Raw genomic sequence first — 115,343 nt, forward strand, 5'->3', positions numbered from 1 at the left:
GACAACGCTGACGGGTTGACCACATGCCCACAGCAACTGCAGCAGACAGAGTCTCTGGCAGCGTGATAAAAACAGATCAGGAGCGGTCAGTTTCCAACTCACAAACCGGTTCAAGTGGTCCCGCTCCGCGGGTCCATTTCACAACGACGACTTTGCCGGGGAATGGACGCGGGGTCTTCTGATCCGCCGCAACATCGCCGACGGCAGCGTGGCCTTTTTCTCCACATGGTGCCCCAAGAGCACGTCCATGTAGAAGCTGGTATCGGTGGAAGGCCATCGCTGGGCCATCGAGGACAGCTTCGAAACCGCCAAGAGCGAGCTCGGCCTTGATCACAACGAAACCCGCTCCTGGCATGGCTGGCATCGCCATGTCTCACTCGTCATGCTGGCCTTCGCCATGATGGCCGTCATCCGTCATCGGGCCAACACCGGGCCGTTGCCTCAAAAAAAGCGACCGCGGCCTCGACCGAAGCATCGTTCTTGATCCGCTGGTCGATCCAGGAAATCCGCCGCATCGCCATGAAGCTTGCCCAGCGGCGCATCTCGCACGCCCACATCCTCGCATGGTCGTCCTGGCGCAGGGCCCATCAGGCCAACGCGCGCAAAGCCCATCTCAGGCACAAATTGCAACTGTAATGCTAGCACCGTGTTCGCCTTCACCGCCCATTGACGCGAATTCGCTTGAAACGTGCCGGCCGCCATCCCGGCATCGACATTCGGCGTATGGCTTACGGCGCTCATGAGAGCTGGCCCGCAGCTTTTTCGAGCTGGGACCACGCCTCTTCGCCAAACTTGCCCTTCCAGTCGGAGTAGAAGCTGGTATTTGACAACGCCTGCCGGAAGGCGGCACGATCGACCTCGATGAACTTGAGCCCTTTGGCCGACAGATCAGTACGCAACGACTGGCTGAGCTTTGCGATATCGGCGCGCTGATCGACGGCAGAGCGGTCGAGCTCGCGTGTCACGATCTCCTGAACATCCTTCGGCAAGCGTTCGAAGCCGCGCGTGTTGCTGAGGATCGAGTAGCCGTCCCAGACATGCCCAGTCAAGCTGCACGTGTTCTGCACTTCGTAGAGACGTGCGGTCGCGATGATTGGCAACGGATTCTCCTGCCCGTCGACGACCTTGGTCTGCAACGCGGAATAGACCTCGTTGAAGTTGATCGGCGTCGGCCCGGGGCCGAGCGCCTCGAAGAGCGAAGTCAAAAGCGGCGCGGGCGGAACGCGGATCTGGAAATTCTTGAGATCATCTGGCCTTCGGACCTCGCGGCCGGACGAGGTCACCTGACGAAAGCCGTTGTCCCAGGCCTTCGACACCGCCATGATAGGCGTCTTGGCGATCCGCGCGGATTTAGGTGCCGAGTTCGCCATCCATCGTCCTTCCATACGCTGTCGTAGTCGGCGAATGCGAAGCCGGTATTCACGATGCCGGCGCTTGGCTCCAAGAACACCATGCGCATCACATCCATGGTGATCTTCATTCTGATTGGATCCACGGTATTCAGCCTGGTCTTCCAGGGCGTCGACGGCTCACGCTGGATTGAACACCTGCTGAGCCATGTGCCGGGCGGACAAGTCGGCTTTCTGATTTTCGTCAACATCTTCGTGTTCTTCCTGGCTTTCTTCCTCGACTTTTTCGAGATCGCTTTCATCATCATTCCGCTGCTGGTGCCCGTCGCCGACAAGCTCGGCATCGACCTCGTCTGGTTCGGGGTACTGCTCTGCGTCAACATGCAGACGAGCTTCATGCACCCTCCCTTCGGGTTTGCACTGTTCTACCTGCGCGGCATCGCTCAGAAGGAGGTGCTGTCGCGCGACGTCTACCTCGGGGCGCTGCCATGGGTCGGATTGCAGCTCGTCCTGGTGGCGATCGTGATCTTCTGGCCGGCGAGCGTCACCTATTGGATCGACAAGCGATCGAACATCGATCCGGCTACGATCCGCATCGAGCTGCCGAAAACCGACAGCGGTGACGGCGACATGTCGACAGTAAAATTCAAATAAGGTGGCTGCGCTCTTCTCCCGCGTGGCGGCCGCTTGACAGCATGGGTTATATCGTCAGTATACCTCTCATTTAGGACGACTGACTCGGCACATGCAGATCGATCTCCGCACCGGAAAGCACAGCATCGAGGACGCGATCTCCGACACGGTCAAGCGCTGCCAGCAGAGCCAGCCGACACTCAACGCCTTTGTCCGGATCGACCGCGACGGCGCGCTTGCCGCAGCGCGCACCGTCGATGCGAGCGGAGCAGCCGACGGACCGCTCGCCGGTGTTCCGGTCAGCGTCAAGGACATCCTGAATGTCTGCGGCCTGCCGACGAACTGGGGTTCGCGGCTGATGCAGGACGCCGCTCCCGCCGCGGCGGATACGATCGCGGTCGCGCGGCTGCGCAAGGCCGGAGCAATCATCATCGGCAAGAGCACGACCACCGAATTCGCCCATACCATGATGGGCTCCTCGCCCCTGACCGGACTCACCATCAATCCCTGGAATCCGGTGGCGACGTGCGGAGGCCGCTGCTATTTTCCGTTGTCGCCGGCTTCGATCGTCGCGATCCGTTCAGCGTCGCCGGCCCCGTCCCGGACGTCATTGCGGCGCTGGCGCAACCCGTCGCCGGAATGAGAGTGGTTTACAGCCCGACCTTGGGCTACGCGCGGCCCAATGCCGAGGTCCTCAAGCTGACCGACCGCGCCGCAGAAACGCTTGGAACGCTCGGCTGCCAGGTCGATCTTGTCGAGAAGGTCTTCGACGCCGATCCCGCGGACTTGTGGACGGCAGAATTTTATGCCGGCGTCGGCATTCGTCTGCGATCCTTCATGGAGGATCAGCGCGAGCTGCTCGATGCGGCAGTCGCCGATGTGCTCGAACCGGCGCTGATACAGGACATGCGCGATTATTACGCCAAGGTATTTTCCCGCTACGCGCTGCGCGACACCGTTCGCGGTTTCTTCGAGCGTTATGACGTGTTGATTTCTCCGGTCCTTCCCGTCACCTCGCTTGAGGTTAGCAAGAATATTCCCGACGAACTGCCAGATCGAAATCTCGTCTCATGGGTCTATTTCACCTATCCCTTCAACCTTAGCGGACAGCCGGCAGCGTCGGTCTGCGCGGGAGTCGCAGCGGACGGAATGCCGGTCGGGCTTCAGATCGTCGGACGATCACACAGCGAGCACGACGTGGTGCGCCTAGCCGCTGCATTCGAGCGAACCCAGATCCCCGGATACAATGTACGCAACTATCCGATCTGATCTTATGAGGCAGATGATGTCGGCCTCGCCAACTCCATGCAAGGCGGGAAGAGGTGCCACCGCCCCATGCCAGCCGACTCTTATTTGGCTCCTGGACGCACGCCGAAGCGCCTCATTGGGCACTCGGTCCGCCAAGTAGATTGGCGTGAGGGATCTTAGCCCGTAGCAGCGGGCAAGCGACTCGAATCCCAACACCAATTTTTGTCTTCACTGTCATTCGCGCAGTTCTTCGCGACCGACCGATCACCGAGCTCTACTTGTGACGGGCGCGATCAGCTCCTTAGTCGTTCGCGTGCCCCTGCCCTATCCAACTCTCCAGGCCGCCAGCGCTTCTGCGGACGTCGCATCACTCCAAAGAACGATCGCCCACACTTGCTCTGAATAGATTTTTCTTGATCTCCTGGTGCACACGTCGTGCACACGCACCCTACTAACCGATTGAAAAACCTGAACCTTCGCTCCAGTCCATCATCGGGGCCACGGAAAAGCGATAATCTTGCGATTTCAATGATTTACCCTATCCTCTCAATAGGATGAAGCATGAACGTGTGCACTCCTTACTAGCCGAAATTGCACACGTTTGTACGCGTTTTGACCTCTCAGTGCACACGTAGCCCACACGAATTGGGGAGTGCGCACGGCCATGGCCAGCTTCACTCAATTTGCCATCGACTTTGGAAGAAAGCGAGCGAAGGAAGGCGCTGGGCCGGCCACCCTCGCAATCGACATGTCGTTCATCAGGACCATTGCAACCCATGCGGCCGCGCGGACGGAAGCCAGCTGCCAAGGATTTTCGAGAGAGCCCTCGCTGTTGGTCGCGTTTGGCCTGCAAGAAAAATCGCAGTTTGGCGCAACCAGAGGTCTGTTCCCCCTCCTCAAGGGCTGCACCGATCCACCGCTGCTCCGCTACTCCATGCGGTGCGAATTTGCGTGATGCCATGGCAAGGCAACCCGCTCGATCGCTTCAATCATCGCTATCAAAGCGACGCCCAGCACCGCAAGGATGACGATCGCAGCAAAAACACGCGGCGTGTCGAACGTGCCCTGCGCGGTCAAAATGACATAGCCGAGGCCGCGCTGGGACGAGACGAATTCGCCGACGATGGCGCCGACCAGGGCCAGCGACATCGCCACCTTCAGCCCGGCAAACAGATGCGGCAGCGCGCAATAGAGCTTGATGCGCAGCAGCACCTTCAAACGCGATCCACGCAAGGTCTTCGCCAGGTCGATCGTATCCGGCGGGACCGATTGCAGACCAAGCGCGGTGTCGATCACGACGGCAAAGACCGCGATCAGGAAGGCAATGGCAATCTTGGGCTCGGCGCCAGTCCCGAACCAGATCAGAAACAGTGGAGCCAGCGCCACTTTCGGCACGCTGTTGAGTGCGACGAAGAGCGGAAACAACAGGCGATCCAGGATTTTCCATTCCACGATCGCAACCGCGAACAGCACGCCGAACACGACGGCGACGGCAAAACCGGCGAGCGTGATGCCGAGGGTATAGGCCGTCTGCACGGCGAACCAGCCCGGAGAGGCAGCGAGTTCTTCGACGATCAACGATGGCGGTGGAAGCAGAATGGGCCGCACGCCAAGCGTGCGCACCCCGACTTCCCAAACCAAGAGAAAGATCGCAGCTCCCAGAAGTGGCACGACGCCGCGTCGCGCCGCTTTCATCAAGCGCCTAGTCATGGATCAGGCCCATTTGCTCGAACAGGCCCCGGATACGGCTGGTGTAGACGCCGAATTCCGGCGTCTCACGCATCGCCAGCTTCCGCTCGGACGGCAGGTCGATGGCGATGTCCGCGACCACGCGCCCCGGCCGCGGCGTGAAGACGACCACGCGGGTCGACAGGAACACCGCCTCGGTGATGCTGTGGGTCACAAAGACGACGGTCATGCGATGCTTGGTCCAGAGCCGATGCAGGTCGACATTGATCTGATCGCGTGTCAGGGCATCGAGCGCCCCGAACGGCTCGTCCATCAGCAGCAAGCGCGGGTCTAGCAGCAGCGAGCGGCAGATCGCGACGCGCTGCCGCATGCCGCCGGACAACGCCCGCGGATAGGCGCGTGCGAACCCGTCAAGCCCCACCATCTGCAGCAATTGCCGTGCGCGCGCCTCGTATTTCTTCTTGCCGTAACCGCCGAAATCCGCCGGCAACAAGACGTTCTCCAGAACGTCGAACCAATCCAGCAACGCGTCCCGCTGGAACGCCATGCCGAGACGCTCCGGTGGGCCGTCGATGGGAGCGCCATCCAATTGCAGGCGTCCGCCGGTCGGCGCTTCAAGTCCGGCAAGGCAGCGCAAGAACGTACTCTTGCCGCAGCCGCTCGGTCCCACCAGGCTGATGAATTCGCCCTCGGCGATATCGAGCGAAACGCCTTGCAGCGCGGTGACGCCGTCGGCGTCTCCGTATCTTTTCACGACATCGGACGCTGCGATCATTGGGGGCAAAAGGGGCGCGAAGTCAGTTCTTGCCGCTGGCCACGTCCGCAACGATGCGCTCGTCGATCAGTTCATTGGTGTAGACCGCGTCTGCATCGAGGCCTTTTTCAATGAGCCCGCCATCGGCCAGCACCGCAACGGCCCGCTTCCAGTCCGCAGCCGCCATGGTGCCGAACAGCAGGTTGCGGGTCGCGTCCGTGTACGCATAATCCTTCAGCGTATCGATCTGCTGGCGCAGGACGGCCGGATTGAGCTTGGCCTGCGGCCGCGCCGCGATGATTGCCTTCACGGCTTCGTCCTGATTGCCCGCAAAGATATAGGCCCAACATCCCGCAACCACGCTCGCAAAACGCTTCAGCGCCTCGCGCTTCGAAGCGATCGATTTCTCGGTCGCGAACAGTCCGAAGCTCGGAAATTCCAGACCCTGGTCGGCGAAGCGGATGGCATTCGACGGACGCTGGCTTGCAACCACAGCCAGAAAGAACGGTCCCGACGAGAATGCCGCGTCGGACCGGCCAGCCATGTAGAGGCCCGCCTTGCCTGCCGCGTCGACGCTGACAAGATCGACGTCATTGCGAGTCAGCTTTCCCGCCGCGAGAAACCCGTCGATGAAGGGCGCTTCGAGCGAGCCGGCGGTGAAGGCGATCTTCTTGCCTTTCAAATCGGCGGGGCTGGCGATGCCGCTGTCCTTCGGAACCAGCAGACCAATGTCGTTCTGCTTGATGAAGCCGGCAATCGCTTTCACCGGCAAACCTTTGGAGCGCGCGATCACCATCGGAGCCAGCGACGCGTGGCCGACATCGTATTCGCCGTTACCGACGATCTGCACGGTGGCGACCGACCCGTTTCCGTCGTCCAGCACGACATCGAGATCATGCTTCGCGAACAATCCCTTTTGCGCCGCAAGATGAAATGGTGCCTGTGACCCCCAGGGGGTCCAGTCGAGCCGCACGGTCAGCCGGTCGGCCGCCGACGCGCTGCAATTAGTCAGTATACCCGCGATTAATGCCGCAACCGCAGTCAGCCCTCGAAATCCCACCATGTGCAACACCTCTCCGATCCGCCCCGGCGCTACCACGTTCTGTCAAAAGACTAACACGGTGTCTTGCCCGTGCAAGATATGATTATGTACTGATTAATTTGCCAATTGCCCAACAATGAGGCGCGGCGGCGCGCGACGCAGGCAACCGCCGCTCAGAAAGCGTCGGCCTGTGTGCTCGGCTCGGCGGCGCGGAAGGCGTCAAGCGTCATGCAGCGGTCGGTGATCGCCAGCAGGGTCGGATAGGCATCAAGCCGGCAATCGAAGCGCCGCGCGTTGAAGATCTGGGGGACGAGACAGATATCGGCCATCGTCACGGAATCGCCGTAGCAGAACCGGCCGAACAGACGTTCGCGCCGCAGGTAGTCTTCCAGTCCGGACAGCCCTTCCGCGATCCAGTGCCGATACCAGGCGTTGGTGGCAGCCTCGTCAGCTTCGAACTGCGCTTTGAGATGCTTCAGCACACGCACATTGTTGAGCGGATGAATTTCGCAGCCGATGATCTGCGACACCGCCCTGACGTAGATCCGCCCGAGCGGATCCTTCGGCATCAGCGGCGGGTCCGGGTAGACCTCGTCCAGATACTCGATCACGGCCATCGACTGGATCAGGGATCGGCCGCCCTCGACCAGAAGCGGCACCAGCCCTTGCGGATTGATCTCGCGATACGACGGCGCCCGATGCTCCATCTTCGGCAGGCTGACATAGCGCGGCTCGTAGTCGAGCCGCTTACAGGCCAGCGCGATCCGGAGCCGGAACGAGGTCGAAGACCGGAAGAATGTATAGAGCTGCCGCGACACGTCAGATCACTCGGCGGCGGCCTTTTGCAGAATGTCGTCCGGTGTGGAGGATACGACCTCGACATATTTCGGGATGAACTTGCCGCCCTCGATATGCTTGATGAAGGCCGGCTTGATCTCGTTGGCGAGGATCTTGCGGATCCTGGCATGCTCCTCGATGTCGCTCCATTCGGCGATGAGGAAGAACCGCTGCGGGTCCTCGGTATCGCGGCACAGCACGCCATCCTTCACCTGCGCCGATGATTTGTGCATCGGATTGCCATCCGAATAGTCAAACTCCTCGAACAGCCTGATGAACTCCTCCTCATGCCCGGGCATGACGCGGAAATCATAGATGTGCAGATAGTTGCCCTTGGTGGCGAGCGGCTCTTGCGCCATGACAGTCTCCCGTTCTTGATAAATATGATGGTACACTGACTATCTTGGTTTCGCAATAGTCGCAGTATTGCAGTGTTTTTGTACGCAACAACGTTATTCACGGAGTTGCGAGCCTTAGAAATGATGTTATACTGATTATAAATTCCTGCGCGAGAGACGCCACAAATGGCATGGACGAGAGCGGCTTCGCTGAACGAGGTGCCCGAAGGCAAAGCCCTCGGCATCGAAGTCGACGGCATTCATATCGCGCTCTACAATCTCGACGGCAAAATCTACGCAACGCATGGCATCTGCACACATGCGCTCGCGCTGCTGGCCGAAGGCTGGATCGAAGATGGCAAGGTGGAATGTCCGCTGCACCAGGGGCAGTTCGACATCCGCACCGGAAAAGCCCTTTGCGCGCCGGTGACCGAGGATCTGCGGACCTATGCTGTTCGCGTCGAGGGCGACGATATTCTCATCGATCCCGAACAACCGGCGGCAGAGACCGTCTTCGGGAGCAGGCCCGCTGCCGCCGCGCCCGCGAAAGATGCGAGCCGTGTTGTGATCGTCGGCGCAGGTCAGGCAGCTGCGGCTGCAATCCGGGCCATGCGCACGGCCGGCTTCAATGGCAGCATCGATCTGGTCGGCACCGAGCCTCATCTCCCCTATGAGCGGCCGCCGCTATCGAAGGAATTCCTGCTTGGTACGGCCGAGTTTTCCTCCAGCGTTCGCTTGAGCGAGACGGATGCGGTCCAGCTCGGCGTACGCCTGCATCTTGGCGTTGCCGCGACGGCGATCGATGCCGCGCAGCGTCAGATCACTCTCGCGAATAGCGAGGTTCTGGCTTACGACGCATTGCTGCTTGCCACCGGCGGAACGCCGCGACGGCTGGGCATTCCCGGCGCGGATTTGCCGGGCGTCCACTATCTGCGCACGATCGAGGATGCCGCCGCCATTGGCGCAACGCTCGACCGCGCTCATCATGTCGCCGTGATCGGCGGTGGATTCATTGGTCTTGAGCTTGCGTCGACCGCAATTTCGCGCGGCGTGGCAGTGACCCTGCTCGAACGTGAGCGCGAGATCATGGCGCGGATCATGCCGGCTGCCGTCGGCCGGGCCTTCCGCATCATGGCGGAGCGGCATGGCGTCGATATTCGCCGCGATGCGCGCGTTATCGAAATCACCAGGCGCGGCGCGCGGCTGGGCGTCGTGACCGGAGAAGATACCATCGAAGTCGATGCCGTTCTGGTCGGCATTGGGATGCAGCCGACGTTTGACCTTGCGCTGCAGGCCGGTTGCACCACCACGCCAGCCGGCATCGAGGTGGATGCGCAGGGACGCACCTCCGTGCCGGGCATCTGGGCGGCCGGCGATTGCGCGCTGTACCATGAGCCGGTCGCGGGACGGCGCCTTTCGCTCCAAAGCTGGCAGAACGCCGAGGAGCAAGGCGCCGCGGCCGGGCGTTCGATCGCCGGACACAACACAGCCGTGGCGCAAAAGCATCCCTGGTTCTGGACCGACCAGTTCGGCCGCAATGTGCAGATGCTTGGGATTGTCAGCGCCGAAGACCACGTCGCGCTCGCAGCTGCAGACGAAGCCGGCCCGGGCGCCATCTATCGCATGTTCGATAAGGCGACGGGACGGCTCGCCGGCGTCGTCGCCTTCTCAAATCCGCAGGCGATCCGCGCGGCGCGCGCCGAACTCGATTCTGCAACACCCTTCGATCCGGATATTCATGGCGCCATCATCTCGTCCAAAGGACAGGACGGCGCCGATGCCATGGAGGCCAGCGTCATGAACGCCAACCCGGGACTGTCGCTTACCAAACGCTATATCTGGCCGGCCGATGGCCTCACTCGCATTCCGGATTGGGTCTATACCGATCAGGCGATCTATGAGCGCGAGGTCGAGAAGATCTTCCACGGCCGCACCTGGAATTATGTCGCGCTCGAAGCCGAAGTCCCCAATTCCGGCGATTTCATCCGCTCGAATGTCGGACCGACGCCGGTGGTCGTCTCGCGCGCGGAAGATGGCTCGATTCATGTGTTCGAGAACCGCTGCGCGCATCGCGCCGCCGAATTCTGCCGTGAACTCTCCGGCAACGCGAAGGAGTTCGTCTGCCCCTATCATCAATGGTCGTACGACCTGAAAGGAAATCTGGCCGGCGTTCCGTTTCGCCGCGGCGTCGGTGGCAAGGGCGGCATGCCGGCGGATTTCAGGAATGCGGACCATGGTCTGCGCCGCCTGAAAGTGACGACGCATCGCGGCGTCGTGTTCGCCTCCTATTGCGACGACATGGAGCCGCTGGCCGACTATTTCACGCCGGAGATCATGCGTGAATTCGAGGCGACCTTCGATGGCCGCAAGCTCAAGGTGCTCGGCTATTACCGCCATTCGCTGCCGGGCAACTGGAAACTCTATCACGAGAACCTGAAAGATCCCTATCACGCCACCCTGCTGCACACGTTCCTGGTCACGTTCGGTCTGTTGGTTGCAGGCAACAAGTCGCTGATGCTCGCGGATCCGAGCGGGCGTCACGGCGTCATGGCCTCGGCAAAGTCCGACGGGAAAGCGGTGTCCAGCGACGCGAAGAAGGAGATGCGCGCCTACAAGGAAGGCATGACGCTCGCCGAGCCGCGCTTCATGGATTTCGTGGACGAGTTCGACAGCCCCTGGTCGGTGACGATGGCGACGATCTGGCCGAACCTGATCGTGCAGCGCGAGATGAACACGCTCGGCGTGCGCCAGATCGTGCCGACCGGGCCGCATGAATTCATCATGAAGTGGACCATGTTCGGTTTCGAGGGCGATACCGAGGAAATGACACGGCATCGCCTTCGGCAAGGCAATCTCATGGGGCCGGCCGGCTTCCTCGGGCTCGAAGACAACGAGGCGATCAAGTTCGTGCAGGACGGCATGCAGCGCGTGCCAAACGGCGAGCATCTGGTGAAACTCGATCCGGCCGTCGAAGCCGGCACCGCCGACAACCTGATCTCCGAAGCGGCGATCCGCGCCATGTACAAGCACTGGCGCGCCGAGATGGGACTGTGAGTCATGGATATGGCCCTTAAGCGTAATCCCTCATCCGCCTCGCTCGTGGATCCGCGCCTCGAAGCAGTCCTGCTGCGGCACGAGATCGAGACCTTCAACGTGCGCTATGCGAACGCGCTTGACGAGCAGCGTCTCGCCGACTGGACCGAAATGTTCACCGACGACGCGACCTACGTCATCCTGTCGCGCGAGAACCACGACCGCAACATGCCGGTTGGACTGATCTACTGCGAGGGCAAAGGCATGATCCGCGATCGCGCCTTCGCCCTGAGCGAGACCGCGATGTTCGCGCCGCGCTACCTGCGGCACATCATCGGTAATCTCGACTTGCTGGGCGACGAGCGCGACGGCACGATCAAGGCACGCGCCAACTACGTCGTGCTGCAGGTGCTGTTCGATCGTCCGGACGCGACGCTGCATCAGATTGGCGTGTATTATGACGCGTTCCGCCGCGAGAACGGCGTGCTCAAACTGGCCGACCGGCGCTGCGTCTATGACAACCTGCTGGTGCCGAATGCGCTTTGTCTGCCGGTGTGACAACATATGACCTGCCGCCACAAACCGGCAGACGACGCGCGCGGCGGGCGAGCGATCTCAGCTTGGCTGAAAGACCGTGCGGCCAAGATGGTTGTTCGCGTCAACCAGCCGCAGCAGCGCCGCCATCAGGGCCGCGCGCTCCTTGGGCGGCAAAGGCTCGAGCAGACGCGCCTGCGCGCGCTGCATCGCCTTGAACATCTCCCGAGTAACCTTCTCCCCGGCCGGAGTCAGGCGCGCGAGCACGGCGCGCCGATCCTTCTCGCCCTTGCGGCGCGTCAGCAATCCGCGCTGCTCCAGACGGCGCAGCACGTCGGCGACATTGGTACGGTCGATGCCAACCTCGCGCCCGAGCGTATGCTGATCGGTGTCAGGATTGAGGCTGAGCGTGGTCAGCAACGCATATTGCACCGGCGTGATGTCGAAGCCGGCACATTCCTCGAAGAACAGAGCATAATTGATCTGGTGCAGCCGCCGGATCAGAAAGCCGGGGCGAGCCCACAACGGCATGCTGGCATAAAGCGAGGTGTGCTCCGCCTTCTTTACGGCGGGCTGGCCTTTCGGCTTCCGAGCTGGCTTGGCCTTCCCGGTTCTTTTGGGTTTTGCCAATTTCAACAATCTCCCTGCGACGGCGTCCGGTTGTTCTCTACCACCCCCAGCGTCCACTCGCACCTCCTTCGTCCCGGTTATTCATGACGTGCCATCCCCACGCGGCCTGGGGCTTAAGCATCGGCCGCAAGGGAAATAAGCAGTACGCTGTCTAATATAGGAAGGCCGCAGTGATCCGCAATCGAATGAGAGTTTCGCGCCCCTCGGTCTTGGTTTGCAGATGCAGCGCTTCGGTAAACGTCACGGGTCTCGTAAAAACCGAGTATTCTTGGGGCATTATGCGTCCGGCCCTCATGAGGCAAACCTAGCATTTCCACGCCGCAACCACCGCAGCCCTTCAGTTGGTGCAGCTTTTGCATCTTCTAAAATAGGATGCATACTGACTAATATGCTCCACACATGGTCATAGATGGCGCAACCGACATGGTTCTTGGCGAACGGGATGCAATCCACCGGCGCGATATCCGCGGCCGCCCCGCACCCGCAAGCGACGGCATTTCTCAAGCGAAGAAAGGATGGGGACTATGAATCGCCGCAAACTGCTCTTGGGCCTGGCGGGCGGGACCGCTGGCGCCGCACTCGCTGCACCGGCCATCGCGCAAACTCAACCGACCGTCCGCTGGCGTATGGCCACCGGCTGGCCAAAGAGCCTCGATACGATTCACGGCTCGGCCGAGGACCTCTGCCGTCGCGTCGGCCAACTCACCGAAGGCCGCTTCGAGATCCGCTGTTTCGCCGGCGGCGAAGTCGTCCCGCCGCTGCAGGTGCTCGACGCCGTGCAGAACGGCACCATCGAATGCGGGCATATTCTGTCCGCCAATTACATCGGCAAGAGCCCGACTTACGCGTTCGATGCCGGACTGCCGTTCGGCCTGAATGCGCGGCAGCAGGCCGCTTGGCTGTATGAGGGCGGCGGCCTGGCGCTTGTGCGGGCCTTCTACAAGAAGTCGAACGTCATTCCCTTCCCCGTCGGCAACGTCGGCACGCAGATGGGCGGCTTCTACCGGAAGGAAATCAATACCGTGCAGGATTTGCAGGGCCTGAAGATCCGCATCGGCGGCCTTGGCGGCATCATCCTGCGCAAGCTCGGCGCCGTGCCGCAGCAGCTGCCGCCATCCGATATCTATTCGGCGCTGGAGCGCGGCACCATCGACGCGTCGGAATGGATCGGCCCATACGACGACGCCAAGCTCGGGCTGAACAAGGTCGCCAAGTTCTATTACGCCCCCGGATGGTGGGAAGGCAGCGCCGGCATCACTGCGCCGGTCAGCCTGCCCGCCTGGGAGGCGTTGCCCGAGCCGTTCAAGATCGCGTTCGAGACCGCGTGCAACGAGCAGATGATGTTCATGATCGCGAAGTATGACGCGCGCAACCCGGACGCGTTGCGGCGGATGATCGGGGAAGGCACGCAACTGCGGCTGTTCCCGCGCGCGGTTCTGGACGCGTGCTACAAGGCGAGCTTCGAGACCTTCGAAGAGATTGCGGCCAAGGACGCCGACTTCAAGACCATCTACGACCCTTGGAAGCGTTTCCTCGAAAGCTCCAATCCGTGGTTCCGGGTCGCAGAGCAGAGCCTCGACGCCTACCGCTTCTCGCACGATATCCCGCCGGCCTCACAATGACGCTGCGCGCCCGGTAGTCACTGACGCTGCCGGGCGATCAATCTTTGATGGTCGCGGGAAGTCGGCGCGCTACCGCGCCATTGTGGGAGAGATCGATGCATGCCCTGCTCGCCTTTAGCCGGAAGATCGACACCGCCAGCGCAGCATTCGGACGCATCGCGGACTGGATGGTTGGTCTGTCGTGCGCCATCAGCGCCGCGAATGCCGTTATTCGCTACGGCTTCAGCTACAGCTCCAATGCGTGGCTGGAAGCGCAATGGTACATGCTCGCAGGGATCGTCATGCTCGGGGCGAGCCACACGCTGTTCCGCAACGAGCATGTCCGCGTTGACCTGCTCTATGGCAACTACAGTCCACGGACCAGGCTGTATGTGGATGTTTTCGGCATCATCTTCTTCCTGCTCCCGGCGACAATCCTGCTCACATGGATGACATGGCCGTTCTTCGTCACGAGTTGGCTGACGAATGAAGGGTCGTCCAACGCCGGCGGATTGCTGCGCTGGCCGGTGAAGCTGATCCTCCCGGCCGGCTTCCTGCTGCTTACCCTTCAAGGCTTGTCCGAGCTCGTCAAGCGCATTGCGCTGCTGCGCGGTGTAGCGCCCGAGGCCGACATCATGACCGAATATCACCGTATGGAACAATGATTGCATCCGCCGCACGCATCCGAGCCTCCAAGGAATTTCCCCGATGCTGACGGTGGACCATATGCCGCCGCTGATGTTCGGCGGCCTCATTCTGTTCCTGCTGATCGGCTTTCCCGTGGCCTTCTCGCTTGCGGCCGTTGGTCTTTTCTTTGGCTTCCTGTCGGTCGGAATGGGCTTCTTCTCCGAAGCCTATCTCGGAAATCTGCCGCTCCGCATCTTCGGCATCCTCTCGAACGACCTGCTGCTGGCGATTCCCTTCTTCACGTTGATGGGCGCAATCCTCGAGCGCAGCGGCCTTGCCGAAGACCTCCTGGAAGGCACCGGACAACTATTCGGCGGCGTGCCCGGTGGGCTCGCTTATGCGGTCATCATTGTCGGCGCTATTCTCGGCGCAATCACCGGAACCGTTGCCGCATCGGTCATCGCCATGGGCATGATCTCACTGCCGATCATGATCCGCTATGGCTACGACATGCGCATCGCCACCGGCGTGATCGCGGCCTCCGGGACCATCACGCAAGTCATACCGCCGTCGCTCGTGCTCATTGTACTCGCTGACCAGCTCGGTCGCTCGGTCGGTGACATGTATGCCGGCGCGATCGGGCCTTCGATCCTTCAGGTGCTGCTCTTCCTGGCCTTCATCGCCGCCGTTTCGATCGTTTCGCCACGGCGCGTGCCGCCCCTGCCCAAAGAGGCGCGCGCGCAGCGTGGATGGGTGCTGGTGCGTCGCGTCCTCTGGGGCATGGTGCCGTCGATCATCCTGATTTTCGTGGTGCTTGGCACCATCTTCATGGGCCTCGCCACGCCGACGGAAGCCGGTGCCATGGGCGCGGTCGGCGCGGTCATTCTCGCCGCCCTGAACCGGCGACTTAGCTGGCCGCTGGTCAATCAGGCGATGCAGAACACCATGCGTATCACCTCGATGGTGATCTTCATCCTGATCGGATCCACCGTGTTCAGCCTCGTGTTTCAGGGCGTCGACGGTTCGCGCTGGATTGAACATCTCCTGAGCCATGTGCCGGGCGGTCAAGTCGGTTTCCTGATCTTCGTCAACATTTTCGTCTTCCTCCTCGCCTTCTTTCTCGATTTTTTCGAGATCGCTTTCATCATCATTCCGCTGCTGGCACCGGTCGCCGACAAGCTCGGCATCGATCTCGTCTGGTTCGGCGTGCTGCTCTGCGTCAACATGCAGACGAGCTTCATGCACCCGCCCTTCGGGTTTGCGCTGTTCTACCTGCGCGGCATCGCCCCGAAGGAGGTGCTGTCCCGCGACATTTACCTCGGGGCGCTGCCGTGGGTCGGATTGCAGCTCGTGCTGGTGGCAGTCGTGATCTTCTGGCCGGCCAGCGTCACCTATTGGATCGACAAGCGGTCGAACATCGATCCGTCCGCGATCCGTATCGAGCTGCCGAAGACTGACAGCGGGGACAGCGACACGTCGACCGTGAACTTCAAATAAGCGCGGCTGCGACTCTCCCTCGCATGACGGCAGCTTGACAGCGCTGATTATATCGTCAGTATACCTCTCATTTTGCATCGATGATCCTGACGCACATGCAGATCAATATCCGCGCGGCAACCAACAGCGAAGACGCGATCTCCGACACGATCGAGCGCTGCGTGCAAAGCCAGCCGACGCTCAACGCCTTTGTCCGGATCGACCGTGACGGCGCGCTCGCCGCAGCGCGCGCCATCGACGCGAGCGGCGTATCCGCTGCGCCGCTCGCCGGCGTTCCGGTCAGCGTGAAGGACATCCTCAATGTCGGCGGCCTGCCGACGACATGGGGTTCGCGGCTGATGCAAGACGCAGCACCTGCCGCGGCGGACACGATCGCGGTTGCACGGCTGCGCAAGGCCGGAGCAATCATCATCGGCAAGAGCACGACCACGGAATTCGCCCATGCCATGATGGGCTCCTCGCCTTTGACGGGCCTGACCATCAATCCCTGGAATCCGAAAGCGACGTGCGGCGGATCGAGCTGCGGCGGCGGGGTGTCCGTCGCCGCAGGCCTGGTGCGCCTCGCGCTCACCACCGACGCGGGCGCATCGACACGGCTGCCGGCCGCCTGCACCGGCGTGCTCGGGCTGAAGCCCACGCTCGGCCGTATCCCGCACGACCTCGTGCCGGAAGGGTTTGCCAATTTCATCCACCTCGGCCTGATTACACGCGACGTCGCGGACATGGCGCTGGCGCTAGAAGCCATCGCTGGTCCGGCGCCAAGTGATCCGCATTCGCTCGGCCTGTCGCGCTTTGACGCATCCGAGGTCGTCGCAGACGCAGGAAACTTCGCCGGCAGGCGCATCGGTCTGGTGATGCGGGCAGGTAACGCCCGCATCAGCCGCGCGATGGCCGAGACGATCCGGGGCGTTGCGAAGACCCTGGAAGGGTACGGCGCCTCCGTTACGGAGATCGAATGGACGATGGACAACCCGGAGCCGACCTGGCGCATCCTACAGCAATCGAACTGGGCGGCACGACTCGGCAAGATCATCGACGAGGTCGAGGACAGGATCGAGCCGAGCCTGACCGAGGGCGTGCGCGTCGGTCTTTCCTATTCCGGGCAGGACCTTCAGGGCGCGCTCAACACGCGCACCGCGCTGTTTCGGCACGTGCAGAAGCTGTTTGACGGCTTCGACTTCCTGCTGACCCCGGTCATGAGCCGCGAGCCGCTGGATGCGCTGCACAAGCCGCTCGATCCGATCAGCATCGACGGAGAGGTGGTCGGCGACATGCGGCGCGAATGGACGCCCTATCTCAACCTGTTCGATCTGACCGGGCATCCCGCGATCAGCGTACCCGCCGGCCTTTCGGACAGCGGTGTTCCGCTGGCGTTCCAGCTCGTCGCCCCCTGGTATGAGGAAGCCAGGCTGCTCGGAGCCGTCGCATTCCATGAGCAGCAACATCCCTGGCAGCTTTTCGACGCGCAGTGATGAGATAAGGTGTCGGACCGAGCGCAGGGAGCATGACGCAGATGGCACATGGCAACGACGGCGAAGGTATAGGCGCCCGGGCGCCCCGAAAGGAAGACGCCCGGCATCTGCACGGACGCGGCCAGTTCACCGCCGACATTCGCATCCCCGGGATGCGCGAGGTTGCGTTCCTGCGCAGCCCGGTGGCGCATGCGCTCATCACCCGGCAGAGCAAGCCGCAAGGCTTTGAGGATTGCGTCTTCTTTCACGGCGATCTCGCCGGCGTCGCGCCGATCACTACCCGCTCCTCCATTCCCGGCTACAAGGTCTCCGACTATCCCGCGCTGGCGAACGGACGCGTACGCTTCGTCGGCGAAATCGTGGCAATGTGCGTCGCCGAAAACCGGGCGGCGGCGGAGGATCTGTGCGAGCTCGTCGACGTGGACTACGACGCGATCCCGGTGATCGCATCGAGCACTGCCGGCCGCCAGCGCGAGGCGACACTGCTGCATCGCGAATGGGGCGATAATCTTTTCTTAGAGACCAGTTTCGATCGCGGCATGGATGGGATCGCCCAGGCTGCGCCGGTTTGCGTCGAGCTGGAATTGTCGACCGCCCGGCAAGTCATGCATCCGATGGAAGGCAAGGGCCTGGTGGCGTGGTGGGACCATCGCGCCGGGCAGCTTGTCGTGCATACTTCCACGCAGGTGCCGCATCTGATCCGCATTGGCCTCGCCGAATGTCTCGGCATTCCGCAGGCGATCGTGCGCGTGGCCGCACCCGATGTCGGCGGCGGCTTCGGTTACAAATGCATGCTGATGCCGGAGGAGATCGCCGTGGCCTGGCTGGCGCTGACGCAGAAGCAGCCGTTCCGCTGGATCGAAGACCGCCGCGAACATCTGACCGCCGGCGCCAATGCGCGCCAGCACGAATACAGGTTGAAGGCCTATGCCGATGGACGCGGACGCCTGCTCGGTCTCGACGCCGAAGTGTCGGTCGATTGCGGCGCCTATTCGGTCTGGCCCTTCTCGGCCTGTCTCGAAGCCGCGCAGGCCGGCGGCAACCTGCCGGGCCCTTACGATCTCAAATCCTATCGCTGCAAGACCTATTCGGTCGCAACCAACAAGCCCCCTTTCGCTCCATACCGAGGCGTGGCGCGACCGGGCGTCTGTTTCGCGATCGAACTGACCATCGATGCCATCGCCAAGGCGGTTAGACGCGAGGCCTGGGAAGTGCGCATGGAAAATCTCGTCGCGGCTCCGGCGATGCCCTACACCAACATCACCAACAAGCATTACGACAGCGGGGACTACCCGGCTTCGCTTCTGGAAGTGAAGCGCATGATCGATTTCGACGCGCGCCGCAAGCTGCCTGCACGAGACGAAAAAGGCCGTTATCTAGGGATCGGTTTTGCGACCTATACCGAACAATCGGCGCACGGCACCAAGGTCTTCGCCGCCTGGGGGCTTCCGCTGGTGCCGGGTTTCGATCAAGCCCATGTGAAGCTCACGCCCGATGGAGCGCTCGAAGTCAAGGCCGGCATCCACACGATCGGGCAAGGGCTTGAGACCACGCTGGCGCAGGTCGCGCATGAAATGACGCGCGTTCCGCTGAAGGATATCCGGGTGACGCTGGGCGACACTGCGACAACCCCCTTCTCCACAGGCGCCTATGCCTCGCGCGGCATCGTGATGACCGGCGGCGCGGTGTCGCGCGCGGCAGACATTGTCGCGGGGCGCATCAAGGCCATAGCGGCGCATCTGTTGCAGGTCAAACCGGAGGATATAGCTTTCCGCGATGGTCGGATCTTTGCGGGCGCGGCGAATGTATCCTATGTGGATGTTGGCCGCGCCTGGTACATTCGTCCCGACGAATTGCCTGACAATGTCGATCGGGCCGGGCTCGAAGCGACGGCCGCCTACAAGCCGGAGGTCGACAGCGGCGTCTTTTCCTATGCAAGTCACGCCGCCTATGTCGCGGTCGATGCCAGGACCGGTCTCGTCGAAATCCTCGACTACGCCATCGTCGAGGATTGCGGGCGCATGGTGAATCCGATGATCGTGGAAGGACAAACCTTCGGCGGTGCGGCACAGGGCGTCGGAACGGCGCTATTTGAAGAGAGCCCTTACGACGACAATGGCCAGCCGCTGGCGTCCACTTTGATCGATTACCTGTTACCGGGGCCGACCGAGCTGCCGCGTTTCCGCATTCATCACATGGAAACGCTGTCACCCTATTCCGCGCACGGCATCAAGGGCGTCGGCGAAGGCGGCGCGATCGCACCGTCGGCGGCGATCGTCAATGCCATCAACGATGCGCTCTCGCCGCTGAATGCCGTACTACGTGATATCCCTGCGACGCCAGAGCGCATCCTCGCCGCCATCGCGAAAGGCGGACGCGCCAACACCAGGGATGCGGCATGAGACCGGCTGTTCTGGATTACGCGCGGGCGCGCACGCTCGACGACGCGCTCGATTGGCTTGGGTCCAGCGATGGACAAGCCAAGGTGTTCGCCGGCGGCCAGTCGCTTGGGCCCATGCTAAATCTGCGGCTCGCACGCCCGGCCAAACTCATCGATATCAGACATATCCCGCAATTGCGCGCCATCGAGGCGGACAGCCGCATATTCTCGCTCGGTGCGACGTGGACCCATGCCGAAATCGAAGACGGAATGATCGAAGACCCGACCCGCGGGCTTCTGCCTTTCGTCGCCCGCGGCATTGCCTATCGCGCAGTGCGCAACCGCGGCACGATCGGCGGCAGCCTGTCGCATGCCGATCCGGCGGCGGACTGGGTGTCCACGATGGCCGCGATCGGAGCCATCATCGAAATCCGCAGCGCCAAAGCCTCAGCTCGATCAGTCGCAGCGCACGACTTTCTGCGCGGCGCATTCACGCCGCAACTTGCGGCGGATGATATCGTGTGCGCCGTGCACATCCCGAGATTCTCCCCCGATATGCGCTGGGGTTATTACAAGGTCTGCCGCAAGACCGGCGAGTTTGCCAAGGCGATCGGCGCATGCGTCGTCGACCCGAGGCTGGATATTTGCCGCGTCGTCGCCGGTGCCCTGCATGGCCGTCCGCTGCTGCTGCCGCGCACGACCGCATCGTTGCGGCAGGACGGCCCGGACAAGGCCACCGCCCTTGTCCGTGACGAGATCGACGACATGCTCGCCACGCTCGACGTCGCACATCGGCAGCAACTCGCCGTAGCCGTGGAGCGCAGCCTGGCGCAGCTCAACGCGCCGCGGAGATCCTGACATGCCGGCGATCGATATCTCGCTTTCGGTGAATGGCCGGTTGGTGCGCACCAGCGCGGAGCCGCGCACGCAATTGCTGGAATTGCTGCGCGAAGACCTCAACCTCACCGGCGCGCATGCCGGTTGCGAACAGGGCGTCTGCGGCGCCTGCACTGTGATTGTCGACGGCAAGCCGCAGCGCTCCTGCATCAGCTATGCCGGCGACGCCGACGGCGCCTCGGTGACGACGATCGAGGGGTTCGACAGCGATCCGCTGATGGGTGAGCTGCGCGCCGCGTTCACCAGGCATCACGGCCTGCAGTGCGGCTTCTGCACGCCCGGCATGCTGATCACGGCACGTGACATCGTGGTTCGGCTTGGCGAGGTTGCGCCGGCGCGCATCCGCGAGGAACTGTCAGGCAATCTGTGCCGCTGTACCGGCTATGTCGGAATCGTCGAAGCGATCCAAGAGGTCAGCACAGGCAAACAGCCAGCGGCAACTGTCGCTCCCGCCGTAGCCAGCGCGGCCCCAACGGCCACGCCCGCGCCCGAGCTCGTGGAGCAGGCTGTCTCACCGGCCAAGAGACCTGCTTCGGCAGGTGTCGCGGCCATGCCGTCACGGCAGGGATGGACCTCGATCGAGCAGCGGCTTCAAATCGCCTCGGCACCGGCCGACGTATGGACGAAGCTCGCCGATCTGAAGCAGGTCGCGACCTGCCTGCCCGGTGCGGAGATCACGGCCATCGACGGCGATCATATCGAAGGCCGCATGCACATGGCGCTGGGGCCGATGAAGGTTGCGTTCAAGGGTGACGGCACCGTTACTCTGGATGCGACAGCACGTCAGGGCCGCATGACCGGCCGTGGACGCGACACGGGGTCTGGTTCGAGCGCCGAGGGTGAAGTCGAATGGCGTGTGTTGCCCGGCGACGGCGATTCGTCTGCTTCGAGCACGCTGGCCGTGATCCTGTCATGGCGTCTGAGCGGGCGACTGGCGCAGTTCAATCGCGCCGGGCTGGTGCAGGACGTTGTGCAGCGCCTCACATCGGACTTTACAGCCAATCTCGAGCGCTCACTCAAGGGCGAGTCGGCGCCAACGAATCAGATCCAGCCGATCAGTTTCTGGTCCCTGGCATGGGCCATCCTGAAGGCCCGCCTGGCCGGCCGGCGCTGATCATCGCGACATAGCTTCGGCAGGCCAAGCGGGCTGTCAGTCGAACTCGACTGGCTCCGATCCGGGATAGGAATACGCGACGAACTCGCAAAACGCGCGAGCGAGCGGACAAAGCTTCGCCTTGCCTTTCGAGGCAAGGCGCCTATTGCTTCGCTGGAAATCCGTTGCGCTCAATTAAGTCCCAATCCCTCTCCGATACGCTTTATATCCGCTTATTGGCGATCGTAAGCTACACCGCGATCTCTGTTTTATTCCTGCGAGCCATCCGGAGACTGTCGTCGACAGCGAGTTTGCACTGCAGCTAAACTTCTCCGCAAAGAACACTATTTTGGGGAGAGCAATGATGGGCCCAAGATTCGTGCTGGCACTGGTCGGCCTTCTGCTGGCGGGCTCCGCGTCAATTGCGCAGGACTACCCATCGCGGCCGGTCCGGATCATCGTTCCGTTCGGCGCCGGCGGACCCGCCGATGTCACCGCCCGTCAGATCGGCAACATCCTGCAGGAGAATTTTGGCCAGCCCTTTGTGGTCGAAAACCGCACCGGCGCCGGGGGCGTGATCGGCACGCAGGAGGCCGTCATGGCCTCGCCCGATGGCTACACGCTGTTGATGATGTCGAACACGCAGACCGCCAACGAATCGCTGGTGCCGCAGCGCAAATATGAGCTGATGCGCGATCTTGTCCCGATCGCGCCGGTCAACTACTCCGACCTCGTGATCGTTGTGCACCCTTCCGTGCCCGCGAAGACGCTGCAGGAATTCACCGCGCTTGCCAAAGCCCGGCCGGGACAATTGAACTACGCCTCCTCCGGCCAGGGCACGCCGTACCACATGGCGGGCGAACTGTTCAAAGCGATGGCCGGGATCGACATCATGCATGTGCCCTACCGCAACTCCGGCGAGGCGCGAAGCGGTGTGATCGGGGGGCAGGTGCAGATGATGATCGACGCCGTGCCCGCGATGTCGCCCAATGTCAGGGAAAACCAGGTGCGGGCGCTGGCAACGACCGGCCAGGCGCGCTCAGCCGTGTTGCCTGATGTACCGACCGTGATCGAGGCCGGCATTTCCAGCTACGAGGCAACGATCTGGCTCGGATTGATGGCGCCCGTGGGAACGCCAAAGCGCGTCATCGATAAGCTCAATGCCGCGGTGAACGCGGCCGTGAAGCGGCCCGATGTCGTAAGACTCTGGGGAGCGCAGGGGGCGGTGCCGATGTCGATGTCGCCGGAAGAATTCGACAAATTTTTGCGCCGGGATATTGTGAAATGGGCCGACGTGGTCAAGAAGTTCGAGAAGACGCAATAGTGCACCTGAGCTGATCATGCCGCATGTTCGATTTCGCCTCAACGGCGTCGAGATGAATATAGACGCCGATCTCGATCGTTCGCTGCTGGACATCCTGCGTGGCCGGTTCGGCATGACCGGGCCGCATTTCGGCTGTGGCGCCGGAGAGTGCGGCGCCTGCAATGTCATTGTTGGCGATCGCGCCATGAGTTCCTGCGATATGCCGCTGTGGTCGGTGGCAGATAAGGACATCACAACGCTGGAGGGATTGGGGAGCGCCAATGCACCGCATCCGCTGCAGCGCGCTTTCATCGCGGAACAGGCGCTGCAATGCGGCTACTGCGTTTCGGGCATTCTCATGAGCGCCGCCGCATTGTTAAAGCGGAATCCAGCACCTTCCAGGGACGAGGTGAAGGAGGCATTGGACCGCAACCTCTGCCGCTGCGGGGCGCATAACCGGATGGTACGGGCGGTGCTGCGCGCAGCAGCGGAAATGGCGGCGCCATGAGCCGGCCAGCGCCCTCCCCGTCTGCAGCAACGCTGCCGGTCAGCCTTGCGGCCAATCCAAGATTATCGTCATGGCTGGAATTCTCCGCCGAAGGACGGGTGACCGTCCGGCCGGGGAAGGTGGAAATCGGACAAGGCATCGTTACTGCGCTCGCGCAAATTGCCGCCGATGAACTTGACGTCGATATGGCGCGGATCCAGATGGTCGGCGCTTCGACCGCGGCAAGCCCGAACGAAGGCGTCACCTCCGGCAGTCTTTCGATCCAGCAATCGGGCCGTGCGCTGCGATACGTCTGCGCGGAAGTGCGACAACTGTTTCTTGAGGCCGCCGCCGATCGCCTCGGTGTCGAGAGGACTTCCCTCTCGGTTGAGGACGGCACCATCTCTGGTCCCGGCAATGTCAGGACGAGCTACTGGGAACTCGCCGGCGATGTCGCGCTCGAGCGAGACGCGACACCGGGCATCGTGCCGAAACCGGCAACCGAGCGCCGGCTGGCGGGCGATTCCGTTCACAGGATCGATATTCCCGACAAGGTCTTTGCGCGGCCACGGTTCATCCAGGACGTGAGCCTGCCGGCCATGCTGCACGGCCGCGTGCTGCGGCCGGAAAACTCGTGTGCGAGGCTGATCGAGCTGAACGAAGATGGTGCGCGCGCCGTCGCAGGCCTGGTTGCGATCGTGCGCGACGGCAGTTTCGCCGGGGTCTTCAGCGAAACGGAGAACGGCGCGGAGGCTGCACTCAAAGCGCTGCGCAAAGGTGCGACATGGTCGGAGGGCGAGATATTGCCTGACGAGAACGACCTGGCCGCGTTCCTGAAGAGCCAACCGCTGGAATCGACTGTGATCAGCACGAAGCCGACTTCGACGGGAGGCGACGGCAAGCGCACGATCCGGCGGCAATATACCCGACCCTATATTGCCCACGCTTCCATCGGGCCATCTTGCGCGATGGCGCAATGGAGTGGCGACAAGGTCCATGTCTGGACTCACAGCCAGGGGGTCTATCTTCTGCGCACGGACCTCGCGCTGCTGCTCAAGCTGCCGGCCGAGAGCATCACGGTCGAGCATCTCGAAGGCTCCGGCTGCTATGGCCACAACGCGGCTGATGACGTCGCCCTCGATGCCGTCTTGTTGGCGAAGGCTGCCGGCGGCCGGCCAGTACGGGTGCTATGGTCGCGGGCTGACGAGATGTCGCATGCACCGTTCGGTGCGGCCATGGCAATCGAGATTGCAGCCGATCTCGATGCTGGGGGTGAGGTCCTCCACTGGCATCATCAGATCTGGAGCAACGGCCATGCGGCACGACCGGGGCGCGCGGCGCAGCCGGCGCTGCTTGCCGCGTCCGAATTGGCTAATCCGTTCCCGCGGATGATTTCGACCAATCCGCCGCAGGCCAGCGGTGGCGGCGCCGATCGCAATGCCGTTCCGCTGTATGATTTCCCGTCATGGCAGATCGAGAGTCACCGTCTGCTGACGATGCCGGTGCGCACGTCGGCGCTGCGCACGCTGGGCGCCCAGGGTAACGTGTTCGCCATCGAATCCTTTCTCGACGAGATCGCCGCCGAGCGCGGCGAGGATCCGCTCGCGTTCCGGCTGCGCCTCTTGAGCGACGACCGCGCCAGAGACGTCATCCGCGCCGCGGCTGAACGCGCCAAATGGAAGCCACCGCAGCAATCCGGCATCGGCCATGGCATCGGCTTTGCCCGCTACAAGAATATGGGCGCGTACTGCGCTGCCGTGGCCGAAGTCGAGATCGACAAGGACATTCGCGTCAGGAAGCTGACTCTTGCAGTCGATGTCGGGGAGGCGATCAATCCTGATGGAGTCATCAACCAGATTGAGGGCGGCGCCATCCAGGCTACGAGCTGGGTGCTGAAGGAGCGCGTCCGCTTCGACCGGCAACGCATCACCAGCACCACATGGTCGGACTACCCGATCCTGCGCTTCCGCGAGGTGCCGGAGGTCGAGGTCGAACTCATCCAGCGCCCGGAATTGGACCCCGTTGGTGCAGGCGAAGCTGCACACGGTCCCGTAACCGCAGCGATCGCCAATGCGGTCTTCGATTGTCTCGGCGTGCGGATACGCGATCTCCCGATCACGCGCGAGCGGTTGATCGCCGCGATGGAATCGGCACCATGAACAAGTTGCACGTTTTGAGCGGCGGGGCGGCGCAGGGACTCGTCAAGACACTTGCACCCACCTTCACGGCGGCTACGGGCCTGCGCATCGACGGCGAATTTGGCGCGGTCGGAGTCATGGCGGAAAAGCTGCGCAATGGCGCCGCTGCCGATACCATCATCCTGACCTCGGCACTCGTCGCAACACTTGCGGCGGAGAAGCTGGTCTCCTCGACCTCCATCAGGGATATCGGCCTGGTCGAGACCGCGCTTGCGGTCCGCGCTGGCGATCCGCCGGTCGCGGCAAGGGATGCAGCAAGCCTTCGCGAGGCGTTGCGGGCAGCGGACGCGATCTTCGTCCCGGACACCAAGGCATCGACCGCGGGAATTCACGTCGCGAAAGTCCTGCGGCAGCTCGGCATTGCCAGGGAAGTGGAGCAACGCTTGCGCATCTTTCCGAACGGCGCGACCGCCATGCGTCACCTCGCCGAATCGGAGGCGCGGCGGCCGATCGGTTGCACGCAGTCGACCGAGATCATCGCGACCAATGGAGTCGCGTTGTCCGGCGCCTTACCTCCAGGGTGCGCTCTGGCGACCCAGTACACTGCCGCCATCACGACGCGCACGTCGGCCGCGCCTGCGGCAGAACGGCTGATCGATCTCCTGACGGCGACCGAGACCGAAGAAGCAAGAAGCCGCGCAGGCTTCGTTCCTTCGCGATCCGTATAGGCGCAATCGAGCGGCCGTATCGGAAATCGAGCGATACCTCGACTATCGGCGCTGCAAATGCGTGCCGTCATCCACGCTCGCCTCAGCGAACACCCAGCCCATGGTCGAGGGGATCACGACCGCGCGCGTGATCTGCCACTCGCTGGCGCCGAGCAGCCGTGCGGCGTGACAATATCATCACGTCACTCGTCCAGAAGATCGAGGAACTCTTCCGCCTTGCCAAGCGGGCCGATGCGGCGCTCACTGGTGTAGACGACCCGATCGCCGACGCGTTGCAACGATCGCGCCCTCGACTTTCGCAACCGGCCCGGCAGGAATGTCGCGGCGACCGCCTCCTGACCGACATCAAATCTCACGATGCCGCGCCGTCTGCACTCGATTCTCAGCCTTGCGGCGGCAAAGAAATCGCGGGCTTCCGGCGGCAGCTTGCCGAAGCGTCGCTGAGTTTCCTCCTCCAGATCATACAGTTCGTCCTCACTTCGACACCTGGCCGCACGAGCATAGATTTCCAGCCGGACCGGCTCCGATTGCACGAAGCTTGGCGGCAACATATCCGCTTCCGGAAGATTGAGGTCAGGCACCCACAGGTCGGAGGCAGTGTCGCCGGTTTTCTCCGAGGCCAATTTCAGAAGGTGGCTGTAGAGCACGGGTCCGAAGACCTGCACATGGCCCGACTGCCGCTCCGAAAGCAGATCCCCTGCTCCTCTGAGGTCCAGATCTCGAGCACTGATCGCAAAGCCCGAACCTGGCCTGTTGAACTCCTCCAGAACAGCCAGCCGCTTCCCGGATCGCTCCGAGTCCGAATCCGTCAACAGATACGCAAATGCGCGTATGCCGCTGCGTCCTACCCTGCCCCTCAGTTGATGGAGTTGCGCGAGACCGAACCGCTCGGGCCAGCAGACCACGATCGTGTTCGCGCGCGGGATATCGAGACCGCTTTCCACGATATTGGTCGCCAGCAGAACGTCTGCGCGGCCTTCGACGAAACACATCATCCGGTCGTCGATTTCGTCGGCAGGCAACTTGCCATGGAGACAGACGATGCGCAGATCCGGAGCCATCGCTTGCACGCGCGCCAGCATCGGATCGAGATCCTGAATACGCGGGCAAATCAGGAAGCTCTGCCCGTGACGTCGCTGCTCACGCGACAAGGCCGCGACGATGGCGGCGTCCGACAGCGGAGCGATCCTTGTCACGACGGGAAGGCGATGCACGGGCGGAGATGCAATGACACTGAGATCCCTGAAGCCCGCGAGACCGGCCGCAAGCGTCCGCGGTATCGGCGTCGCGCTCATCCAGAGGGCATGGACACCCTTGGTCAGCTCTGAAAGCTTCGCCTTCTCCGCTGCGCCGAAATGCTGCTCCTCGTCGATGACAACCAGACCAAGGTCGGAAAACTTCACGTCCTTCGAGCCGAGAGCCTGCGTTCCGACCACGACCTTCAGCCTTCCACTCTTCAGCCCTTCCTTTGTCTGCCGTGTCTCCGGCGCCGATGTGGCCCGCGACAGGCTTCCCACCTCAATGCCGAACGGAGCAAACCGTTTGCGAAACGTCGCGACATGCTGCCTTGCCAGGACAGTTGTCGGCGCCGCGATTGCCACCTGTCTCTTCGACAGTACGACTGCGGCCGCCGCTCGCAAAGCCACCTCGGTCTTGCCGAATCCGACGTCGCCGCAGATGACCCGGTCCATGGGGTGCCCAGATGCGAGATCATCGAGGACATCACGAATGGCTTTCGCCTGGTCGACCGTTGCAAAATAGGGGAAACGAGCGACGAACCTCTCGTAAGCCGGGCCTGGCGGTACGACTTTTGCCGCCTTCCGCCGGCGACGCTGACTGATATGCTTGGCGAGCTGCTTTCCGGCGTTTTGAATTTCCTGCTCCGCCTCGGTGCGCCGGGCCCACCATGTACTTCCGTCGGCCTTGTCCAGCGTCAGGTCGCCGAGCTCCGATGCGTAGGGCCAGATCAGGGTCAGATCGGCGGGCGGAACAAGAACGGCGTCATCTCCTGCGAATATGAGCCGGATCATTTCGCGCGACGACACGCCCCCCGTCGCCACCGTCTGCAACCCATCAAGCAAGGCCAGTCCTCGCTGCAGATGAACGACCACGGTGCCCGGCTCCGGCACATCTGCGCGGTCGAAGGCGGCATTCCAGGCCCTGGCCATTGGCTGCGGATGATGGGCCCTGCTGCCGAGCACATCGGAAGCCGTCACAACGACCAAGGGCTTCCGGCCAGCCTCGACAAATCCCGCATCGAAGTCGGCCAGAATCGCCGCTTCGCGGTTGCGTCCGGCCCTCGCCTCGTTCCAGTTCGAAAAGCGCTCAGCCTTGACCCCACTCATCCGCTCCATGGCGCGCAGATCTTCCTCCTGCGCGGCCACGAACATCAGGCGCGAACCGGCTCGTCGCTTCTCCTCGACGAATGCTCGCAGCGCCGTTCTAGGTGAAGCGACCTTCGAAAAATCCGGTGTGGGAATGAAAGCCGCCTTGCGGGCCAGCACCTTCATGCGTTTGGTCACCTGCTTCCATTCGCGCCTCCCGAGGTATTCGCGCTCCCTGTCGACGCGACTGGCCGCCTCCTCGATCGTGCTCAACCAGCTCTCGGCGTGCGTCGGGATCATGGCATCGGCGATCCATTTGGCCCGGCCACAATAGTCGATGATGGTCGCGCGCTTTGCCCGCTTGCTCCCGAACGCAAGGCGCTCCGACATCGGATCGATGACGAGTTCCCTCGTATCGAAGACCACCTCGTGCTCTGTCGGGTTGAAGGACGAAATCCGCCGTATCACCTTGCCCGCATGTTCCACGCGGAACGGACCGAGTGCGCCGGCGGGAAAGATCTCGAAAGTGCTCCCGTGGAACAGCGCGCTGCCAGGATACTCCGCCTCGTCATCGAGGTCGTATCCGAGAGCCTCAAGCCGCGACCGAAGGTCCTGTTCGGAGAATGCGGCGCCCAGCTTCAGATGGAGACTTGAACGAGACCAGGCGGCCGGCGGCGGCAGGCGCTCCATCACGGCCTCCGCTGTGGACACGAGCAGGATTGGCTTCTCGCGCCTCGCAAGCCGCCGCAAGACCGAGCTCCGCCGGCCGGCGATTTCGTGTGATGGCTCCAACTGATCGAATGGCAACGTGTTCAGCCGCGGAAAAACAAGCACCTCGCACGAGGGGTCGAGATCATGAATGACCGCCCCAAGCCGCTCGGCCCTGTTCTCGTCCTCGGCAAGAAAGACAATGCCGAGGCGGCCGGACTTTCTCCATTGCGCGAGCAGATGGAGAGCCATCATGCCGAGCGGGGACGCGGAGGAGATCGTAGTCCGCGTAGGGGTCTTCCGCTTCTTTACGCGGCTCTCCGCACGCGCTTTGCTCGAACGGCCCACTTTGATCCTGTTGTTGGTTCGCAATCCGCATAGGCCGATGGCGAGGAGTTTCAATATTGCCGGCCCGAATTGCCGGCAGCGTTGCCCAGGGCCGCCCGCATACCCGACTTTCGTCGCGGGCGCACATCTACGATATCGCCGGCCGTTCGCTGGCTTCAGCGGCAGGTTCTGAGAGCTCCGACAGGCCGCGAACGCACGCGCGCTCTGCCCGACGCCGAAGTCTCCCGCGAATCGATTCGCGTCCTACGAACCAAAACCGGCGTGACGATTCTTTGAGGACTCGTTCAGGAGGCCGGCGAGCCTGAGACCTTCTAGAATGCCTTCGAGCCGCTGTTCCCGAATCAACGCGGCCAGCATTGAAACTGCGTCCTGTTGATGAACCGTGAAGTCAACGTCAGGCGATCGCTGAGACAAGATATCGATCAGTTTCGGCACATCAACCTCATGATGGCGCAAAACCGCGACTGTTTCCTCCGCGAGATAGTCAGCGATATCTCCCTTGGCCGGCGGATCAAACTCGAACTCGGCTTCCGCGCGCTCCCTGATCGATTGCCGTATCTGCTCACTTTGCTGCTTTGCCGCGATCGAGAGCAGGAACACAGCATCCGCGAGCTTCTCCCGCGGCGTACTTCTCAACTCGGCAATCCGAGCCTGGATGTCCCTGCCGGAACTCTTATTGCGCTCGTGCCCTTGCTGTGCCTGCCGCGCATCGGCTGCGCGCGATCCGCTCTTCCGCCTTCGAAACATCACCATGCTCCCGACGGACGATATATCGCGGCGAACTGGTTGAGTGAAAGCGCAAAATTGCGGGCTGCTCGGCCATGAGCCACGCAGGGCCGAATCAGCGGTTCCTGGCCGCTGCCAATTTCGCCTGTGGTTGCGCTGCCCCGATTCAAAAGCTCGGCGGCGTGTTGACCCAGAGCACGCGCGCGAGGCGCCGGCCATTGTTGATGTAGGAGTGCGGCCGCTCGGAGCGGAAGTAGAAGCTGTCGCCTTCGCGCAACTGATAGCGGCGGTTGTCGACCGTCAGTTCGATGGTGCCATCGAGCACATAGCCGAATTCCTCGCCTTCGTGCTGCAGCGTGCCGCGGCTCCCGCCGCCTGGCTCGATGTCGTTGATGTAGCCGGACAGAAGATTGCCGCGGCCGGTCGGAATCAGCGCTTCCAGCCGGGTGCCCCTGCCCCGTCCGAGCTCACCCGTCTCGATCGTCGGGCGGCGGCCGCGGCGGAGGACGACATTGTCGGCCCCTTCTTCGTCGTCCTGGAACAGACCGGAGACGGGAATCCCCAGCGCCAACGCAATCCGATGCATCGTGTTGATCGAAGGATTGGCGGTGCCATTCTCGACCCGCGACAGCATCGATTCGGAGCATCCCGCAAGCTCGGCGAGCGCCTTCAGGGTCAGCCCCTTGAGCAGCCGCCTGTGCTTCATCTTCAGGCCGACCCGAATCTCGGGATTGTCGACCGTTACCTTCTTCTTGGCCACCGGGCCCATCTACCTGCCGATCCACGCATTGCACCGGAAGCCGCCCCCGACGGGTGACTACCGTGGATTGTTTCGTTAGCCACACTATACGCCGCCAGGCAATCACCCCTCATGCGCAAGATCACGTCATGCGGCCAGTTTTGCAACGATTTTCGAAAGCGATCGGGGGAGCTCCGTGCCCTCAGCTAGGGCGACGCATGCTTAGGCCCCCGCATGAAGCGCGCAATCCACCAGGCGAAGAACACGTAGCGGAGCACCTCGGCGTCGGCGTTGCCGTACTTGCCCGTGGCTTTCAGCTCTCCAACCCACGCCATCTCGGCGGGTGACAGTTTGACCTCGAGCTCGGACACGGTCAACGGGACGTTGACGAATTCCGGCTGATAGGACGGATCGCGATAGAGCTCGCGGTCGGCCTTGATGCTCTTCACCTTGAAGTCGGCAGGGCTACGCTGATTCCTGAGCTTGGGAAATTCGGGGATGCCCTTCCAATCCTCGTCTGTTCCTTCGAAGACAGCCAGCTTCAGCGGCTTCAGTTCGAAGTCGCTGGTCTTCATCACGTCAGCGCCGCAGACGTTGGGCACGGCAAGGACGTCCATCAGCGCCAGCAGCTCGACGTAGTCGCCTTCCCGCGCGGTATTCTCGGCGATGAAGGGATGGCCGCCGGCGTTCACGCCGGTATGCATGAAGAAGTTGAAGGAGTCGTGCACGTCGTCTGGCGTCAACCCATACTCCCGCTGCGCCTCGGCCTGGATATCGTGACAGTTGGTATGGACCGGCAGTCCATATTGGTGCTCGAACAGGAACCCGCTGCAGCGCGGATAGAGGATATCGTTGGTGCCGACGGTGTCCTCGATGATCGCCATCATCGGCCGTTCGCGCGGCGGTGCCGACCACAGGAAGGCTCCCTTGGTCGGATGCAGCCCATGCAGGTGCCGGGTCCGACCGGTGTGGAAGAACTCCTTGTAGTCGTGGAGATTGAAGCAGTTGAAGTCCGCGCATTGGTGGCCGACGGTCTGCTCGATCCGGAGCACCTGGCCACGGCGCAATTCCAGCGCCTTGCCGGTGCCCGGCTCGATCGTGATCTCCTGAAGCACTTTTCTTTGCGAGGATGCCGCCATGCTTACTCTCCTGCCGGCGCTGTCGTCGCGCGAGACTGGACGAACTCTCTCAGGGCCCGGCGGATCAGATCCGCCCGATCCGAGCCTTCGCCCGCCTTGACGCTGTTGTCGATCAGTTCGAGCTGTTGCTGGTTCAGCCGCAACCTAACTGGCGTCGTCATGCTGGGATCCTCGCTCACGGCGTCCAGCCCTTCGGCGCCTGCATGCCGGTTTTGTCGATCGAGTTCAGGTTAGCGGCGGTCACCGGGATCAGCGGCACCTCATCCTTCTTCTTCTCGAGCGTCTTGCCCTTGACCAGGGCATCCATCAAGTCGACGGCGGAGCGGCCGATCTTCACCGGCTGCTGGGCAACGACATAGTCGGCGCAGCCCGCCCGCATCATCTCTTCCGCGGCTTCGCCCAGCACCGCGAACAGCACCTTCACCTTGCCGCACTTCTGCACGCCCTGCACCGCCCGGGCCGCACCGACCCCGTAAGTGTCGTCGGCCCCGTACAGCACGTCCACGCTCGGAAAGCGCTGCAGGAAGTCGTTGGCCAGCGATAGCGCAACGGCCGGATCTTGCTCGCTGGTCTGCTCGGCCACGATCTTGATGTTGCCGCCGGCGAGGTCCTCCTTGAAGCAGCGCAGCCGGTCCGACGCCCAGAACGCACCGGCCGGGCCTGCCAGCACAGCAATCGTGCCGCCATTCGGCAGCAGCGTCTTCGCGCCTTTGGCCAGTTCATGGCCGATACTGCAATGGCTGGAGGATACGGCCGCATCCGGCTCCACGTCGCTCGCGACGATCGGGCTGCCGGCGCCGATGACGAAGATCTTGCCGGCCTTCGCCTCGCGGACCACGCCGTTGAATGAGGCAGGATTGGCCGGGTCGATCAGGATCGCCCGCACCTTCTGCACTGCGAGATTCGAGAACTGGCTCACCTGCTTGTCGACATTGGCGTAGCCGCCGGCGTCCTGGATCACGACGTCATAGCCGCGCTTCTTGGCTTCATCGGAAATGCCGTACAGCACGGGCGTGAACCACGGGCCTTTGACGTTCGGCATCGAGACGCCGATCTTGTCGGCGGCATGCGCCGCGCCCGCGCCAACGATCGAGACCGCTATCACGCCGGCAAGGCCGACGTTGCGCAGCAAATAATTCCCCATCATGACTTTCTCCATGTTTTAAACCAACAAGATTTCAGCTCCGCCTGCCGGCGCGCCCACCGCCGAAAGTCTGATCCAGCGCGACGGCAAGGATCAGCGCCGCGCCAACCAGCATCATCTGCGTGTAGGACGGCACGTTCATGAGATTGAGGCCGTTCGAGAGGATGCTGATGAAGAGCACGCCGAACGCGACGCCGACGATCGAACCGCGACCGCCAAACAGCGAGATGCCGCCGAGTACGACTGCGGCCACCGACTCCAGTGGCAGCGTGGCGCCGAGCGAAGGCTGTCCGGAGGCGACGCGCGCCGTGAGGATGATCGATCCGACCGACGCGCAGACGCCGCTCATGACGTAAGCCGCGACCTTGATCCGGCCGACCTGGATTCCCGACAGCCGCGCCGCTTCCTCGTTGCCGCCGACCGCATAGATGCGGCGGCCGAGCCGGGTATAGCGGAGCACAAGGAACGCTGTCACGAGCACCGCGGCAGCCATCAAGACCGGCACGGGGATTCCGAGCACGAGCTGATAGGCGAGATCACCGAATGCGGCCGGCACGCCGGTCACCGCGACGCCGCCGCTCAAGCTGAGCGCCATGCCCGACACTACCGACATCATTGCGAGTGTCGCGATGAAGGGAAAAACCTTGAAGCGCGTGATCACGACGCCATTGACGAGTCCCACCGCCGCACCCGTGGCAAGCGCCGCCAGCAGCCCGGCGGGAATGCCGTAACTGCGCATCATCAGCGATGCGACAATGCTGACCAGCGCGACGGTCGACCCGACCGACAGGTCGAGCCCTGCGGTCAGGATCGCAAAGGTCTGGCCGAACGAGACGGCGGCCAGCGCTGCCGCCGACACGCCGATATTCCTGAAGTTCGGCGCGGACAGAAATACATCCGAGCTGACCGAGAACACCATCGTCATGAGCACGACGATCAGCGGCAGCCCGATCTCTCGGCTGTGACGCCGCAGGAATGACACCGGCTTGAAGCGCGCATCGATCGCCGGCGCAATAGGGCTGGTCGAATCAGAGATTCCCATCATGGCCTGGTCTCCGCCGATGTCCCCGATACCGCGCCAAGATGCGCGGCGAACGCGCCTTCGAGAATCCGGTGCTCGCTGAAATCGGATTGCGCGACCTCGTCTCGGATCCGCCCGCCCGACATCGTGTAGATGCGGTGGCATAGGTTGATCAGTTCGGGCAACTCGGATGAAACCACAATGATTGCGGCGCCCTCGCTCGCGAGCTGATGGATCAGCCGATAGACCTCCGCCTTGGCGCCGACATCGATGCCGCGGGTCGGCTCGTCGAAGATCAGGATGTCGGCGCCGGTGAGCGCCCATTTCGCGATCACCAGCTTCTGCTGATTGCCGCCGGACGCGGTTGCCGCCGGCGCCTCGAGCTGTCCACGAAATTGCAGTTGCTGCGCAGCCGCCCGGGCGATGGCGCGCAGTGAGCGCCAGGACAGGACGCCCGCGATGCAATAATCGTCGAGCGAAGCCATCGCGATATTCTCGATGCCCGACATCGAGAGCACCAGGCCCTGCTCCTTGCGGTCCTCGGGCAGGTAGGCGATGCCGGCCGCGATCGCATCACGCGGAGAGCGGACGTCGAGCGCGATGCCGCGCTTGGCGAGTTGGCCGCGATCAAGCTGCTCCGCGCCAAACAGGCCGCGCATCGTCTCGGTCCGTCCGGCGCCAACAAGACCGGCAAAGCCGACGACCTCCCCGGCGCGCACCGTGAAGCTGACATCCTCGAACGCGCCGGCGCGCGTTAGTCCAGCCGCGCGCAGCACCACCTCGCCAATCTTGTCGTTGCGTGGCGGAAACAGCTCCGTGATCGGCCGACCGATCATCAGGCCGATCAGCTCGTCCGTGCGCGTGATCGACTTCGCGTCAAGCGTAGCAATATGCTCGCCACCCCGCAGGACCGTCACGCGATCGGCGATCTCCATGACCTCATCCAGGCGATGCGAGACAAAGAGAATTGCGACGCCCTCGGAACGCAGCCGAAGGATCAGCCGGCGCAGCGACGCCGCCTCGCCTTCGGAGAGCGCGGCCGTCGGCTCATCCATGATGATGACGGACGCGCGGAACACCAGCGCCCGCGCGATCTCGACAAGCTGTTTCTGCGCCGTCGACAGGTCCCCGGCCCGCTGGGCCGGGCGCATGCCGCTGCCCTTGACAAGAGTTTCCAGCACCTGGCGCGTCCGCCGCTCAGCCTCGGACCGCAAATAGAGGCAACCAAACGCACGCGGCTCATTGCCAAGGAAGATGTTCTCGGCGACGCTGAACTCAGGGACGATCATCAGTTCCTGGAAGATCGTCACGATGCCGTGTCTGCGTGCATCGAGCGGACTGTCGAAGGCGACCGGCGTCCCGTCGATCAAGACGCCTCCGGCATCGGGCGCGACGTCCCCGGAGAGCACGCGGATCAGCGTGGACTTGCCCGCCCCGTTCTCGCCGATCAGCGCATGCACCTCGCCCCGGCGCAAATCCAAGGAGACATCGCGCAAGGCGCGAACGCCCGGATATTGCTTCGAGACCTGGCTGAGCGCGACTACGGTCGACGGTTGGGCGCCGCCGGCCGTCTTTGTCACGAGCTCTGGAGCGGACGAATTCATGCTGGGACGGCGGCGATCATGTCGAGCTCGATGCGAGCCCCCGGGGCGCTGAGATTGTTGATGCAAACCAGCGTTCCGGCCGGAGTCCAGTCGCCGAAATGCTCGACCAGCACCTCATACATCGCGTCCATCTCGCGCATGTCGGTGAGATACTTCGTCAGCTTGACGACGTGCCGCCAGGTCAGATTGTGGCTGTCGAGAATGATCTTGATGTTCGCGAGCGCCCTGCGGGTCTGCTCGCGGATGTCGTCGGGAAGCACGTGCTCCTCCGGCACATGCGGGTGCTTGTGATAGAGCGGCGATGCCGTACAACCGGCGAGGAACAAGAAGCCTTTTGGTGCCTCGACATAGACAGCAGGCGCGTAGGGCATGTTGTGCGCTTCTTCGGGGCGCGGCTGAACGCCGGTTATCAGTGTCATGGTCCAACTCCTGTATTGCGATCACTTCGATTTCAGCGGGATGTACGCGACCGCTTCCACTTCGAGCAGCGTCTCGGCAGTCGGCAGCAGCTCCGACACCTGGACGACGGTGCTGGCGGGTGGATCGGCGAAGAAGGATGAGCGGATGCGGTTGTAGATCGGAAAGTCGCGCAGGTTCCGGAAGTATTGCGTCAGCTTGACCACATCATTGAGCGTGCCGCCGGCGGCTTCCACCGTGAGGCGAAGCCGATTGAGCACCCACCACGACTGCGCCGCGATCGGCCCGTCCTTCACGTCGGAGGACATCTCACCGGTCTCGCCGGCGAGCTTGCGCGCTTGTTCGGGAAGGTCGGTGTAGCCGGTGATCACCTTCATGGTGGCGGGATCAGCGGCGATGATGCCGGCAAAGAACACCATGTCTCCGGCGCGGCGGAAGGGAGCGTAGCGGGAGAGCGGCCTTGCGATGTCGACGTGCGACGTTTCCATGGGACTGCGATGCTCCGTGCCGGATCAAGTGTCCGGCACAGGATTCCAGTCACGTTAATTTCATGCAAGTTACTTTAATAGACGGTCGGAGCCCGTTTTTTCGGCAAGCTGCGCGGGTTCAGAAAACGTCCCTCATCGGGAGACAAGCGTCCGCGATCGCAACGATTTCCATAAAAATGATGTGCGGCGTTGGCGCCACCTCCGCCGACACTGATGCAACGATCCGATGAAGGATTGAGCAGTGGCGTACCGGTTTCGTCATGATCGTGCCTGCACTCTGTCCAGCAATCGCCGCACCGCGTCCGGCGAAGAGAGTGAGCGCACCAGCGACGACTTCACGCTTGTCACATGGTCACGCATCAGCACCTCCGCGCGCCAGGGCTCGCGGCCGATGATGGCCTCGAAGATGCGATGGTGGTCATCATGCCGGCGGCGAACATCCTTCTCCTCGAATGCGACGACGTTGCGCGGCGACGAGACCGGCACCTGCTGACACAGGAAGACCATGTCCGTCAGCAGGCGCGATCCCGCAGCGGCATGGATGGTCTCGTGGAAACTGGCGTTCATGCGCCCATACGCCGAGCGGTGCTCGTCCGAGAACTGCCAGTGTTGCAACAGGTCGTCGCCGTCGTGCAGCGCCTGCACCATCACCGCCCGATCATGTTCGCTCAGGCCACGCTCGGCCGTCAGCCTCGCCGCCAGCCCTTCCAGCACTGCCCGCACCTCATAGGCGCTGACAACCTCGCCAACGCTGAACTCGCGCATCGTGTAGCCACGGTTCGGTGTGTAATCGAGCAACCCTTCGGAAGCGAGTTTCTGCAGGGCCGCGCGCACTGGCGTGCGGGAGACGCCAAGGCGGCCGGTCAAGCGCACCTCATGCAGCCGTTCGCCCGGCGCGAATTCGCCGGCGAGCACAGCGGCGCGCAATTTCTCGACGACGGCTTCGTAGCGCGTTGACGACGGCTCGTCGGATCGTTGGCGGCTCATGGCGATCGTGGCTTCCAGCTATCTTGTATACATTATCTGTGTTTCATTTGGCGCGATTAGCCAAGTGAAAAGAAAAGCATCGACAGAATGGACCAGTATTGAGCCGATTTTTCGAGCACAAAGGCCAGGAATTATCCACTGTCTGCTCAATCAGCTATCAAAAATGTATACATTGTCTTTGACGAGTCTGGCTTTTGTATTGCACCCTAAGCGGCGAGACAGGATCGGAGTGTCCCTATGAACCTCGGTGTTGACCGACCCAAACCCGCCGTGATCGCGATCGATCTGCACCGCGGTCATCTCGACATGGACGTCGCGACCATGCCGACATCGCCGGAGGTGGCAAGGCAGGTGATCGCCGCCAACAAGCGGCTGTTCGATTGGGGCCGGAGCGTCGGGATTCCCGTGATCCATCTGCTGACGCAATATCGCGACGTGCCGGAGATCGCTTCCAATCCGTTCTGGCGCACACGCGCGGAGGATCCCAATGCGACGCGCAAGAACGTGCTGCGCCACAACCTGACTGGCATGCCGGGAGTCGCGATCATTCCGGAGCTCTACGATCGCGAGCGCGATCTCGTCGTCGACACCAAGAAACGCTACGACTGCTTCCTCGGCACCGACCTCGATTTCACGCTGCGCGCCCACGGCATCAACACCCTCCTGATCACCGGCGTGAACACCAACTCCTGCGTGCTGGCGACGGCGACCGCCGCCAATGTGCGCGATTACGCCGTCGTCGTGGTCAAGGATTGCGTGGAAACGATGGATGGTTCGGCGCTGCACGAGGCCGGGCTGCTCTGCATTCGCACCGCATTCGGCTTCGTCCTCACGACCGATGAGATCCAGAAACTCGGCGCGTTCGCCCAGCCGAACAAGAGCGCAGCCTGAACCGGTACGGAACTTCCGCCTTGTCCTTTCCTGCTCCCTCAATCCCGACACTGTCTCCCGTCACCCTGCCGATCGCAGGCCTTGACGATCGCTTTCCGGTCCGCCGGATCTATTGCGTCGGTCGCAACTACCTCGACCATATCCGCGAGATGAAGGAGGGCGATGAGCGCGACCCGCCGTTCTTCTTCCAGAAGCCGTCGGACGCCGTGGTCGAGAGCGGCGCGACAATCCCCTACCCGCCCGACACCGAGGATTTTCAGTTCGAGGTCGAACTGGTGGTCGCGCTTGGCGCCGGCGGACGCAACCTGTCTTCAGCCGACGCACTCGACAGCGTCTTTGGCTATGCCGTCGGGATCGACCTGACGCGGCGCGACCAGCAGCGCGACATGCGGGCAAAGATGCTGCCCTGGGAACGTGGCAAATCCTTCGATGCGTCCGCGCCATGTGGCCTGATCCATCGCGCCGTGGACATCGGCCACCCCGCACGGGGCGCGGTCACGCTGCATGTCGGATCGACCGAGCGGCAGCGCGGCGATCTTGCCCAGATGATCTGGAATGTGCCCGAGATCATCGCCAATCTCTCGACATCCTATCGTCTCGCCGCCGGCGATCTCATCATGACGGGAACGCCGGCCGGTGTCGGTCCGGTGTTGCCCGGCGACCGTATCCGTGGCGCCGTCGAGGGCGTCGGCGAGATTCTCATCACCATCGGCCAGCGGGAGAACTGACCATGTTGCCTACCGAGCGGCTCACCTACTCCGCCATCTCCGAACGGCCCACGCTCACCTTGCCGGGCAAGGCGCGCATGGCCGTGTGGGTGATCGTCAATGTCGAGGAATGGGACCCGAAGGAAACCATGCCGCGCACAGTGCTGACGCCGCCCGCCGGCGGGGCGCCGATGCCGGACATTCCGAACTGGGCCTGGCACGAATATGGCAACCGCGTCGGCTTCTGGCGAATGCTGGACGTGCTCGACCGTTACAAAGTCAAGGCGGTGCTCGCCATCAACGGCAAGGCGATTGCGAGCTATGAGCCGATCGCGCGCGCCGCGCTCGAGCGCGGCTGGGAATTCATCGGTCACGGCTTCGGCCAGAAGAACATGCAGAAGGTGCCTGACGAGCGCGAGGACATCCGCAAGACCAAGAACGCCATCCGCGCGTTCACCAACCGCAACCCGCGCGGCTGGCTCGGCCCTGGACTCACCGAGACCTGGGAAACGCCGGATATCCTCGTCGAAGAGGGCTTCGAATATGTCTGCGACTGGGTGCTCGACGACCAGCCGGTGGTCCTGAAGACACGCAGCAGGCCGATCGTCAACGTGCCCTACACCCAGGAATGCAACGACGTCGCGATGATGCTGATCCAGCATCACAAGGCTTCCGAATACCAGGATCGGGCCACCGACCAGTTCGACCAGATCTATGCGGATTCGCACGCCTCCGCGCGCGTGATGGCGCTGGTGGTCCATCCCTACATCATGGGTACGCCGCACCGGTTGAAGTATTTCGCCGGCGCATTGGAGCACATCAGCAACCACAAGGACGTCGTGTTCTGGACCGGCGAACAGATCCATGACTGGTTCCTTGAGCAGCGGCCGGGCGCGCTCGGCGGCGCCGCATGACGGGCATCAACCTCTTCCAGATCCTCAACGGCCTCACCTTCGCGGCGCTGCTGTTCATCGTGGCGTCCGGCTTCACGCTGATCTTCGGCCTGCTCCGCATCGTCAATCTCGCGCACGGCGCGCTGTATCTGATCGGGGGACTTGCCGGCTATTCGGTGGCAGAGGCCAGCGGCAGCGCCGCGCTCGGTGCAGTCGCAGCGATGGCGCTGGTCGCGCTGCTCGGCGCGGTGCTGGAGCGGGGCCTGATGCGGTTCGTCCGCGGCGCCGAGCTGCGGCAGGTATTGCTGACGCTCGGGGTCGCCTTCATTCTTGACGATATCGCACTAGTGATCTGGGGCGGAGACACATTTACGGTTCCCGTTCCGGCGATGCTGCAGGGCGCGATGCAGATCGGCGGCGTGTTCTATCCAAAATTCCGGATTTTTGTCCTCGCGCTCGGCGTCATTGTGTTCGCAGCGCTGTGGCTGCTGCTGAACCACACAAGGCTGGGCGCGCTGATCCGCGCCGGGGTCGATGACCCCGAAATGGTCGAGGCCAGCGGCATCAATATCCGCCGCGTATTTCTTGGGACGTTCATGCTCGGATGCGCGCTGGCCGGCCTTGGCGGCGTAATCGGCGGCGCGTTCCTCACTCTTTATCCCACTGCCGACGCCGAGATCCTGGTGTTCTCGCTCGCGGTCGTCATCATCGGCGGGCGCGGGAGCCTGGTCGGCGCCGCCGTCGGCGCATTGCTGGTCGGGCTGCTCAACTCGATCGGACGCGTGATGTTTCCCGAGCTCGCCTATTTCGTGATCTTCGGCCCGATGGCTTTGCTGCTCGCGTTCCGACCGCTTGGACTGTTTGGAAAGACTGCGTGATGGCGACACCGATCAGCCAGGCTGCCCCGAGCTACGAGGCCCGCACGCGTCCTTCGCACGTGGTTGGCTGGATCGCCCTCGCTGCAGTGGCGCTGATCGCGCTTCCTTTGGTGCTGCCGAGCTATCAGGTGTCCATCACCACCCAGATCCTGATCTTCAGCGTGCTCGCGATGTCGATCGACGTGCTTGCGGGCTATGGCGGGCGCACCACGCTCGGCCATGGCGCCATATTCGGCGCCTCGACCTATGTCGTGATCTATTGGACGGCGGTGCTGGGAGGCGGAATCTGGACTGGCGTCGCGCTCGGCATCCTTTGCGCCACCCTGCTCGCCGCCGTGTTCGCGCTGCTCGCGATCCGCACCTCGGGCGTCTACTTTCTGCTGCTCACGCTCGCGCTTGGCATGATCGTGTGGGGGCTCTGCCTGCGCTGGACCAGCGTCACCGGCGGCGAGAACGGATTGCGCGGCATCGGAAGGCCGGAGTTCATTGCCGATCACATCAGCTTCTACTACGCGGTGCTGCTGGTCGTGGCTCCCGTGACCTGGGCGATGTGGCGCTTCGTGCATTCGCCGTTCGGCCTCACCTTGCGCGGCATCCGCGATTCCGAAAGCCGGATGCGCAGCCTCGGCTACAACGTGCCGCTGCATCTTTTCATCGCCTTTGTCGCCTCGGGCTTCTTCGCCGGAATCGCCGGCGCGCTCTATGCGCTGTTCAACAATTTCGTCAGCCCGTCAACGGTTCAGCTCTCGCAATCGGTCGCGGCGCTGCTGATGGCAATCACCGGCGGCGTCGGCACGCTGCTCGGCTCCTTCGTCGGCGCAACCCTCATCATCGCGCTCGAGAACGTCGTCAGTGCCTTTACTGCGCGCTGGCCGACGGTTCTCGGGGTGACCTTCGTGCTGATCATGATCTTCGCACCGGAGGGGGTCGTCGGCCGCGTTCGTATCCTGCTCTCGCGCCGGCGCAAGCGACAGTCATCCGAATCGTTGAATTGAGGAGAAATCGATGGACCGCCGACAATTTCTGAAGACCACCGCTTTGACGCTGGCAACCGGCGCCGGCACCCTCGCCGCGCCGCATATCGTGCGGGCGCAGGCCGCGCCGATCCGCATCGGGCTGATGGCGCCGCAAACCGGCGTGGTCGCTGCCGGCGGGCGCGAGATCATCGACGGTTTCACGCTGTTCTGGGAAAATGCCCGCAACCGCGTCGGTGACCGCAGCGTCGAATTGATCGTGGAGGATGATGCATCGAACCCCGACACTGCCCTGCAGAAGGCCCGCCGCCTGGTTGAACAGGCCAAGGTCGATTTCCTCTTCGGCAACCTGCTCGCCAACACCGGACTTGCCGTTGCGAACTACGTCAAGGGCAACGGCACGCCCTATTTCATCCCGGTCATCGCTGCCGACGATCTGACGCAGCGGTCCCGCATCAAGAACGTCATCCGCGCCGGCGGCTACTCGGCGAGCCAGTTCTCGCGCCCGCTCGCCGACTGGGCGCTGAAGCAAGGCTACAAGAAGATCGCCACCATCTCGCAGGACTACACCTTCGGCCACGAGCAATGCGGCGGCTTCGCACAAACCTTCACCGAGGGTGGTGGCACCATCGTCGGCCAGTTCTGGCATCCGCTTAACACATCGGATTTCAGCCCCTATCTCGGCCAGATCTCGGGCCTCAAGCCCGACGCGGTGTTCGCGATGGAAACCGGCGCGGATTCAAGCCGGCTGATCCAGCAATATGCGAGCTTCGGCCTCAAGGGTCAGATCCCAATGCTCGGCGCGCAGAACGCGACCGACCAATCCGTGATCCGCACGCTCGGTCCGGAATGCGAGGGCATCGTGACCTCGGCACATTTCGCCGAAGGCGCCGACTTGCCGGCGACGCAAGCCTTCGTGAAGACCTATTCCGGCAAGTTCAGCAAGATACCCTCGCTTTACGCCTTCTCGCATTATGTCGGAGCGATGTGGGTCGCCAAGGCGATCAACGGTATCGGCGGCAAGGTCGAGGACCGCAACCTGTTCCTTGACACGGTGCTGAAGACCGACCTGCCGGACAGCCCGCTCGGCAAGCCGGTTCGTTTCGATGATTACGGCAATCCGATCTATGACGTATTCATCCGCAAGGTGGTCAAGAACAAGGACGGCAAGTTCTGGAACCTTCCGATCGAGACCTATCCTCAGGTCTCGCAATTCTGGAAATACGATCCGGAGACGTACCTGAAGCAGCCGCCCTACTCGCGTGATTTCCAGGGCATCAAGAAGGCCTGACAAACTCCGACCGGCGAGCACACGTTGACCAAATCTATCCTCCAGCTCGATCATGTCGGCGTCCGCTTCGATGCGTTGCGGGCGGTTGACGACGTGTCGCTCGACGTCAGGCGCGGCGAGCGCCGCGCGATCATCGGGCCGAACGGCGCCGGCAAGACCACCCTGTTCAACGCCATCACCGGCGTCGTGCCGCCGAGTTCGGGTCGCGTGGTGTTCGAAGGGCGCAACATCACCCATGCCCCGCCGCACCGGCGCGCGGACTGGGGCATCAGCCGCACCTTCCAGATCACCAATCTGTTTCCGAGCCTGACCGTGCGCCAGAACATGGAGCTGGCGATCCGCGGACTGACGCCGCGCAAGTTCTCCTTCTTCGGTTCGCCCGCTGCCACCGACGAGGAACGCGCGCAGGCCGACAGTGCGCTCACTCTGTCGCGACTGGCAGCTCGCGCCGATTCCGCAGTCAACGAATTGTCCTACGGCGAGCAGCGCCAGCTCGAGATCGCGATGGCGCTCGCGCCCAATCCACGACTGCTGCTGCTCGATGAGCCCGCAGCCGGCCTTTCGCCGGCCGAACGCGTCATCGTCGCCAACATCATCCGCGCGCTGCCCAAGGACATCACCATCGTTCTGATCGAGCACGACATGGATTTGGTGCTGTCCCTGGTCGATTGGGTCACCTGCCTCAACAACGGACAGTTCCTTGCCGAGGGTACGCCGGCCGACATCAGGAACAACGCGGATATCCAGAACGTCTATCTCGGCAAGGCGCGCCATCATGCTTGAGATCAACGACCTCCACAGCTTCTACGGAGACGCCCATGTGGTGCAGGGAGCGTCGCTGACGGTGCGCGATCGCGAGGTTGTGGCCCTGCTCGGCCGCAACGGCATGGGCAAGACCAGCCTGATCCGCTCGATCATGGGCCTCGCGCTGCCGCAGGTGCGCAGCGGCAACGTGTCCTGGAAGGGCGAGGCGCTGGTCGGCCTGAAGTCGCATCAGATCGCCAGGCGCAAGATCGCGCTGGTGCCGCAGGGGCGCCGGCTGTTTCCGTCGCTGACGGTGACCGAGCACCTGACGCTGTTGAAGTCGGCGCGCGCGACGGAGGGTTGGACGGTCGAGCGAGTGTTCGAACTGTTTCCGCGGCTCGCCGAGCGGCGCCAGCATCGCGGCAACCAGCTTTCCGGCGGCGAGCGGCAGATGCTCGCGGTCGGCCGCGCGCTGATGATCGATCCCGAGCTGATTCTGATGGACGAGCCGTCGGAGGGCCTTGCACCTGTGATGGTGCAGCATCTCGAGGATATCATCGCCAAGCTCAGGGAACAGGGACTTGCGATCCTGCTTGTCGAACAGAACCTGTATAGCGCGCTCTCAGTCGCCGATCGCGTTTATGTGCTGGAAACGGGCAAGGTGGTGTTCGAAGCACCCGCCGCGGCGCTCGCCGACGACCCTTCCTCGATGACCCGCTTCCTCGGCGTTCACTGAGAACGCTCACGCGCCAACAGCTAACGCGGACCGGACCCACCCCATGGCTGAACCAAAGATCGATATTCACAGTCACGTCATTCCAGGCCGTATCGTTTCCGCGATCGCCGCCGATCCGAAGCGCTTCCAGGCCCGCATCGATGGCGAAGGTGCCGCGCGCAAGGTGATTCACGATCAAGGTTACGTCTATCCTCTGTTCGCGGAATTCCACCAGGCCGAAGCCAAGCTCGATTCGATGGACCGCAAGGGCCTCGACATCTCCGTGATCTCGCCAGCGCCGCCGATGTTCTATTATTGGGCCGACGCCGATCTGTCGTTGGATGTCGCGACGTTGGTCAATGACGGGATCGCCGACATGGTCGCCGCCAAGCCCGACCGCCTGCGCGGCATGGCGAGCGTTCCGATGCAGCATCCGGACGCTGCAGTTGCCGAACTCGAACGCGTGGTCAGAGAATACGGCTTCAAGGCCGTCGAGATCGGCACCTCGATCGAGGGCGAGCAGCTTGCGGCGGAGCGTTTCCGGCCGCTGCTGCGCCGAGCCTCGGAGCTGAACGTGTTCGTGTTCGCCCATCCCTATTATGTCGGCACCAAGGCCGGGCTGGAGAATTACTACCTCACCAACCTGATCGGCAATCCGCTCGACACCACGGTGATGCTGGCGAACCTGATGTTCTCCGGCGCGCTCGATGAACTGCCGGAGCTGAAGATCGTGCTGGCGCATGGCGGCGGCTTTGCGCCGTACCAGATCGGACGGCTGGTGCATGGCCACAAGGTGCGCAGCGAGACCCATGCAACGTCGAAGTCCTCGCCGAAGGAGCTGCTGAAGCGCATCTATTTCGACGGCCTCGTGTTCGACCCACAGGCGCTGCGCTATTTGATCGATCTCGTCGGCGCCGATCACATCTGCGTCGGCTCTGACTCGCCGTTCGACATGGCGGACCAGGACCCGATATCAACCATCGATGCTGTTCCCCGCCTCACGCCACACGAGCGGCGATGCCTTTGCTGCGGCACCGCGCTGCAACTGCTTTGCGAAGCCTGAGCCTGCACAGGAGCATGACATGACCGACACTATCGGCAGCAGCGTCCGTCGGCGCATCCCCTATACGCCCATCCACAAGCGGCCGGCCCTGCGGTTGCCGGGCGATGCGCGCGTCGCGGTATGGACCATCGTCAATGTCGAGAACTGGAGTCCTGACGGAGCGATGCCGCGCGCCGTGCTTCCGCCGCCGATGGGCCAGCCGCTGCTGCCCGACGTTCCGAACTGGGCCTGGCACGAATACGGCATGCGGGTCGGATTCTGGCGCTTCGTGGAGACGCTCGAGAGCCGCAATTTGAAAGCCACCTTCGCCGTCAACGGCAGCGTCTGCGAGCTCTATCCCGACGCCTGCGAGGCCGCACGCGACGCCGGCTGGGATTTCATGGGCCACGGCTTCGTGCAACGGCCGATGCACAGGGTTGACGATCAGAAGGCGGCGATCGCGCAGACGATCGAGGCGATCAGCCGTTTCACTGGCAAGCCGCCGCGCGGCTGGGAAAGCCCTGGCCTCACCGAAACCGACGAGACGCTGGACCTGCTCGCCGAGGCGGGCATCGAATATGTCGCCGACTGGGTGCTGGACGAGCAACCGGTCACGCTGAAGACTCGCGCCGGCGACATCGTCTCCGTTCCCTACACCGTGGAGATCAATGACGTCGTGATCAGCGCCGTGCAGCAGCAGCCGTCGGACGAGATCTACCGCCGGGGACGCGATCAGTTCGACCGGCTCTATGTCGATGGCGCAAAGACGCCGCGGGTGATGGCGATCTCGATCCATCCGTACCTGACCGGCGTGCCGCACCGGATCAAATATCTGGAGATGCTGTACGACTACATCCTGGGACATCCGGGCGTCTTGATGTGGACCGGAGCGGAAATCCTGGACTGGTACCGCAGCCAGATCGCGACACGCTGACCCGTTTCGACGCTCAACCTTGCGCGTTCGCTCTGGTGCAATAGCGGATCCTGAGGAGACAGACGCCCCTAGCCTCCTGCAGCCTTCCACACGTCGCGCACCGCCTGCGCCCATTCGGCCGGACGCTCCTGCGGCAGGTTATGACCGGCGTCGCGAAAGACGCGCCGCTCAAAAAAGCCGTCGAACTTGCGCGCGTGATGGGCGGTTCCGCGGTTGACGCCGTCGGAATCGCCGTCAATCGCGATCGTCGGCACCGAGATCTGCGGCTGCGCGGCAAGCCGCTGCTCGATCGCAGCATAGGCAGGATCGCCCGCGGCCAGCGCATAGCGATGCCGATAGGAGTGGATTACGACGTCGACGAAATCCGGATTGTCGAAGGCCGCCGCGCTCCGCGCAAAGGTCGCATCGTCAAAGGCCCATTTGGGTGACCACATCGACCAGAGCTGTCGGGCGAATCCCGCCCGGTTACGTTCGAGCGCGCGGCGACCGCGCTCGCTGTGAAAGAAATATTGATACCAGAGCGCAGCCTCTTCCGGCGGCGAGGCCGGCTCCATGCTGCGTGCGATGTCCTGAATGTTATAGGAATTGCCGGAGACGAGCCCCACCACGCGCTCGGGATGAAGCGCCGAGACGATACAGGCGGCACGCCCGCCCCAATCATAGCCGCCCACCACCGCGCGCTCAATTTTCAGCGCATCCATGAAGGCGAGGAGATCGGCCCCGAGCGCCGCCTGCTCGCCGGAACGTAGCGTCTTGTCGGAGAGAAACCGCGTCGGCCCATAGCCACGCAGCCAGGGCACCAGTACCCGCGCACCGGAGTGAGCAATCAGCGGTGCGGCGTCCGCATAAGCGTGCACATCGTACGGAAAGCCGTGGCCCATGATACAGGGCCAGCCGCCGGCTGCGCCGTATTCGCGATAGGCGATTTCGAGGACATCGGTTGTAACGTACTTCTGCTGCATGTGGTTATCGCTCCCGATACCGGCCGACCAAGGTCCTTCTATTCGCGGCTCAGCGACGATTCGGCTGCAGCAACTTGGGTCAGGTCAGCTCTCAGCCCTGGTTATAGTCATTCCGCATTCTGAGTATAACCCACACGCCGTGTGTGAGTTTGTCGTCGGCGACGACGACCTCACCAGAAATCCGAAACCTAAGGTTACCTCAGCGAAATCCTGATCGCACTGAGGTTGGCGGCGAACTCCATCCCTGCTTTCGGCCCCTTCAGGATGAGCACGACGCCCTTTTCATTTCTCAGGTTGACGCCACCTGCACCGCCAACCAGGGCACCGCCTGCGCCGACCGCGCTATAGGTGCCGGCAAAATCGCTCACGTCACTTATGCCTGAGGCCCAACCTTCCAGGCGACTGGCGGATGCGCCGGCGGCAACACCGAGGCTGAGGCCCGAGACCCGGAACCGATAGTTGCGGCCGCGATACGTCAGGATACCCGTTCCGCCGCCGCCGCCAACGACCAGGCCCGCTTTCAGGAAATTGACCCGGACATAGCCCGGCGCCTGCGCTTGCGACGGCGCCACAGGAAGCGCAAACGCGAGCAGCGCGATCACCGTAAGGCGAATTGCAAATGATGGCATTGCAGCCTTCCCATCGCCTCAAGGGTTCGTCGCGTCCACCTTCTTCCAGGTCTGGTCCGGATCGAACAGATAGATGCGCTTGGCGATGACCGCCGTGCGCTGGCCGAGATCCTTCTGATAGACGGTGCCTGCGTGGCTGACCATGAAGGTCATGACACCCGAATTGCCATACTCTGCGGGATAGGCGATCAGACCAAAGCCGCCGATCATCTTGCCCTTGACGACGTAGTTCATGGCGCCGCCAGGCGCGTTGGGGCCCTGACCCTTCAGGATTCGAAAGTAGTAGCCGTGATAGGGCGCACCGCCCTCCGCGCCGGCTCTATAGCCTTCCGCTGCCGCCTGCGCCGCAAGTTCGCCGAGGGGGCTTTGGTCGCGATCGTCGCGCCAGAACAGGCCATCCTTCTTGCCTGGAGTGCTGACAATCCGTTGCGCGTAGACCCCGGCACCCTCGCCGGTCCGATCCTTGTCCGCATATTCGTTCTCGGCATCGACAAAGGCGAGAGAGGTTTGAATGGCATCAAGTTCGTTGCGCCCGATACGGCGATACAGGATCTCGAGGCGACCCGCCGCGGAATCAAACTCCCAGCCATCCCTGTTGTTGACCAGGGGGATCGGGAAAGGGAAGTCATCCGCGCCCAGAATGAGCGTCGCCTTTTTGTTTCCTTCGGCCTTGATCGAATGCCTGGCTTCATACGCGGACAGGAAGCGTTCGCGCGTCTCGGCATCGGCGACATCATCGCCTGACGCGATGATGTCCTCGGCGTCCTTGCCCAGAACCTTCATCATGGCTTTCTTCTCGCCGGCTCTAACGGCAGCAGCCAGTGCGGCTGCGGCGTCTTCCGGCGAAGGATAGGCCTGCTGCGCGTGAGCCGATGTGATCGGGAGCGCCAGCATCATGAGCGCGGCGACAGCGGCTGCGGGGCGAGCCGACCGGAGCGACCGAACGGCAATCATGGTGATGGCTCCGATGCTGTGGGTATCCTTGCTCCGGCGGCAAGCCAGTCGCTGTAGGTCCGGAACTTCAATCCGAGCTTGTCGTAGTAGACCCTGAGATAGCCGTCGCTGCCGCGCGTGACCGCTTCCGGCATGATGCCCTGCACGTCCTGCGCCATTACGCCGACATAGGATTTGCTGCTGCCGAGATAGCTGAAGCGATAGTAGCCAAGACCATTGGCGAGATGGCCAAGCAGCACGATGCTATGCTTCACCTCAATATCGGAGCGCCGTCCACCGCCTCCACGAAAACCTCCGCCGCCTCCGCCACGGAAGCTTCCACCGCCGCCGCGAAAAGCGGCGCCACCACCGCCACCACGGCCGGCGAAGGCGACCGCGCCTCCGGCCCGTCCGGCGAAGCTTGCCTGACCTCGTGCGGCCTGCAGATTGGCCGTCCTGCCGGATGACACGTTCCTGAACGCGGTATCGCGGCCGCCGCCGCCACGCGCCGCATTGCGACCGCGGTCACCTGCCCTTGCGCGATCGCCACCTCCCTTGGCACGATCGGCCGCAGCTGGCCGATTGGCCCGGTCACCGCCGGGACGGTCACGAGAGGCCGCGCCGTCGCGGCCGCGATCACCTGCGCGATCCCCTGCCCGATCTCCAACGCGATCACCGCCGCCCGGTCGATCTTGTCCCGGACGCAGCACCTGCTCGCCGCCACGGCCGCGAAAATCCATACGGTTCGCGCTTCCCGCCTTCAGATTGTTGTTGCCGAAGCGCTGCTGAACATTGGCGTTGCTGTATCGCACGCCTTGCCGGTGCGCTGGATTGTGCTGCCAATTGTTTCCGACGTTGGTGACCCTGTTGTAGTGGTTGACGTAGAGATTGCGGTTACCCCAATTGAATCCGCGCCCCAATAATTGCCCCACCGGGCGATCGCCCAGCCCGTGCCGAATGCGAGACCTGCTGCAATCACGCCCGCGCCAATATAGGAGGGGTAGCCAAAGTAATAAGGCGGATAGTCCGCATACGGCCAAGTTCCGTAGACGGTGGCCGGATCGTAGTAGGGAACGTACATCGTATTGGGGTCAGTTGGCTCGATGACGATCACCTGCTTGTTTTCCTGGCTCTGCACGCTGACCTTCTGCTGCTTGGTCGTCACCAGCTTGTTGTTCGCCTGCGCTTTCGCGCGCAAGCGCTGGACCGCGTCCATTACGTCAGGCTGCTGCGCGAGCACGGCATCGCCGAGATCCTTGGTCCAGTCGATCTTGTCGCTCATCATCGAGAGAACGGATGCGGTGCTGACCAGCGCTTTCACGCTGTCGTCCCAGGACTGCTTGTCGACCTCGTTCTTCAGTGCGTCGCCCTTCAGGTTCTTGTGCGAGGCCACCCAACGGTCGGCCTGCACGATCTCCAATGGATAGGTCGATGCCGCCAGCACGTTCGCCAGGAGATCGTCGGGATAGAGCGCGATCGGCGCGACCAGCGCCTCGAGCTGTTCAGGCTTCAGCAGTTGTTCGCCGGGTGCGGCCTGTTGTGGCTGACCGCCCTGGGCAGGCGGAGGAGTGGTCGCCTGCGCAAAGGCGGCCGCAGGAACCATCAGGAACAGCGCGAGCGCCAGCAGAATCTTGCCGCAGCGAGACATCACAACCTCCATGGGCCTCACGTTCGGCAAGCATCAGTCCCGTGCATGCGCGTTTCTTGATCAAGATCAAAGAAACCCGGCGAGGTTCAGCCGGAGCGCGACATTGCTGCGACGCGACATGCTCAACGCAGATACCAGGATCCGGCGGGATTCCGCGATCAGCGAACAAGCGGCACGGAAACAGCGCTCCACCTGAGCTCTGGTTTTCGGCGGTGATCGGTCCATGATGCGCATACACAGTGCGCAAGCGCTATTGGTTGCAGCGGTGGTAGGTGACCTCCATCCCCTCGATGCCTGGAAACAGGCGCGTGATGCTGTTGTCATCAAGCACTTTGAAGACGAATTGGATGTTTTCAAGCATGATCCCTGAGGCGCAACTGACGACCATATTGACGCTTTGGCCGTCGTCCTTCCTCGATTTGATCGAGCAGGTCGCATGCTTGGCTCTCAGACGATTGGGCTCGGCGATGAACCCGCCGCCATAGATGCCGGAAAAGTTGGTGAAGGCGACCTGCTTTGCCCTTCCCTTGCGCGCGAATATCTTATCGCATTGGTCGGCGCTCGTTGCCCATGCACCGGTGAGATCGAACGCGATCGCATTTCCGGATAATCCCAAAACGAAAACGGCGAATGTTGTCACAAGCGCCGGAAACCTGCGAAGCCCCTTCATTCACTCCCCCTTCCAGAATGCCGCAAGCGCTTTTCCGTGCTCCTCACGTATCAATGGCCGCTGAACACCAGCGTCTTGATCGGCAACAGCAGTGCCTGGATCCGCAGCAGCAACGCGTGCACCAGTCCAACGCCATCGACCACGTGCAGCGCGATCCGCCGCCCCACACTGGTTTCCTTGTTGGAGATCGCCTCGTGATTGCTGGTGTAGGCGTTGACGATGCAGCTGCTACCCGGCGTAACCCCTTCGAGTCCGCCCTTGTAGAGCGGCTCGAGGAATACCAGCACCGTACCCGGTCGCGCGGTGTTCTGCGCTTCGAGCAGTTGCTCGCCACCTCGGAACTGACCGGCGGCGATGTAGTCCTGGACCGTGGTGATGACCATCGGGATGATGACCCAGGGCCTTGAGATACAGGTCGCTTCCGCCACCATCCCCGTCCGCATCACCTGCGCCTCGATCTGGCCGAACCCGGCCTGCAGGACCTGCCGACCCGCACCCTCCGGGATGAGGATCCCGGCCGGCCGCATCAGCGGGTTGACGACGTCGCCGATGCGAAGCAGGAACTGCTCCACCCGCCCGTCGACCCCGGCGCGAACGAACGTCTTGTCCAGATCCACCTGCGCCTGCGCCAAGCTCGCCTCGGCGCTTGCCTTCTCCGCCGGCAGCAGTGTCGAAACCCGCAAGGCAGCGGACTGCTTGACGGCCACCGCGGCGTCGATGCCTGCCTGCCGTTGATCGACGAGGACCTGGAGTTTTTCGATGTCGCGCTGCGGCACGATACCGGGATTGCGGCGCTGCAATTCGCTCTTCACATCCAATTCATCCTTGGCCTGCTGATGCGAGCTCCTTGCTTCCTGGATCTGCGCCTCGGCCTTGACAACATCGGCTTCCGCGGCCACCAGCGCCGCGTCCACCTCGGCGACTTTGCGCTTAGCCGTTTCAAGGGCTGCCTCCTGCTTTGAATTGTCCAGCCTGAAGATCACGTCGCCTTTCTTCACCGGCGCACTGAAGCTGAAATTGACTTCCGCGACGCGTCCAGAAGTCTCCGGGAGGATCGGGACCGTCCGGAAAAACAGTGCGGCAGTGTTGGTCGATGGATGGAAATAGAAGATCATGGTGATCAGCGATATCGTGAGCATCAGGCAGGCGGTGATGCCCCACCTCAGCTCGAACCAGACCGAGAAGAACGTGATCTCCTTGCCGAAGCGCTTGCCTTGGACGTAGCGGCGGTAGAGATAGTCAGGAAGGACAGTCACGAGGGAGCAGATCAAGAGCTCAAGCATCGCTGGGCTCCCTTGCCTTCGCAGCGTTCGGGCCTTTCGTCTCCAATGGGGCGGCCGGAAGTGCCGGATCCGATTTGATTTCGGGCTTTGCTGCACCGCCTTCGTACGTTGCGGCGCCCGCTATCTTCTCGACTGAGCCGGCAATGCTGCGCAGCGGCGTACCGAAATCGGGAAGATCGATCATGGCAAGCAACAGCGCCGCGACCCAAAACAGGTGGATGTGCGTGAACAGCGCCAGGAGCCCGAGAACCGCGACGATCTCGAACTGCAGTTTTTGCGATTTGTGCGCCATCCGCTCGGGCAGGCTGTGCAAGCGCCAATAGAGCGTGCCGACCCAGAGCACGGCCGCCACCAGGAAGATGCCCATCACAACCATCAACACATCGACCTCGTTCGGTGGCGTGATGAAAAACGGCAGATGATGGGGTGCCATTGGATGGAGTTGGTTGCTCAACCGCTTCTCCCGGTCAGGAATGAACCTTTGACCGCCCAGTCTGGGTACCGCCATCCGGCGGACGCTTGATCTGGATCAAAGGTTCCCCCCTACCCGGCCCTAGCCTTTTGCGAACGACCAAGGAAACGGCCACTCCAGGAGATGTCAGCCATGCCAGCGAACATTGATGACCTGATCCCCAGCGCCAATCAAATCCAGAAGGAGGCTGCACTGCGGGAGGCGGAAAAGGCGGATGAGTATGTCCGCCGCGCAGCCGCCGCCGAGGCCGAAAAACGCGCCCTGATCGAGCGGCTCGGCCGGCCGTCCGGCAAATCCGAGGAGGAAAAGATCCAATTGGCTTCGACGGTCATTCAGCGCGCCGTGCGCAACGGATTGACGGAAGTGCTGGTGTATCGCTTCCCGAATACGCTGTGTACCGACAAGGGCCGCGCCATCAACCAGATGGAGGCGGGCTGGGAAACGACGCTGACCGGGATTCCGAAGGAGATCTACCAGCTTTGGACCGACTACCTGAAACCGCGCGGCTATCGCATCCGCTATCAGATCATCGATTTTCCCGGTGGCGTGCCCGGCGATATCGGCGTCACCATCGCCTGGGGCGATTAAGCGGACGGACGGTCCGAGACGAGCTGAAGCAGTGGAAGCGCGAACATGGCAAATGCGCCCGCCTCACGAATGAAGCGGAAGGACTATGAGAAGGAACTGGAGAAGCTCCAGGTCGAGCTGTGCCATCTCCAGGAATGGGTGAAAGCGACCCAGGCGCGGGTCATCATCCTGTTCGAAGGCAGGGATGCGGCTGGCAAGGGAGGCACGATCAAGGCCATCACGGAGAAGGTGAGCCCGCGCGTGTTCCGCGTCGTCGCGCTTCCCGCGCCTTCGGATCGCGAAAAGACGCAAATGTTCATCCAGCGCTACATGCAGCATTTCCCTGCCGCGGGCGAGATCGTCATCTTCGATCGCAGCTGGTACAACCGGGCCGGAGTTGAATATGTGATGGGCTTCTGCACCCCCGCCGAGCACAAGCGCTTCCTCGAGCTGTGTCCTACTGTGGAGCACTACGTCGTTGAGGCCGGCATCATCCTGATCAAGCTGTGGCTCGAGGTCGGGATGGAGGAACAGGAGCGACGCTTCAGGGCGAGGATCAACGATCCACTGCGGCAATGGAAGCTGAGCCCGATGGATACCGAATCCTATCGACGCTGGTATGACTATTCGCGCGCACGTGACCTGATGTTCAAGGCCACCAGCTCGAAACATGCGCCGTGGCACATCATCCGCTCCGACGACAAACGCCGGGCGCGGCTGAACTCCATCTCGCATATCCTCGACTTGATCCCGTACAGGCGCGTTCGCCGGAAAAAGGTCAAGCTACCGAAGCGCTCCACCAAAGGACGGTACAACGACCAGACCGGGCTGCGCGGGATGAAGCTTGTTGCCGAGCGGTATTGACCGACGAGGCCACAAGCGCCTTACCGCGGCCGGCGTCATGACGCTACCCATGTGCCGCCGCGACATTGCCGACTATCTCGGCCTGACATTGGAGACGGTCTCTCGCGCCCTGTCGCGGCTGCACGAGCTCGGTATCCTTGGATTCATCGGTAATAATCAGCGTCAGATTGTCATCCTGGACCGGCTCCAGCTAGCCAGCCTCGAATTGCAGGACTGAAAGACCCTCCAGGCGCAGCGATCCCCAAACAGCGGCGACGGATGCATCGGCCGGGCGCCGCGTTGCACAGGGGGCAGTCGATCGACGATCGCCTCGCCTGACCTGAGCCCACTTACAGGTCCCTTTCGGCAAGTTTGCGAAACTCGTCGGGCACGGAACGAGAAACACCCAGCGCTGCCGAGCCGTATCCGATCGCATCCCATCCGAAGCGATCTCGGATCTTGTCGACGGCGCAATCAGCCGCCCAACGTGCCATGCCCATCTTGGTGCCGGGGCGGCGCGCTTCATCTTGAAGTCCAAGCGGGAGCTCGAGCTCGAAATCCCAGTGCTCCTCAAGATGCGACACGGAGATCGCCAATAACGAGATGATCTTCTGGTCCGGATGATCTGCAAGGATCGCGCGCACCAGCTCCTCAGCGATCTCAGCGAGGATTATCGTCGCTGAGATCGGCGCATCGAGCGTTACCGAGCGCGTCACTGAATTCAGGTCGGCGAAGCGAACGCGCACCGTCACGGTTCGACCGGGCCTGGACTTCGCCCGCAGCCGCGTTGCAATGCGGTCCGCGAGGTGAAGCAGGGTCGGTCGAATAACTCGCCCTTCGGCCGGCTTCCTGCCAATCGCTGACTGCGCCCCAGCCGATCCGGCGCGGCGGTGCGACTTGATTTCCCTCGGATCGCGATTCCACGCCAGCGCCGCGAGTTTCCCGCCTGCTGCTCGACCGAGCAACCGCTCGAGCGAGCATCCTTGTGTTTTTGCCAGCTGGCCGATCGTCAACACGCCGATCTCGGCCAGGCGCGCCTTCGTGACAGGCCCCACTCCCCACATCAGTTCGACGGGCAGATGGTGAAGGAATTCTAGTTCAGTGTCGGGATCGACGACCACGAGCCCGTCGGGCTTGGCCACTTGCGACGCAATTTTCGCCAGATGCTTGGTCCGCGCGACACCCACTGAGATCGGAAGACCAAGCTCGATGCGCACGCGGCGGCGGATCGCCGTTGCGATGTCGGCGGGCGCGCCGAAGAGATGAGTGCAGCCCGCAACATCCGCAAAAGCCTCGTCGATGGAAATCCGTTCGACGAGCGGTGTGAAATCGCCGATCACCTTGATGGCGGCATCGCCCAGCCGTTGGTAGTCCTTGAAATGACCGCTGACAAAAGTGAGCTGCGGACATAGCTGGCGCGCTTGCCGTCCCGGCATACCGCCTCGAACCCCGAACGCCTTGGCCTCGTATGAAGCAGCAAGCACGACCCCGCCACCGACGGCGATGGGTCTGCCGCGCAACGACGGATCGAGCAGTTGCTCGACCGAGGCATAAAAGGCATCCAGGTCTGCATGAAGGATGGTGGCTCTAGTTGCCATCCAGACCGTTCACCAGCGAAATTTGACCGAAGTCACAGAGAACATAATGCGAACGCGCGTGGCAAGTGTCAAGCCGGGTTTCCCAACGGCTAAAGAAGACAGTGCTGATCAAGTCTGGACCTGGCTGAGTGATGTCCTCCCATGTCGCGATCGTCGATTTCTCCATGCCGCGCATGACGGGAGTGGAGGTCGCGCGGCGGATCAGGGAATTTGCCTGCCGACCGGGGTATCGATCATCGCGGCGAGCTGCTGTTGGACCGATGTTCAGCAGGTTAACGCGAAATCGAATCCGGGGCTCCCGCTCAAACATCACTGCAACCAAAGCGTGTTGTCGAAGTTCTTGGAGTCTCCAACGAAGGAGACAGCCATGAAACTGAAAGCTGCTGTTGTTGGGTTGGCCGCGCTCGGTGGCGTCGCGCTCACCGCGGGCTCGGCGTCCGCGATACCGAACGGCCTTCCAGGCGCCGCCCGGATCGCCAGCCCGACGGTCAATGCCGAGCAGGTCCGCTGGGTCTGCGACGCGTGGGGCCGCTGCTGGTGGCGGCGTCCGGTCTGGGGCGTCACGGCCTGGGGTCCGCGCCCGGTGTGGGGTCCGCGATGGCGCGGCGCCTACGCCTGGGGCCCACGACCCTGGGGCCCACCACCTTGGGGCCCGGGACCTTGGGGCCGTCGCTGGTAGAGCGGCGTCGCTTTTTCGTCGCCGCTGGGCGACGGCGCAACTCGCACCGCTCTGGCAAGATCGGCCGTTCCGTTGCTCCGCCGAATTCCATTGGCTCGATGCCATCGGCACGGGCCTATAACTGTGCGCTCGCGCGACGGCGCGCGGGGCGCAAATTCACGCACCTCGCGTATCACGTATTGCCTGGGCGACCTTCGTAGCCTGCGACACCCGTCCGATTCTCGCGCCCGTGACGATTCTTTTTCGGCGCGTACTCAAACGCGGTGCCATGCCTTCGTTGGCGGTGGAGCCGGCGGACGGATAGGGAATGAAGTTCGCGGCTCGACGCAGCGCAAGAGCCTTTCGAGCCGCTTCGACATGGGCAGTCCGAGCTGCCAAATTGTGAAGACGCCTGAGTTCCCTGTTGACCCGCTTCAGTGCTGCGGCGAAGACCTGCTTGCGTTGCGATGGACGCTCGGCCGTTCCAGGGAAGTTCGCGCCGCGAGCTTCGCCTTTTCCCTTCACCTCCCGCCGCTTTTGTCGGCCGAGCGTTCGCTCCCTGTCGCGCATCTTGCGCAAGCGGGATTGCATGGCCGCAAGCTCGGTGGGCTCGACTTCATAGATGGCGGGATGATGCGTGAGGCGGATCGCCTCGTATTCCTCGTGGTTGAGAAGGCTGCGTTCAAACTTGCATGGGACCGACATTTTCTGTTCCTCCCATTGAATCTGCGAAGTTCACGTGAACTGAATCATTCAGATCTAGCGCCGCTTGCGGGTGACATGTCATGCTCCCAAGGCAAGGAGACCGCGCGAATTTTGGCCCGACGCTTAAGCAAACGACGCATGGGCGCGAGAGCGTCGCCCGGTCGAGCGTCGGCCACCATCATAGCAGGACTTTCTCATCCCCACCGCAGCATTCATTGTCCGAGGACAGCCTAACCCGGAAGTGGCGTTTGATTGCCCGCCAAAAGCCGCCATTTGCGCTGTCGCATTGGACATCCTGTCGGACGGACAACATCGGATGTCCGAAACAGATGTGGGAGTAAGAGATGAGTTCAACACGCGGTCCGGCACGCCTCAGCCGTCGCGTTCTTCTGAGGGCCGCAACGTTGCTGCTTCCTACAAGACAATGGCTCTCCTCCGACCCTTTCAGCTCGCGAGCTCTCGGTGATCTCTTTCCACCAGCGCGAGAGTCTAGTCTCAACTGTACGCGTCAATCGTTGTCAAAGGGCTGTTAGGGTAAGCAAAAAGGGCAGAACGTACGATCGCGGGCTCCGCTGGCGAGGAACGACCTCCTCCAGGCAGGCACGCCGAGAGTTGCGAGAGCATGATAAGCTCGGCATACGTCACAGGTCTTCGCTTTGCATGATGGTTGCGGGCTGATGCGTCGCGTCTACCTCGTTCTCGGTTTTATCTTCATCGCCCTCGGCTTTGTCGGCGCATTCTTGCCGGTGTTGCCGACGACGCCATTTCTCATTCTCGCCACGACCTGCTTCGCACGATCGTCTCCGCGGCTCGAAAACTGGCTACTCTCCCATCCCCGCTTCGGGCCAGCGCTGCGCGCGTGGCGGGAGCACGGCGCCATCCCTGTGCGCGCGAAATTGCTGTCGCTCGTGGGAATAGGCGCCGGATTCTTGCTGTTCTGGATCGCCACCGCGCCCGGCCCAGTTCTCATGGCAAGCGTCGGCGCTCTCATGCTTGCGGGTCTGATCTACGTCTTCACCAGACCCTCGCTTTGACTTCGAGCAAGCTGTTGGGGACCAGATCGTCGCCCCTTGCGGTTGGGGCCAGCATACGGTCTATCTCCGCTTTCCACCCAAGCTCGCGCTCAGGCGTCGTCGATCACCCTTTCGTTTCAGGAGGCCTCCACATTGGTCGCCGCAAAGTTTAGTTTCCTTCGCAACATATTGAAGTCATTTGCTTTATTGGCTCGCCCGGAATAGCCTAGCAAATCCGGGAATCCCAAACTGCTCGAGAGTGAGGTATGGGACCCTGCGGGCAAGTGCGCCTCAAAATGCGCCAATTGGCATGATTGAGTGCTCTTGATTCAACTCGCCGACAGATGACTTCCTTCGACCCGGGTCAAAGCTCAACGCGGTCGATATATGGAGGCACTGCAGATGAACGTAGCAGGCCGGATGCTGCTCGTTCTCGCGATCGCACTGACATCGCTCAGTGCGATGTCTCCGCAGCGGCCGGAAGATCCCTCGACGGACAGCGAAATCCGGATCGGCAACCTCATGCCCTATACCGGGCCGTTGGCGGAATTCGCAGCGATCGGAAAGGCCGAAGCGGCCTATTTCGACATGATCAACGAGCGCGGCGGGATCAACGGCCGCAAGGTGCGCTTCATTTCCCGCGATGACAATTCCGATCCTACCGTCGCACTCGATCTCACGCGCGGACTGGTCGAGCGCGAAAACGTCCTGTTGATGTTCGGCTCGTTCGGAACGCCCGGCAATCTCGCGGTACGGAGCTATTTGAACGAGAGGAAGATTCCTCAACTGTTCGTGGCCTCCGGCGCCGAGGAATTGGTTGACCCCAAGGCATTTCCATGGACGATGGGCTGGCAGCCTTCGTTTCGTGCCGAAGGCCGCGTCTACGCCAACTACATCCAGGCGTTCTATCCGCAGCGCAAGATCGTGGTTCTCTGGCAGAACGATCAGTTCGGTCGTGAACTATATCGGGGAATACAGGACGGACTCGGCGACCTGACTCGCCTGATCATCGTCGGCGTCGCCTTTGATATTGCAGATGCCCACATCGATGGGCACGTCTCGATCCTGAAGCGATCGGGCGCCGACATTCTCGTTTTTGCAGGTGTGCCGGCCACCGCTTCACAGGTGATCCGGTTGGCCGCGGATTTCAAATGGCATCCGGTGTTTCTTCTCAACGATGAGGCTGCCGCAATCGGCACCGTGCTCGGATCGGCCGGCGCGCAGAACTCCGTTGGCGTGATCTCGGCCTCTTTCCTGAAGGATCCGGGCGATCCAGCATGGAAGGACGATCCGGCGATCAGGGATTGGCTGTCCTTCATGGACAAATATTACCCAACTGGAGACAAGCGCAGCAGCGCCGCACTTTATGGTTATGCCGCCGCCGAGACGCTTGCGCAGGTGCTCAAACAATGCGGCGATGATCTCTCCCGTGAAAACGTGATGCGTCAGGCAGCATCGCTGAAGGATTTTGAATCTCCCGCGCTGTTGCCCGGCATCAAGATCAACACCAGCGAGAGCAATTTTCGACCAATCAAGCAGATGCGCCTGGTCCAGTTCGACGGCAGAACCTGGCAGCCGATCGGCGACGTGCTCGAGACCGCGTTTTCGGATCCCCCGAACAATTAGCGGAAACCGTTGGCCAATCATCCTGTGGCTCGATGAGCCCGAAGCTCCACCCTACCATCTACTGAACCGTAAGGCGCTGTCGAAGTTCGTCGACAAGAACCCGCTCGTTTTCCGTGTAATCGATCGGGACGACGACAAGATGGACGCCGCCGCCCTCAAAAGCATGTTCCAGCGCAGGCCGCAGCCTCGCAGCGGAATCGACCCTTGTGCCCTTGGCTCCATAAGCCCTGGCATAAGCGACGAAGTCCGGGTTGGTGAACGTCATGCCGAAGTCCGCGTAGCCGTCGACAGCCTGCTTCCAGCGGATCATTCCAAACGCGTGATCCTCGATTATCAGCACCACCAGGTTGAGGCCGAGCCGGACGGCCGTCTCGAGCTCCTGGCTGTTCATCATGAAGCCGCCGTCACCGCAAACGGCCATCACGCGACGCGTCGGATAGAGAATTGCCGTCGCGATCGCTGAGGGCAGGCCTGCGCCCATTGTTGCCAGCGCGTTATCCAGCAGCAGCGTATTGGCAACCCTGGTTCGATAATTTCGCGCAAACCAGATTTTATACATGCCGTTGTCAAGCGCCACGACACCGTCGGGCGGCATCACCTCGCGCACATCGTGCACGAGACGTTGTGGCGTCAGCCGATCTTCGGTAGCGCGCGCACCAACACGTTGCAATATCCCCTCTCGCAGAGGCAGCAGCGCTTGAGCGTTGGGGATCTTGCCTTCGATCCGATCCGCCAGCAGCCGCAACGAGGGACCGAGTTCGCCAATCACCTCGGCTTGCGGAAAATAGACCTGCTCCACCGATGCCGGCTGATATCCGACATGAATGACATTCGGTCCACCTGCTCCCATGATAAAGGGCGGTTTCTCTACGGTATCATGCCCGATCGTAATGATGAGATCGGCCCGCTCGATGGCCTCATGAACATAGTCACGTTCCGAGAGAGCCGCCGTTCCCATATAAAGTTCGGTACCGCCCGGAACGGTGCCCTTCCCCATCTGGGTGGTGAAATAGGGAATCCGGGTGCGCAGAACAAACTTGGCCAGATCTTCGGTGGATCGCGGACGCGAAGCCGCGGCTCCCAACATGAGCAATGGACGCTGCGCCTCCTTGATCATTTCGGCTGCACGGTCCAACGCACTCGCGTTTGCCACCGGAAGTTCGATCGGATGTGCGGGCACCAGCGCGACTTCAGCACACTCCTCGCCTGCGATATCTTCGGGAAGCTCCAGGTGAACTGGCCCGGGACGTTCTTCCGCAGCGACGCGGAAGGCTTCGCGAACCAGCGTCGGGATCGTCGCGGGCGACACGATCTGCTGTGACAGCTTGGTAAGAGGCCGCATCGTCGCGACGACATCGACGATCTGGAAGCGTGCCTGGCGGGAGGAAAGGATGCCCTTCTGGCCTGTGATCATGAGCATGGGCATCGCACCAAGAAGTGCATAAGCAGCGCCGGTCGTCAGATTCAACGCACCTGGACCCAAAGTGGTCAGGCAAACGCCCGGCTCGCCGGTCAGCCTTCCATGTGTGGCGGCCATGAATGCCGCGGCCTGTTCGTGGCGCGTCAGGATGAGCTGGATCGAGGACCTTCGAATGGATTCGACGACGTCAAGGTTCTCTTCACCGGGGATTCCAAAAATCCGAGTCACCCCCTCATTTTCAAGAGCGGCAACAAGCAGGTCAGAACCTTTGGTCATGGATCTCGCTCCTTACCAGATTGTAAGCACGCTCCGGGCGATACGGCGCCGTTCTGCATGCGATTTGCTCTGCAGTGATACACATCCTGTGACGAGCGCTCACCTTGGCGCTCTACGTCTCCTTAAGTTGAGAACGCGAATGAGAGAGTTCAATCAATAGTGACACGAGTATCGAAGTAATGCACGAACGGAAGGACCATATCTGTCGAGAGAAATCCAGGTAAAACCCGGCTGCTGACCATCGCACGGGCGTTGGCGCGCGCGAGATTCTGCTGCGGCCGGCGCAGGAGGTCCTCGGTGGCAAACGACTTTCTTTCCAAACTGACCGTCGGCATCTTCGATCATTTGGACGATGATGGCCGTGATCTGGCCCAGCAATACGCCGATCGCCTGACGCTGACAGAGGCATACGACCGCCTCGGCTTCCATGCATATCATATCGCGGAACATCACTGCACGCCGCATGGGAGAGGTCCGTCGCCGAACCTGTTCCTGTCGAGCGTTGCCCCGCGTACAAGGCGCCTTCGTCTCGGCCCGCTGGTGATGCTGCTTAACCTGTACCACCCATTACGAGCGATCGAAGAGATCTGCATGCTCGACCATTTGAGCGGCGGCAGGCTCGAACTGGGCATAGGGCGCGGCGCTCTTCCCGTCGAACTGGGTTACTTTGGTGTTGCTCCGGACGCGGCGCAGGAACGGTACGTAGAGGCAAGCGAGATCATCTTCGATGCCATGAGAGGCGGCACGCTGTCGCATCACGGACGCTATTTCGAGCTGAACGATGTTCCCTTGACGCTGCTTCCCAAGCAGCGTCCTCATCCGCCGATGTGGATTGCCGCCGGTCGGCCCGAGTCGGCCGCCTGGGCGGCTGCAAACGGCGCCAACATTGCGTGCGTAGGACCTGCGTCCTCCGTGCGCGGAGTTACCGATGCGTTCCGTCTGCATCGAGCCCAGATTCGCAACGCGGGCACTCGAAGCCCATTCATCGGACTTGTGCGCGCGGTGGTGATCGCACATTCCCACGACCAGGCCGTTTCACTCGCCGCGCCCGCCTACGAACGATGGCTCGCCAGCTTCAAGTTTCTGTACGATCTCAATGGTCTGTCCACACCACCATTTCTGCCGTTGACGTTCGAGGCTGCGGTCGAAAGCGAATTGTGTGTGGTCGGGACGGCGGCTTCGGTGCGAGACGCCGTTCTCGATCAGGTGGAAAAGGCGGGCGCCAACTATCTCCTGTGCCAGGTGGCATTTGGCAACCTGCCGCTGGACGCTTCGCTCTACACCGCGACGGCAATCCAGTCCGAGCTCATGGGTGATCTTTCGAGGAAGATTGTTGCGACGTAATCACCGGCTGATTGATGCCCAGGCAGCGAATGCGTTCGCACGAATCTGCGCTTTAGCCACTCACGCGAGACTCGTGAGTGGCAGTTCGGTGGTCGACTTGATCTGCTCCATCGTGAACATCGACGAGACGTCGTGCAGGTCGATCTTTGCGATCAATCGCTGATAAAGATCGTCATAGGCACGGATGTCGGATACCACGGCGCGGATCAGATAGTCGACGTCGCCGCTCAAGCGGTAGAAGTCCACGACCTCCGGAAAACCGGTGACGATCTTGCGGAATTTCTGCGCCCATTCCGCATTGTGCTGGTTGGTCTTGACCGCAATGAAAACGCTGACCCCGAGGTTCAGCTTCTCGGCGTCCAGCAGCGCGACCCGGCGTTTGATGTATCCGGAACTCTCAAGCTTCTGGATCCGTCGCCAGCAGGGCGTCGAACTCAGCCCGACCCGCTCGGCGATCTCCTGCATCGAAAGGCTGCTATCGACCTGCAGCGTCGCCAGGATCTTGCGATCGAGCTCGTCGAGCATGCTGGCCTCCAATTCCGGCAAAGCGAGAAATGTTATTGTTGCCCCGCGCCACAATTGAAGAATGTTATTGTCACGTACTCACTTCCGCTAGCATGAATTTTCATCAGCGCCTGAGCAATCCCTTGGCAGCATGCAACGTCCCGCCACTGATCGGCGGCAAAGGTGCATCTGTCGAGAGAAAGTGCCGCTAACCGGCTCGTGCGGACGGCCTGAACGAGCAATCATTGCCCCGCAGCCGGCAGTGCGGCTTAGAGCCGCTGGCCGCCGCTGGCGTCGATCTGTTGGCCCGTGACCCAGCCGCCCTCATCGGACGCGAGGAACGCCACCACCTTGGCGATGTCGACCGGCTGGCCGACACGTCCGAGCGCGATCGATTTGGCAACCTCGCGGCTGGCGATGGGGTCGCGCGCATTGGTGTTCATGTCGGTCGCGGTGGCGCCTGGCATCACCGAATTCACCGTGATCAGCCGCCCGCCAAGATGAACAGCCAGCAGCCGGCTCAGCGCCTCCAGGCCGGCTTTTGTCGGCGCATAGCCCGCCATGGCCGGATAAGCGGCGCGCGTGCCCATCGAGGAAATGTTGATGATGCGGCCAGCATCGCGGAGATGAGGCAACAGAGCCTTGATCAGGAAGAACGGCGATTTGAGGTTAGTCTGCAACAGGAGCTCAAGGTCGTCTTCCGTGATCTCCTCGATCGTCGCGCGCCTGCTGACACCGGCGTTGTTGACGAGGATATCGAACGCTGACTTCCCGTATCGCCTGCTCAGCTCCGTAGTGAACTTCGCGGCAAGTGCGGCAGCACCGCCCGGCACTGACAGGTCGGCCTGCAGCGCGAAAGCCGTTCCGCCCGCAGCTGTGATCTGGTCGACGACAAGGCGCGCGTCATGTTCGGCAGCGTGATAATGAGCCGCAACGACCGCACCGTCGCCGGCGAGCCTGCGTGCAATCGCCTGCCCGATGCCGCGGCTGGCGCCGGTGACCAGCGCGATCTTGCCCGCCAGCGCGCTCACGCCGACCAGCCTTTGGCGGCCTCGAGCTGGCGTGCGCGGTCGATCAGCGATTTGCGGTCGATCTTGTTGGTGCCGGCCCACGGCAGTTCATTGACGAACTCGATGCGGCGCGGATGCTGATAGGCCGGTCCATTGGCGATCGTGAACTTGCGGATATCGTCCGCGGTCGGCTTGGCGTCGGCGCGGGTGACGATGAAGGCGACTGGGACCTGACTGCGCTCCTCGTCCGGCAGCGGCACCACCACCGCCTGCTGCACCTGCGGGTGGCGTTCGAGCAGCTTCTCGACCTCGCCCGGATAGACGTTCTCTCCCGAGCAGACGAACATGTCGTCGGCGCGACCGACGAAATAATAGAAACCATTTTCGTCGCGACGCATCACGTCACCGCTGTAGTACCAGCCATCAGTGATCGCCTTCGCAGTCTGCTGCGGCAGGTTGTGGTAATGATCCATCAGCGCTGGATTGCGCATCAACAGTACGCCCTCATTCTCGGTGCCATTGATGAGCTTCACGGCCTCGAGATCGATCGGGTAGCCGAGCGCGAGCGGCGGCGTTGGAATACCCTTCGGATGCGGCCCGAACACCGCCGGCCCCGCCTCGGTGGTGCCATAGCCGATGGAGAGCGTGACGTTCGGTAGCGCCTGCTTGATCTTGTCCCACAGGCCCATCGTCATCGGCGCCGAGCCCAGCATCAGTCGCCGGATGGACGTGATGTCGTTCCGCGCCAGCAGCTCCCGCTCCTTGACCACCCTCGCCCACATGGTGGGAACGGCCGTCGCAGCCGTTACTTTGTACCTGGCGATCGCCTCGATGTAGCTTTTGGTTTCGAACGACGGCAGCAGCACCAGCGATGCGTTGGTCGCAAAGATCGTCTTGGTCGCGAACAAGCCGTTCATGTGGAACAGCGGCTGAGCAATGATGTAGCGCTCGTTTTCGTTGAGCGCGCCGCTGGTGCGGGTGGAGAGCGCCCAGAGCTGACCGAGATGCGACAACGGCACGCCTTTCGGCCGGCCGGTCGAACCTGACGTGTAGAGCATCTGGCCTACTTCGTCGGGTCCGGCCACCACGCTGTCGAACGAGTTCACGGGCTTGATGCTCGCGGCAAAACCTTCCGGTCCGGCGTCGTCGAAGTCGATCACGGGAATGCCCTCGCGCACCTGCGCGCGGTTCGCGGCGTCGACAAAGGCGAGCGCGATCCTGGCGTCGTCCATCACATAATCGATGGTCTCGCGCGCAACCTTGATGTTGACGGGCACCGCGATATAGCCCGCGCGCATGATGCCGAAATAGGCCGCGATGTATTCGGCGCGATTGAGTGACAGGATGGCGATATGTGTGCCGCGGGGAAATCCACGGTCTGTCAGATATTTTGCGATCCCGTTGGCGAGTTCGTCGATCTGTCGATGGGTATAGACCCTCGGACCGTCAGGCAAAGCGAGATCGATGATCGCTTCCTTGTCCAGATTGCCCCTGCGATCGACCAGATCGCCCAGATTGTGCCAACGCATCGGCAGAACTCCGTCCCTCATATCAGCTAACTGGCGACGCTCACTGCTCGTGGCAGCTCCGCCGGCTGTTCAAGCAAGTCGTAATGGCAAGCCACCATTCGGCCGCCGGACACCTCTCGCAGCACCGGCCGTTCCTTGCCGCAGCGTTCGCGCGCCATCGGGCAGCGTTCATGGAAACTGCAGCCTTGCGGCGGATTGAACGGGCTTGGCAATTCACCCTGCAGGATCTGCTTGGCCCGGACCCGCGCCAATCGCGGATCGGCAACCGGGGCGGCCGCCAGCAGGGCGAGCGTGTAAGGATGCGCCGGCTGCCGCCATATCTCTTCGCCGCTACCGCTTTCGACGATGCGACCGAGATACATTACGATCAGACGGTCGGAGATATGCTCGACCACCGACAGGTCGTGGGAAATGAAAAGAAAGGAGACGCCGGTCTGCTGCTGCAGGTCCTGCAACAGGTTGATCACCTGCGCGCGCACCGAAACGTCCAGCGCCGACACCGGCTCGTCGCAAATGATGACCTTCGGTCGCAGTGCCAGCGCGCGCGCAATGCCCACGCGCTGGCGCTGGCCGCCGGAGAACTCGTGCGGATAACGCCGCTCGGCATCCGCCGGCAGCCCGACCTGCCTGATCAACTCGGCGACGCGATCGCGAATGTCGCGGCGCGACCAGCCGGCGACGCTGAGCGGCTGGCCGATGATGGTGCCGACGTCGTGGCGCGGATTGAGCGAACTATAGGGATCCTGGAAGATCATCTGCATGTCCTTGCGGACGGACTTGAGCTGCGCGTTCGACATGCTGGTGATGTCCCGCCCGTCGAGCACGACGCGGCCGTCGGCGCTCGGCACCAACCGCATGATCGCCTTGCCGAGAGTCGATTTGCCGCAGCCGGACTCGCCTACCAGGCCGACGGTCTCTCCGGCTTCGAGCTCAAAGCTGACGTCGTCGACCGCGCGCACAGTGCCTTGCGCGGTCTGGTACTGGACGCACAGGCTAAGTACGGACAACAGCGGCATGTCGCGACAGCTCCTCTTCGGCGGCGAAACACGCTGCGGTGCGCCCCGGCAACAGCGGCATCAGGCCCGGCCTCTCCGCGCGGCAACGCTCGAATGCATCGGGACAGCGGTTCTGGAACGCACAGCCGGCCGGCAACTGCGATAGTGGCGGCACGCTGCCTCCGATCTCCGCAAGCCGCGTGCCGCGCCGGCGCGTCGCCGAAGGCGTGGCGCCAAGCAATCCCCGGGTGTAGCGATGCAACGGCCGCTCGAACAACGCCTCGACCGGCGCTTCCTCGACCTTGCGGCCGGCATACATCACCACGACGCGGTCAGCGGTCTCGGCCACAACGCCGAGGTCATGCGTGATGATGATCAGCCCCATGCCCGAGCTCGCCTGCAACTCCTTCAACAAGGCGAGGATTTGCGCCTGGATCGTCACGTCGAGCGCCGTGGTCGGCTCATCGGCGATCAAAAGCTTCGGCCCGCAGGCGATCGCCATCGCGATCATGACGCGCTGGCTCATGCCGCCGGACATCTGATGCGGAAAATCGTTCAGCCGCCTCTCGGCATCCGGGATGCGCACCTGGCGCAGCAATTCGACGGCACGGGCATGCGCCTCCGCGCGCGAGACGTCATTGTGCCACTGGATCGCCTCGATCAACTGGTCGCCAACAGTAGTGACCGGATTGAGCGAGGTCATTGGATCCTGAAAGATCATCGAGATGTCCTTGCCACGGACCCGCCGCATCTCGCGATCGGACAACGACGTCAGCTCGCCGCCCATGAAACGTACACTGCCGCCGACGATCTTTGCCGGCGGATACGGGAGAAGCTGCATGACCGCGAGCGCCGTCAGCGATTTGCCGCAGCCCGACTCTCCGACGATCGCAAGGGTCTCACCGGCGGCAACCGTGAGCGACAGCCCGTCGACCGCCGGCAACACGCCCCGTCGCGTGAACAGCGACACCTGCAGCTGGTCGATCTCGAGAATCGGACCGTTGCCAGTCGCCATGTCAGCGATCCCTGAGTTTCGGATTAAGCGCATCGTTGAGACCATCGCCGACCAGGTTGAGCGCGAGCACCGTCAGCATGATCGCCAGTCCTGGCACCGCGCAGATGTACCAGGAGGTGCGGATCAGGGTCCGGCCGTCACCGATCAGCCGCCCCCAGCTCGAGACGTTGGGATCGCCGAGCCCTAGGAACGACACCGCGGATTCGAACAGCACGGCGCCGGCGATCACGAGCGAAGACAGCACGATCACCGGGGGCAGCGCGTTCGGCAGGATCTCGCCGAGCATGATGCGCAGGTTCCCCATGCCCATGGCACGGCAGGCCTGGACGAACTCGCGATCGCGCAGCGCCATGAACTCCGCCCGCGTCAATCGCGCAATCGGGGTCCAGGTGACGATGCCGACCGCGATCGTGACATATTCGATCTTCTGACCGAGGATTGAGACGATGGTCAGCACGAAGATCAAATTCGGAATGGTCTGGAACAGCTCGGTGAAGCGCATCAGCATTTCATCGATCCAGCCACCGAAATAGGCGGCGGTAGCGCCGACCGTGATGCCGATCAGCGTCGCGGTGAGGCTGGCGCACAGCCCGATCAACAGTGTGGTGCGCGCGCCGTAGGCGATCATCGCGGCGATGTCCCGGCCAAGCGAGTCGGTGCCCAAGGGGTAGCGCGAATTGACGAAAGGCCAGATCTCGGGACGGCCGACGATCCGTAGGGGATTGCGTGGGAACAGCCAAGGCGCCGCTACCGCGACGCCGATCACGACGATGACGAGCAGAAGGCCGACCAGCGCGGCACGGTTGCGGGCGAACCGGCGGGCAAAATCGATCGCGAGCCCGAGCATTCGCCTACCTCGCCCGGATGCGCGGGTCGAGCCGCAGATAGAGCAGATCAACGGTCGCGTTGGCGACCGCCACGAGCAGCGAGCCGAGCACGAGCACGCCGAGCACCATCGGAAAATTCCGGCTCATCACGCTGTCGAACAGCAGGCTGCCGATGCCGGGCCAGCTGAACACGGCCTCGATCACAACGGAGCCGCCGAGGATGGTGCCGAGCTGGAGGCCGAGCAGCGTCACGATCGGGAGCAACGCGTTGCGCATGACGTGCGCGAGCACGACGCGTGCCGGAGAAAGCCCCTTGGCGCGGGCTGTGCGGACGAAATCGAGCCGGAAGACTTCCAGCATCGAGGCTCGCATGACGCGTGCATAGGTCGCGGCATAGAACAATCCAAGCGCGGTCGCCGGCAGCACCAGATGATGCATGACATCGAGCGCATCGGCGAACGCGCCGTTGCCGGCTCCGATCGTCCGCATGCCGCCGACCGGAAACCAGCCGAGTTTAACGGCAAACAGGACCGTCATCATGATGCCGAGCCAGAAACTCGGCGCGGCAAAGAAGAATACCGCGGCAAGCGAAATCAGATTGTCCCAGATCGTATTGACCCTGACGGACGCCAGCACGCCTGCCGTGACCCCTACCAGCAGCGCCACCGAGGTTGCCGCCAGCATCAAAATCACCGTCGCCGGCAGCTGGTCCATGATCACGTTGAGTACCGGCGCGTTCTGCCGATAGGAGAAGCCGAGATCGAGCCGCATCACCGACCAGATATACTTGGCGAGTTGCACCCAGGTCGGCTGGTCGACGCCGTAGGTGTGCCGCAGCTGATCCAGCATCGCCGGGTCGGAGATCTGCTGCTCGGCGGTCATGACGTCGAACAGGCTGCCCGGCGCGAGATGGATCAGCACGAAGTTGAGCACGATCACCGCCAGGACCAGCGGGATCACCTGAGCCAATCGCCGAAGCACGATGCGGTTCAAGTCGGCTCTCCTTGTCTAGCGATCGAGCCAGAGTTCGGCCCAGCTTTCCCCCATGAAATCGGCGGTGGCCGAATGATTGCGGACATCGGATCGGACGATCGTCACCGGCTCCAGATCGACCATAGGAAGCAGCGGACCTTCGATCGTGGCCAGGCGATCGAAATCCTTGGCCAACGCGATGCGCTTCGGCTCGTCGGTCTCCACCGTCATCTTGGCGACGATCTCGTCGAGCTTCGGATTGGAATAGCCGGTCGCGTTGCGGAACGCGGCGCCCTTCACGATGCCGTCGGTGGTGTAATATTGCGTCGTGCTCGGGATCAGCTCGATACTCCCGGAATTGTTGGAGATCGCGACGTCGTAGTCGTAGTCGCTGTAGATCCGCTTGAGCGAAGTGGCGCGATCCGGCACCGCGAGGTCGACGGTGATGTCGAGGTCCTCGAACGCCTGCTTCACATATTGACCGATCTTGATGTTCTCCTCGAACCAGCCGGCCGAAACCAGGCTGAGCTTGAAGCGCGAGCCGCCCTTCACTGGGAAGCCCGCAGCATCCAACGCCTTCCCCGCTTTCTTGACATCGAATGGATAGTCCTGGACGTCCTTGGTGAAGAAGATCGCGTTTGAACTGTGCACCGCGCCGAGCGAAGGACGGGCGCGGCCGAAGAACACGGTGTCCGCGATGAACTGCCGATCGATCGCCTGCAACAGGGCCTGCCGCACTTCCCGCTGCTTGAAGATGTCGCGGCGCTGGTTGAACTCGATGGTCGTGACCCAGGCCGAGTTCGCATAGCCCTTGGTCTCGGCAATGAATTTGCCACCTGAGGTCAGCCGCCCGATGTCCGGCATCGGGATCGGATTGAAGGTGCCGATATCGAGCTGCCCCGCCTCGAAGGCCGCCGCCCGCGACGCCGGATCGCGCCACCAGCGGATGACCAGGCGATCGAGATAAGGCAACCCCGGATTCCAGTATTTCTCGTTGCGCAGATATTCGACATGGCTGCCGCGCACCCATTCCTTGACCTTGAAGGGGCCGGTACCGACGGGCGTATTGTTGATTGGATTGGTGATGATGTTGCTGCCGGCATAGATATGCTTCGGGATCACGAGGCCGGATTTTCCGGCCAGCACCGATTTGAGGAAGAACTCAGGAACTGGCGCCTTGAACTTCAGCACCACAGTGAGCGGGTCGACAGCCTCAGCGCTCTCAAGCGTGTCGAGCGAGACGCCGGCCGAGATCGGCTTCCAATACTGCATCGCATTGAAAACGACGTCCTCGGCGGTGAACGGGTTGCCGTCATGCCAGGTGACGCCTTCGCGCAGCTTGATCGTGTAACTCTTGAAGTCGGCCGATGGTTTGATGTCGACTGCCAGCACCGGCTCGAACTTCAAGTCCACCGTCAGGCGGATTAGACGCTCCAGCACCTTCGTCGAGGTGAAATACGGGCTCGAGCCGCCGCCCGGCGGCACGAACAGGGATTGCGGCTCAAATCCGCCCCAGGTGCCGATCAGCGTGCCGCCGCGCTTTGGCGTTTCCAGCCCGGCAAGCGCAGCTCCGGCCATGCTTGATGCCAGCGCGGCCCCCGCCGTGGTGATAAGAAAGTCACGTCTCGAAAACCTGCTCATCGTGGCCCCTCTATGATTTGAGTGAGAGCGGCGCTCATTGCGGCGCCTGCTCCGTTCCCGTCGTTACTTTGCATCCAGCGTCGAATAGGTGCCCCTTCCGATCGCCAGCAACGCACCCTTCTCGTCGAACACGTCGACGTCGGCGACGCCGACGCTCTTGCCGGCGCGCCGCACGCGAGACACTGCAACCAGCGCGGTATCGACCGCGGGCCTGAGGTAGTCGACGCGGAAATTGACGGTCGGCAGGCCTCGTCCGACCATCATGCCAACGGCGAAGTCGCCGACGGTGTCGATGACGGAGGCGATGACGCCGCCGTGCCATTGCTTCGAACCGGGACGACGCTCGAATTCCGGACGCATCTCCGAGCGCATGGTGACCTCCTGCTTGACCGGGTCGGCATCAATGACGGTCAGGCCGAGGAACAGGTTGAACGGCGAGACATCCAGCATCTTCTGGATGTCGGCCGCGGTCAGGGTAATGACATCTCCCTTGCTCACGGCGTCACCACGACCTTGCCGAACACTGCGCGATCCTCGATCACGCGCACCGCTTCCTTGGCCTCCTCCAGCGGATAGGACTTATCGATCAGGACCTGCAGCTTGCCGGCCTGCACCAGATCGAACAGCTTTTCGATATCCTCGCGCTCCCAGCCGTTGGAGCCGAGGATCTGCAGTTCGAAGGTCCAGATAAAGCGGATGTCCTCGGTGGGCGCAAATCCGGCCGTGGCGCCACAGGTCAGAAGGCGGCCTCCCAGCTTGAGGCAGCGGAGCGACTTCACCCAGGTGTCGCCGCCGGTGAAATTGACCACCACGTCGACGCCGCCGCCATCGACGAAACGCCGGCGATGCGGCTTGCCGTGGCGCTCGAAGATCGCCTTCATGAAATCGGTCTGCGTGTAGAGAATGATCTCGTCGGCACCGAGCTCCTTGAGCCGCCGCCCCTTCTCCTCGCTTCCGGCGCAGGCGATCACATAGGCGCCCGCGAGTTTGGCAAGCTGCACGCAGCAGACGCCGACGCCACCGCTGGCGCCAAGGATCAGCACTTTTTCGCCCGGCTTGATCTTGCCGATCGTGTTCATCATGCGGATCGCGGTGCCGTAAGCCACCGGCAGCGCCGCAGCCTGCTCGAAGCCGACATTGTCGGGAATCTTGACCAATTGATGCGCCTTGGCCCGGCAATATTCCGCGAGCCCGCCATCCTGGGTCTCGCCCATCAACCCGCCTTCAACGCGGTTGACCGGATCGATCAGCACGCGATCGCCGATCTTCCAGCCGGTGACGCCAGCGCCGATCTCCGCGATTTCGCCGACCACGTCGAGGCCGATGATGACAGGCAGCGGTACCTTGATGCCGGGCATGCCGCGGCGGGTGAACACATCGTGGTAGTTGATCGAGGAGGCCTTGACCCGCACGACGACGTCGCCCTCACCGGCCTTCGGCGTCGGATAATCCGGCACGAATTGAAGCTTGTCGTTGTCGCCATGTTCGCGAAGGACTAGGGCACGCATCTTGTCATTCAGCTCCGTGTTAGGCCGCCGCGGCAAGCGACCAGGTCGCCAGTCCGTCAATCGCCTGTTGAGTTATCGAGATTGCCTGTTCGGTCGTTTGCTCGCGCCAATTGGCCGATACCGGCACGAAGCAGTCGTGAAGATCAGCTTTCAGACGCCGAACCCGCTCGCTTTTACGCTCGGCTTTGAACTTGAAATTGATCGTCATGGCGCGGTGAACCCAAGAGCGACATTGGCGGCGTCCACATGGCTGACAACAATGCCGTCGACGTAAGGGCGGTAGCCGATCCGCGCATTTTCGAATACCGCGCGCGGGACATCGAGCGACGGCACCTTGAACACGAGCGCAACCATGCGGTCCGAGCCATCCTCGCTAACGAGGGCTGAGCCGGCATAGCGCTCCGCTATCGCCGACGGCTCCAGCACACGCACGGTGGCGAGGCCGGCGCGGAACGACACCCCACCAGCGATCTCAGTGAGCAGAGGCAGCCCGAACATTCGCTCATACAGCGCAGCGGTCCGCGATGGCGCCCTCGACGCGATGACGAATTCGACAATGTCGATCGCGCCATTGGCGTGTGCACGCCACTCCGGCCGGTAAACCAGTTCCGGGGTATCGTGGTGACAGAAGAAGGTGCGGCCGTTCTGCACCTCGTCGCCGCTGACGCGAACCACCCTGAAGCGCGCATCCTGTGCGCCGCCTGGAAGTGCAACCGGGCGCGAAAAGCTCATCGGCGCCTCGGCTGGAACACCGCGCTTTTTCAAGGCGGCAAAGACGAGATCGGGGTCGACTGACTTGAACACCAGCCCGGTCAGCCCGGGTGGATGCGCCCACAGATCGGCGCGCTTGGTTTCGTTCCCCGGCAGATATCCGAGCAGCTCCAGGTAATTGTCGCCAAAGATCGCGAGATTGTTGCTGGAGCCAAGCGAATGATGACCACGCTCCGTCAATTTGAAGCCGAGCCGGCTGTATTGCGCGGCCGCCTCGTCGAGCTTCCCCATCACGTTGATGACGGCATGATCGAGAACGGGCTTCACTGCATCGATGGTCAAAGCCATGTCACTCACTTCTTTACAAACCGACCCACGGCTCGCAGATTTCGAGGCAAGATCGGTGCCACTTCAGGAAAGTGCGCCCTGCGCCGCACGCGGATGCGACGCCTGTTTCGTCATGGAGAAGTCCACGGCAGCATCGGCGTGCAACATCGTCGAGTCGAACACCGGCAGATCAACGTGTTGCGGACCGACCAACAGGCAGATTTCCGTACAACCGAGGATCACGCTGTCGGCGCCGCCTAACTTCCCGCGTGCGATGACATCGAGGTAGAGCTGGCGCGAGCGGTCGCTGACGACGCCCTGGCACAACTCATCGAAGATGATGTCATGAACAGCGATACGATCGGCTTCGTTGGGCACGATCGGATCGAGCCCGAACTGATCGCGCAGACGCTGCACGTAAAAATCCTGCTCCATGGTGTAGCGGGTCGCAAGCAGCAGCGGACGCGTACATCCGCCCGCCTTGATTGCGTGCGCGGTGACATCGGCGATATGCAACAGCGGGATCGACACCGCCTGCTGCACCTCGTCGGCGAGCTTGTGCATGGTATTGGTGCAGATCAGAAGGCAGCCGGCGCCGCCCTCCTCCAGCTCGCGGGCGATATTTGCAAGAATTTTGCAGGCTTCGTCCCACCGCCCCTGCTTCTGCAGGTTGACGATGGCATCGAAATCGACCGACCTCATCAGGATTTCGGCCGAGTGAAGTCCGCCTAACCGGGTGCGAACTTGTTCATTGAGCCGTCGGTAATAGACAGCGGTACTTTCCCAACTCATTCCGCCAATCAAGCCAATCGTTCGCATTTCCTGCTGCTCGCTCCACGCGACATTTCTGCCTTGTGGAAAGACTAGCAGCGCTGTTGCGCAATCCGGTTGCGTATTAGCGACTTATAGAGCCCTCTATCGGAAAATAGACTTCATAGTTCGACCGGAAACGGCAATAGGATTTCACGACGGCACACATCGTCGACTCGGACATGCTACGGGGGACATTTGCTGCCCGCGGGAGTGTCCGATCCTGAGGGGCACCATCAAGCGGCCGCTCTGGAATCAGAGCGCCATCCGCCGGCTACGCGCTGATGATTGCACCGCTGGAATTGGCGAGAATACGGGTATCCCTTGTCTTCGACTTGATGGCGCCTCTGCGAAACTCGAAGCGACAGATCACGCTATCCAGGCTTTCGTCCACGCGACGAAGCCGTGTGCCGTGAAGCTCCAGCCACCTTTCAATCCGGCGAGCGGTCAATCGCCCCAATCCACGTTGCCGAAGCAAATCATCCCTGGTGTGGAGCGACGCGATCTCCACGATGTAGTCAAGTCGCGCTGACATCGTTCGACTGACGAATCCTGCATACTTGCTGCGGACCAATATTTCGACGACCCGCTCCGGCAGGTCAGGTTCCATGGCGTCTCTTACGTGAGAAAGGCGGGGCGCTTTGGCGTGCATGGACATACGATCGTAGACGCTTTCACGGGGTGGATGAGAGATCTTGGTGCGTCCGCGCCACTGGCGCGACAACGCTGGATATCAGAGTCGTTCTAAAAAACCGGTGGTTGATTTTACCGACAACACACGGAAGCTTCGATCTCCATCACGGGCCATTAGATGGATTCTAATCCGTGTTCCTTCCCAATCGGCGCGCCCCGTAGCAATTCGCGGAGAGCATTGAACGGGCGTCGCTTCCCATTGGTCAACCTTGCATGAAAAACGGAGGCTATATCGGACGGGAAGGCTTCGCCTCGTCGCTCACCGCGTCCCAGGCGACAACGGCGGTCGCGTGGGCAATCGCTGTCAAGCGTATCATGCCACATGACAATGAGTTGCACGTGCGATGGTTGCCTCATCCGAACCATCCAGTTCCGGTCGGTGGACTGGCGCTTGGGGAGATCGCATTCTGGCTGGCCGCGGTCTCCTCACCTGAAGAAGGCGCTGTGCCTGGCCACACCGCACTTGTTCTTGAGCAGAGTGCCGCGCTGCTTGACGCGCAGGAGACGAATTACCTGGCGCGGCTGCGGCATCATGAGGATCGGCGCAGCTATCTCGCCGCGCATGCCGGGGCACGTCTGATTCTTGGACATGCCGTAGGCCAACCGCCGAATGCCCTGCAGTTCGGACCGGCGGCAAATGGCAAGCCGGTCCTTCTCGACCATTCGAAAGAGATCGACTTCGGCCTCAGTCATGCCAGGGGCGCCGTTGCTGTTGCGGCAGCACGCATGCCGATCGGGGTCGACGTCGAGCCCCTGCGTGAACTGGACCATCTGGATTCCATGAGCGAGTTGGTCCTGGCTGCGGAGGAACAGGCTGTCTTGCGGAAGACGTCGAAGGTGTCCCGGTCTCGACTATTTCTCCGCTATTGGACCCTCAAGGAGGCATTACTGAAAGCGGCCGGACTAGGCTTCGCAGTCTCCCCGAATACGGTCATGATCGATGCAGGACCGACGCCAATGGTCCTCTCGCTACCTCCACAGCTCGGATCTGTCGCAGAATGGCACCTCATCGCCCCCTCCGACACGTGACGGTCGAGCTCAGGCAATAAGCTCACGTCGAGAGATCGTCAGCACCAACGACTCCGCAATTTCCTGCGAGCGCGTGGCGAGAACGGAAAGTAATGTGTCGCTGAGGCCATGCGACATCTCGGAATAGCCCTGAAGATGGATTTGCGGGCGGAAGGCCGGGCTTGTCACCAGCCGGTAGTTGCGATCAAGCGTGCTTCCTTCCAGGTAGCGTCGAATCGGTTCCAGAAACGCGTGTGGCGTAGTCCTGTCGTAGCCCGTCGCGAGGATGACAGCATCATAGGTACCGCGGTGAGTACCACCGTCGAACCTATCCACCGTCGCAACGTCAATGCCATCAGGCCCGGCGCCGACATTCGTGATTTCGCTTCGCGGGTGCAGCTTGATACCGGCCGAGCCCTTGACGCGCTGCTGGTAAAGCAGCCGGTACAACTGATCGAGCAAATCGGCGTCAACGACGGCATAGTTGGTGTTTCGGAAGTTACGCACGATGGCCTCGCGCCGCTCGTCGGGCTGGGCGAACATGAAATCCGTGTAGTCCGGATTGAAAATTTCATTCACGAACGGGCTCGAGTCAGATGGCTTCAGCGCATGTCCGCGAAAGATCAGATCAATATTCGCTTGCGGGAAGCGGTTGTGCAGATCGACTGTCACTTCGGTCGCGCTCTGGCCGCCTCCGATCACCGCGACTCTCGCCGCTCTCGCTTCAAGTCCGACAGCCTCGATCGCATCGAGATATCGGCTCGAATGAAGCAATCTCGAATCATCCGCGATCTTCTCGAAGATCGGAGGTACATAGGCCGCCCCACCCACCGCAACCACCAGATTCCTCGCAAGCCGCATGGTCTCGCCGCCCGCAAGCGTGCGCGAGTGAACCCGCAAGGATGTCACGGACTGCCCGGCAGTTACCGGCTCAACAGCGATGATCGTCTCGCCATAGGCGACGACGGACCTGAATTGACCTGCCACCCAGCGCAGATAATCATTGAATTCCACACGGCTCGGATAAAACGTTCGGCAATTGATGAAATCCAGCAGACGCCCGCGCTTGTGCAAATAGTTCACGAACGTGAACGGACTGGTCGGATCTCGCAGAGAAACCAGGTCCTTGAGAAACGAGATTTGCATGTCGCTGCCCGGCAAAAGCATGCCGCCGTGCCAGGCGAAATGCGGCTGCTTCTCGATGAACAGAGAGCTGCACCTCAGCCGGGATTTAACGGCGCATTCCTGAAGCGCGATCGCAAGCGCAAGATTGGAAGGCCCGAAGCCGACACCGATGACGTCGTATTCGATGGCAAGGTGTTGGGACATGAGGTGCGTTCCGTTTGCGCGATTAAGCTGCGGCTGTCGAGCCGGTCGCGACCGGCAACCAGAGTCGATCGCCGAAGAAGCGCTCGCGCAGCAGCATAACCAAGGTCGCCCGCTTGTGCGGAAAGTCGAAATTCTTGATCTTGGCAAACCCGGAGACTTCCAGATTGCGCAGTTGCTGCAAATGCGCCGCGGCGGGCTCTCCCACGATCCGCTGCGTCCGGCAGTCATCGAGGAACATGTAGTGCATGAGCGACGGCAGCCACGCGCTGATGTAGCGCCGGCCGCGGTATGCGTCCTCGCCGACAACGACGTGCCAACCGCGATCGTAATCATCCGCATCGTAAAAGGGAGCGATGCGATTCTCCTTGGCCCAGTAAAGCTCGAAATAGCCGAAGGGTGCGTTGCCGAAGTAGCCGATCAGCGGCAGCATGTGCGGATCCACCAGTATCTTCGATAGATACGCTCGGTGTTTCTCCAGGTCTCCGGCTTCGTTCCAGAACGCATCGACGCGGGGGTCGTTCATCCAGCGATGGAGCAGATCAAGGTGACCATCCAGGCTGGCTACTCGAAAGGTGATGGTTTCTGCGAGCCAGGGGATGAAGCGAGCATAGACCAGGCCGCTTGGCTTGGGCGCGCGTCGCGGATGTCGCTTGCCATCCGTCATAACGTAGAGCTGCGGTAACGGGGACCGTGCCGCGTCCACAAGCCAATTGTCGCGACGCTGCATCACAAGCTCCGGAAGCAGTGTAAGGTTATCTCCGGTCATCACGGCAAGCCCGTGATTCAAGAGCTCGCTTGCAAGTTTTTCCCGGTCTTCCACGTCAAGAGCGAGCCGATCCAACCCTGGACGCCAACCGAATATCGCCTCGACCGCCCCTGAGACCGCACGCAAGGCAAGCTGCGGATCGTCTGGAGCAGCCAGCATTTTCAAGTATTTTGATTGTTCCTCAACGCGCAGCCGCATCAGCGGTACATCATTCGCAATAACGTGCAGGTCGCGTTCGTCTTGAACGACGGTCATCGCGGGACCTGGACCGATTGGAAACACATGAGGTCCTGTCGCGGAGCTCAGAGCTCTGTTCATCTGGCCCTCGTATTGCGAACACCACAGCGTGCAACAAGGCAGGCTGCTCTAGCACGCGATGTAAAGCACTCCGGCAGATGAAGACAAGAAATGCGCCGTGCCCGCAATTTAGATTCTGTACAAACCTATTTCGTGACGCGGGAACGGAACCTTTTCTGCCGACTGCATTCTCCCTCCGGATATGCCGCAACTGATTTCAAACTGTCGCGAACGAACATGAGGTCACGGAGAAGCCCTGCTTGGCTTCAGCGACGGCTGGATGACGCCGTCATCGTTAACCTGATCTGTGACAACCTTGCCATGGCGAAGACGCACGAGATGATCCGCCATGGCAAAGTAGCGGTCGTCGTGCGAAATCACGATGATCGTTTTGCCGAGACGCTTCAGGTCCGGCAACAGCTCGGTGTAGAAGATATGCCGGAAGGCCGGATCCTGATCTGCCGCCCATTCATCGAAGACGAGGACTGGCCGGTCCTCGATCCAGGCGTTCATCAGCGCCAGCCGCTTGCGCTGCCCTGTCGAAAGATCGGTCGTCGTGAAGACGCCGTTCTCGACCGACACCTTATGGGCGAGTTCCAATCGCTCAAGGTACCGCTCTGCCATATCAGGCACGCTCCTCGAATTCTCTGGGAGATCCTCAAAGAGGTAGTAGTCGGAAAAGATGGTGGTGAAGAGCTGGCGGTAGTCGTCGCGCGTTTCCACGATGACGGGTACGCCATCGCGCAGCACCGTGCCGGACTGGGGCGTGTAAAGACCCAGCAGCAGCTTGATCAGTGTCGTCTTTCCGCTGCCGTTCTCTCCGACGATGAAAACGATATCGCCGCGTCGAATGCACAGATCGATCGGCCCGAGAACAAAGCTTTCGCTGCCGGATACCCGTTGAAAGCCATAGGACACACCACGGAGCTCGATCGACTCGATCCTGCCCGAGATCTCCGCGGCGGCCGCCGACGTCGCCAGAAGGCCCTGCTCAGGCGTCGAGAATTGCTCTGACAGCTCGGCTATGCGGCGTATCGCCACCTGCGCGCGGCCGAGCGCCGGCAGGATTCCGATCACCTGGTCGACCGGCCCTCGCATATAGAGAAGAACCAGGACGAAACCGCTTGAGACCGACGCCGGACTGTCCGGCCACAGGAACGGTCGCAAGGCAAGCGCCACGCCGATCACGACGAAGAACAGGATCGTGCCGAGCGCCCGCGCAGTCACGAACAGGTTGATCGACTTGATCTGGATCTCACTGATCCGGTCAACGGTGCGCTGAAGCTGGTCGACATAGACGCGCTGACGGCGCGACCGGTTCAATCGCAGTTCCTTTGCGCCTTCCGCGATCGCCCGGTAGTGCTTCTGCAATTGGTCCTCGGAATCGCGCGCCGCGTTGAAGCCCTGCACGCCTCGCGTTCGTGCGTAAGCGTGCGCGATCGAACCGAGGATAATGACCAATCCCGTGATGAGACAAAGCGGCCACGACAATATCGCCAGGTAAACCAGGCAGCCGATCGCGATGACAAGCGACACGAAGAACGAAGAAAAAAAGAATGCGAAATCGCTGATCGTATCGACGTCGTGCGTAAGGACGGGGATCAGGCGATGCGTTCGGTAGATTTCGAGCTGGTCGATCGGCGCCAGCAGGATCTTCGCGGCAAGCGACTTTCGAAGCGCGCCGATGATGCGCTGCCCCACATAATTGGCGCTGACATCAGCGCCGACGGAGCCGATCAGGATCAAGAGACACAGGCCCGCGAATGCGCCAAGCAACGTCGCGGCGTCGTGCTGCTCGGCGTAGAGCCCGCGATTGACGAGTGCAAGCAGACCCGCAACGCTGGCGCCGCCGACGAGGCCCAACAGGCTCCCTCCCAGAACGATCTGCCAATAGGGTTGCAGCAGATGAAAGATTTGCGCAGTGAGGCTGTTTCGTGAGGTCATCATGGGCATCACGTTCGAGCGGGGAGCGGCGAAGCTACACGGTTCATCGTCGCGCGAACAGCCTTGCCAAAATTAGATGGACGATGACAGCGGCCCTGTGAAGCAGATGACCGTGTTTCGATGGATTCTAATTTGCGATTCGAAGCGTGTTCAATAGAACCGTCGACCGGCGGCTGTCTTTGAATTGGCGCTTGATAGGCAGGCGAAATGCCAAGGGCAGCATTGATACATCGTATTGCGACAAGCCGGAACTCCGCAAATCAATCGGCCAGCGTCGGCCAAGCGCGGCTGGAGGAAGACTTGGATTGGCTGATCTCTGAAACACGCATAACGCTTGTCGATCCCGCCGGTCTTGCGGCCCGAATGGTGGAGCATTTGGCCGAACACGAGGTCGCCGTTGAAACAAACAATGGCGTCATGGTGGCGAGGTTGCCGTATGGAACCAGTACCCTCGCTGTTGAAGCGGAAGCACTCAGGATTCGCGTCGAAGCAGCCGACAAGGGCAATCTCGAGGTACTGCGTTCGGTCGTCGCCTCCCATGTCGTTGAACTGGCGGACGGTGAGACGCCAACGATCGTATGGCTGGGCCATGAGTCCGGAAGCACGTTTGCCAATTTCCGCGAGGTACGGCTGAAAGCCTCGTTCGATCTCACGCCTCACATGCGGCGCCTGACCTTCGTCGGAGACGACATCGCTCGCTTCGCGAGCAACACGGATCTGCACGTCCGGATGTATTTTCCGCCTGATGGTCTCGAGAATCCTGAATGGCCGCGACCCGCGCCGGATGGACGCGTCTTGTGGCCCGAACCGGATCGGCGGCCGGCGCCGCGCTACTATACGATCCGTCGAATCGACACGCGCGCGGGCGAGATCGATATCGACTTCGTGCTTCACGAACAGGCCGGGCCGGGATCGGATTTCGCCCTTAAGGCGCAGCCTGGTGCGATCTGCGGAATGGCAGGTCCGCTCGGACGCAGTATTCGCCCCGCACGCTGGCTGCTTCTGGCCGGCGATGAAACGGCACTTCCGGCCATCGCGCGCATTCTCGAGGACTTGCCGGCGGCCACATCCGGCGAGGTCTTGATCGAGGTCGCCGATGCCAGCGAGGAGCTTGCGCTCACGGCGCCTTCCGGCATGTCGATCCGCTGGCTGCACCGCGGCAATGCCCTCCCCGGCTCGACGCAGCTCTTGGCTGAGGCCGTCAACAACGTTCGGTGGCCTGACCATCCCGACGTCTTTGCCTGGGTCGCAGCCGAGACACAGGCAGTGCGAACGATACGCAAATATCTCCGCGATGCGCGTCATCTCGCGCGCGAGCAGCATCTTACGGTCGCGTATTGGAATCTGCGGCAATCATGATGTCCGGCGTCCTTTCCGGCAGAGACTCACGATTGCGGCTCGCCAGCAAAGAATAGCCGGGCCGAGCGGGATATCATGCACGTACTTCGTTCCACCACCCCAACCCACCAGCCGTCGACCAGGCTTGCCGCCTCATTGTTCGAACTGGAGCATGTCAGCTTCACGGTCGCAGGACGCACGCTCCTCGAGCCGCTGACACTGACGCTTCCCGCCCGCAGGGTCGTCGGCCTGATCGGCCATAACGGCTCAGGCAAATCGACCCTGCTCAAACTCCTGGCCAGGCAGCAGCCGAGTTCGTCGGGCACGATCCGTTTCGAAAGACAACCCCTGGCGGCGTGGAGCGATCGGAGATTTGCCCGCAAGGTGGCCTATCTGCCGCAGCAGACTCCGCAAGCGGCCGGCATGCTGGTCAAGGAATTGGTCGCGCTTGGCCGCTACCCCTGGCATGGCGCGCTTGGCCGCTTTGGCGAGGTTGATCGCCGCAAAGTCGCTGAGGCCATCAAGCTCACCGACATCGAGCCGTTCGCGGATCGCCTGGTTGACACTTTGTCTGGCGGCGAACGTCAGCGGGTCTGGATCGCCATGCTGGTCGCGCAGGACGCCGAGTGCCTGCTGCTCGACGAGCCGATATCGGCGCTCGACGTGGCGCACCAGATCGAAGTGCTGTCGCTCGTGCAGCAGCTCGCTCGCGAGCGCAATCTCGGCGTCCTCGTCGTCCTGCATGATGTCAACATGGCCGCACGATTCTGCGACGAGATCATCGCGTTGCATTCGGGCAAGCTCATCGCCCGAGGGTCTCCGGATCAGATCATGACGCCGACGCAGCTCGAGGCCATCTACGGCATTCCCATGGGAGTGGTGCCATCACCGGATAGCAACCGTCTTATCAGCTTTGCACGGTGAGCGAGAACGGTGGGTCTACGCCACACGTCATGCGTGCCGGGGACGTAGCAGCCATAGCAGATAGGGGCCGGCGATCATCATGGCGAAAATGCCGGCCGGCATCTGAAACGGAAATATCACCACGCGGCCCGCCCAATCCGCCATCACCATCAGAATCGCTCCGATCAGGGCCGCGAGCACGGCATGATGAAGGGCTCGTTGCGCTCCCATCATCCGCGCCATGTGGGGGGCCATGAAACCGACAAGACTGAGCAGTCCGACCATCAGCGTTGCGGTTGCCGTCAGCAGAGCGGTAAGCAGCATGATGAGCATGCGGCCTCTGGTCGTCGGCACGCCGACCGAACGCGCCGCGGCCTCGCCGAGCGGCAGGATGTTCAGCCATCGTGACAACATCGGCACCAGAAGCAGCAGGACGAAGGCGGCAGCCGCAAGCACCGCGGCCTCGGCCGGCCCGATCTGATAGAGCGAACCGGTCAACAATGATAGCAGCATTCCGATGCGCGGATCACCGGTCGCAAGCGCGATCGCAATGATTGCCCCGAAGGCCGCCCCCATCGCGACACCGGCCAGCAGGACCCGCTCGGGACTGAATTCGGAACGCCGGCTGAACAACAGGATCAACGTCAGCACGATGAAGGCGCCGATGCCTCCGGCGCCAATCTGTGCCAGACGCGAATGGGAAGGAAAGAGGTAGAGCAGAACGATCACGCCCATCGCCGCGCCATAGCTGATCCCCATCAATTCCGGCGCCGCCATCGGATTTCCGGTCATGCGCTGCAGCAGCGTGCCCGCCACCGCAAGGCTGGCACCTGCCGCCAGCGCCGACACGACGCGTGGCCAGCGCCATGGCAGGAATTCTTCAATGCCGGCCAGACCGCTCCAGCTCCAGCCGTTGGAGCCCACGCCGGCGGCGAGCGCGACCCAGACTATCAGCAACAGCAATGCAATAGCGAACAGGATCACCCGCCAGGGATGATCAAGACGTGGCGGAACCGACGGTGTGAGGCCGCCCACCGGCGCCGCAGCCCGCAACCGCGGCAGCAACACCAGCAGCATCGGCGCGCCGATCAAGGCAGTCGCCGCGCCGGCCGGCATTTCGCGATAGCCGGGCGGAATCAGCAACACAAGTTGGTCCGCCAGCCACAGCAGGCCGGCACCGCACAGTGGTGCCCAGATCAGCCGGTCGCCGAAGCGGCGCGCTCCCGCCAACATGGCGAGGGCAGGTGCCGCAAGGCCTACGAAACCGAGGACGCCAACGACGCTGACGACCGAGGCGCTCAACGCGATCGCGATGCCGAGCGCGCAAACGCGCGCCCAGGTGAGGCCGAGGCCAAGGTTGCGTGCGGTTTCATCATCGAAGCCGAGCAAGGTCAGCGGGCGGATCATCACCGCGATGAGCACGATAGCGATGAAGAGCCGTGGCGCAAGGAAGGCGACGTTGCTCCAGTCCTGCTGATTGAGGAAGCCTGCGCCCCATATGAACAGGCCGATGAGATATTCATGGTTGATCAGGACCAGAGCCTGGGTGATGACCGCGCAATAATATCCGACAATCAGGCCCGCCAGCACCAGCGCAACCGGAGATAACGCGCGGCGCCAGGTGAGAGCGAACACGCACATGAACGCAAGAAAGCCGCCGACCACTGCAACCCACTCGCGGCCAAAAGCGAGCAGCGACGGCACCCACAAGGTGGTCACGGCAAGCGCAAGGTAGGCTCCGTTCGACACGCCGAGCGTGGTCGGTTCGGCAAGCGGATTACGCAACACCTGCTGGCAGACCGCGCCTGCCAGACCAAGCGCCGCTCCGCCCAGCAATGCAATGGCGATGCGCGGAAAGACGGTATAATGCACCAGCATCTGCTGTGGGTCCGTCAGCTCGGGTCGCCACAAGACCGGCAGCCAGGCCGCGACAGGCAGATGCGTCGACAGATCGCGACACGCGAGTGCACCGGCGGCGGTAAACAACAATCCGACCAGCATCGCCGGATGCATGCCGATGCCGGACCGGACGGAGGACGCGTCAACCCTGCTCATTCGCATCCTGTGGCAGCCGTTCGGCCAGAAGGCGCGCGAAGCGCTCCGCTGCCGGAACACCGCCGTAAAAGAATTGGTTCCCAAGGACGGTCAACCGCCCTGATCGGAGGAAGGGCAAGGTCCGCAGCACGGGGCTCGCCGTGAGCAAGGCCTTGATATCCGCGACCCGTGAACTCATGAGGACCAAACGCGCGTCCGGAACCACAGCGAGCCGTTCAAGGCCGACACTGGTGTGCCCCCACGGTCCACTCTGCCCGGTCCAGGCGTTCTTCAGCCCGAACCGATCGAGCACATCCTGGTAAAGGCTGTTCGGACCGAACACGAGCGCCCGATTGCGGGCGATCTCGCTGATGAGATAAAGCGGCCTGCTTGCGGAATCGCGCAGCCTTTCGCGGCTCTCGTCCATCACCGCATCGAAACGCGCAAGATAAGCATTGCATGCGGCCTGTACACCGAGACGCCCGGCCAACTCGATCGTCGAATTCCGCGCCATTTGCAGCGGATGAGTGCCGGGCTTGAAGATCGTGAACACCTCGACCGGTGCGATCAGCCTGAGCCGCGGTGTAGCGGCGGCGAGGCTCGGATCAATGATGATCAGCTCAGGCGCGAGGCTTTGCAGCAATTCGAGATTGGGCTCCGACCGCAAGCCGACTTCGTGGACGGCAGGCGGAATCTCCGGCTCGACCACGAGCTTGCCGTATCGCTCGATCTCCGGAATCACCAACGGCACGACGCCGAGGGCAAGCAGGGTCTGCGCGCAAGCCCAGCCAAGGCCCGCGACACGCGGCACGGCCTGCGACAGCGCGGGCTGTGCCATCGCCAGCGGCGAGCGGTCCAGCAACGCCCCGCCAAACCCAAGGCCCGCCGCGAGAAGCGCACGGCGAGATAGCCAATCAACGTTCTCTGGTCGGTTCATCGGGCGCCGCCGCGGTGGAGGCCGGAGCGATGATCACGGCATAGCTTCAATCGCAGCGCCTTTCCAGATTGGCTCCGGTCCGGAGGGCCGCGGCCAGCGCTCGTCCGATCGCAGCCCGCGCTTGGAGAGCGTCCACGACAACATTTCCCATCCGCAGGAACTCATGGATCATGCCGGGATAGATTTGGAGATCGACCGCAACGCCGGCGGCCTTCAATCTTGATGCGTAGTCGCGCCCCTCATCCAGTAGCGGATCGTATTCGGCGAGAACGATCAGTGCCGGCGGCAGGCCGGAGAGATCACGGGCGGCGAGCGGTGCAAAGCGCCAATCATCGCGGTCGGCATCGTTGCGCAGATATTGCCGGAAGAACCAGTCGACCGTGTCGCGCTCCAGCAGGAAGCCGGAGCCGTAGCGGCTGTATGAGTCCGATATCTGCCGCGAGCTCAGACCGGGATAGGCCAGCACCTGCAGGACAGGCTGTGGCAAAGCTCTGTTAGCTCTCGCCTCGATCGCCAGCGCTGCCGCAAGCGTCCCGCCCGCGCTGTCACCGCCGACCGCAACACGCCCGGAGTCCAGGCCCGCCGCGGGACCCTCGCGAGCGATCCAGGCGAGCGCATCGACGGCATCCTCGAACGCCGTTGGAAACTTGTGTTCCGGCGCAAGCCGGTAATCGATCGACAGCACAGCAGCGCTGCTGTCGGCCGCAAGACCCCGGCACAAGGGTTGATGTGAATCGAGGCTGCCGACAACAAAGCCGCCGCCGTGCATGTAGAGGAGAACAGGCATGGGACTGCGGCTGTTGGGCTCTCGTTCAGCGTAGAGCCGTGCGGCAATCGCACTGCCATCGCGCGCCGGCAGCGATAGATGACGCTCATGGACAAGCGGTGGGGGATCAACATCGAGCAGCGGGGAAGATGCATCGAAATCCGCCCGTGCCTGGGCCGCGGTCAACTGCGGGAACGGTATGCGCGCGCCGCTTTCGGTGCCAACCTGGACCATCTCGAGGAGTGCGGCGATATCGGGATGAAGGCTCATGTCGTCAATCCGCCGGTTCCGCGACCCGGGAAACCGCGGCCTCCGGCTTGGGATCAAGCAGGTCGGAGATTGCGTCGAGGAAATCCGCGTCCTTGAGGATGACGAAGTGGTTGTCGCCGATGACGCCGCTATCGATGGCGTTCGGCAATCGATCCTCCAGCCAGTTACGCTGTACGAGGCGGGTTGACGTCCACCAGCATCGCGGTGCGACTGCCAGACGCGCCGGCAAGGACGATTCCAGCGCGAGGCTCTTCAAGTGTCTCCCGACCCGGAAAGCGCTGGAGATATCATCGACCCCGAGCGAGATGTCTCCCGGTGCGACCTTGTCCAGCACATCCGCGACGAACCGCCGGACGGTCGCCGGCGTCTCCGGCAGGCCGGCGGATCTCATCGATCCCGCATGAGATTGAACGCGAGGGTTTGACGCCGCCGGGACGACTGCCGTCAGCAAGCCGGCCAATTCATCCGCCCAATGGGTCGCGACTGCCGACCGCTCCGCCGGACCATGCTTCCGCGGCACGAAGCTGTCGACCATCGCGAGACAATCGACGCGTTCGCCGCGCCGTTCGAGTTCGGCTGCGACAAGGCTGCCAACGAGACCGCCGAGCGACCAGCCGATCAGGCTGTACGGGCCACGCGGCTGCATACGCCTGATCTCATCGGCGTAGTCAGCCGCCATCGCCTCGAGCGAGCGATCGCTCCAGGATGGATCGACAAGCATCCGGGATTGCAGCCCGAACAATTGACGGCGACCTTCCAGGCGCCGCGCCAGCGGTCCATAGTCGAAGACGGTCCCGAACCCGCCATGCAGACAGAACACCGGTCGTGCGCCGGCAACCGGCGCGTTAAGGGGCAACAGGGCCGATGGCGCTGTACGCTCCACAGTGGCAGCGCCGGAACCAGCCAGCAGTTCACGGATCGTCGGCTTTTGCAGGATATCGCGAAGCTTGATCTCGATGCCGAAGTCCTTGTCCTGCCGAAGCCTTGCGACCACTTTCAGGCTAAGGATCGAATTGCCCCCGAGCTCGAAGAAATTGTCGGTGACGCCGACTTGCGGAAGCTTCAGTACTTCGGACCAAAGCCGCGCCATCGCGATTTCGGCCACACCCTGCGGGGCAACGAAGGCCCGCGTTGCTGCGTCCGGCGCCGGCAGCGCCTGGCGATCGATCTTGCCGCTCGGCAGCACGGGCAAACGATCCAGCATCACGATCCGCGCAGGAACCATATAGGCCGGTAAGCTCTGCTTCATAAACCCGATCAGCCGCTCGGCCATACGCTCGGCCGCCTCGCCGGATGCATCCTTCGTCGTCTTCGGCGCGACATAGGCGACAAGCTGGCTTCCAGACGCGCCCGGCAACGCCACGACCGCGGCCTGATCGACCTCCCCATGGTGCAGCAGCGCGGTCTGGATCTCGCCGAGTTCGATCCGGAAGCCGTTGATCTTGACCTGGTCGTCACTGCGGCCGAGATATTCGATCGTGCCATCCTCGCGCCAACGCGCCAAATCACCGGTCCGGTACAGCCGGGCGCCGGGCATCGTCGCGAATGGATCGGGCACGAAGCGCTCGGCGGTCATGCCGGCTTTGCCATGATAACCCCGCGCAAGCCCTGACCCGCCAAGGTAGAGTTCACCGACAACGCCGGCGGGAATGATATTGAGCGCATGATCGAGAATGTAGGCGCGACGGTCGCCGACCGGCACGCCGATCGGTGCGTAAGGCGTATCGCATTCGGCCTCGCCGACCTTCCAGACCAGCGGCGTGACCACGGTTTCGGTCGGGCCATAGCCGTTGATCAGGATACGCGGCTGCAGCACCCGCCGCACCCTGTCGAAACCTGCCTTCGGCATCGCCTCGCCGCCGAAGGAATACAGCTTGACGGGAGGCGGATTGCCGGACTTGTCGACCCAGTCCGCGACCTGCTGCAGATAAGCGGGCGGCAAGCCGATGTGGCTTGCGTGATAAGCATGCAACGCATCGACGGTCTGCTCCGGCGTCCACAATTCGGCGTCGCGCATCAAGAGCCGCGCGCCATGCGACAACACCGTCAGCCAGCGCTCATGCGCGCCGTCAAAGGCCAGTGACAGGAAATGCAACTCGCATGAACTCTCGTCGATTTCATAGAGTGCGCCGGTCGCATGGCAGTGCATGGCAAGCGGACCATGGGCGACCGCCACGCCCTTCGGCTTGCCCGTCGAACCGGAGGTGTAGATGACATAAGCGAGGTTTTCCGGGTGCAGGCCCGGTCGGGGCGCATGGTCCGGCCCTGCGTCGAAATCGAAGGCGGAAAGACTGATCTGCTCGGCCCGATCCGGAATTGTCAGACCAGAGACGTCGAATTGCCCGGTCAGCAGAAACGCGATGCCAGCATCACGCATGATGTAGGACAGTCGATCAGGCGGATACTCAGGATCGAGCGGAACATAGGCGCCGCCTGCCTTCAGGACCGCGAGCTGCGCCACCATGGTGGCGTCGGTGCGCTCGACCACGATGCCGACACGCCGTTCGGGCCGAAGTCCGCGCGCGATCAAATGATGGGCGAGGCAATTGGCCCTGCGATCGAGCGTGGCATAGGAAAGCTCCTCGCCGCCGATGATCAGGGCGGTTCGTTTCGGATGACGTCTCGCCCATGCGCTGATCGCCTCATGCACGAGGGGTAACGCGGTCGCCGGCTTCGCATGGCCGTTGCAATTGTCGGCAAAGCCGGTGTCGCGTGCCGTAACCGGGTTGATGCTGCCGAGCGGCGCTGTCGCGTCCTGAGTCAGCGTCGACAACAGATGCTCGAACTGAGTCCTGATCTGCTCCGCCTGCGCAGCGGTGAAATGGCTCGGCATGTACGTGTATTCAACCTGCAGCGTCTGCTCGACCAGGACCGAAAGATCCATCGGGTAGTTGGTCACGTCGACATTGTTCAACCCGCTGAATTGCAGCGAGCCGTCGCCGCGCTGCATGCCGCGCTCGATCGGATAATTCTCGAACACGATGATGCTGTCGAACATCGCCTGCCCGGCCCGGCCGGCCCAGCCCTGGATATCGTAGAGCGGCGTATGCTCGTAATCACGGATCGCCAGATTACGGTCCTGAAGCGCGCGCAGCCAGTCCCCAATCGTGCTCGTGGGCAGCGGGGCCTCAATCACCGGCAGCGTATTGATGAAGAGGCCGAGCATTTGATCCGAGCCATCGAGGCTCGCCGGGCGGCCAGCGACGGTGACGCCAAAGGTGACCGTCTGCTGGCCGGTGTACCGTTGAAGCAACAGCGCCCAGACGCCTTGAACGAGGGTGTTCAGCGTGATCCGTTCCCGGCGTGCGAACGCCTTCAACGCTGCGGTCGCCTCCTCTCCGAGTCGCGTATAGCAGCGCTGGTGGCCAGGCGCCTGATGGCGGCGCGAACCGAAGGCGTCGGCAAGCTGCGTCGGCTCGTCGAAGGCCTTCAGCTGGCCACGCCAGAAACGTTCGGCAGCCTGCGCATCCTGCGCCAGCAGCCAGGCGATGTAGTCGCGGTAACGCGACGGGTTCGCCGTCGACGTTCGGCCGTAGTAATGTTCCAGAACTTCGGCGACGAACCTGGCCGAACTCCATCCGTCCATCAGGATGTGATGATAAGTCCAGATCAGGCGATAGAGATCGTTTTCGAGACGGAGCAACTTCACGCGTTGCAGCGGCGGCGTCGAAAGGTCGAATTCCGCGGCCCGCTCATCGGCAAGGGCTGCTGCGATACGTTCCTCGCTGATGGCCTGCCCACGCCAATCCTCTTCCTCGAACGGAGCGGCCGCCTCGCGATAGACGGCCTGCAACGGAGAGCCAGAAAGCTCGCGCCAGAGGAAGCCGGTACGAAGCATCGGATGTCGCGCAGTCACCTCGCGCCATGCGCTCCGCAGGCGACCGGCATCGAGCCCGCGAATTTCGACGCTGACCTGATTGACGTAAACGCCGCTGCCGGCATCGCGCAGGCTGTGGAACAGCATGCCCTGCTGCATCGGCGCGAGCGGATAGATGTCTTCGATGTTGCTCCAGTCGAGACCGAGCCGCTCGAGTTGTTCGCTCGTCAGACCTGAGAGCGAGCCGAACGCAGGGGCCTGCGCTTGCTCTCGGTGCGGCATCTCGCGCGACACTGCTGCAAGGGTTTCGATCGTCTGATGCTGGAAGATGTCGCGCGGCTCGATCAACAAGCCGTGGCGGCGCGCGCGGCTCACCATCTGCAGCGAGATGATCGAATCGCCCCCGAGTTCGAAGAAGTTGTCGGTGACGCCGACGTCGCCTTGGCGCAGCAGATCGGCCCAGATCGCGGCCAGCGCCGCCTCGGTCGGCGTCCGCGGCGCGACGTGGTCGGTGATAGTTGTGAGTGAGCCCGGCGCCGGCAGCGCCTTGCGATCGATCTTGCCGTTCGGCGTCAGTGGCAGCCGCTCCAGCACCACGATCCGCGACGGCACCATGTAGTCCGGCAGCAGCGAGGCCAGCGTTGCCCGCAGCGCCGCGCCGTCCAGGGTGCCCTCGCCGCTGACATAGCCCACCAGCTGGCGGTTGGCTCCGATCTCGCGCGCCACCACGACCGCCGCGCGCACCGCGGGCTGTTCCAACAGCCGCGCCTCGATCTCTCCGAGTTCGATCCGGAAGCCGCGGATCTTCACCTGGTGGTCGGCGCGGCCGACATATTCCACCACCCCGTCGGCCCGCCACCGCGCCAGGTCCCCGGTGCGGTAGAGTCGTGCGCCCGCTGGTCCAAATGGATCGGGGATGAAGCGCGCGGCCGTCAGCGCGCCGCGGCGCCAGTAGCCCCGCGCCAGTCCGGCGCCGCCGATATAGAGTTCGCCCGCGACCCCGATCGGGGCGACGTTGAGGTCGTGGTCCAGGATATAGAGCGTGGTGTTGCCGATCGGTCCGCCCAGCACCGGGCGATCATCCTGCGCATCGAGCCGATGACGCGCCGACCACACCGTGGTCTCGGTCGGTCCATACAGGTTCCAGACCTCGCCCGCCTGCCCCACCAGCCGCCGCGCCAGATCCGGCGCCAGCGCCTCGCCGCCGCACAGCGCCCGGCAGCCCTGCGGCAGCCATGGCCTCGATGCCGCGTCATGGTCGAGCAGCATCCGCCAGGTCGACGGCGTCGCCTGCATCACCGTCACGCCCTGCGCGGCCACCAGCGCCTTGAGCCGGTCCGGATCATGCGCCGTCGCGCGATCCGCCAGCACCACGCATGCGCCGATCATCAGCGGCAGCCACAATTCCAGCACCGCGATGTCGAACGACAGCGAGGTCAAGCCGAGCACCCGGTCCTCTGCCGTCAGGCCCGGCTGCTCCGCCATCGTCGCCAAAAAGTTCGTCACCGCGTCGTGACGCACCATCACGCCCTTGGGCAGTCCGGTCGAGCCGGAGGTGTAGATCACATAGGCCAGGCTCTCGGGATGCATCGCGAGGCCGAGATTGCCGGCATCATGGCCTGCTGCATCCTGCGGTTCATCCAGCAGCCATGGCTCGGCCCCGGTCTCTGCCAGCACCGGAGCGACGCGCGGCTGCAGCGAGGCCTGTGTCAACACCAGCCTCGCGCCGCTGTCGCGCAGCATGTGCGCCAACCGCGCTTCGGGGTAATCCGGATCGAGCGGCAGATAGGCCCCGCCCGCCTTCAACACCGCGAGCAGCGCCACCATCATCTCGATGCCGCGCTCCAGCGCCAGCCCGACCACCACGTCGGCGCCGACCCCAGCCCCGCGCAGCCGCCGCGCCAGCCCATTCGCCCGCCGGTTCAACTCGCCGTAGCTGATCTCCCGGTCGCCGACGACGACCGCCACCGCGTCGGGCGCTGCCTTTGCTTGCGCCTCGAATTGTTCGATGATCCCCAAACGCGGCGCGTCGCGGCTCGTATCATTGGCGCGCAGGAGCAACGCAGCATCGGCCGGATCATTCGCTGCAATCGAGCCGACGGCTCGGTCCGCGTCAACGCTGAGTGCGTCGAGCAATCGCACGAACGCGGCCTGCAACTTGTCGATCTGCGCCTCGTCAAAATACTTGCGCTGGAAATTGAACACTAGCCGCAGCCGGTCATCGAGACCGACACTCGCGAACAGCGGATAGTTGCTGGTCTCGACGATGCTGGTCCTGCCGACACTGATGCGCTGTCCCTTCTCCTTCAGCGCCTGGTCGACCGGATAATTCTCGAACACCAGGATGCTGTCGAACAGCGGCCGCCCGGGCCGCCCTGCCAGACGCTGGATTTCATACAGCGGCGTCCAGTCATATTCTCGCAGCGCCAGATTGCGGTTCTGCAAGTCGCGCAGCCATGCGCCGACCTTCTGCTGCGGATTGACGCTGTCCACGACCGGCAGGGTGTTGATGAACAGGCCCACCATTTCTTCGGAGCCAGCGAGCTCGGCAGGCCGGCCCGAAACGGTGACGCCGAAACATATGGTGCTCTGTCCGCTATGGTGGCGCAGCAATTGCGCCCATGCCGCCTGCACCAGGGTGTTCAGCGTCACGCGCTCCCGCGTCGCAAACTCGTGCAGCCGCGCGGTCAATTCCACATTCAGCGCCAGTGCGCGGTGACCGGATGAGTCGCCATTGACGCGTACTGCCGGTCCCTCCGCCAGGAAGCTCGGCTCATTCAGCGATGCCAGCGCATTGCGCCAGAACGCCGCCGCGGCACCACGATCCTGCTTCTGCAGCCATTCGATATAGTCGCGATAGCGAATCGGCAATGCGGGCAACCGGTTGTCGCCGTCATGGCGCATCACCTCCGCGAGGAACCGCGCCGAGCTCCATCCGTCCAGGAGGATGTGATGATGGGTCCAGATCAACCAGTGACGATCTTCTGCGAGCCTGACCAGCCGCACCCGCTGCAACGTTGGCCGGGACAGATCAAAACCTTCCGCGCGCTCGCGCTGTGATAACTCCGCCAGCGCGGCTTCCAGCTCGGGTTCGGCAAGTTCACTGGCCCGCGCGCGCCAATCGTCTTCAACCAACGGCACCTCGGCGTGGCGATAGACGACCTGCTGCGCCAATCCGGATAGATCGCGCCAGACAAATCCGGTCCGCAGTACCGCGTGCCGATCGCTGACCGCCTGCCATGCCATGCGGAGCCGGCCGGCATCAAGGCCGCGGACTTCCGCTGCGACCTGATTCACATAAAGCGCGCTCTCATCATCGTGCACCGCATGGAACAGCATGCCCTGCTGCATCGGCGACAACGGGTAGATGTCCTCGACCTCTCGCCAATCCAGCGCGAGCCTGTCGAGATCGGCCTGGCTCAGGCCCGACAATGCCACGTCCGAGGGCGTCAGCCCAGAGACGCCGCTGGTGCAGTGATCGACCAGTTCCCGCAAGGCCGCCTGATAGAAGTTGGCCAGCCGTTCGACGGTCTCGCGATGATAACGCCGGCGGCTGAAGCCGAACGACAGCCGCAATTGGCCTTCCCGCACCAGGCCGTTGACGCTGAGCCAGCGGCGCATCGGGCTCGTGGCGCTGCGCGAAGAACCGGTGCTTTCCGGCGCCATGGTGAACGACGCGGCTTCTCCGGTGCCGCCATCGACCTGGCCGAGATAATTGAACACGATCCTGGGCTCGGCCATCACCGACAGCACCGCGCGCTGCTGCTCAGAGCCGAGATAACGTAACACGCCATAACCCAGACCGCGATTGGGGATGGCGCGAAGCTCTTCCTTCACCTCCTTGATCAGGGAGGCGACGTCACATGCGCCTCCGGTCAGCTTCACCGGGAATGCCGTCGTGAACCAGCCGACGGTGCGAGAGATGTCGAGATCGCCGAACAGATCTTCGCGGCCGTGGCCTTCAAGCTCGATCAAGGCCTCCTCACGGCCGCTCCACTTCCACAGCGCACGCGTGAGCGCTGCTAGCAGGAGATCGTTCGCCTGCGTGCGATAGGCTGAAGGGGCATCCCTCAATAGCCGTCCCGTCAGTTCGGCATCGAGCGACAGCGATATCTCTTCACCGTCGGCCACCACGTCGATGCCGCCGTGATCGTGATCACATGGCAAATTGACACTGGCATTGCGCTCGAGCCAATAAGGCAATTCCGCTGCCAATTCCGAAGAGGCAGCGTAGGCGTGCAGTCGTTCGCCCCACAACGCATAAGGATGGCTCTTCGGTGGAAGAGCAGCGATCGCCACGCCTTGCGCCAACTGGTCATAGGCCGCCGCGATATCTTCCAGCAGCACCCGCCAAGATACGCCATCGACGACGAGATGATGGATCACGATCAATAGCCGCTGACTGCCGTCTGCCACATCGATCCCGACCGGCCGCAACAGCGGTCCTCCGGGCAGCGACAGGCTCGCCTGCGCCGCCGTGGCCAGCCCCGTCACGGCCTCACCGTCAGCCGCGCTACGAACCCAGAGCAGTGTCGATGCGTCCGGCGCTGCGCCGTGCTCGGCATACCACGTCCCATCTACCTCTTCGAAACGAAGGCGCAACGCATCATGATGATCGACCACGGCCGCAAACGCGCGCGCCATGATCGCCCAATCGAGGCGGTGCCGCGGACAGAGCAGGACGGCCTGATTCCAGTGATCACGCCCGCCGATATCTTCCGCGAAGAAGCGCGCCTGGATCGGCAATAGGAAATGCCGGCCAGAAACGCGCCCCTGCTCGGCTGAGATTTCGTTCCGCCGCTCTGTGCGCGCCACGCGCGCGAGGGATTCGAGCGTCTGATGCTGAAAGATATCGCGCGGCTCGATTAACAGGCCCTGGCGGCGCGCCCGGCTCACCATCTGCAGCGAGATGATCGAGTCGCCGCCGAGTTCGAAAAAATTGTCAGTGATGCCGATGGTGGACTGATGGAGCAGCTCGCCCCAGATCGCAGCCAGCGCCGCCTCGGTCGGCGTTCGCGGAGCCACATGATCCGATACGACTGCAAGCGCTTCCGGAGCCGGCAACGCCTTGCGGTCGATCTTGCCGTTGGGCGTCAGCGGCAGCCGCTCCAGCACGACAACTCGCGACGGCACCATGTAGTCCGGCAGCATCGACGATAGCGCCGATCGCAGTGCTGATACTGCCAACGCATTTTCACCGCTGACATAGCCCACCAGTTGGCGGCTTGCGCCGATCTCGCGCGCCACCACCACGGCCGAGCGCACACCGGGCTGCTCAAGCAGCCGCGCCTCGATCTCTCCCAGTTCGATCCGGAAGCCGCGGATCTTCACCTGGTGGTCGGCACGGCCGACATATTCGATCGCGCCGTCCGATCGCCACCGCGCCAGGTCGCCGGAGCGATAGAGCCTTGCGCCAGGTGGACCAAACGGATCAGGAATGAAGCGCTCCGCCGTCAGCGCGCTGCGGCGCCAATAGCCCCGCGCCAAGCCGGCACCGCCGATATAGAGTTCGCCTGTCACGCCCTCGGGAGCGAGCCTCAAGTCGCCGTCGAGAATCCTAATCACCGTTCCAGGAATCGGCTTCCCGATCGGCACCCGCGCGGCGCCATCGTTCCGACAATTCCAGAACGTGGCGTTGATCAGAGCCTCGGTCGGGCCGTAGCGGTTGTCGAATCGAACGTCCGGCAAAGCCGCCAGCACGCGCGCCTTCAACTCCGCCGACAGGGCCTCGCCGCCGGCAAACAGGCGTTTCAGCGTCGCGCAGCGTTTCGCCTCGGGCTCGGCGACGAAACGTTCCAGCATCTGCGGGACGAAATGCAGCGTCGTCACGTCATGGGCAACGATCGCGTCGATCAGGCGTCGCGGCTCGCGGTGCGCTGCCGGAGGTGCGATCGCCAGGCGGGCGCCAATCGCAAGTGGCCAGAGGATTTCCCAGACCGAAACATCGAAGCTGAAAGGCGTCTTCTGCAACAGGGTCTCGCCGGAGTCGAGGCTATATTCCGCCTGCATCCAACCGAGCCGCGCAGCGAGCGCACCATGCGAGCAGGCGACACCCTTCGGCACACCCGTCGATCCCGAGGTATAGATCACATAAGCGAGGTTCTCGGGGTGAAGCGCGATGCCGAGATCACGATCGACATCACCAGATCCAGCTTCGTCGATTGTTTCGACGGTCCACACCTCGACGGCGGTTTCCGCGAATACAGGCGCAAGCGTTTCGAGCAACCGGCCCTGCGTCAGCGCCAATCTCGTTCCGCTGTCGCGCAACATCAGGGCAAGCCGTTCAGACGGATAGTCCGGATCGAGCGGCAGATACGCCCCGCCCGCCTTCAACACCGCCAGCACCGCCACGATCAGATCGACGCTGCGCTCCAGCGCAAGCCCGACCGGCGTGTCACGCGTAACGCCGCCGTCGCGAAGCCGCCGCGCCAGACGATTGGCCCGCGCGTTCAACTCGGCGTAACTGACCTGCTCGTCGCCAAACGCCAGGGCAATCGAGGACGGTGCATCAGCGACGCGTGCCTCGATCTGCGCCACGATGCCGCCATTGAACGCGGAAGGAACACTCTCATCAGCTCCGCCATTCCAGTTCAGGATCCGCCGCGTCTCCTCCGGACCGACGCCGTTGAGTTCGCCGAGCGGACGATCCGCGCCGCGCGCGATTCCCGCGAGCAGACGTGCCAAACCTGCCTGCAGACGCCTCACCTGCCGCTCGTCGAAGCGGCTGCGATCATAACGGAAGCCGAGATTGATGCCGTCTGTCTTAGTGAACACCGCCACCGTCAAGGCATAGTTCGTGATCGAGATCTGTGCGACGCGCCCCATGCGCGGGCTATTGTCGTTCTGCCCGCGCAGGGCCTGATCGATCGGATAGTTCTCAAACACCAAAATACTGTCGAACAGCGGCCGGCCCGAGCGCCCCGCGAGGCGCTGGATCTCATAGAGCGGCATCCAGCCGTGCTCCCGCAAATCGACGTTGCGCTCCTGCAGGTCGCGAAGCCAGCTACCGACATCGGTCTGCGGCTTGGCCTGATCGACAACCGGAAGCGTATTGATGAACAGGCCGACCATCTCTTCGGAGCCCGCGATCTCCGCCGGTCTGCCGGATATCGTCGCTCCAAAGCAAACGGTGCGCTGGCCGGTATACTGACGCAATAGCTGCGCCCACGCTCCCTGCAGCAGCGTGTTCAGCGTCACGCGCTCGCGTTTGGAAAATGCCTGCAGTTTTGCCGTCAGTTCTGGATCGAGCGCCAGGTCGAGCGAGCCGTGGCCCGAGGCTTGTGGATCGGAAGGCCCACCCAGCGCATCCGCGAGAAAGCTCGGATCGTCCAGTTCGGCCAGCGCCGCCGACCAGAACTCGGCCGACCTCTCGCGATCCCGTTGCTGCAGCCAGCCGATATAGTCACGGTAACGTCCCTGCACGACTGGCAATAGGTTGCCACGCTCGTGCTGCAGAATCTCGGCGATGAGCCGCGCAGAACTCCAGCCGTCCAGGAGAATGTGGTGATGGGTCCAGATCAGCCGGTAGCGGCCTTCGCCGAGCGTGATCAACCGCACGCGCTGCAATGGCGGTCGCGATAGGTCGAAGCCCTGGACACGCTCGGCCCGCGAGGCTTCGGCCAAGGCAGCATCGAGCTCGATGCGCCCCATTCGCGCCGATTGTTCGCGCCAGTCCTCCTCCACGAACGGCACCGTCACGTGGCGATAGACCACCTGCTGTGCCGAGCCTGACAGTTCGCGCCAGAGGAAGCCGGTGCGCAGCACCGCATGGCGAGCGCTGACCGCCTGCCATGCCGCGCGCAGCCTGTGCGGGTCCAGACCAGCTATGTCTACCGCGACCTGGCTGATATAGAGCCCGCTTTCCCCGTCGTGCAGCGCGTGGAATAACATGCCCTGCTGCATCGGCGACAACGGATAGATATCCTCGATCTCGCGCCAGTCGAGCGTTACTCCCAACGAATCGAGTTCGGGCTGTGTCAATCCCGACATAGCGACGTCCGACAGAGTGATCCCGCAAGCGCCGCTGGTGCAGTGCGCGACAAGCTCCCGCAGTGCCGCCGCATAGTGCTCGGCGAGGCGTTCGATCGTGGCGCGCTGGTACCGCTTGCGCCCGTATCCAAACGACAGGCGCAACTGACCTTCCGATACCTGGCCGTTGATGCTCAGCCAGCGGCCAAGCGGTGCGCTCGCACTCCGCGCCGGTCCGGCGCTTTCGGACGCGACCGTGAACGGCGCGCCCTCGCCAATGCTGGAATCGAACTGGCCGAGGTAATTGAAGACGATCCGCGGCTCCGCGATCGCGGCCAGCGCGCTACGCTGCTCGTCGGTGCCGAGATAACGTAGCACACCGTAACCCAATCCACGGGCCGGAATCGCGCGCAGCTCTTCCTTGATGGTCTTGATCAGCGCGGCGTCGTCCTTCGAGCCGCCCTTCAGATGCACAGGAAAAGCGGTCGTGAACCAGCCGATCGTGCGCGATATGTCGGCGCCCGCGAAGATATCCTCGCGGCCATGCCCCTCAAGCTCGACGAGCACTCCATCGATCCCGCTCCAGCGCCACACCGACCGCGCCAGTGCGGCCAACAGCAGATCGTTGACCTGGGTTCGATAGGCGGAAGAAGCTTCCTTGAGTAGCCGACGGGTCGTTTCCGCATCGAACGCCAGCACGATCTCCTCGCCCTCGGCGACCCGATCGATGTCGCCGTGATCCTCGTCGCAGGGCAACTCGACGTCCGACGTCCGTTCAAGCCAATAGGGCAACTCGGCAGCCAGCGAGGGCGTAGCGGCGTAGGCTTGCAGCCGGGCGCTCCACGAAGCGTAGAACTGGCTCTTTGGCGGCAGCGCGGTAGACGCCGCGCCCTGCATCGATTGGCCGTAGGCTGCGGCGATATCTTCCAGCAGAACCCGCCACGATACTCCGTCGATGACAAGGTGATGAACCACCACGAGCAGCCGCTGGCTGCCGTCGGCGAGATCCATCCCGACCACGCGCAGCAGCGGACCCTGCAATGACAGGCTGGCTTGCGCCGCCGAAGCCAACGACGTCACCTCTGCCGCGCCGCTTACGCTACTGTGAACCCACAGCAGTTCGGAGAGGGCGGGCGCGGCGCCGTACTCCGCCCGCCACCCGCCGTCGACCTGTTCGAAGCGAAGGCGCAGCGCGTCATGATGCGCGACCACGGCTGCGACCGCCTGCCCCAGGATATCCCAATCCAGGCGCGATCGCGGGACCAGCAGCACCGCCTGATTCCAGTGATGGCGTTCGCCGGCGTCTTCGCTGAAGAACCGTGCCTGGATCGGCAGCAGTGGATGTTCGCTGCCCGTGAGGTCCTGCTCGAATGACGCATCTACCGGCGAGTTGTCGGATTGCACCGCGAGTGCCAGTTCCTGCAGCGTTTGATGACGGAAAACGTCGCGCGGCTCGATCAACAAACCGGCCTGACGCGCACGGCCGACCAACTGGAGCGAGATGATCGAGTCACCGCCAAGCTCGAAAAAATTGTCCGTGACCCCGATGACAGGCTGACCAAGGAGCTCGGCCCAGATTGCCGCAAGCGCGACCTCGGTTGCGGTTCGTGGTGCGACATGCTCCGTCGAGACAGCGGGCATGTCGGGTGCCGGCAAGGCTTCTCGGTCCACTTTGCCATGCGCGGTAAGCGGCAATCGCTCAAGCGTCACGATCCGCGCCGGCACCATATAGTCAGGCAGTTCGTCCGCGAGTGCTGCGCGTAGCGTCGCCTCGTCGAATTTGCCCGTGCCGCAGACATAGCCGACCAATTGACGGGCCGCCCCTGCTTCCCGGGCGACCACCACCGCCGACCGTACGCCGCGCTGTCGTATCAGCCGCGCCTCAATTTCACCCGGCTCGATCCGGAAGCCGCGAATCTTCACCTGGTGATCCGAACGGCCGAGATATTCGACCACGCCATCTGCGCGCCAGCGTGCAAGATCGCCGGTGCGGTACAACCGCGCACCGGGTTCGCCAAACGGATCGGGGATGAACCGTTCCGCCGTTTGCGCACAGCGCCGCCAGTAGCCTCGCGCCAATCCCTCGCCGCCGATGAACAATTCACCTGTCACGCCGACAGGCACGATGTTCAGATCGCCGTCGAGGATATAGGCCGCGCGATTCCCGACCGGACGACCGATCGGGGCGTAGGCGCCCTCGATCTCCGCGTCGGCGTCGACCTTCCAGACCAGCGGCGTGACCACCGTTTCCGTCGGGCCGTAACCATTGATCAGTTTGCGCGGCTTGAGTGCGCGCTTGACCTTGTCGAAGCCGGCCTTCGGCATTGCTTCGCCGCCGAACGAATAGAGTGCGACCGGCGGTGGATCGCCGCGCCACAACGCGAAATCCGCAAGCTGCTGCAGATAGGCGGGCGGGAATCCTGCATTGGTCACACGCTGCCGGCGCAACACGTCGAGCGTCTGCTCGGCGGACCACAGATCCTCATCCCGCATCACGAGTGCGGCGCCGCAGGTCAGCGCGGTCCAAAGCCGCTCATGCGCACCGTCGAAGGTGAACGACAAGAAATGCAGTTCGCGCGAGTTTCGATCCATCTCGTAGAGTTCGGCGGTGGCCGCGCAATGCATTGCGAAGGGACCATGCGCAACTGCGACGCCCTTCGGTATTCCAGTCGATCCGGAGGTGTAGATGACATACGCAAGGCTTTGCGCATTCACCGCGATCGCAGGATCGCTTTCCGGCTCCTGATCAAGATCAAGCGCGTCAAGATCGATCATCACGATGCCGCCCGTGTCCGGTGATCGCGCCAAACCGGCGGCATCGGCCAGCACAAGGCGCAGACCTGCATCGTGCATGGTGCCGGCCAGCCGCGCGACCGGATGATCGGGATCAAGCGGCACATAGGCGGCGCCTGCCTTCAAGACGCCCAGCAGGGCCGCCACGAGCGATGGCGAGCGTCGCGCGGCGATGCCGACCACTTCATCGGGACCGACGCCAAGACGGATGAGGCGATGCGCCAGACGGTTGGCGCGGCGATTGAGCTCGGCGTAGGAAATCACCTCTTCCCCGAAGACAAGCGCCGGCGCATGCGGCGCTTGCTCCGCGATCCGGGCAACCGTCTGGTGTACCGGCGTGAACGACACGGGGGTTGGGACGGCCCCGCTGTTCCAGCGCCGAAGCTCGGCCTGTTCCTGCATCGAGAGCAGCGCGATGCCAGCGATCGGCTGCATCGGGTCGGCAGCCATCGCTTTAAGGATCGTGAGCCAATGCGCCGAAAGTCGTTCAATCGTCGCCGGCTCGAACAGGGCGGTCGCGTAGGAGAAGACGGCGCTGATCTCTCCTGAAGCCGTCTCTTCGCTGTCGAGCGCCAGATCAAACTTGACTGTATCGACCTCCGGCTCGATTTTTTCGATTTGCAGCCCGGTCCGATCGGGCGGATTGATCGATACGCGGCGGCGCTGATGATTATAGAGAACCTGGAAGAGCGGATTCTGGCTCAAGGTCCGCTGCGGCTGCAGGATCTCAAGGAGCCGCTCGAATGGAAGATCCTGGTTCTCCTGCGCTTCGATCGTGGCGCCATGGACCGATGCGACGAAATCCGCAATCGTCGCGCGGCTATCGAGCAATATGCGAAGCACCTGGGTGTTGACGAACAGCCCGATCATCCCCCGCGTCTCGTCCCGGTGGCGATTGGCGACGGGTACGCCGACGCTGATATCGGATTGTCCGGTGTAGCGATAAAGCAGCAGCTTGAAGCTGGCTAGCAGGACGGCGAACAGCGTGGTCCGGCGCTGGCGCGCCAGCATGCGCAAGGCCTCGGCGAGCGACGGATCGAGTTCGATGCGAACGGCGGCGCCGGCGTAGTCGGGCAATGCCGGACGCGCGCGATCCACAGGAAGCTGCAGCGCGACCGGCTCCTTGAGCCGATGGGTCCAGTACTGGACCTGGCGCTCGCCATCCACGGCGCTCATCCACAGCCGCTGCCAGGCAGCGTAGTCCGAATATTGAATCTCAAGCTCAGGCAGTGCCGCCGCTTCACCACGCACGGCGGCTCCATAGAGCTGCCAGAATTCGTGGACCAGCACGCCCATTGACCAGCCGTCGGCGACGATATGGTGCATCGTGACCACGACGACATGGTCCTCCTCTCCGAGCGCCAGCAACGCCACGCGCAACAGCGGGCCGGCCTCGAGATCGAAGGGTGCAGCGGCTTCCTCGCGGGTCAGACGCCGGGCTTGCTGCTCGCGGTCGCTGCCATCTACCCTGATGCGCCGCAGCTTGACGGGCTCCGCTTCGAGCAGGACCTGCTCGGCTTCCCCGCCGTCCTGGCGGAATACGGTGCGAAGTGCGCCGTGGCGAACGACCAGAGCATCGAAGGCCTGCTGCATGGCATTCACGTCAAGCCTGCCGCGGACGCGTACGGTAACTGGCATGTGGTAGGCTGCGCTACCAGGGTCCATGCGCCACAGGAACCAGAGTCGCGTCTGCGCAAAGGAGAGCGGCGCCCGTTTCTGCTCCTGGCGCGCGATCGGCAGCATGGACAGATTCACGCCCCTTGCCCCAAGCTGCGTCAGGAACGCATGCTGCTTGGAAGTATTAAGGCGCATCAGCCGCCTTGAGATGTCGCGAAGCTGATCCTTCTGCGTTTCGGCAAGGTCACTCATCGGAAAATTCGACTTCCTTCAACATGTCGAACATGGCGGCGATGTCATCTGTCCGCTTGTCGGCAACAAGCTCAGGGGCCAGCGCCGCCGCCATCGTTTCGATGGTCGTCATTTCGAACAGGCGATGCAGCGGCAATTCGTGGCCAAGATCGCGCTTGATCCGGCTGACGAGTTGAACGGCGATCAGCGAATCGCCCCCGAGTTCGAAGAAGTTGTCGGTGACGCCGACGTCGCCTTGGCGCAGCAGATCGGCCCAGATCGCGGCCAGCGCCGCCTCGGTCGGCGTCCGCGGCGCGACGTGGTCGGTGATAGTTGTGAGTGAGCCCGGCGCCGGCAGCGCCTTGCGATCGATCTTGCCGTTCGGCGTCAGCGGCAGCCGCTCCAGCACCACGATCCGCGACGGCACCATGTAGTCCGGCAGCAGCGAGGCCAGCGTTGCCCGCAGCGCCGCGCCGTCCAGGGTGCCCTCGCCGCTGACATAGCCCACCAGCTGGCGGTTGGCCCCGATCTCGCGCGCCACCACCACCGCCGCGCGCACCGCGGGCTGTTCCAACAGCCGCGCCTCGATCTCTCCGAGTTCGATCCGGAAGCCGCGGATCTTCACCTGGTGGTCGGCGCGGCCGACATATTCCACCACCCCGTCGGCCCGCCACCGCGCCAGGTCCCCGGTGCGGTAGAGTCGTGCGCCAGCTGGTCCAAACGGATCGGGGATGAAGCGCTCGGCCGTCAGCGCGCCGCGGCGCCAGTAGCCCCGCGCCAGTCCGGCGCCGCCGATATAGAGCTCGCCCGCGACCCCGATCGGGGCGACGTTGAGGTCGTGGTCCAGGATATAGAGCGTGGTGTTGCCGATCGGTCCGCCCAGCACCGGGCGATCATCCTGCGCATCGAGCCGATGACGCGCCGACCACACCGTGGTCTCGGTCGGTCCATACAGGTTCCAGAGCTCGCCCGCCTGCCCCACCAGCCGCCGCGCCAGATCCGGCGCCAGCGCCTCGCCGCCGCACAGCACCCGGCAGCCCTGCGGCAGCCATGGTCTCGATGCTGCGTCATGGTCGAGCAGCATCCGCCAGGTCGACGGCGTCGCCTGCATCACCGTCACGCCCTGCGCGGCCACCAGCGCCTTGAGCCGGTCCGGATCATGCGCCGTCGCGCGATCCGCCAGCACCACGCATGCGCCGATCATCAGCGGCAGCCACAATTCCAGCACCGCGATGTCGAACGACAGCGAGGTCAGGCCGAGCACCCGGTCCTCTGCCGTCAGGCCCGGCCGCTCCGCCATCGTCGCCAAAAAGTTCGTCACCGCGTCGTGACGCACCATCACGCCCTTGGGCAGTCCGGTCGAGCCGGAGGTGTAGATCACATAGGCCAGGCTCTCGGGATGCACCGCGAGGCCAAGATTGCCGGCATCATGGCCTGCTGCATCCTGCGGTTCATCCAGCAGCCATGGCTCGGCCCCGGTCTCCGCCAGCACCGGAGCGACGCGCGGCTGCAGCGAAGCCTGCGTCAACACCAGCCTCGCGCCGCTGTCGCGCAGCATGTGCGCCAACCGCGCTTCGGGGTAATCCGGATCGAGCGGCAGATAGGCCCCGCCCGCCTTCAACACCGCAAGCAGCGCCACCATCATCCCGATGCCGCGCTCCAGCGCCAGCCCGACCACCACGTCGGCGCCGACCCCAGCCCCGCGCAGCCGCCGCGCCAGCCCATTCGCCCGCCGGTTCAACTCGCCGTAGCTGATCTCCCGGTCGCCGACGACGACCGCCACCGCGTCGGGCGTCTTGTCGACCTGTTGTTCGAACAGCTCATGGAAACAACGGCCCGACGGATATCGCGTCTCCGTCCGATTCCACGCCCCCAGCAACAGCTCACGTTCCTGCGACGGAAGGATGTCGAGCTGACGCACAGGCGTGCGCGGCGCTTGCTCCAGTGCGGTCGCCAATTGATCAAGCGCATGCTGCATCAAAGCGCAGACACGGTCCGGGGAAACGGGCTCGACGACCTGCGCCGTCAGGCCGAGCGCCTGACCGTGGTCCTCGACCGAGAGCATCAGCGGATAGTTGGTCCGCTCTTCGCCACCGAGCCACTCAACGCCGTCCAGCAGTTCTTTGGTCCCCGGCAAGTCTGCCGGCATCCTGTTGTGGCGGTAATTCAAGAGCGCGCTGAACAAGGGCGCGGGCGGCGCGATGCCGCTGCACCGCTGCGCAAGCGCCAACGAGGCATGTTCGTGCGTCATCAGCTCTGCCAGCCGGGCATGCGCATCACGCACGGCATCTTCGACAGCCGTGCCATCGAGATCGAGCCGCAACGGCAAGGTGTTGATGAACAGTCCCATGGCGCGATCGGCGCCAAGGCCCGCCTGCGTGCGGCCGAACAGCACCGTGCCGAACACGACCACCTCTCGCCCGCTGCTGCGCGCGACCACCTGGCCCCAGGCGAGATGGCAGAGACTCGCCAAGCTTACCCCCTGGCGACGCGCCTGGGCACGAAGGCGCTCGTTCAACGCTCGCGGCAACATCCGGCGGTCTTCGCCTACGCCACAGCCGTCGCCATGCACCTGGGTCAAACCAAAGGGCGCGGTCGGCTCATCGATGTCAGACAGCATCTCGCGGAAGAACCGCTGATCCTCCTTCGCCGCAAATTTCTCTCGCGCCTGGGCCACGAGATTGCGGAACGGATTCGGAGCCGTCAGTTCGTGCTTGCGTCCGGAAAGGATTTTCTCAACTTCGCTATGCATCACCTCCAAGGTCGAATGATCGCCGATCATGTGGTGCAGCAGCAGCAACAGCAGCCACCGTTCGCTGCCGGGTTCGCGCGCGACGACAAATCGCAGCAGCGGCGCCTGGTCGAGATCGATGCGATGCCGACGCGGATCGAAACGGCGCGCCAATTGTTCGTGCGCGGGACCGTCTCCATCAAGTTCGATCTCGGTGACGATCAAGGGCGCCTGCCGCCAGACCACCTGCGCCGGACTCGATAACCCCTCCCACTCGATGGAAGTGCGGAGAATGTCATGACGATCGATCACCTCTTGAACGGCCCCGAGATAGCGACCGAGCAGGTCGCGGCTCGCAAACGCCATTTGGCCGACCATCAAATACGGATCGCCCTCGGTCGACAGCAGGTGGTGGAACAGGATGCCGTCCTGCAATGGCGACAGGCCGTAGATGTCCTGGATATTGGCGATGCCGCCCGGCACCCTGGCCACCAAGCTGTCAATCTCGGATTGGCTCAGGACGATCAGCGGCAGCATCTCCGGCGTGATCGTCGTGGTTTGCGGCGTGATCGGATTGGCGGGTGCGGCGACCGCGCCGGCGCGGACGAGGCTGGCAGCGAGTTCACACAGCACCGGCCTGGCGAACAACGTGCGCACATCAGTGGCGAGAGAATGCCGCTGGAGTTGCTCCAGCAGTCGGACGGCAAGCAGCGAATGCCCGCCAAGCTCGAAAAAATGATCGTTGCGCCCGATCCGCCGGACGCCCAGCAGTTCGGACCAGATCTTCGCAAGGATCTCCTCCACCTCGCCTTGCGGCGCCACATAGCCGCGACGCGCAAGTGCATCATCGTCCGGCGCCGGTAGCGCCTGACGATCGACCTTGCCGTTCGGCGTCAGAGGCAATGCCTTGAGGCGCACAAAGGCCGACGGCACCATGTAATCCGGCAATTGTGCGCCGAGATGGTCGCGCATCGTGGCCGCAAATGCGCCCGCATCGAATGCACCGCTATCTTCCTCCTGCGCAGCCGGCACCACATAGGCGACCAGGCGCCGGTCGTTGCCTTCGCCGCGCGCCAGCGCCACCGCATCGCGCACAGCAGGATGTTCATTCAGACGAAACTCGATCTCGCCGAGCTCGACCCGGAAGCCCCTGATCTTCACCTGATGATCGTTGCGGCCGAGGAATTCGATGTTGCCATCGGGCAAGTAACGTCCGAGGTCGCCGGTACGGTAGAGCCGCGCTGCCGGATCGGAACCGAAGGGATCGGTTGCGAACCGCTCCGCCGTCAGGTCGGCCCGGTTCAGATAGCCGCGTGCGACACCAACGCCACCAATACAGATCTCGCCGATCGCACCTCTCGGTACCGGGGCGCCGCTCTTGTCCAGCAGATAGATCCGCGTATTCGCGATCGGGCGGCCGATCGGGACAATCCCGCCATTAAAGCCCGCCGGTCGTCGCCAGGCCGTGGCGCAGACGGTGGCTTCCGTCGGTCCATAGCCGTTGAAGACGGCGACGGTCGCGGGCAGGCTTTCGATCAACTCGGATCTGGGCAACTCACCGGCGAGGACGATCACCTGCAAGGACGCCAGGCGTTCCAGGTCCGTGCGCCCCCGCAACAGCGCCGGCGGAAGGGTCGCGTGCGTGACGCCGTTGCGCGCCAGATAGTCCAGGAGATCCGGGACGCTGAGCTGCTCACGCGCACCGAGCAGATGCAACTCGGCCCCCGAGCATAGGGCCATGATGATTTCCCAGATGCTCGCGTCGAAACTGAATGAAGCGAATTGAACCACGCGGCTCTGGGACGACACGCCAAACAGCCTCATCTGGGCCAGCGCGAGGTTCACCAATCCGCGATGCTCAACCATCACGCCCTTGGGGGTACCGGTAGACCCCGAGGTATAGATGACGTAGGCGAGATGGCGCGACGTCAGGCCGAGGACATCGGGATCTGGACTGGATGTTGGCAGCTTGGCCCAGCCCGATGCGTCCGATCCGACGTCGATGACCTGACACGTTGTATCGCCGAGCGACGATCGGCCCACGCTATCGCAGATCAACAGTTGCGGTTTTGCATCGTCGAGAATCTGCCGTAGCCGCTCGGCCGGATAGGCCGGGTCGAGCGGCAGATAGGCTCCGCCCGACTTGAGCACGGCCAGCAGAGCGACGATCATGTCAACGCCGCGCTCCAGACAGATCGCGACCAACCGATCCGGACCAGCACCGAGCCTGATCAGATGATGGGCAAGCTGACTGGCCTGCGCATCGAGTTCGCCATAGCTTACGCGCCGGTCATGATGGACCAGCGCGGCCGCTTCCGGCGCCCTGCGCACCTGCTCGGCGAACAATTCGTGGATGCAGCAATCGGACGGATAAGGTGTCGCCGTCTGATTCCAGGTTTCCAGAACAAGCGCGCGCTCTCCGGACGAAAGCAGATCGATCCGGTCGACCACCTGGTCCGCATCGGCAACCATCGCCCGCAGCACGGCAAGCAGATAGCCTCGATGACGCTTCACCGTCGTTTCGTCGAACAGTGCGGTTGCATAGTTCAGCGCACCGACGATGCGGCCGTCGACCTCGCCGAGGTCGAGTTCCAGGTCGAACTTGACCTGGTCGAGCGCGGTTCTGGCGACCTCAACCTGCAGATCGGGCAGTTGAAACGCCATCATATGGTCGTTCTGCCAGGCGAACACGACCTGGAAAATCGGGGTATGGTCGAGGCGTCGCGGAGGCTGCACGATCTCGACGAGCTGTTCGAAAGGCAAATCCCGGTGGTCCTGCGCCGCAAGCGCAGCATCGCGCACACGATTCAACAGCGCTGCCACGCTCGGCTCTCCCGACAAATCCAGGCGAAGCGCCAGCATATTGACGAAGAAGCCGACCAGACCTTCGACCTTGCGTCGGTCGCGATTGGCTATCGGGGTGCCAATCACAAGGTCGCTCTGACCGGACAGCCGGGACAGCACGGCCGCCCATGCCGCCAGCATGACCATGAATGTCGTCGTGCCGTGCCGCTGACCTAACCGACGGATGCCCATCGCAAGATCAGCATCGATCTCGACTGGCAGCGATGCGCCGGAAAGAGACCGGATCGGAGGGCACGGTCGATCCGTCGGCAGTTCGAGCACGGCCGGAGCACCAGCCAGCTTCTGCCGCCAATAATCAATCTGCCGCTGCAATCGTTCTCCAGTCAGCCACTGGCGTTGCCAGACGGCATAGTCAGGATATTGAATCTCGAGCGGCGGCAGCGGATCTTGCCCGCCGACGACAAATGCCCGGTACAGCGCGGAAAGCTCGCGGATCAGCACTCCCATCGACCAGCCGTCCGAAACGATGTGGTGTTGGGTGAGCAGAAAGACGTAGTCCTTTTCCGCCATGCGGATGAGGCGTCCGCGGATCAATGGCCCGCGGGTCAGATCGAAGGGAGCGTGCACCTCCTCACCGCATAGACGTTCAAGCGCCGCTTCGTGGTCCGCTGCATCACGCAGATCATGCTCGACCAGGGGCAGGCCCGCATCGGCGGGCAACAGTTCAACGTGAAGCTCTCCACCACTCGCAATGAAAATACTGCGCAGGGATTCGTGGCGCGCGAACAGGCGATCCAGACTGCGGCGCCAGGCGGCGACGTCCAGCGTTCCGGACAAGCGCAACATGCCACGGATATGATAGTTGCTGGTTGCGCCGTCGAGCTGTGCCAGCAGCCAAAGCCGCTGCTGCGCAAAGGACAAGGCGAGCGCGCCGTCCCGCGAGGCTGTCGGTATTGCGGAGCTCTCGCGCTTGCCGGCGTTGCGGCTGCGATCCTTCGCGAGCAGGACGAGCTTTCTCACCTCTTCCGGATTCAGCTCCCGCAAATCGCGCTTGGATGGACTTGCCATTCTCACATCCCCGCGGCGATCAGCTCTTGGAGTTCTTCCGCGTCGAATTCCTGCTCGATCAAGCCGATTGAGACAGCGCGGGCGAACTCGGCGAGTTCGGGATGACGGAACAGAGCCGAAAGTTGAACGGAGACGCCGAACTCCTGCGATACGCGGCTGAGCAGCCGCACCGCGAGCAAGGAGTGCCCGCCGAGTTCGAAGAAGTGATCGTCGCGCCCAACGCGTTCCAGCCCCAGCAATTCGGCCCAGATCTTCGCGAGCGCTGTCTCGATCTCGCCCTCCGGTTCCGTATAGCCCTGTCGCGCCACGACTCCATCCTGCGGCGCCGGCAGCGCCTTGCGATCGATCTTGCCGTTCGGCGTCAACGGCAATTGATCCAGCACCACGATCAACGGCGGTACCATGTAGTCAGGCAGAATGCCCGACAATTTCTCCCGCAGCGCCCTGCCGTCGAGCTCAGACCCGCCGCTCACGTAACCGATCAGTTGCCGTCCCGCGGCGGCCTCGTGCGTCACCACAGCCGCGGAGCGCACACCGTGTTGCTCCAGAAGACGCGCCTCGATCTCGCCGAGTTCAATCCGGAAGCCGCGGATCTTCACCTGATGGTCCGAGCGTCCGACATATTCGATCACACCATCCGCCCGCCATCGCGCCAGATCGCCGGTCCGGTAAAGCCGCTCGCCGCTGCCGAACGGATCGGGGATAAACCGCTCGGCCGTCAGTTCCCTTCGATTCAGATAACCACGCGCCAGGCCGCTGCCGCCGATGAAGAGCTCGCCCGTCACTCCGGCAGGCACGACGTTGAGGTCGCCGTCGAGGATATAAGCGGACCGCAAACCGATGGGCCGTCCGATCGGCGCGTATCGCCCCGGAGACAATGCCGTCTCATCGACCACCCATGCCATCGGCGCGATCACCGTCTCGGTGGGGCCATAGGCATCGATCAACAGGCTGACGTCCGTCGTGCGGCGGAACGCCTTGACCCCGATATCCGACCACGCTTCGCCGCCCACAATGCAGAGCCGCAGCGCCAACTTCCTGTCACGCTGCCGCAACGCCTCGCTTAACTGGTCGGCATAGGCCGGAGGCATAAAGATCGTCGACACTGAACGAGCTTCGATTTCACGCAGGAGGTCGTCGACCAGAAGGTCACGCGTTGACGGCATGACGAGCGCCCCGCCCGTCATCAACGGCACCAGCCAGCGCTCATGGGCGATGTCGAAACTGATCGACGCGGAATGGAATTCACGATCGCCCGGATTCATGCCGTAGAGCCGGCCGATCGCTTCGCAATGCATCGCCAGCGGCCCGTGCTCGACCGCAACCCCCTTCGGCAACCCGGTCGAGCCCGAGGTATAGATCACGTAGGCGAGGCTCTGCGGATGGATTTCGACCTCGGGGTTGCGGACGTCATCCGTTCCGCTCGGCTCCAGCTCGTCGAGACGCCAGGCCTCGACACCGGTCTCCCGCAGCACAGGCGCAAGACGCTCGCGCAACGCAGCCTGCGTCAACACTAGCGTCGCCCCGCTGTCGCGCAGCATGTGAGCCAAACGCTCGGAGGGATAATCGGGATCGAGCGGCAGGAAGGCCGCCCCCGTCTTCAGGGTAGCAAGCAGTGCAACCATCAGCTCCAGTCCGCGAGCGAGCGCGAGGCCCACCAGTCGATCCGGGCCAATGCCATGACGGCGAAGACGCCACGCCAGACGGTTGGCGCGCATATTCAGTTCGCGATAGCTGATCTCCTCATCGCCGCAAATCAGCGCGACCGCGGACGGAGACTGCGCGGCTTGCTTCTCGATCTGAGCAACGACACCGCCCGTGAGCGAGGAAGACTGCTGCGATATCTCTGAAGCCGCGCGCACCAGCGCCGCTCGCCCGCCCCAGTTCAGGATTCGTCTCGCTTCCTCATTGTCGGCGGATCCAAGATCGCCCAATGGTCGTTCGGTGCTCTCCGCAATCCGTCGCAGCAGCCTGCGCAGAGAATCCCGCAAAAGCGCAAGCCGGGCGCGATCGAAACGGCTGCGATCGTAGTTGAATTCAAGCTTGAGCGCGTCCGACCCGGCAAATACAGCGACCGCCAGCGCATAATTCGTCGGCGTGATGTGCTCCACCTGCCCCAGGCGGGGACCAATTTCGTTTTCGCCGAGCAAAGCCTGATCGATCGGATAGTTTTCGAACACCAGGATGCTGTCAAACAATGCGTGGCCCGCGTGACCCGCCAGACGCTGGATCTCGTAGAGCGGCGTCCAGCCATGCTCGCGCAACGCCAAATTCTGCTCCTGCAACCGCCGCAGCCACACGCCGACGGGGGTTTGCGGGTTTGCTTCGTCGACGATCGGCAGCGTGTTGATGAACAGGCCGACCATCTCCTCGGAGCCCGGCAGCTCCGCCGGGCGTCCGGATACGGTAACCCCGAAGCACACCGCGCTCTGTCCCACATGCTGTCGCAGGAGCTGGGCCCATGCCCCCTGCACGAGAGTGTTGAGGGTGATCCGCTCGCGCATCGCGAATGTCTTCAGACGCTCCGTCAGCTCGCGATCGACTGTGAAGGTCAGCCGGGCGTGGCCCGAAGCATTCGGGGCCGGGGCGTCCGCTGCCAGCGCATCCGCAAGGAGGGTCGGGGTCTCCAGCGCGGCCAGCGTGTGGTGCCAGAATGCGGCGGAGGCCTTGTGATCGCGGCTCTGCAGCCAGGCGATATAGTCGCGGTAGCTGCCATGCACCGCAGGCAGCGTGCCGCCGTTCGCATGCTGCAGTACCTCGGCGATCAAACGCGCCGAACTCCAGCCGTCGAGGAAGATGTGATGATGCGTCCAGATCAACCAGTAACGGTTGTCGTCGACCCGTATCAGCCGCACCCGCTGCAGCGGCGGCCGCGACATATCAAAGCTGCCTCGTTCGCGCCGTGATGCGTCCGCCAGCGGGGCATCCAGCTCGGAACGCTTTCCGTTACGCGCCGGCTCCGCGATGCCACGCCAATCCTCTTCGACAAAAGGTATCGCGACATGACGGTAGACCACCTGCTCCGCCGAGCCGGACAGATTCTGCCAGACAAAGCCGGTCCGCAGGGCCGCGTGACGGTCGCTCACCGCCTGCCATGCAGCGCGTAGTCTCGCGGGATCGACGTCCAGGACCTCGAGCCCGATCTGGTTCACATAGACATCATCGTCGCCGTCCCGCAGCGCATGGAACAGCATGCCCTGCTGCATCGGCGAAAGCGGATAGATATCCTCGACGTTGCGCCAGTCCAGCGTCGTTCCCAATCGATCGAGATCCGCTTGCCGGAGACCCGACAGCGGCACGTCCGACGGAGTGAGACCGCAAGCGCCGCTGGTGCAATGGTCAACCAGCTCCCGCAAGGCCGCCTCATACGATCGCGCCAGCCGCTCGACCGTCTCGCGCCGATAACGCCGGCGTCCATATCCGAACGACAGCCGCAGGCATCCCCCGCGTACCTCGCCATTGATGTTCAGCCATTCCCGCAGCGGCGCATCGGCGCTGCGGGTTGGGCCCGGGCTTTCGGGAGCGATCACGAAGGGTGAAGCCACGCCCACGCTGCCATCGAAGCGGCCGAGATAATTGAACACGATCCGGGGCTCCGGCAAGCGAGACAGCGCCTGGCGATGCTCTTCTTTGCCGAGATAGCGCAACACGCCATAGCCGAGCCCACGGTTCGGGACGGCGCGAACCCGTTCCTTCACCAGCTTGATCAACGTCGCATCATCGCTCGATGCGCCCTCGAGGCGCAGCGGAAATGCCGTCGTGAACCAGCCCACAGTTCGCGAAATCTCAGCGTCAGGGAATATGTCTTCGCGTCCATGGCCCTCGAGTTCGACGGTCACTTGGTCGAGACCGCTCCAGCGCCAGACCGCCCGCGCCAGGCCGGCGAGCAGGAGATCGTTGACCCGCGTCCGATACGCGGAAGGCGCTTCCCCGAGCAGCCGTGACGTCAGGGCCGCATCGAATGCCAGCAATACCTCTTCCCTGTCCGTGACGCGGTCTGTGCCGCCGTGACCGTCGTCGCAACGTAGATCGGTGGTCGGTCCGGACGCCAGCCAGAATGGCAATTCTGCCGCGAGCTCGGGCGTGGTCGCATAAGCCTTTAGGCGCGCGCCCCATGACGCAAAGGAGTCGCTCTTCGGCGGCAGCGTCACGGCTGCCGCGCCTTGTTTCAACTGATCATAGGCGGACGCGATGTCTTCCAGCAGCACCCGCCACGACACACCGTCGACCACCAAATGATGGATCGCGATTAAGAGACGCTGGCTATCATCCAGAAGCTCCATTCCAACCGCACGCAGCAGCGGACCCGAAGACAGCGACAGGCTCGCCTGCGCGGCGGAAGCGATCGTCGTGACCTGGGTCGCATCGATGGCTTTGGCGTGAACGCTGAGCAGATCCAACAGCGCGGGCGCTGCCGCGTGCTCGGCCCGCCATGCGCCGTCGACCTGTTCAAATCGCAGCCGCAAGGCGTCATGATGATCCGCCACCGCATCCAGCGCCCGACGCAG

At 62.9% G+C, this 115,343-nt stretch carries 86 protein-coding genes and 5 pseudogenes (1 of these 91 running past the window's edge); 39 read left to right on the plus strand and 52 right to left on the minus strand.

All coding sequences use genetic code 11. The annotated features are described in order from the left end of the window. Positions 1-157: 157 nt before the first annotated feature. Together I6F35_RS10180 and I6F35_RS10185 are read left to right on the plus strand one after the other, a co-directional pair. Positions 158-484 (plus strand): annotated as a pseudogene (locus tag I6F35_RS10180) (transposase); the annotation flags it as partial. After that, positions 481-636 (plus strand): hypothetical protein, encoded by a 156-nt coding sequence (locus tag I6F35_RS10185; RefSeq protein WP_225117527.1) that lies wholly within the window; start codon positions 481-483, stop codon positions 634-636. The pseudogene I6F35_RS10180 and the gene I6F35_RS10185, both read left to right, overlap by 4 nt. A gap of 101 nt (positions 637-737) precedes the next feature. On the opposite strand, the pseudogene I6F35_RS10190 reads toward I6F35_RS10185, so the two are convergent. Next, a pseudogene (locus I6F35_RS10190) lies at positions 738-1,438 on the minus strand (TRAP transporter substrate-binding protein); the annotation flags it as partial. Between the two features lie 19 nt (positions 1,439-1,457). Between I6F35_RS10190 and I6F35_RS10195 the strand changes: the two are divergent. The 4 genes and pseudogenes from I6F35_RS10195 to I6F35_RS10210 form a co-directional block, all read left to right on the plus strand. Beyond that, a pseudogene (locus tag I6F35_RS10195) lies at positions 1,458-1,955 on the plus strand (TRAP transporter large permease subunit); the annotation flags it as partial. A 139-nt stretch (positions 1,956-2,094) separates the two neighbouring features. Continuing rightward, positions 2,095-2,625, plus strand: a complete 531-nt coding sequence (locus I6F35_RS10200; RefSeq protein WP_225117528.1) for an amidase family protein — start codon at positions 2,095-2,097, stop codon at positions 2,623-2,625. Then, positions 2,508-3,251 (plus strand): amidase family protein, encoded by a 744-nt coding sequence (locus tag I6F35_RS10205; RefSeq protein WP_225117529.1) that lies wholly within the window; start codon positions 2,508-2,510, stop codon positions 3,249-3,251. The genes I6F35_RS10200 and I6F35_RS10205 overlap by 118 nt, the downstream gene beginning before the upstream one ends. Before the next feature lie 643 nt (positions 3,252-3,894). Next, positions 3,895-4,185 carry a hypothetical protein gene (locus I6F35_RS10210; protein ID WP_225117530.1) on the plus strand — a complete coding sequence of 97 codons (291 nt, stop codon included), beginning with the start codon at positions 3,895-3,897 and terminating at the stop codon, positions 4,183-4,185. Here I6F35_RS10210 and I6F35_RS10215 read toward each other — a convergent pair. The 5 genes from I6F35_RS10215 to I6F35_RS10235 form a co-directional block, all read right to left on the minus strand. Next, entirely contained in the window at positions 4,158-4,853 is a 696-nt protein-coding gene (locus I6F35_RS10215; protein WP_225117531.1) for an ABC transporter permease, read from the minus strand. The genes I6F35_RS10210 and I6F35_RS10215 overlap by 28 nt on opposite strands. 79 nt (positions 4,854-4,932) lie before the next feature. Next, entirely contained in the window at positions 4,933-5,673 is a 741-nt protein-coding gene (locus I6F35_RS10220) for an ABC transporter ATP-binding protein (RefSeq protein ID WP_225117532.1), read from the minus strand. 43 nt (positions 5,674-5,716) lie between these two features. Continuing rightward, complete coding sequence (locus I6F35_RS10225; RefSeq protein WP_225117533.1) at positions 5,717-6,736, minus strand: ABC transporter substrate-binding protein; 1,020 nt, start codon at positions 6,734-6,736, stop codon at positions 5,717-5,719. 152 nt (positions 6,737-6,888) lie between these two features. After that, positions 6,889-7,533, minus strand: coding sequence for a maleylacetoacetate isomerase (maiA, locus tag I6F35_RS10230; RefSeq protein WP_225117534.1), 645 nt, complete (start codon positions 7,531-7,533; stop codon positions 6,889-6,891). A gap of 6 nt (positions 7,534-7,539) precedes the next feature. Then, complete coding sequence (locus I6F35_RS10235; protein WP_225117535.1) at positions 7,540-7,911, minus strand: antibiotic biosynthesis monooxygenase; 372 nt, start codon at positions 7,909-7,911, stop codon at positions 7,540-7,542. A gap of 165 nt (positions 7,912-8,076) precedes the next feature. Here I6F35_RS10235 and I6F35_RS10240 point away from each other — a divergent pair, with 165 nt between their 5' ends. Both I6F35_RS10240 and I6F35_RS10245 read left to right on the plus strand, forming a co-directional pair. Next, a complete protein-coding gene (locus tag I6F35_RS10240; RefSeq protein WP_225117536.1) occupies positions 8,077-10,944 on the plus strand; it encodes an FAD-dependent oxidoreductase in 2,868 nt (955 codons plus the stop codon). A 3-nt stretch (positions 10,945-10,947) separates the two neighbouring features. Next, complete coding sequence (locus I6F35_RS10245; RefSeq protein ID WP_225117537.1) at positions 10,948-11,481, plus strand: aromatic-ring-hydroxylating dioxygenase subunit beta; 534 nt, start codon at positions 10,948-10,950, stop codon at positions 11,479-11,481. Between the two features lie 57 nt (positions 11,482-11,538). On the opposite strand, the gene I6F35_RS10250 is transcribed toward I6F35_RS10245, so the two are convergent. Next, on the minus strand, positions 11,539-12,087 hold the full coding sequence (locus I6F35_RS10250; protein ID WP_225117538.1) for a MarR family transcriptional regulator: 549 nt from the start codon (positions 12,085-12,087) through the stop codon (positions 11,539-11,541). A gap of 524 nt (positions 12,088-12,611) precedes the next feature. On the opposite strand from I6F35_RS10250, the gene dctP reads away from it, so the two are divergent. The 11 genes from dctP to I6F35_RS10305 all read left to right on the plus strand — a co-directional run bounded on the left by dctP (position 12,612) and on the right by I6F35_RS10305 (position 26,310). Continuing rightward, complete coding sequence (gene dctP, locus I6F35_RS10255) at positions 12,612-13,709, plus strand: TRAP transporter substrate-binding protein DctP (protein ID WP_225117539.1); 1,098 nt, start codon at positions 12,612-12,614, stop codon at positions 13,707-13,709. Positions 13,710-13,804: 95 nt separating this feature from the next. Continuing rightward, positions 13,805-14,353, plus strand: coding sequence for a TRAP transporter small permease subunit (locus I6F35_RS10260; RefSeq protein ID WP_225117540.1), 549 nt, complete (start codon positions 13,805-13,807; stop codon positions 14,351-14,353). Positions 14,354-14,396: 43 nt separating this feature from the next. Further along, a complete protein-coding gene (locus I6F35_RS10265; protein ID WP_225117541.1) occupies positions 14,397-15,812 on the plus strand; it encodes a TRAP transporter large permease subunit in 1,416 nt (471 codons plus the stop codon). Between the two features lie 95 nt (positions 15,813-15,907). Next, a complete protein-coding gene (locus I6F35_RS10270; protein ID WP_225117542.1) occupies positions 15,908-17,284 on the plus strand; it encodes an amidase family protein in 1,377 nt (458 codons plus the stop codon). A gap of 32 nt (positions 17,285-17,316) precedes the next feature. Beyond that, positions 17,317-19,686, plus strand: coding sequence for a xanthine dehydrogenase family protein molybdopterin-binding subunit (locus I6F35_RS10275; protein ID WP_225117543.1), 2,370 nt, complete (start codon positions 17,317-17,319; stop codon positions 19,684-19,686). Next, a complete protein-coding gene (locus I6F35_RS10280) occupies positions 19,683-20,522 on the plus strand; it encodes an FAD binding domain-containing protein (RefSeq protein ID WP_225117544.1) in 840 nt (279 codons plus the stop codon). Before I6F35_RS10275 ends, I6F35_RS10280 begins: the two co-directional genes overlap by 4 nt. A 1-nt stretch (position 20,523) precedes the next feature. Beyond that, a complete protein-coding gene (locus I6F35_RS10285; protein WP_225117545.1) occupies positions 20,524-21,675 on the plus strand; it encodes a 2Fe-2S iron-sulfur cluster-binding protein in 1,152 nt (383 codons plus the stop codon). 340 nt (positions 21,676-22,015) lie between these two features. Further along, a complete protein-coding gene (locus tag I6F35_RS10290; RefSeq protein ID WP_225117546.1) occupies positions 22,016-22,978 on the plus strand; it encodes a tripartite tricarboxylate transporter substrate binding protein in 963 nt (320 codons plus the stop codon). Between the two features lie 16 nt (positions 22,979-22,994). After that, positions 22,995-23,465 (plus strand): (2Fe-2S)-binding protein, encoded by a 471-nt coding sequence (locus tag I6F35_RS10295; protein ID WP_225117547.1) that lies wholly within the window; start codon positions 22,995-22,997, stop codon positions 23,463-23,465. Continuing rightward, positions 23,462-25,603 (plus strand): molybdopterin cofactor-binding domain-containing protein, encoded by a 2,142-nt coding sequence (locus I6F35_RS10300; protein ID WP_225117548.1) that lies wholly within the window; start codon positions 23,462-23,464, stop codon positions 25,601-25,603. The genes I6F35_RS10295 and I6F35_RS10300 overlap by 4 nt, the downstream gene beginning before the upstream one ends. Next, the gene (locus I6F35_RS10305; RefSeq protein ID WP_225117549.1) at positions 25,600-26,310 is read left to right on the plus strand and encodes a substrate-binding domain-containing protein; all 711 of its coding nucleotides are present in this window, start codon (positions 25,600-25,602) and stop codon (positions 26,308-26,310) included. Before I6F35_RS10300 ends, I6F35_RS10305 begins: the two co-directional genes overlap by 4 nt. Positions 26,311-26,492: 182 nt before the next feature. Here the strand turns inward: I6F35_RS10305 and I6F35_RS10310 are convergent, their stop codons facing one another. From I6F35_RS10310 to I6F35_RS10360, 11 genes are all read right to left on the minus strand, one after another. Then, positions 26,493-29,597, minus strand: a complete 3,105-nt coding sequence (locus I6F35_RS10310) for a DEAD/DEAH box helicase (protein WP_225117550.1) — start codon at positions 29,595-29,597, stop codon at positions 26,493-26,495. A gap of 336 nt (positions 29,598-29,933) precedes the next feature. Beyond that, on the minus strand, positions 29,934-30,443 hold the full coding sequence (locus tag I6F35_RS10315) for a hypothetical protein (RefSeq protein ID WP_225117551.1): 510 nt from the start codon (positions 30,441-30,443) through the stop codon (positions 29,934-29,936). A 139-nt stretch (positions 30,444-30,582) separates the two neighbouring features. Then, a complete protein-coding gene (locus I6F35_RS10320; RefSeq protein WP_225117552.1) occupies positions 30,583-31,185 on the minus strand; it encodes a cupin domain-containing protein in 603 nt (200 codons plus the stop codon). 176 nt (positions 31,186-31,361) lie between these two features. Further along, entirely contained in the window at positions 31,362-32,294 is a 933-nt protein-coding gene (locus I6F35_RS10325; RefSeq protein WP_225117553.1) for an urea carboxylase-associated family protein, read from the minus strand. Positions 32,295-32,296: 2 nt separating this feature from the next. Then, positions 32,297-32,455, minus strand: a complete 159-nt coding sequence (locus I6F35_RS10330) for a ribbon-helix-helix domain-containing protein (RefSeq protein WP_225117554.1) — start codon at positions 32,453-32,455, stop codon at positions 32,297-32,299. A gap of 14 nt (positions 32,456-32,469) precedes the next feature. Next, a complete protein-coding gene (locus I6F35_RS10335; protein ID WP_225117555.1) occupies positions 32,470-33,441 on the minus strand; it encodes a substrate-binding domain-containing protein in 972 nt (323 codons plus the stop codon). 31 nt (positions 33,442-33,472) lie between these two features. Continuing rightward, positions 33,473-34,483 carry an ABC transporter permease gene (locus I6F35_RS10340; RefSeq protein ID WP_225117556.1) on the minus strand — a complete coding sequence of 337 codons (1,011 nt, stop codon included), beginning with the start codon at positions 34,481-34,483 and terminating at the stop codon, positions 33,473-33,475. Further along, entirely contained in the window at positions 34,480-36,039 is a 1,560-nt protein-coding gene (locus I6F35_RS10345; RefSeq protein WP_225117557.1) for a sugar ABC transporter ATP-binding protein, read from the minus strand. Before I6F35_RS10345 ends, I6F35_RS10340 begins: the two co-directional genes overlap by 4 nt. A gap of 20 nt (positions 36,040-36,059) precedes the next feature. Then, a complete protein-coding gene (locus tag I6F35_RS10350; RefSeq protein ID WP_225117558.1) occupies positions 36,060-36,482 on the minus strand; it encodes a RidA family protein in 423 nt (140 codons plus the stop codon). A gap of 21 nt (positions 36,483-36,503) precedes the next feature. Continuing rightward, positions 36,504-36,968: a RidA family protein gene (locus I6F35_RS10355; protein WP_225117559.1), complete on the minus strand. Its 465-nt coding sequence runs from the start codon at positions 36,966-36,968 to the stop codon at positions 36,504-36,506. Between the two features lie 258 nt (positions 36,969-37,226). After that, positions 37,227-37,955 carry a GntR family transcriptional regulator gene (locus I6F35_RS10360; protein ID WP_225117560.1) on the minus strand — a complete coding sequence of 243 codons (729 nt, stop codon included), beginning with the start codon at positions 37,953-37,955 and terminating at the stop codon, positions 37,227-37,229. Positions 37,956-38,192: 237 nt separating this feature from the next. On the opposite strand from I6F35_RS10360, the gene I6F35_RS10365 reads away from it, so the two are divergent. The 10 genes from I6F35_RS10365 to I6F35_RS10410 are packed head-to-tail and all read left to right on the plus strand — an operon-like array spanning position 38,193 to position 47,024. After that, positions 38,193-38,846, plus strand: a complete 654-nt coding sequence (locus tag I6F35_RS10365; RefSeq protein WP_225117561.1) for a cysteine hydrolase — start codon at positions 38,193-38,195, stop codon at positions 38,844-38,846. A gap of 20 nt (positions 38,847-38,866) precedes the next feature. After that, entirely contained in the window at positions 38,867-39,574 is a 708-nt protein-coding gene (locus tag I6F35_RS10370; RefSeq protein WP_225117562.1) for a fumarylacetoacetate hydrolase family protein, read from the plus strand. Positions 39,575-39,576: 2 nt separating this feature from the next. After that, complete coding sequence (locus tag I6F35_RS10375; RefSeq protein ID WP_225117563.1) at positions 39,577-40,467, plus strand: polysaccharide deacetylase family protein; 891 nt, start codon at positions 39,577-39,579, stop codon at positions 40,465-40,467. Then, positions 40,464-41,324, plus strand: coding sequence for a branched-chain amino acid ABC transporter permease (locus I6F35_RS10380; protein ID WP_225117564.1), 861 nt, complete (start codon positions 40,464-40,466; stop codon positions 41,322-41,324). The genes I6F35_RS10375 and I6F35_RS10380 overlap by 4 nt, the downstream gene beginning before the upstream one ends. Then, on the plus strand, positions 41,324-42,319 hold the full coding sequence (locus tag I6F35_RS10385; RefSeq protein ID WP_225117565.1) for a branched-chain amino acid ABC transporter permease: 996 nt from the start codon (positions 41,324-41,326) through the stop codon (positions 42,317-42,319). The genes I6F35_RS10380 and I6F35_RS10385 overlap by 1 nt, the downstream gene beginning before the upstream one ends. A gap of 10 nt (positions 42,320-42,329) precedes the next feature. Next, positions 42,330-43,589 carry an ABC transporter substrate-binding protein gene (locus I6F35_RS10390; RefSeq protein WP_225117566.1) on the plus strand — a complete coding sequence of 420 codons (1,260 nt, stop codon included), beginning with the start codon at positions 42,330-42,332 and terminating at the stop codon, positions 43,587-43,589. A 24-nt stretch (positions 43,590-43,613) separates the two neighbouring features. Continuing rightward, the gene (locus I6F35_RS10395; RefSeq protein WP_225117567.1) at positions 43,614-44,372 is read left to right on the plus strand and encodes an ABC transporter ATP-binding protein; all 759 of its coding nucleotides are present in this window, start codon (positions 43,614-43,616) and stop codon (positions 44,370-44,372) included. Then, on the plus strand, positions 44,365-45,069 hold the full coding sequence (locus I6F35_RS10400) for an ABC transporter ATP-binding protein (protein ID WP_225117568.1): 705 nt from the start codon (positions 44,365-44,367) through the stop codon (positions 45,067-45,069). Before I6F35_RS10395 ends, I6F35_RS10400 begins: the two co-directional genes overlap by 8 nt. Positions 45,070-45,112: 43 nt before the next feature. Further along, positions 45,113-46,111, plus strand: coding sequence for an amidohydrolase family protein (locus I6F35_RS10405; RefSeq protein WP_225117569.1), 999 nt, complete (start codon positions 45,113-45,115; stop codon positions 46,109-46,111). 19 nt (positions 46,112-46,130) lie between these two features. Then, positions 46,131-47,024, plus strand: coding sequence for a polysaccharide deacetylase family protein (locus tag I6F35_RS10410; RefSeq protein ID WP_225117570.1), 894 nt, complete (start codon positions 46,131-46,133; stop codon positions 47,022-47,024). A 68-nt stretch (positions 47,025-47,092) separates the two neighbouring features. Here I6F35_RS10410 and I6F35_RS10415 read toward each other — a convergent pair whose 3' ends face one another. The 7 genes and pseudogenes from I6F35_RS10415 to I6F35_RS10445 all read right to left on the minus strand — a co-directional run bounded on the left by I6F35_RS10415 (position 47,093) and on the right by I6F35_RS10445 (position 53,582). Beyond that, complete coding sequence (locus I6F35_RS10415; protein WP_225117571.1) at positions 47,093-47,986, minus strand: alpha/beta hydrolase; 894 nt, start codon at positions 47,984-47,986, stop codon at positions 47,093-47,095. Between the two features lie 194 nt (positions 47,987-48,180). Continuing rightward, on the minus strand, positions 48,181-48,615 hold the full coding sequence (locus I6F35_RS10420; RefSeq protein ID WP_225117572.1) for a hypothetical protein: 435 nt from the start codon (positions 48,613-48,615) through the stop codon (positions 48,181-48,183). A gap of 18 nt (positions 48,616-48,633) precedes the next feature. Then, positions 48,634-49,569, minus strand: coding sequence for a DUF2950 domain-containing protein (locus I6F35_RS10425; RefSeq protein WP_225117573.1), 936 nt, complete (start codon positions 49,567-49,569; stop codon positions 48,634-48,636). Then, a pseudogene (locus I6F35_RS10430) lies at positions 49,566-51,196 on the minus strand (DUF3300 domain-containing protein). The gene I6F35_RS10425 and the pseudogene I6F35_RS10430 overlap by 4 nt, the downstream one beginning before the upstream one ends. A gap of 250 nt (positions 51,197-51,446) precedes the next feature. Next, a complete protein-coding gene (locus tag I6F35_RS10435) occupies positions 51,447-51,866 on the minus strand; it encodes a hypothetical protein (RefSeq protein ID WP_225117574.1) in 420 nt (139 codons plus the stop codon). Between the two features lie 50 nt (positions 51,867-51,916). Continuing rightward, positions 51,917-53,149: a biotin/lipoyl-binding protein gene (locus I6F35_RS10440; protein WP_346283152.1), complete on the minus strand. Its 1,233-nt coding sequence runs from the start codon at positions 53,147-53,149 to the stop codon at positions 51,917-51,919. Beyond that, positions 53,142-53,582, minus strand: coding sequence for a hypothetical protein (locus I6F35_RS10445; RefSeq protein ID WP_225117776.1), 441 nt, complete (start codon positions 53,580-53,582; stop codon positions 53,142-53,144). The genes I6F35_RS10440 and I6F35_RS10445 overlap by 8 nt, the downstream gene beginning before the upstream one ends. A gap of 171 nt (positions 53,583-53,753) precedes the next feature. Between I6F35_RS10445 and I6F35_RS10450 the strand changes: the two genes are divergently transcribed. From I6F35_RS10450 to I6F35_RS10460, 3 genes and pseudogenes are all read left to right on the plus strand, one after another. Then, positions 53,754-54,209 (plus strand): hypothetical protein, encoded by a 456-nt coding sequence (locus I6F35_RS10450; RefSeq protein WP_225117576.1) that lies wholly within the window; start codon positions 53,754-53,756, stop codon positions 54,207-54,209. A 45-nt stretch (positions 54,210-54,254) separates the two neighbouring features. Beyond that, positions 54,255-55,052, plus strand: a complete 798-nt coding sequence (gene ppk2, locus I6F35_RS10455; RefSeq protein WP_225117577.1) for a polyphosphate kinase 2 — start codon at positions 54,255-54,257, stop codon at positions 55,050-55,052. Between the two features lie 13 nt (positions 55,053-55,065). After that, positions 55,066-55,269 (plus strand): annotated as a pseudogene (locus I6F35_RS10460) (helix-turn-helix domain-containing protein); the annotation flags it as partial. Between the two features lie 112 nt (positions 55,270-55,381). On the opposite strand, the gene dinB reads toward I6F35_RS10460, so the two are convergent. Next, the gene (dinB, locus tag I6F35_RS10465; protein WP_225117578.1) at positions 55,382-56,629 is read right to left on the minus strand and encodes a DNA polymerase IV; all 1,248 of its coding nucleotides are present in this window, start codon (positions 56,627-56,629) and stop codon (positions 55,382-55,384) included. Next, positions 56,619-56,939 carry a hypothetical protein gene (locus I6F35_RS10470; protein WP_225117579.1) on the minus strand — a complete coding sequence of 107 codons (321 nt, stop codon included), beginning with the start codon at positions 56,937-56,939 and terminating at the stop codon, positions 56,619-56,621. Before I6F35_RS10470 ends, dinB begins: the two co-directional genes overlap by 11 nt. Before the next feature lie 57 nt (positions 56,940-56,996). On the opposite strand from I6F35_RS10470, the gene I6F35_RS10475 reads away from it, so the two are divergent. Beyond that, the gene (locus tag I6F35_RS10475) at positions 56,997-57,308 is read left to right on the plus strand and encodes a hypothetical protein (protein WP_225117580.1); all 312 of its coding nucleotides are present in this window, start codon (positions 56,997-56,999) and stop codon (positions 57,306-57,308) included. A gap of 156 nt (positions 57,309-57,464) precedes the next feature. Here I6F35_RS10475 and I6F35_RS10480 read toward each other — a convergent pair whose 3' ends face one another. Next, complete coding sequence (locus tag I6F35_RS10480) at positions 57,465-57,992, minus strand: hypothetical protein (RefSeq protein WP_225117581.1); 528 nt, start codon at positions 57,990-57,992, stop codon at positions 57,465-57,467. Positions 57,993-58,669: 677 nt separating this feature from the next. Between I6F35_RS10480 and I6F35_RS10485 the strand changes: the two genes are divergently transcribed. After that, positions 58,670-59,026 carry a YbaN family protein gene (locus I6F35_RS10485; RefSeq protein ID WP_225117582.1) on the plus strand — a complete coding sequence of 119 codons (357 nt, stop codon included), beginning with the start codon at positions 58,670-58,672 and terminating at the stop codon, positions 59,024-59,026. A gap of 381 nt (positions 59,027-59,407) precedes the next feature. Continuing rightward, entirely contained in the window at positions 59,408-60,631 is a 1,224-nt protein-coding gene (locus I6F35_RS10490; RefSeq protein WP_225117583.1) for an ABC transporter substrate-binding protein, read from the plus strand. 58 nt (positions 60,632-60,689) lie between these two features. Here the strand turns inward: I6F35_RS10490 and I6F35_RS10495 are convergent, their stop codons facing one another. Further along, positions 60,690-62,327 carry an acetolactate synthase large subunit gene (locus I6F35_RS10495; protein WP_225117584.1) on the minus strand — a complete coding sequence of 546 codons (1,638 nt, stop codon included), beginning with the start codon at positions 62,325-62,327 and terminating at the stop codon, positions 60,690-60,692. Positions 62,328-62,624: 297 nt separating this feature from the next. Between I6F35_RS10495 and I6F35_RS10500 the strand changes: the two genes are divergently transcribed. Next, positions 62,625-63,671 (plus strand): LLM class flavin-dependent oxidoreductase, encoded by a 1,047-nt coding sequence (locus I6F35_RS10500; protein WP_225117585.1) that lies wholly within the window; start codon positions 62,625-62,627, stop codon positions 63,669-63,671. Positions 63,672-63,731: 60 nt separating this feature from the next. Here the strand turns inward: I6F35_RS10500 and I6F35_RS10505 are convergent, their stop codons facing one another. The 14 genes from I6F35_RS10505 to I6F35_RS10570 form a co-directional block, all read right to left on the minus strand. Then, positions 63,732-64,196, minus strand: coding sequence for an Lrp/AsnC family transcriptional regulator (locus I6F35_RS10505; protein ID WP_225117586.1), 465 nt, complete (start codon positions 64,194-64,196; stop codon positions 63,732-63,734). Between the two features lie 248 nt (positions 64,197-64,444). Next, on the minus strand, positions 64,445-65,206 hold the full coding sequence (locus I6F35_RS10510) for an SDR family oxidoreductase (RefSeq protein ID WP_225117587.1): 762 nt from the start codon (positions 65,204-65,206) through the stop codon (positions 64,445-64,447). Beyond that, positions 65,203-66,714, minus strand: a complete 1,512-nt coding sequence (locus I6F35_RS10515) for a class I adenylate-forming enzyme family protein (protein WP_225117588.1) — start codon at positions 66,712-66,714, stop codon at positions 65,203-65,205. Before I6F35_RS10515 ends, I6F35_RS10510 begins: the two co-directional genes overlap by 4 nt. Before the next feature lie 26 nt (positions 66,715-66,740). Further along, positions 66,741-67,730 (minus strand): oligopeptide/dipeptide ABC transporter ATP-binding protein, encoded by a 990-nt coding sequence (locus I6F35_RS10520; RefSeq protein ID WP_225117589.1) that lies wholly within the window; start codon positions 67,728-67,730, stop codon positions 66,741-66,743. Then, positions 67,708-68,724 (minus strand): ABC transporter ATP-binding protein, encoded by a 1,017-nt coding sequence (locus I6F35_RS10525; RefSeq protein ID WP_225117590.1) that lies wholly within the window; start codon positions 68,722-68,724, stop codon positions 67,708-67,710. The genes I6F35_RS10520 and I6F35_RS10525 overlap by 23 nt, the downstream gene beginning before the upstream one ends. Position 68,725: 1 nt before the next feature. Continuing rightward, the gene (locus I6F35_RS10530) at positions 68,726-69,571 is read right to left on the minus strand and encodes an ABC transporter permease (protein ID WP_225117591.1); all 846 of its coding nucleotides are present in this window, start codon (positions 69,569-69,571) and stop codon (positions 68,726-68,728) included. A 4-nt stretch (positions 69,572-69,575) separates the two neighbouring features. Further along, positions 69,576-70,544, minus strand: a complete 969-nt coding sequence (locus tag I6F35_RS10535; RefSeq protein WP_225117592.1) for an ABC transporter permease — start codon at positions 70,542-70,544, stop codon at positions 69,576-69,578. Between the two features lie 15 nt (positions 70,545-70,559). Beyond that, the gene (locus I6F35_RS10540; RefSeq protein WP_225117593.1) at positions 70,560-72,101 is read right to left on the minus strand and encodes an ABC transporter substrate-binding protein; all 1,542 of its coding nucleotides are present in this window, start codon (positions 72,099-72,101) and stop codon (positions 70,560-70,562) included. A gap of 126 nt (positions 72,102-72,227) precedes the next feature. After that, positions 72,228-72,662, minus strand: coding sequence for a PaaI family thioesterase (locus tag I6F35_RS10545; RefSeq protein ID WP_225117594.1), 435 nt, complete (start codon positions 72,660-72,662; stop codon positions 72,228-72,230). Beyond that, complete coding sequence (locus tag I6F35_RS10550) at positions 72,659-73,672, minus strand: zinc-binding dehydrogenase (RefSeq protein ID WP_225117595.1); 1,014 nt, start codon at positions 73,670-73,672, stop codon at positions 72,659-72,661. Before I6F35_RS10550 ends, I6F35_RS10545 begins: the two co-directional genes overlap by 4 nt. A gap of 19 nt (positions 73,673-73,691) precedes the next feature. Next, the gene (locus tag I6F35_RS10555) at positions 73,692-73,880 is read right to left on the minus strand and encodes a M14 family metallopeptidase (protein WP_225117596.1); all 189 of its coding nucleotides are present in this window, start codon (positions 73,878-73,880) and stop codon (positions 73,692-73,694) included. Then, the gene (locus tag I6F35_RS10560; RefSeq protein WP_225117597.1) at positions 73,877-74,731 is read right to left on the minus strand and encodes a VOC family protein; all 855 of its coding nucleotides are present in this window, start codon (positions 74,729-74,731) and stop codon (positions 73,877-73,879) included. Before I6F35_RS10560 ends, I6F35_RS10555 begins: the two co-directional genes overlap by 4 nt. Before the next feature lie 63 nt (positions 74,732-74,794). Then, entirely contained in the window at positions 74,795-75,529 is a 735-nt protein-coding gene (locus I6F35_RS10565) for an aspartate/glutamate racemase family protein (RefSeq protein WP_225117598.1), read from the minus strand. A gap of 265 nt (positions 75,530-75,794) precedes the next feature. Beyond that, the gene (locus I6F35_RS10570; RefSeq protein ID WP_225117599.1) at positions 75,795-76,130 is read right to left on the minus strand and encodes a hypothetical protein; all 336 of its coding nucleotides are present in this window, start codon (positions 76,128-76,130) and stop codon (positions 75,795-75,797) included. A 296-nt stretch (positions 76,131-76,426) separates the two neighbouring features. Here I6F35_RS10570 and I6F35_RS10575 point away from each other — a divergent pair, with 296 nt between their 5' ends. Next, positions 76,427-77,242, plus strand: coding sequence for a 4'-phosphopantetheinyl transferase superfamily protein (locus I6F35_RS10575; protein WP_225117600.1), 816 nt, complete (start codon positions 76,427-76,429; stop codon positions 77,240-77,242). A 9-nt stretch (positions 77,243-77,251) separates the two neighbouring features. Here I6F35_RS10575 and I6F35_RS10580 read toward each other — a convergent pair whose 3' ends face one another. The 3 genes from I6F35_RS10580 to I6F35_RS10590 form a co-directional block, all read right to left on the minus strand. Continuing rightward, positions 77,252-78,550, minus strand: coding sequence for a lysine N(6)-hydroxylase/L-ornithine N(5)-oxygenase family protein (locus tag I6F35_RS10580; protein WP_225117601.1), 1,299 nt, complete (start codon positions 78,548-78,550; stop codon positions 77,252-77,254). A gap of 22 nt (positions 78,551-78,572) precedes the next feature. Further along, on the minus strand, positions 78,573-79,634 hold the full coding sequence (locus I6F35_RS10585) for a GNAT family N-acetyltransferase (protein WP_225117602.1): 1,062 nt from the start codon (positions 79,632-79,634) through the stop codon (positions 78,573-78,575). Between the two features lie 222 nt (positions 79,635-79,856). Then, on the minus strand, positions 79,857-81,560 hold the full coding sequence (locus I6F35_RS10590; RefSeq protein WP_225117603.1) for a cyclic peptide export ABC transporter: 1,704 nt from the start codon (positions 81,558-81,560) through the stop codon (positions 79,857-79,859). Between the two features lie 297 nt (positions 81,561-81,857). On the opposite strand from I6F35_RS10590, the gene I6F35_RS10595 reads away from it, so the two are divergent. Both I6F35_RS10595 and I6F35_RS10600 read left to right on the plus strand, forming a co-directional pair. After that, complete coding sequence (locus I6F35_RS10595) at positions 81,858-82,916, plus strand: siderophore-interacting protein (protein WP_225117604.1); 1,059 nt, start codon at positions 81,858-81,860, stop codon at positions 82,914-82,916. A gap of 75 nt (positions 82,917-82,991) precedes the next feature. Further along, positions 82,992-83,819 (plus strand): ATP-binding cassette domain-containing protein, encoded by an 828-nt coding sequence (locus I6F35_RS10600; protein WP_225117605.1) that lies wholly within the window; start codon positions 82,992-82,994, stop codon positions 83,817-83,819. Positions 83,820-83,846: 27 nt separating this feature from the next. On the opposite strand, the gene fhuB is transcribed toward I6F35_RS10600, so the two are convergent. The 6 genes in view from fhuB to I6F35_RS10630 are tightly spaced (at most 46 nt apart) and all read right to left on the minus strand, a layout consistent with a single transcriptional unit that may run on beyond the window. Further along, complete coding sequence (gene fhuB, locus I6F35_RS10605; protein WP_225117606.1) at positions 83,847-85,853, minus strand: Fe(3+)-hydroxamate ABC transporter permease FhuB; 2,007 nt, start codon at positions 85,851-85,853, stop codon at positions 83,847-83,849. Then, entirely contained in the window at positions 85,840-86,769 is a 930-nt protein-coding gene (locus I6F35_RS10610; protein WP_225117607.1) for an ABC transporter substrate-binding protein, read from the minus strand. The genes fhuB and I6F35_RS10610 overlap by 14 nt, the downstream gene beginning before the upstream one ends. A gap of 46 nt (positions 86,770-86,815) precedes the next feature. Next, complete coding sequence (locus I6F35_RS10615; protein ID WP_225117608.1) at positions 86,816-87,805, minus strand: alpha/beta hydrolase; 990 nt, start codon at positions 87,803-87,805, stop codon at positions 86,816-86,818. A gap of 4 nt (positions 87,806-87,809) precedes the next feature. After that, positions 87,810-104,252 carry a non-ribosomal peptide synthase/polyketide synthase gene (locus tag I6F35_RS10620; RefSeq protein ID WP_225117609.1) on the minus strand — a complete coding sequence of 5,481 codons (16,443 nt, stop codon included), beginning with the start codon at positions 104,250-104,252 and terminating at the stop codon, positions 87,810-87,812. Continuing rightward, positions 104,245-110,835 (minus strand): non-ribosomal peptide synthetase, encoded by a 6,591-nt coding sequence (locus I6F35_RS10625; protein ID WP_225117610.1) that lies wholly within the window; start codon positions 110,833-110,835, stop codon positions 104,245-104,247. The genes I6F35_RS10620 and I6F35_RS10625 overlap by 8 nt, the downstream gene beginning before the upstream one ends. A gap of 2 nt (positions 110,836-110,837) precedes the next feature. After that, on the minus strand, positions 110,838-115,343 hold the final stretch of the coding sequence (locus I6F35_RS10630; RefSeq protein WP_225117611.1) for a non-ribosomal peptide synthetase. 5,283 nt of this gene lie beyond the right edge of the window; the window shows 4,506 of its 9,789 coding nt (coding positions 5,284-9,789); the start codon falls outside the window, past its right edge; it ends in the stop codon at positions 110,838-110,840.

This window comes from Bradyrhizobium sp. BRP22 (assembly GCF_020194175.1).
In the GTDB taxonomy this organism is placed as follows: domain Bacteria; phylum Pseudomonadota; class Alphaproteobacteria; order Rhizobiales; family Xanthobacteraceae; genus Bradyrhizobium.

Excerpts from the sequence above, each read along its gene's own strand:
- I6F35_RS10200 (WP_225117528.1), top strand. The coding sequence starts at position 2,095 with ATGCAGATCGATCTCCGCACCGGAAAGCACAGCATCGAGGACGCGATC.
- I6F35_RS10210 (WP_225117530.1), top strand. The coding sequence starts at position 3,895 with ATGGCCAGCTTCACTCAATTTGCCATCGACTTTGGAAGAAAGCGAGCG.
- I6F35_RS10225 (WP_225117533.1), bottom strand. The coding sequence starts at position 6,736 with ATGGTGGGATTTCGAGGGCTGACTGCGGTTGCGGCATTAATCGCGGGT.
- I6F35_RS10235 (WP_225117535.1), bottom strand. The coding sequence starts at position 7,911 with ATGGCGCAAGAGCCGCTCGCCACCAAGGGCAACTATCTGCACATCTAT.
- I6F35_RS10240 (WP_225117536.1), top strand. The coding sequence starts at position 8,077 with ATGGCATGGACGAGAGCGGCTTCGCTGAACGAGGTGCCCGAAGGCAAA.
- I6F35_RS10245 (WP_225117537.1), top strand. The coding sequence starts at position 10,948 with ATGGATATGGCCCTTAAGCGTAATCCCTCATCCGCCTCGCTCGTGGAT.
- dctP (WP_225117539.1), top strand. The coding sequence starts at position 12,612 with ATGAATCGCCGCAAACTGCTCTTGGGCCTGGCGGGCGGGACCGCTGGC.
- I6F35_RS10260 (WP_225117540.1), top strand. The coding sequence starts at position 13,805 with ATGCATGCCCTGCTCGCCTTTAGCCGGAAGATCGACACCGCCAGCGCA.
- I6F35_RS10265 (WP_225117541.1), top strand. The coding sequence starts at position 14,397 with ATGCTGACGGTGGACCATATGCCGCCGCTGATGTTCGGCGGCCTCATT.
- I6F35_RS10270 (WP_225117542.1), top strand. The coding sequence starts at position 15,908 with ATGCAGATCAATATCCGCGCGGCAACCAACAGCGAAGACGCGATCTCC.
- I6F35_RS10275 (WP_225117543.1), top strand. The coding sequence starts at position 17,317 with ATGACGCAGATGGCACATGGCAACGACGGCGAAGGTATAGGCGCCCGG.
- I6F35_RS10280 (WP_225117544.1), top strand. The coding sequence starts at position 19,683 with ATGAGACCGGCTGTTCTGGATTACGCGCGGGCGCGCACGCTCGACGAC.
- I6F35_RS10285 (WP_225117545.1), top strand. The coding sequence starts at position 20,524 with ATGCCGGCGATCGATATCTCGCTTTCGGTGAATGGCCGGTTGGTGCGC.
- I6F35_RS10290 (WP_225117546.1), top strand. The coding sequence starts at position 22,016 with ATGATGGGCCCAAGATTCGTGCTGGCACTGGTCGGCCTTCTGCTGGCG.
- I6F35_RS10295 (WP_225117547.1), top strand. The coding sequence starts at position 22,995 with ATGCCGCATGTTCGATTTCGCCTCAACGGCGTCGAGATGAATATAGAC.
- I6F35_RS10300 (WP_225117548.1), top strand. The coding sequence starts at position 23,462 with ATGAGCCGGCCAGCGCCCTCCCCGTCTGCAGCAACGCTGCCGGTCAGC.
- I6F35_RS10305 (WP_225117549.1), top strand. The coding sequence starts at position 25,600 with ATGAACAAGTTGCACGTTTTGAGCGGCGGGGCGGCGCAGGGACTCGTC.
- I6F35_RS10310 (WP_225117550.1), bottom strand. The coding sequence starts at position 29,597 with ATGATGGCTCTCCATCTGCTCGCGCAATGGAGAAAGTCCGGCCGCCTC.
- I6F35_RS10315 (WP_225117551.1), bottom strand. The coding sequence starts at position 30,443 with ATGGTGATGTTTCGAAGGCGGAAGAGCGGATCGCGCGCAGCCGATGCG.
- I6F35_RS10320 (WP_225117552.1), bottom strand. The coding sequence starts at position 31,185 with ATGGGCCCGGTGGCCAAGAAGAAGGTAACGGTCGACAATCCCGAGATT.
- I6F35_RS10325 (WP_225117553.1), bottom strand. The coding sequence starts at position 32,294 with ATGGCGGCATCCTCGCAAAGAAAAGTGCTTCAGGAGATCACGATCGAG.
- I6F35_RS10330 (WP_225117554.1), bottom strand. The coding sequence starts at position 32,455 with ATGACGACGCCAGTTAGGTTGCGGCTGAACCAGCAACAGCTCGAACTG.
- I6F35_RS10335 (WP_225117555.1), bottom strand. The coding sequence starts at position 33,441 with ATGATGGGGAATTATTTGCTGCGCAACGTCGGCCTTGCCGGCGTGATA.
- I6F35_RS10340 (WP_225117556.1), bottom strand. The coding sequence starts at position 34,483 with ATGATGGGAATCTCTGATTCGACCAGCCCTATTGCGCCGGCGATCGAT.
- I6F35_RS10350 (WP_225117558.1), bottom strand. The coding sequence starts at position 36,482 with ATGACACTGATAACCGGCGTTCAGCCGCGCCCCGAAGAAGCGCACAAC.
- I6F35_RS10355 (WP_225117559.1), bottom strand. The coding sequence starts at position 36,968 with ATGGAAACGTCGCACGTCGACATCGCAAGGCCGCTCTCCCGCTACGCT.
- I6F35_RS10360 (WP_225117560.1), bottom strand. The coding sequence starts at position 37,955 with ATGAGCCGCCAACGATCCGACGAGCCGTCGTCAACGCGCTACGAAGCC.
- I6F35_RS10365 (WP_225117561.1), top strand. The coding sequence starts at position 38,193 with ATGAACCTCGGTGTTGACCGACCCAAACCCGCCGTGATCGCGATCGAT.
- I6F35_RS10375 (WP_225117563.1), top strand. The coding sequence starts at position 39,577 with ATGTTGCCTACCGAGCGGCTCACCTACTCCGCCATCTCCGAACGGCCC.
- I6F35_RS10380 (WP_225117564.1), top strand. The coding sequence starts at position 40,464 with ATGACGGGCATCAACCTCTTCCAGATCCTCAACGGCCTCACCTTCGCG.
- I6F35_RS10385 (WP_225117565.1), top strand. The coding sequence starts at position 41,324 with ATGGCGACACCGATCAGCCAGGCTGCCCCGAGCTACGAGGCCCGCACG.
- I6F35_RS10390 (WP_225117566.1), top strand. The coding sequence starts at position 42,330 with ATGGACCGCCGACAATTTCTGAAGACCACCGCTTTGACGCTGGCAACC.
- I6F35_RS10400 (WP_225117568.1), top strand. The coding sequence starts at position 44,365 with ATGCTTGAGATCAACGACCTCCACAGCTTCTACGGAGACGCCCATGTG.
- I6F35_RS10405 (WP_225117569.1), top strand. The coding sequence starts at position 45,113 with ATGGCTGAACCAAAGATCGATATTCACAGTCACGTCATTCCAGGCCGT.
- I6F35_RS10410 (WP_225117570.1), top strand. The coding sequence starts at position 46,131 with ATGACCGACACTATCGGCAGCAGCGTCCGTCGGCGCATCCCCTATACG.
- I6F35_RS10415 (WP_225117571.1), bottom strand. The coding sequence starts at position 47,986 with ATGCAGCAGAAGTACGTTACAACCGATGTCCTCGAAATCGCCTATCGC.
- I6F35_RS10420 (WP_225117572.1), bottom strand. The coding sequence starts at position 48,615 with ATGCCATCATTTGCAATTCGCCTTACGGTGATCGCGCTGCTCGCGTTT.
- I6F35_RS10425 (WP_225117573.1), bottom strand. The coding sequence starts at position 49,569 with ATGATTGCCGTTCGGTCGCTCCGGTCGGCTCGCCCCGCAGCCGCTGTC.
- I6F35_RS10435 (WP_225117574.1), bottom strand. The coding sequence starts at position 51,866 with ATGAAGGGGCTTCGCAGGTTTCCGGCGCTTGTGACAACATTCGCCGTT.
- I6F35_RS10440 (WP_346283152.1), bottom strand. The coding sequence starts at position 53,149 with ATGCTTGAGCTCTTGATCTGCTCCCTCGTGACTGTCCTTCCTGACTAT.
- I6F35_RS10445 (WP_225117776.1), bottom strand. The coding sequence starts at position 53,582 with ATGGCACCCCATCATCTGCCGTTTTTCATCACGCCACCGAACGAGGTC.
- I6F35_RS10450 (WP_225117576.1), top strand. The coding sequence starts at position 53,754 with ATGCCAGCGAACATTGATGACCTGATCCCCAGCGCCAATCAAATCCAG.
- ppk2 (WP_225117577.1), top strand. The coding sequence starts at position 54,255 with ATGGCAAATGCGCCCGCCTCACGAATGAAGCGGAAGGACTATGAGAAG.
- dinB (WP_225117578.1), bottom strand. The coding sequence starts at position 56,629 with ATGGCAACTAGAGCCACCATCCTTCATGCAGACCTGGATGCCTTTTAT.
- I6F35_RS10470 (WP_225117579.1), bottom strand. The coding sequence starts at position 56,939 with ATGTTTGAGCGGGAGCCCCGGATTCGATTTCGCGTTAACCTGCTGAAC.
- I6F35_RS10475 (WP_225117580.1), top strand. The coding sequence starts at position 56,997 with ATGAAACTGAAAGCTGCTGTTGTTGGGTTGGCCGCGCTCGGTGGCGTC.
- I6F35_RS10480 (WP_225117581.1), bottom strand. The coding sequence starts at position 57,992 with ATGTCGGTCCCATGCAAGTTTGAACGCAGCCTTCTCAACCACGAGGAA.
- I6F35_RS10485 (WP_225117582.1), top strand. The coding sequence starts at position 58,670 with ATGCGTCGCGTCTACCTCGTTCTCGGTTTTATCTTCATCGCCCTCGGC.
- I6F35_RS10490 (WP_225117583.1), top strand. The coding sequence starts at position 59,408 with ATGAACGTAGCAGGCCGGATGCTGCTCGTTCTCGCGATCGCACTGACA.
- I6F35_RS10495 (WP_225117584.1), bottom strand. The coding sequence starts at position 62,327 with ATGACCAAAGGTTCTGACCTGCTTGTTGCCGCTCTTGAAAATGAGGGG.
- I6F35_RS10505 (WP_225117586.1), bottom strand. The coding sequence starts at position 64,196 with ATGCTCGACGAGCTCGATCGCAAGATCCTGGCGACGCTGCAGGTCGAT.
- I6F35_RS10515 (WP_225117588.1), bottom strand. The coding sequence starts at position 66,714 with ATGCGTTGGCACAATCTGGGCGATCTGGTCGATCGCAGGGGCAATCTG.
- I6F35_RS10520 (WP_225117589.1), bottom strand. The coding sequence starts at position 67,730 with ATGCCGCTGTTGTCCGTACTTAGCCTGTGCGTCCAGTACCAGACCGCG.
- I6F35_RS10525 (WP_225117590.1), bottom strand. The coding sequence starts at position 68,724 with ATGGCGACTGGCAACGGTCCGATTCTCGAGATCGACCAGCTGCAGGTG.
- I6F35_RS10530 (WP_225117591.1), bottom strand. The coding sequence starts at position 69,571 with ATGCTCGGGCTCGCGATCGATTTTGCCCGCCGGTTCGCCCGCAACCGT.
- I6F35_RS10540 (WP_225117593.1), bottom strand. The coding sequence starts at position 72,101 with ATGGCCGGAGCTGCGCTTGCCGGGCTGGAAACGCCAAAGCGCGGCGGC.
- I6F35_RS10550 (WP_225117595.1), bottom strand. The coding sequence starts at position 73,672 with ATGCGTGCCCTAGTCCTTCGCGAACATGGCGACAACGACAAGCTTCAA.
- I6F35_RS10555 (WP_225117596.1), bottom strand. The coding sequence starts at position 73,880 with ATGACGATCAATTTCAAGTTCAAAGCCGAGCGTAAAAGCGAGCGGGTT.
- I6F35_RS10560 (WP_225117597.1), bottom strand. The coding sequence starts at position 74,731 with ATGGCTTTGACCATCGATGCAGTGAAGCCCGTTCTCGATCATGCCGTC.
- I6F35_RS10565 (WP_225117598.1), bottom strand. The coding sequence starts at position 75,529 with ATGCGAACGATTGGCTTGATTGGCGGAATGAGTTGGGAAAGTACCGCT.
- I6F35_RS10570 (WP_225117599.1), bottom strand. The coding sequence starts at position 76,130 with ATGGAACCTGACCTGCCGGAGCGGGTCGTCGAAATATTGGTCCGCAGC.
- I6F35_RS10575 (WP_225117600.1), top strand. The coding sequence starts at position 76,427 with ATGAAAAACGGAGGCTATATCGGACGGGAAGGCTTCGCCTCGTCGCTC.
- I6F35_RS10580 (WP_225117601.1), bottom strand. The coding sequence starts at position 78,550 with ATGTCCCAACACCTTGCCATCGAATACGACGTCATCGGTGTCGGCTTC.
- I6F35_RS10585 (WP_225117602.1), bottom strand. The coding sequence starts at position 79,634 with ATGAACAGAGCTCTGAGCTCCGCGACAGGACCTCATGTGTTTCCAATC.
- I6F35_RS10590 (WP_225117603.1), bottom strand. The coding sequence starts at position 81,560 with ATGATGACCTCACGAAACAGCCTCACTGCGCAAATCTTTCATCTGCTG.
- I6F35_RS10600 (WP_225117605.1), top strand. The coding sequence starts at position 82,992 with ATGCACGTACTTCGTTCCACCACCCCAACCCACCAGCCGTCGACCAGG.
- fhuB (WP_225117606.1), bottom strand. The coding sequence starts at position 85,853 with ATGAGCAGGGTTGACGCGTCCTCCGTCCGGTCCGGCATCGGCATGCAT.
- I6F35_RS10610 (WP_225117607.1), bottom strand. The coding sequence starts at position 86,769 with ATGAACCGACCAGAGAACGTTGATTGGCTATCTCGCCGTGCGCTTCTC.
- I6F35_RS10615 (WP_225117608.1), bottom strand. The coding sequence starts at position 87,805 with ATGAGCCTTCATCCCGATATCGCCGCACTCCTCGAGATGGTCCAGGTT.
- I6F35_RS10620 (WP_225117609.1), bottom strand. The coding sequence starts at position 104,252 with ATGAGTGACCTTGCCGAAACGCAGAAGGATCAGCTTCGCGACATCTCA.
- I6F35_RS10625 (WP_225117610.1), bottom strand. The coding sequence starts at position 110,835 with ATGGCAAGTCCATCCAAGCGCGATTTGCGGGAGCTGAATCCGGAAGAG.